We start from the raw sequence: 109,477 nt of genomic DNA, 5'->3' as shown, positions 1-109,477 counted from the left end.
AAGCGGAATCGGAATTTATCTGCGCGGCCTTGGGCTGCTGCCACCGGACGAGACCTGAAGGTGCGCCTTGCGGCGCGCACCTGTGTCTCGCCTGACGCCAAAGGCGTCATTCTCGGGGTGACGCGGGGATCGGCGGCAGGGTCATTCCGAACGTCGTTTTTTACCATGCAGCGCGGCAGACTCTGCAACGGCTTAACAACATTGAGAAACTGAATAGCCACATCCGCAACGGGTTGGGATAAAATTATTGTCGGATTGGAACGAAAAAGTTATCGTTTGGTTAACAAACAAAAAACTCTTTTTGAGGCGGAGCAGACATGTCCACAGGTGTAATCGGCTTTTGCCGTTTCTCTTTCTTTGGTCCCAGCGACACAAAGCTGTCATATGATGATCGTGCGAAAGCGTTTGAAACGCTTTACGATCCGGTTCGAATGGAAACACGGTTTCTGTTGTTCGAGCATCTTTTGATGCAGGCGATGGCGCACCAGACGAACCCGAATTTTACACTGCATGTGATGTCTTCGGATGTCATGCCGGACGCCTATAAAAGGCGATTGACCAGCCTGTGCAACGACGTGAACGCGGTTCAGCTGCATCTTTGCAAGTCCGAGAAACTGGGCGCCGAGATTGCCCCGATGCTTAAGGATGCTGGCGAAAGACACAGCAAGCTGGCGCAATTCCGCATTGATGATGACGATGCCCTGTCGATCAACTTCATCGATCGGCTGCATCACTGGGCTTCGATGTTGTGGCAGGAAGCGTTGATCACGATGCCACGAGGGCTGATGCTGTATGATGAAGAAAACACGCCCAAATGTCAGCCGTTTTTCCGGTCGCTTACAGGGGCCGGTTTTGCCTACCTGACCGTAGGCAAGCCACGCAGGAATGTTTTCCAGTTCTCGCACCTGGCGTCGGGACGCCGCTATCCGGCCATGGCAGATCCCACGTTGACGTCACATATTCAGACCTTCACGTCTTCTTGCGATACAAGCTTCCGGGCGCGCCGTAAGATCGCACAATTCTCGGCACAGATGTCGGAAAAGAAATCCGAAAAAGAACTGGGGGTCATGACCCGCGAAGCACTGGATCTGGATTTCCCGTATACCACGATGTCAGACCTGCTGGACCTTCAGGCCACCGCAAACGCGCCCGAACAACTTGCCCCAATCGCGGCACAATAAAAAAAGGCGCCCGAAAACAGGGCGCCTTTTCTTTTTGGTATCGGTTGCCGCTTAACGCTTGGAGAACTGGAAGCTCCGGCGTGCTTTGCGCTTACCAAATTTCTTACGTTCCACAACGCGGCTGTCGCGAGTCAGGAAGCCAGCGGCTTTCAGCGGCGCGCGCAGGGCGGGATCGTACAATTGCAACGCTTTCGAGATGCCGTGCTTGACCGCACCAGCCTGGCCCGAAAGACCGCCGCCTTTAACGGTGGCCATTACATCGAACTGATCTTCGACGCCGGCAACCTGAAACGGCTGACGCAGGATCATCTGCAGCACCGGACGCGCGAAATACGCGGGCATGTCTTTGCCGTTGACGGTGACCTTGCCCGAACCGGGTTTAATCCAGACACGGGCAACCGCGTCTTTACGTTTACCGGTGGCATAGGAACGTCCCAGCTCGTCACGAACAGGTTCGCGGGGTTCAAAGGCATCGGCAACGGCCGCGATTGCGTCGTCGCTTGCGACTGCGCTGAGCTCTTCCAGCGAGTTAATCTCTTCAGCCATTATCAGCTCCGCGTGTTCTTGGAGTTCATGGATTTCACATCCAGCACTTCCGGCGCTTGGCCTTCATGCGGATGTTCGGTGCCGGCATAAACGCGCAGATTGGTCATCTGCTTGCGGCTCAGACGGTTGCCTGGCAGCATGCGCTGCACGGCCTTGGTCACCACGCGCTCGGGGTGGTCACCCTCAAGCAGCTGGCGCGCGGTACGGCTTTTGATGCCGCCCGGATGGCCGGTGTGCCAGTAGTAGTTCTTGTCGTCGCGCTTCTTGCCGGTCAGCTGCACCTTGTCGGCATTGATGACAATGACGTTGTCACCCATGTCCATGTGCGGCGTGAAGGACGGCTTGTGTTTGCCGCGCAGACGCATGGCGACGATCGATGCAAGACGGCCCAGCACGACGCCTTCGGCATCGATGATGATCCATTTCTTGTCGATATCCGCCGGGGTAGCGGTAAAGGTTTTCATATCTTGGCCCTCGGGCTGTGCTTACGGGTGACCGTATCGGGCACCCTGTCATTCGGATGGCGCAGTTCTAAGGGTTTTGACAGCACAGTCAAGAACAGGAAAACAGTTTTATCGCAGCTATTTCAATCACTTAAAAATAAGGTATTAAAATACCCCAATCTCATACGCCGATTTCGTGGGGTGGATTGTCCAGCAGGTCACGCAGAACCTGGCATCCGCGTCGAAACCTTTCACGTGATACACGCGAATTCACCGCCAGCCGAACAGCATTAGGTGCACGACCATCTACCAACACGTAAGCATCCGCGTTACGCAACAAGATTCCGGCATCCTCGGCTTTGCGTTGAAAGTTCGAAGCCCGCCATCCCGAGGGCATGGCCAGGTATGCAAACGCGACATCCGGGCGCGTGTGCAAATCATATCCTGCAAAGACTTCGCGCATGATCTCGACCCGCGCCGCATTGTCGGAAGCCACGGCATCGCGCACGCGATCAGCGTCGGGATGGCTCATCACATGTTCGGCCACGGTCATGATGAATTTCGACACGCCGAAAGAGGAATGGCTGGCCGCACGTTGCCCGCGATTGCGCCAACCGTCAGGGGTTACAAACCAGCCAAACCGCAGATTGGGAGCAATGGACTTGGACAGGCTGGAGATGAACCAAACCCTGTCGGGAGCAAGGTCGCGATACGAAGGGCGATCCACCCGGACAAGACCATAACTTTGATCGTCGATGATGTGGAAATCAAATTCGCGGGCCAGCTCGGCAATCTCTGCGCGACGTTCAGGCGTTGTAGAGATCGTGGTGGGATTATGCGCAAAGCCGGAAGTTGCCAGCAACTGCACGTCATGCGCCTGACAGGCGGCGCGGATAGACGCGGGCACAGGGCCATCTTTGTCCTGCTCAATTGCAACTGCTCGGCCCCGCATCTGTTGAATCGCATGGCGGAAACCAGGATAGGCAAGCTCTTCGGTCAAAACGACAGGCTTGGGTCCTTTCAGGACGGTCTGAAGGATCAACGAGATTGCGTGCTGACCACCATGTGTCAGAACCATGTGATCAGGCGACAGGTGCGCTGTTTCGAACGACTTGATTTTCTTGTGCAGGATCAGTTTGCGCAACTCGCGGCTTTGAGACATGTCCGGATAAAGCAGCATCATGTCTTCGTCCATCTCGGCAGCTTTCAGCAGCCCTTGCCGCACATGCTCGACCTGGCCGACATCCGGCAGGATGGGTGAACGCATATCCAGAACATCATCGGACAACTCGACATTTTCTACCATCAGCGATTCGCCGGCGGTGGGGCCGCGGTCAATGAGCGAGACAAATGTACCGCTGCCAACTTTTGCATTCAGTACATTTCGATCAATCAGCCATTGATAAGCCCGCGCCACGGTGCCGGGCGTTACCTTCAAATCCCACGCCAAATCGCGCACCGGGGGCATTTTTTCGCCTGTTTTCAATGATCCATCGGAAATCGAGGCCTCGATCCGCTGCGCAAGAACGCGGTATTTTGGTCCGGATGATTGTGACCAATCAATTTCCTGAATTGTACCCATCACAAAACTTCGCTCGCTTTTTCTTTTTGCACATTGTACCAATCCCACATCGAAATCAACACGGATTGTACCGATACACGAATAGGAATGCTTGTCATGTCACGCGAATATCTCAACCAAAACAACCAGATCAACCCTTTCCTGTCCACCTCTCCGAAATTGTACCGCGAATCGTTCGCTACAATTCTGGTGAAGCTGGCCAATGTCTGGATGAGCCGCCGCGCCACACGCAAGCATCTTGGCCGCCTGACAGATCATGAGTTGAAAGATATCGGGCTGACACGTGAACAGGCGCTGACCGAGGCCACCAAGCCCTTCTGGCGCGGCTGAACACCTCCAAAAGAACCCCTTCCTGGCCGGGCCTTGTGCCCGGCACTTTTTATTTCGGGGGAATAGAATAGGTCAGCGAGGCGCGCGCAACAGGGGCATCACTGCCATCGGATCGGATCAGAACATCCCCCACGGCCAATACCCGGCCCAGCTTCAACAGACGCGCCTCGGCGATCAGGTCGCGGCCCGCTTGCGGTTTGCGCATGAAGTCTATCGAGGCATTGGTTGTCACGGCCAGCGCCACTGGTCCGATCATTGCCAAAACCGCGACGTAAATCGCCACATCAGCCAGCCCGAACATGGTTGGGCCGGACACGGTTCCGCCCGGCCGCAGGTCGTCTTGTGACACCGGCAGTCTTATGCGCGCGGACATCGCACTGGCATCCTCGACCACAAAATGTGCAGCTTGCGGAAAGTCGGTTTTAAGAAATCTGTTCAACGCCGCAGCGTCCATCATGGGTGTTCGGGTCATCGCATCCTCCGCCCGCAGCTTTTCGCCCAGAGGCGTTGTTGGCAAGTCTGACGCTAGGTCGCGCGGCGGCGGATCAGCAGTTCCAGCTTGTTCAGCGCACGGGTGTACCAGCGCGCGTTGACACCTTTGTGCAGATAGGGTCGCCGTACTTTGGGGTTTACGGTGCGCAATACGTCGTCGGCCATCTGGATCTCGGTCAGATCACGGGCCTTCAGGGCGGCAACCTCTTCCACCGTCAGGCTGTGGAACAGCAGCGGATCAGGACCCGTTAGGTATTCCGACAGGCGGGCGCCAAGCGTTCGCCGCCCAAAGCGCAGCGTTGCCACTTGCGGCAGCTGGCAGGCAAACGGATCGGCATAGTGCAGCATGGGGGCAAAGCGGGCGGCGGCGGTGCGGGCATTGTCGCGCTCGGTCGGCCCAAAACTGAACCCCGTCTGACGCAGCGCACCCACATCAGCAATCACCACGTCATAGACCCAGCGGCGCGACCGGTCGCTTTGATCGGCTGCGCCATTGTCGTTCTGATAGCCCCGAAAGGGTGGCCAGGGGCGGTATTCCCCCTTGCTGCGCAGCTTGGATTTGCCCAGCGAGAAACAGGGGTGCACAAAGGCATGTCGGACATCGGCGCTAAGGAACTCGGTGATCGTGGTCCAGTCTTCGGGCCCCATGTCGCGCACCACCTGCATGTCGTCCTGCAGGAACATCAGGTAAGGCTTGGCGCACACCTCGACGGCATAGTTCATATTGGCATAGAGCCCACCGTGGCGACCGGCCTGTTCAGCTTTGGGTGTGATGACCTCTACCGGTAAGTCGTTCAAAACCGCAACGGTCTCGGGGTCGGTGGAACCATCGTCCAATACGGTGATACCCACGCCGGGCAAATGAGCCATGGCCGATGCCACGCATGCCTTCAGATAAGGGCCACGGTTGAACGACAGGATGAAAAGGTGCAGGTCCATACCCCTGGCTACCCTGCCCGCATATTGGCGCGCAACATCAATGTCAGCACAAAGGCCACGCCCGCGACGATCAGCGCGAACCACAGGATTGCGGCCTCGGCCCCCAGCGCGTAAAGCCCGGCCCCGATTACCGGGGCCAGCGCCATGCCCGCCGTCGGCATAATCGACAACACGCCCGAGATGGCCCCGAACCCTTCGCGGCCCAACAGCTCGGCCGTGACCACCGGGCGCATCACGCTGACCAACCCGACCGAGGCGCCCTGTAGCCCGGCGAAGACAAAGATCAGCAGCGGCTCCACCCCGGCCACCAACAGCGTTGCCATGGCCAGCACGCTGCCCAGCCCCGTCAGGCGGGTCACCCCCAGCGACGTCACCCGGTGCTGACCCAGCATCAGCACCACCCGGCCCGCCACCTGCGACGGACCGATGCACGAGGCCGCCAGCACCGCCATCGCCACCGGCGCGCCAGTGGATTGGAACAGCACCATCACATAGGTCACGATCAGCGAATGGTTCATCCACATCAGCCCGAAACACCCCGCAATCAGCCAAAACGCCGGGCGGCGCATGGCACGCGCCAGGGTGCCGGGCGGGGTTTCGGTGCTGGTCTGCCCCGCCAGCGCGTTGCGGCGCAGCCGGATCACGCCCCAGATGTTCACCGGCGCCATGACAACCAGAACCGCCACCGCAAAGCTCCACAGCGCGCCGCGCCAGCCCAGGGCCTCGCCCAGCACCGCGCCCGCGGGATAAGACAGGGCCGAGGCAAAGCCCGCCACCAGCGTCACCCGAATGATCGCGGCGCGGGCCTGTTCGCCCAGACGGCGGGTCAGAAAAGCAAAGCAGGTTTCATAAAGCGCGCCGCCCTGCACCACCCCCAGGATCAGCCAGCCAATGATCCAATGTGCGTGGCTTTGCGCCAGGGCCAGCACCGCCAGCCCAAGCGCCCCGACAAAGGGCAGATAGCTGAGCAGGTCACCGCCCCTGCCCCGGTCCACCAGCCGCCCCGACACCGGCGCCAGCGCCGCGGCCAGCAGGATCGACAAGGTTGGCCCCAGCGCCAGTTGGCCCTTGGTCCAGCCGGTTTCGGCCTCCAGCGTCACCAGAAGTGCGGCAAAGACATAGTAAAAGCTGCCATAGGCCATGGTTTGACCCACCGCCAGCAGCCAGACGGCCAGGCTGTCGCCTTTGGTTTTGGGCGTTTGGGTCACACCCCGTACAGGTCGCCGAACTTGGCGTCGAGGTAATCCAGCAGCGGCGCCTCGGACGGTTCAAACCCGCAAGCCCGCGCGATCACGTCGCGCGGTTCATAGAGCCCGCCATGGGTCTGCAGGTTGTCGCGCAGCCAGGCCAAAGCGGCCGACGGATCGCCCTTGGCCAGATCGGCCTCCAATTCCGGAACCGCTTTGCGCAACGCCTGGTACAGGCAACCGGCATAGACATTGCCCAGCGAATAGGTCGGGAAATAGCCAAAGAGGCCCACCGACCAATGCACATCCTGCAGTACGCCATTGGCTGGCACATCCACGGCCACACCGAAATCGGCCGCAAACCGCTGGTTCCACGCGGCCTCAAGGTCATCAACCTCCAGCGTGCCGGCCACCAACTGACGCTCCAGATCAAAGCGCAGCATGACATGCAGGTTATACTGCACCTCGTCCGCCTCGGTCCGGATGTAACCCGGGTGAACCCGGTTCACGGCGCGATAGAACGCCTCGGGGTCGGTCACGTTCATTGCGCCGAACTGGTCCTGCATCTGGCCAAACAGCCAACTGGTGAAGGCGCGCGAGCGGCCCAGCTGGTTTTCGTAAATCCGGCTTTGGCTTTCATGCACGCCCATCGACACGCCTTCGCCCAGCGGGGTCAGCAAATAGGCATGGTCAATATTCTGCTCGTAAGTGGCGTGACCGACCTCGTGGATGGTGGAATAGAAGCAGTTGAACGGGTCATGCTCGGCCACCCGTGTGGTGATCCGCACATCCAGGCCCGAGCCCGAGCTGAACGGGTGTACCGCCTTGTCGATACGGCCATGGTCGCTGTTGTAACCAAAGGCAGCGGCCAGCTTGTCGGACACACGCAACTGGCCAACTTCGGCAAATTGGCCCGACAGCGGCGTGGGCGCTGTGGCCCCCATCACCCGGTCCAGCAGCGCCACAAGGCGCGGGCGCATCCGGTCGAACATCGCGCCGATCTCGGCCGCGCTGGTGCTGGGCTCGTAATCCTCCAGCAGCGCATCGTAAAGGTCGCCACCATCAGCCAGCGCCGCGGCCGCCTCGCGTTTCAGTGCCACAACCTCTTTCAGGGTGGGCAGGAAATGCGCCACGTCGTTATTGGCCCGCGCCTCGGCCCAGATTCCCTGACTTCGCGAGGTCAGCTTGGCCAAGGCTGTGGCCAGATCTTCGGGCAGTTTGGTGTTGCGGGCATAAGACCGGCGGATATGGCGCAGCTTGGCGGCACCCACCGCATCCAACGCCCCATCGTCGATTGCGGCCAGCCAGTCACCCACGCGCGGATCGGTGCGGCGGGCGTGCAGCACCGCCTCCAACGCGCCCATCTCTTCGGCGCGTTGCGGCGCAGCTCCGCGCGGCATCACCGTTTCCTGATCCCAGCCCAACCGGCCGGCAACCTGCGACAGCGCCTCGGTCTGGTGCTGAAACGCCATAAGCTCGTCAAAAGCGCTCATCTTACCCTCGAACAGATTGCTGGGCCGGATAGCCCGCGTTGAACCGTGCACGCAGGATCAGAACCCACGCCATGATCGCGCCCGCCTGATGCAGCAATGCCAGGTGCAACGGCGCGGAATTCACAACGGTTACAATGCCGATCAGCGCCTGCAACACAAGCATGGCCAACGCCAATGTGAACGCCCCGCGCGTGGCCACCACGCCCGATTTCGACGCGCGCCGCCAGACGACGATGGCAAAGATCAACAACACATACCCCGCGACCCGGTGCATGAATTGCACCAGCCCGTCATTTTCAAAGAAATTGCGCCACCACGGGTCGATCCCGAACATTTCGGGCGGGAAAATCCCGCCTGCCATCAAGGGCCAATCGGTATAGCCGCGGCCCGCGTCAATACCGGCCACCAGCGCGCCCAGAAGGATCTGCAGAAAGGTGAAGTGCAGCAGCCCCGTGCCCATGCCGAACAGCTTGCGCTCGCGCGCGCGGCGCGCTTGCAGAAGGTCGGTTTCGGCCCGGCCCAGCGTCAGCACGTACCACGTGATAAAGCCCAGGATCACAAATGCCAGCCCCAGATGAACGGCCAATCGATAAGACGCCACGTCAACCATCTGCCCGCTCAGGCCCGAGCTAACCATCCACCAACCAATCGCACCTTGCAGGCCACCAAGTACGCCTAAACCCAAAAGCCGGCCGGTCCAACCTGTTGGGATCTGTTTGCGCAGAAGGAACCACAGGAACCCAACCGCCCACACAAGGCCGATGACCCGGCCCAATTGCCGGTGGCCCCATTCCCACCAATAGATGGTTTTGAATTCAGCCAAGCTCATTTGCGCGTTTTGCAGCGTGAATTCCGGGATCAGCTTGTATTTGTCGAACTCGACCTGCCAGGCCTCGGCAGACAAGGGCGGCAGCGCGCCGGTGATCGGCGCCCATTCGGTGATCGACAAGCCGCTATCGGTCAACCGCGTCAGTCCACCCACCAGGATCATCGCGGCCACCATCACGAACAGCAGCATCAACCAGATGCGAATACCGCCGCGCGCGCCGCGAGCCCGGTCGATCAGGCCTCCCTGCGGCCCGGCCGCCGGTTTGGCCGTGTCAGCCACTTCCTCGAAAATCGAACGTTTTTCGGCCATTGCGGGCTCCGTCATTCTGATGTGCTGGCAACCTAGGGCTGCGGGCTGGCCGGGGCAAGCGGATGCGCGGTTTTTTCGCGCCCGGCGACGGCTAGTCGCGGTCGCGGGTTTTCCAGCGCACCAATTGGCGCAACGCGCCGTGCAGCATCTGCACATCGGCGCGGGTCATGGCAAAGCGGCTCCACATATTGCGCAGGTTGATCTTCATACCCTCGGCTTTGTGGTCAGGGAAAAAGAACCCCTCTTCCTCAAGCCGCTGCTCAAAATGCTCGGCCAGCTTTTCCACCTCAATCTGCGGCGCCGGGTCGGTTTTGGCCAGATGCACCAGTTCGGGCACGATCTCGGCGGTTTGACGGCGCCATTCATACCCTGTCAGCAACACACATTGCGCCAGGTTCAGCGAGGCAAAATCCGGGTTCACCGGGACCGAGATGATGGCATTGGCCCGCGCGATATCGTCGTTTTCCAACCCCGCGCGTTCAGGCCCGAACAAGACCCCCACCTTGCGCCCCTGAGCACAGAGCGCGCGCGCATGCTCCATCGCGCGTTCGGGCGTCATCACCGGCTTGGTCAGATCCCGCGACCGGGCGGTTGTGGCGAACACATAATCGCAATCGGCGCAGGCACCGGCCGTGTCGTCATAGGTCCCAGCGCCGTCCAGCACCCGCCCCGCGCCCGAAGCCGTGGCCACCGCCCGCTGGTTCGGCCACCCGTCGCGCGGGTCCACCAGCCGCATCCGCGTCAGCCCGAAATTCAGCATCGCGCGCGCCGCCGCACCAATGTTTTCGCCCATCTGCGGGCGCACCAGTATAAAGGCGGGTTGTCGGTCAGTCATAGTGTCAGGCTTTCGTGGCAATCGGCGCGGTGATACGCTCAGCATCAACCAGACGCAAGGGAGGTCCCGCATGGCCTATGACGAAGGATTAGCCGAAATTCTGCGCGACGCCTTGTCGGACACACCCGGCATCTCCGAGAAACGCATGTTTGGCGGTCTGTGTTTCCTGCTGAACGGCAACATGGTCTGCGGTGTGCACAAAGGCGGCGGCATGTTCCGCGTCGGCAAAGAACAGGAGGCCGCGGCGCTGGCCATCCCCGGCGCCGCTCCCTTGTCGTTCACCGGGCGCAAGATGGGCGGCATGGTCGAGGTCACCGATGACGGCATGGGCAATGACGACACGCGCGGCGCGCTGCTAACCCTGGCGCTGGGATTTGCAAAAACCCTTCCGCCCAAGTGAGCCAGCCGTTATAGGGGCGCAAGCCAAGATCAAGGAGCCCGCAAATGGCCACCACCCCCGAGCAGCCGCAGATTTACCTGATCACCCCGCCTGAATTCGAGTTGTCGACCTTCCCCGCACAGCTGGCCGCGGTGCTGGACGCGCACGAGGTTGCCTGTGTGCGCCTGGCCCTGGCAACGCTCGAGGAAGACCGCGTCGCCCGCGCCGCCGACGCCGTGCGCGAGGTGACAACCGCCCGCGACATCGCGCTGACCATTGCCGATCACGTGCAGCTGGCCGAACGCTTTGCGCTGGATGGCGTCCACCTGACCGATGGCGCGCGATCAGTCCGCAAAGCGCGCAAAGCCCTGGGCGACGATGCCATCGTCGGCGCCTTTTGCGGCAATTCCCGCCACGACGGCATGACCGCTGGCGAGATCGGCGCCGATTACATCGCCTTTGGCCCCACCACCGAAACCGCGCTGGGCACCGGCGAACCGGCCACGCCCGAGCTTTTCGCCTGGTGGTCGGAAATGATCGAACTGCCGGTGGTCGCCGAAGGCAACCTGACGCCCGACGCCATCGCGACCCTCAGCCCCATCACCGATTTCTTTGGCATCGGGCCCGAGATCTGGGGCACCGACACCCCCGCCGCCGCCCTCGCTACGCTGAAATCGGCGATGACGTGACGGCCTGGCGCCGGCCCGAGCGGAAGGGGCGCACGCCCCGCCGCGAGACAGAAAAAATGGCGCGGAACGGGCCTCAATCTGACAGTAGCTCGGCCGGAAAGCCACCGCGCACCGCCGCCTCGCAGGCCGCCGCCAGGGCCTTGCGGTCGGCAAAATCCGCCACCCGCAATGGCGGGTGATAAATCACTTCGACCGATCCCTGCTGGCGCGCCGCCAATACCTGCAACAGGTTTGCACCAAACCCCATATCGCCCCACCAGCCGTAAAACCGCGCCTCTGCCCCCTCGGGCGCCCGGTACAGCACGCTGACCGGCTGCACCCACAGCACATCCCGTAACGCCTCACTAAAGAACGCCGCAAACAACGTGGTCTTGAACGGCAATACCCGGCGGCCATCGCTCGATGTGCCCTCGGGGAAAAACAACAGCTTGTGCCCGGCCAAAAGCCGCGCCTCGAACAGCGCCGTCTGCGCCCGCGCCTCGCGCCGGTCGCGGTTGATGAACACCGTGCCCGTCGCACGCGCCAGCCAGCCGATGCCGGGCCAACTGGCCACCTCGGCCTTCGAGACATAGTAAATCCGCTTGCGCGCGTTCAACGTGAAGATATCCAGCCACGAACTGTGATTGGCCACAAACGCGCCGCGATGGGTCATGATCTGCCCGCGCACCCGGTGCGGCATGCGCAGGATTACAAAGGCCGCGGTGCAGACAAACCGGGTGATATAGGGCGTCACAGGGCGGCGCATTCCGAAGATCGGCCGCTCGATCAGCCGGACCAGCAGCAACAGCGCCAAACATCCGAACGTCACGATCCCCAACAGGCTGCCACGCCACGCGACGCGCAACCAATCTCCGAAACTCAGCTTGTGCGGTTCCGGCTCGGGTCCATCTCCATACCAGGTGGCACTCACGCGCCGCGCCCTTCGCGAAAGGCTTCGCGGCTCTTGGCGTTCATCAACTCCGTATCCATGATCAACAGAACATCCGTGGTTTGAAAGGCATGGTCTACATAGGCCCCTTCACCCACGACACCACCCAGCCGCAGATAAGCCTTGATCAGCGCCGGCGTGTTCAACATCGCCTCTTTGCGGTTCACCTGATCGGCAGGGATACGTTCCATGCCCAGATACGAGTCCGCCAACGCCTTGGCACGCAAGTGTTCCGGTGCCAGGTGGTTGTGATGCAAATAGGCCAAAGGCTGTGCCAGAGCGTCGGCATCAGTGCCGTGAAAACTGGCCACGCCAAAAAGAATTTCGATATCGTGATCAAACACATAGGCCGCCAACCCATTCCAAAGATGGTACATGGCGGTGCCGCCCCGGTGGTCGGGATGCACGCATGAGCGGCCCAGTTCCAACAACGTGCGGCCGGATGAGATCAACGGCGACAGGTCATATTCGTCGGCTGTGTAGAACCGGCCCACCCGATGCATCTGATCGCTGCGCATCAGCCGGTAAACGCCCACCACATGGTCCAGATTGGCGGGATCGCGCCGCGTATCAACCAACACCATGTGGTCATAGAAAGGATCGAAGGCATCCTGTTCGATCCGGGCATCGTGATCGACCATCTCGCCGTCACCACCCAATTCTTCCACGAAAACTTCATAGCGCAACCGCTGCGACGCGCGCAGATCGTTGGGGTCTTCGGCCAGCCGAATGGCATAATAGCTGTCTGTGGGCTCCATATCGGGGCGGGCCTGCTCTTGTTGCGCCGGTTTGCAGCCTTCTAGTCAGCCACCTTTCACATTGCAACTGTTGGCGCTGGATTGACGTTTGTTAACCACCCGTTAAGGTTGATTTGCAATTCATTGGAACAAGGCAAGGCCGCTTAGCCGGAGGAAAATTCAGGGATGAGATCCACTTCGGACCCGATCAGCACAACCTTGCCTGCATTCTCGAAGTTCACAGTTAATTTGCCATTGATATTCGACTGGACCTGCCCCAACCCCCAATCTGGCTCGCGCGCGTTGCGCACAAGCTGCCCGGGTTCGAGCATCGCGTTGAAATCCGACATTGGCCTGCTCCTATTTTGCGAGGTTCCCGCATGAAACCCGACACCCGGCCCGATCTCGCAGCACTTTTGGGTTCGCGTATCTGTCATGATCTTATCAGCCCACTTGGGGCCATTGGCAATGGGATGGAACTTTTGCAGATGTCGGGCGCGCCGCAAAGCCCCGAGATGCAGTTGATTGCGGACAGCGTGGCCCACGCAAATGCCCGGATTCGCTATTTCCGCATCGCCTTCGGTGCCGCCAGCATCGATCAGCAGATCGGGCGGCGCGAATTTGCCAGTGTGCTGGACGACAGTTTTGCCGGCAGCCGGATCACCATCATTCACGACGTCCAACCAGATTTGCCCCGTTCCGAGGCAAAGCTGGCGCTGATGCTTGTTCTATGCCTTGAAAGTGCGCTGCCTGTTGGGGGCAAGATTGCGCTTTCTCAATCCGACCAAGACAAATGGCAATTGTCAGCCACCGGTCCACGCCTGAATGTGGATTATGAGCTGTGGAGCCTGTTGACCAGCCCGCTTTCAGCCCACGACCTGAAGCCCGCCGAGGTTCATTTTGGATTGCTTGCAGACGCAGCCGCCCGCGCAAGGCGGGCGTTGCAGGTAGAGTTGGGCAGTGAAACCGTCAGCGTTCGTTTTTAAGCGCGGGTCGTTCCGTCGCCCTCAACCAGATATTTGAAGCTGGTCAGTTGCTCGGCGCCTACCGGGCCGCGGGCGTGCATCTTGCCGGTGGCAATCCCGATCTCGGCGCCCATGCCGAACTCGCCGCCATCGGCGAATTGGGTCGACGCGTTGCGCATCAGGATCGCGCTGTCGAGGCGCTGAAAGAAGGTCGCAGCCACGGTGTCATCCTCGGTGATCACGCAATCGGTGTGGTTCGAGCCAAAGTCGCGGATATGCGCGATTGCGCCCTGCACGTCGTCGACCAGTTTCACGGCGATATCCATATCCAGGTACTCGCGGCCCCAATCGTCGTCGGTTGCGGCCTGAACACCCGGCAGATGGTCCAGCCCCGCACCCGCATGCACGCGCACCCCGGCCGCCACCAGGTCGGCGATCAGCTGCGCGCCCAGCCCGTCGGCAATCTGACGGTGGATCAGCAGGCATTCGGCCGCCCCGCAGATACCCGTGCGGCGGGTCTTGGCGTTCAAGACCACCTTGCGCGCCTTGTCGGCATCGGCGGCGGCATCCACAAAGATATGTACGATCCCTTCAAGATGGGCAAAAACCGGCACCCGCGCCTCGCGCTGCACCAGGCCCACCAGCCCCTTGCCGCCGCGCGGCACAATCACGTCGATCGTGTCGGTCATGGTCAGCATCTCGGCCACCGCGGCGCGGTCGCGGGTGGGCACGCGCTGAATGGCGTCCTCGGGCAGACCGGCGGCCCGCAGGCCATCCTGCAGACAGGCATGGATCAGCCCGGCGGAATGAAAGCTTTCCGAGCCACCGCGCAGGATCACCGCATTGCCGGCCTTCAGGCACAGCGCGCCGGCATCTGCTGTCACGTTGGGCCGGCTTTCATAGATCACGCCGATCACGCCCAGGGGCGTGCGCACGCGGCGGATGTTCAGCCCTGTGGGCTGATCCCACTCGGCCATCACCGCGCCCACCGGATCCGCCTGCGCGGCCACGTTGCGCAGCCCGTCGCACATACCCTGAATGCGCGCCTCGTCCAGCATCAGCCGGTCCATCATCGCGGGGCTTAACCCCTTGTCGCGGCCAAACTCCATGTCCTTTGCATTGGCGGCAATGATCTCGTCGCGCCGGGCCCAAACCGCATCGGCGGCGGCTTCCAGCGCGTGCTGCTTAACCTCGGCTGGTGCAAAGGCCAGATCCGCAGCGGCGGCGCGCGCGCGCGCGCCCAGTTCGGCCATCATCTGGGGAATGTTTTCCATATCTTTCATAGCACCATATCATCCCTGTGGATCAAAGCGGCCCGTCCGGGATAGCCCAGAACGGATTCGATGTCACGCGACTGACAGCCCTTGATCCGGCCCGCCTCGGCCGAGGTATAGCGTGTCAGCCCGCGCCCCAATGCGGCACCATCCGGCCCGCAAATCTCGACCGGGTCGCCGCGTTCAAACGCGCCCGACACCTCGGTCACGCCGATCGGCAAAAGCGACCGACCCTGTTTCAAGGCCGCAACCGCGCCCGTATCCAACCGAACCGATCCGCGCGGTTTCATGGCCGCAATCCAGCGTTTGCGCGCCGCCTGCGGGTCTTCGCGTGGCAGAAACCAGGTGGCATTTGCGCCATCAGCCAGTGCCTTGAGCGGCCGCAGGGGCGAGCCTTCGGTGATCGCCAGCGCACATCCCGCCCCAGTGGCCGTTTTGGCCGCCATCAGCTTGGTCTTCATGCCGCCCTTGGACAGGCCCGAGCCCGCATCGCCCGCCATCGCCTCGATCTCGGGCGTGATCTCGGCGATCACGTCGAACCGTTTGGCCGCGGGGTCCTGCGACGGGGCAGCGGTGTAAAACCCGTCGACATCCGACAGCAACACCGCCTGATCAGCGCCGATGGTCACCGCCACCTGCGCGGCCAGCCGGTCATTGTCGCCAAACCGGATCTCATCCGTGGCGATGGTGTCGTTTTCGTTCACGATCGGCACCACGCCCAACCCCAGAAGTTGCGCCAGCGTGTTGCGCGAATTCAGATACCGGCGGCGGTTTTCGCTGTCTTCCAGCGTCACAAGAACCTGCGCGGTGGTGATGGCATGGGGCGCCAAGGCCTCTTCATAGGCGCGGGCCAGGCGGATCTGGCCCACCGCAGCGGCGGCTTGCGATTGTTCCAACGCCAGCGCCCCCACCGGCAGGCCCAGCACCGCGCGGCCCAACGCGATGGAGCCCGAGGACACAATCACAACCTCGGCCCCGCCCGACTTCAGCCAGGCGATGTCTTCGGCCAGCCCCTGCAGCCAGTCCGAGCGCAATGCCCCACTGGCCCGGTCCACCAACAGGGCCGAGCCGATCTTGATCACCAGCCGTTTCGCGTCGGTCAGGGTTGCCACTGTTCGGGCTCCTCATCGGCCTTTTTCAGGCGCAGCCGGTCCTCGGTGATCTCGGCCCGCACAGCGCGCAGCACATCGGTCAGCCCCTCGCGGCTGACGCCCGACATCATCATGACGGGGTGGCCGGTTTCGACCTCAAGTGCTGCCTTTTTCTCGGCCCGCTCCTCGTCATCCAACGCGTCGATCTTGTTCAGTGCCGTGACCCGCGGCTTGCCAGCCAGATCGCCGCCATAAGCCTCCAGCTCGGCAATGATGGTGCGGTAATCGGCGGCCACATCCTCGGACGTGCCATCCACCAGATGCAGCAGAACCGCGCAGCGCTCCACATGGCCCAGGAACAGATCGCCCAGGCCCCGCCCCTCGGACGCGCCTTCGATCAGGCCGGGAATGTCGGCCATCACGAACTCGGCCCCGTCCACACCGACCACGCCCAGATTGGGGTGCAGCGTGGTGAACGGGTAATCGGCAATCTTGGGCCGCGCGTTCGACGTGGCCGACAGAAAGGTCGACTTGCCCGCATTGGGCAGGCCCAACAGCCCGGCATCGGCGATCAGTTTCAGCCGCAGCCAGATTGTGCGTTCCACGCCCGGCTGGCCGGAATTGGCGCGGCGCGGGGCCTGGTTGGTGGCGGTTTTGAAATGCAGGTTGCCAAAGCCGCCATTGCCACCCTTGCCCAGCATCACCCGTTGGCCCACCTCGGTCAGGTCGGCCAGCAGGGTCTCTTCATCTTCGTCCAGAATCTCGGTGCCCACGGGCACGCGCAACACGATATCATCGCCCGAAGCCCCGGTGCGCTGCGCGCCCTGCCCCGGCCGGCCGTTCTTGGCAAAGAAATGCTGCTGATAGCGAAAGTCGATCAGGGTGTTCAGCCCCTCAACCGCCTCGGCCACCACGTCGCCGCCGCGCCCGCCATCGCCGCCATCAGGGCCGCCATATTCGATATATTTCTCGCGCCGAAAACTGATACAACCATTCCCGCCGCTGCCCGAGCGGATGTAAACTTTGGCAAGATCGAGGAATTTCATGAAGTTCGGCTTTCGATTGGGATGCGGACAGGCGATAGAGGGAAACGGCCCAAGGCTCAAGCCCCGGACACCGTTTCCCTAGATTGGCAATGGTCGCAGTGTCCCCATCGCTCAGCCCAGCTTTTTCAGATAGGTCCAGGTGGGGACTTGGGCGTTGCGCGCAACAGAGAACGCCTCGGCATCGCCGATATATTCAAACCCGGCATTGGTCAGCACCCGGGCCGAGCCGGGATTGTCCTGAAAGACCGATGCAAAGATGGTTTTACATTTCTGCGGGTTCGCGGCCAACATGGCGCCAACCGCCTCGGATGCGATGCCTGTATTCCAAAAAGCCGGCGCAACCCAATACCCTACCTCTGACTGGTTTCGATCCATCCGGTCCAAAGCAATCACCCCCAGAACCTCGGACAGGTCATGTCCTGATCCATCCATGATCCACACATCTTCGGTGCGTTCCGGATCCAACGCACGTGCCACAAAGGCCTCGGTCGCGCCGGGGGGCAGCGGATTGGGGATCGACCGGGTAAAACGGGACACGCGTTCATCCCCGGCATACATGGCCAACAGGCCTGCATCCGATTTGCGCACGGGGCGCAGGACAAAACGTTCGGTCTCGATCACCGGAAGGTTCTTTTCTATCTGATCCATCTTCATGCCTTCCCTCCTCCGAAAAGCACATAACCGACGCTGGCCACCGTCAGGGCAGCAAGAGCCAACATTAAGTAGCGTTCAGCCGGTTTTCCGGCCACGGCCCCCGCCAAACGCTCACCAGCGAACGTATAGACGGGGTGTAACACGATCTGCGTTGCCAATAGGCAAATGGCGATGATCGCCGTTGCCTGCAAGGCGGGGGTGCCGGGGCTCACGAAATTCGTGAACCCCGCCGTGATCATTGCCCAGGCCTTGGGATTCAGCGGATGTACCGCCAAACCGGCCCCAAACCCCGGTGCGTCAGACGCAGGTGCGCCGGGCGCAAGGCGCATGCCCGCAATCCGAATTGCGAGCCAGCAAATATAGGCTGCCGAGACCCATTTGAGCAGGTCGAACACCACGGGAACCTGATGCGACAATGCCAACAGACCCAGGCCAAGCGGCCAGATCACCAGCTGCTTACCCAACGCCACACCCGCCACAAACGGCAACGCCCGACGCAGACCAAAGCGCGCCCCTGTGGCCATCAGGGCCATGTTTGCGGGGCCCGGTGTGCCCACCTGGCTGGCCGCAAAGGTCAGGAAAGATGCGACGGCGACGCTCATGCGTCCCTCGCATTCCGCTCGGCCCATTTGGCCTGTGCTTTCTTGCGCCACGGCGCGTCACGTTCCCAGTCACCCGCCATGATCGAACCATAGGGTTGGATCTCGTCCACCACCTCGGCCAGATCAAACGCCGCCATCTGGGCGCGCACGGTTGCCGCCGGCTTGTAGGCCGATGGCAGCTCGGACACGTCGATATTGCCACTAAAGAACCGTGCATCCAGCCCGGCGGTTTCGCGCGCAAACAGTTCAGCCTCGGTCAGATCACCCTGCGCACGTTTATGTGCCGTCCGCGACATGTTACGGCCAGCACCATGCGGGGCAAAGCCATAGTTGCGGTCGGTAACCGCACCGCGGATCAGCAGAACCGGTTCGGCCATGTTCAGAGGAACGATCTGCAACCCGTTGGTATCGGGCAGAAAATCGGCATTCACGGGTGTTGCCCCCTTGGCATGCCAAAACAGATCCCCGTCGCGGAAGACGAAGTTGTGTTCGTTCCAGAACCGCTCCACCACCTTGGCGTCGGCAAAAACTGTCGCCGCCTGATGGATGGCGTTGTGATTGGCCTTGGTCCATTTCCGCACCAGTTGCAAAGCGTCCCAATAGGCCACACCATCCGCACTGTCGGCAGGAATCCACGCGTTTTGCTTCAACACGCCCGTGCTCAGCTTTTTGCGCCATTTCTCAGCACATTTCATGCCCAGCTTGTACAGCCCCGCACCTGGCCCACGCGACCCGTGATGGGTCACCAGACACGTGGTGCCGTTGGCCTTGGACACACCGACAAAGGCAAAATGGTTGCCGTCACCCTGCGTGCCCAGATGCTCCATCGCGGCTTGCAGGATCTTCTTGTCTTTCAGGAACGCATTGTCCCGAAACGCATCATAAAGCGCTGGCGATACGGTGTAACGCTGACCATTCGGACGCCCCCCGGGGCCGAAATGCGTGGCCTTGTGGACCGCGTCCAACACCGTTTTGGGGTCGGAATCTGCAAACTCGGTCACCATGACAGAACAACAGATATCGGCCGAATGCATACCGGGATGAATGGCGTTTTCTGCCGCCACAACACCGCCCACCGGAATGGTGCCTTCGGGGCCAGCCGGACAAGCATCGGGCATCACCGCACCTTTGCGCAGCGTCGGCGTACGCATCAGCACGTCCATGGTGGCCGTGACTTTGTCCAGGTTGTCGCGTTCCTGTTCGTCACCGGCTTCGAGGTTCAGCACGTATCCGGGATTGTCCTGCAACCCCACGCGCGGCGACGGTTTGTTGGCAGCCACCCAAGCCGCCAAATCATCGCCCTGCAGGTTCAGCGCCCGCACAGTTTCCAGAGCGCGACCCAAATCGGCGCCCTGCTCAAAACCCAGATCAATCAGATCCTTGCCGGTAACAGTCATTGTACTAGTCCATTCTTCCTCGTTGCGAGTAAATGCCCAAATGTGGGCGGTGAAATGGCCAGTCTCCAAAAACGAGAAAGGGGACCGGCCTGTTGCCGATCCCCTGAAATCTTTTACCTTCGAGGTTTCGGCTTATTCAGCGGCCTCCGCTAACGGGAGAACCGAAATGAAGGTGCGGCCTTTCAGGCCTTTATGGAATTTGACGTTGCCTTCGGTGGTCGCAAAGATGGTGTGGTCTTTGCCCTGACCCACGTTTTCACCCGGCCACCACTTGTTGCCGCGCTGACGCACGATGATGTTGCCGGGGATCACGGCTTCGCCGCCATATTTCTTTACGCCAAGACGACGGCCCGCACTGTCGCGACCGTTCCGAGACGAACCACCTGCTTTTTTATGTGCCATGTGTCTCTCTCCTTAGCCTTTGGCCAGCTCTTTGGCTTGCTCAACCCAGCCCTCGCGCTCGATACGGCCTTTGAACGACAGTTTCTCGTCGAACTCGGCGATATCGGCCTCGGTCCAGGCTGCGATCTGCGCAAACGTGGTTACGCCAGCTGCCAGCAGTTTCTTTTCCAGCGCCGGACCAACACCCGACAGTTTCTTCAAATCATCCCCACCCTCGGGCGCGGCGGCTGCGGGAGCCTCGGCCTTGGGTTCGGCTTTCTTGGTGGCCTTTTTCGGGGCCGGAGCAGCTGCCACAGCAGCGCCTGCCGACGCGGCACCGATTGCTGCCTTCACACCCGATTTGTCGGCACCCTTTTCCAGGATGTCGGTCACACGCAGCAGGGTCAGCTGTTGACGGTGGCCCTTGGTGCGCTTCGAGCTGTGCTTACGGCGGCGTTTGACGAAGTTGATCGTCTTGGGGCCTTTGATCTGTTCGATCACTTCGGCCTGAACACCTGCATCGGCAACGATCGGTGTACCCACGGTGCCACCAACCATCAGAATTTCGTTGAATTGTACGGTTTCGCCAGCATCAGCGGCCAGTTTCTCGACGCGCAGAACGTCGCCCGACTGTACCTTGTATTGCTTGCCACCGGTCTTGAGGACCGCGAACATGGTCATCTTCCTTTATCATCCGCATCCTGTGGCCCCGCGTTTGCGGTGTTAAATGCCTCGGACAGCGCGCCCTTGCGGGCCGTCATTACAGAATCCGCCCTTGGTTACCCAGTGGCAGAGATGCGGTGTATGTGAGCAAACCTGCTCAAAGTCAACCCGCATTGCCACGAGCTTTGCGGCTTTTTCAATGCGCTTGCCGCCATGCGGTCAGATATCTTCACCCGCGTCCATAAACCGTGCCGCCGCAAAACCCATTTCGCGCGATACACGGCTGAAACTGCGATCAAAACCCGCAAAAAGCGCAATGTTCAGGCTGCGTCCCGCGGGGCTTTGCGAAAAGTCGATATAGCTTTGCAAGTCCGCGTCATTGGCCGGGGCATAGGCCAGGGCCAGATAGGAAAAGACCCACTCGGTCGTGTCGGCACGGATGTCGGCTTCCTGCGACCAGACCTCGCGCAACATGTCTTCCTCGCCCATTTGCAAGGGCACCCCCCCTTCTTCCAGGCCCCGGTAAAACGCAAAGTTGGCGTTCAAAGCGTTTGCAACATTCAGGTCGACCAGATTGTTGACCTCGATGAATTTGCGCAGGATATCGACACGCGGGTCCTCGTCTGCGGCCATCTGTGCGTAAGTGGCGCGGGCAGCTTCGTCTGCGGCATCGTCCATCATGGCGCGACGCGCTTCTTCTTCAAGCACAACAAATTGTGCGCCGGTTTCACCCTGGAAGAACTCTATGATCGCGACCATATCCTCTTCGGACAGCTCAACGGCAAGCGCGTCCTGCATTTCGGTTTGCAGCCGATCGGCGTCATAGATGGTACCAACCACCCCTTCCCAGCTGGGCCCGCCACGCCCAGGGAACATCTGATCCTGAATGGATTGCCCGTGTCCCTGCCCCTCTTCGGCCAGAATCTCGGCAATTTGGGAAAACCGCAGCGCCTGCAATACGTCGCCCGCCCCAACCGCATGTGCAATATTCGCCCACAACATTCCAGCCACGCAAGCAACGGAAAACAAACTGGTGCGCATCGTCATCCCTTTCGGAAAACAGCTTTCTCTGGTCGTGATAGTACGGTGCGGGTAAAGAATTTCCAACCACATGCCGAAATGGTGAATTATCGGCTTGCGCAGCCGCGCCCAAGGCTCTAAATGCAGCCCTCACAAACCACTTGGCTGCGGAGAGGTGCCGGAGTGGTCGAACGGGGCGGTCTCGAAAACCGTTGTCCCTTCACGGGGACCCAGGGTTCGAATCCCTGTCTCTCCGCCACTTCCATTTAGATCAATGACTTAAGAGTTGGACAGGCAAGTGCGACACAAAGTGGAGCACCACGCCCATGAAACTGTCCGCCTGGGTTCGGTTCTTAGCTGACTTTGTTGGTGATCTTACAGGCCGAAGCCAGCTGGTCGAGACGCAACGCAGAAGGCACACCATCGACCATCCGGATATTGGGATGGAGGTAGGGCTGAAATCGCACGAGTTCTACCAAACTCAAACAAATTTCTCGAACTTACAACTTCGACTGCTGTTACCCTAGCAATACCTTGCGGCACCAAGCTGAAAGGAACTCGTGGCTAAGGTCAATTCTGACGCAAAATTCTGCAGCCACTCAGGCACGGATCTAATCTCTCCTCTCCAAAGTGAATGCAGACCCTTGTTTTTTTAAAAGAGAAACAATCAACTCTTCCGGACTGGCAACATCAGATGCAATAAGCTTCAAAAAAGTCGATTTTTTGTATGGATACTTTAAAAAAATATGCGCCCCATCCTTGGAAATATCAACTCTCGCCCCATTTAAATAACATGTATAAAAGTGATCTCTGATACGGCAGGTGTATCCATCCCTAACTGAAAGAGCGTCGTAGACTACTTTGGTTGAATCCATGTTCGGCGGAACCAAAGTGAAAAATTCACGTTCGGCAGAATATCTAGGGCTAACAATTGAGAATAATACAAGAGTCCCAGCATAAAACAAAACTACTGCGACCACCACCGTCAGTAGAATATAATAAAACCGCTTCGATGTAAATTTCATTGGGTTAGCGCTCCACGAAGCACACCGATTGCGTGGTTATGGATCATTGTTTCTCTGTATGACAAGCCGATTGCGCTGGGTATCACGACAAGGTGTGTTGTTCCAACGCCATCAAACGCCAAACCTGCGAACTTGAATGTTATGTTAAGCGTGTCTACAATAACATCCCCCAAAGTGGTTGATATGGTTCTGCCCCTTTTATCGCTTTGCCTGACTAGTGTTCTTGTTGAAGAAACGTAGTGGTCGGTATTGCTCATAGAAGATGAGTGAATACTAGATGCACCCCCGGCGGAATTATAGACTTTAATCTCAAGAGAGGGATTGTTGCTATTTAACGCGCCGGTTACCGCCAAACCTCCCCCTAAGGAATGCCCCACCAAAGACAATTTCTTTCCACCAAGAGCCGTTGTCACTTGACCTACAAGAGCGGCGGCTTGTTCGTGCTGAGGCGATGTACCGTAGACACCATGCGATGCATTCATGATCCAGTCACCGATATCTTGGGAACCCGCAAACCCAAGAACATACTCACCCGTTTCGGAATTTTTATACATTCTAGACTTTATGCCAGTACCTTTATCCGAAAATTTTACGCCTCCCAACCCTAATTTCTCCAACTCAGAACTGGACAAAGCAGTCCAATTATCGGGCAGGTCACCAACATCTGGTTCATCGTGATAGGTGTCTTCAGCGAGTCCAGCCCCATCGCTTTCGGTAACATTCCCGTTCGGATCCATCAGGTTGATTGGATCATTGAACGAGTAGCTGTACCTATTCGTCCCCACCCCCGGCTCGGTCACTTCGAACCAGTCTGGTTGGATGAAGAGGCCGAGTTTGGGGTCGTAGTAGCGGGCATTGAGGAACTGCAGGCCGGCATCGGCGTCGTAGCGTTCGCCGATAAAGCCCTTGGTTTCAATGGCTTCGGACGGATCGAGGGTCCAGTCGGTGGCCTCGCCGAAGGGTTTATAGACGCTCTCCTTCGCCGCGCCGCCACTGTCATTGGTGATCATCCGGACCGAGTTCAGCTGGTCTTTGTGCAGCGCCGAAGGCATACCGTCGACCATCCGGATATTTGGATGGGGGTAGGCCAGCAGGCTTTCATTGCCAGTGCCGTAATCGCGGATCTCCAGCGGGCCGACATAGAGCGTGGTGTTCTCGGCCCCTTGCCCGGTTTTCTCGATTTTCTTCAGCCGCGTGCCGTCGGCGCCGTAGACATAGGTGGTTACGTTGGTGCCGTCATCCACCGACAGCGGCCGGTTCTCGGCGTCATAAGCCATGGCCTTGCCGAGGAGCAGCCCGGTGGTCATGTTGCCGTTGGTGATATCTTCCGATGTACTTCGCGTGAGAACGGCTTTTTGATACCATCTATAAAAACCTGGTACAACTTAACTAGTTTTTCTCAGTTTCAAGTTTTTCTAAGATGAAAGCCAAAAAAATAAACCCACTTGCGCCCAGCAATACATACCCGATTTGCAAAGTGTTCAAAGCAAGTTTAAGTTGCTCTGCGGTAAGTGGAAAAACGTGATTCAACGCGACGGAAATAAGTATAAGAATGGGCAAACCGGTAGCAAAAGAAAATGATGTTTTCCTCAGATCTCTTAGTGCACACAAAAACAGACGAATGTACCAGGTTGCAATTGGTGTCCCACGAGTGATTACTGAGTTTCTGGTTTCTGCATTGCTCACTAAGGCAATCAAAGTAATGGCGATGCCGCTCATCGCCAGCCAATAATATACTTCAAACTGAACTGCTCTAGACAAGGGTTTTGTGTGCATCATACTCACTCTTGAGATCAGGGACCAAGTGTATCGTCATCTGCATCTTGGTCTACACCATTGTTGACTATTTCTTTACTTGCTTCGGGTCACTTCGAGCCAGTCCGGCTGGATGAAGAGGCCGAGTTTGGGGTCATAGTAGCGGGCGTTGAGGTTGAGGCGGATCAGGGATTGGTCCCGGGGACCAATGCCCCGCCGAACAGGCCGCTGTCGGCGTCGTAGCGTTCGCCGATAAAGCCTTTGGTTTCAATGCCTCGGTCGGGTCGAGGGTCCAGTCGGTGGCCTCGCCGAAGGGTTCATAGACGCTCTCCTTCGCCGCGCCGCCGCTGTCATTGGTGATTATCCGGACCGAGTTCAGCTGGTCTTTGTGCAGCGCCGAAGGCACACCGTCGACCATCCGGATATTGGGATGCGGATAGGCCAGCAGGCTTTCATTGCCGGTGCCGTAATCGCGGATCTCCAGCGGTCCGACATAAAGCGTGGTGTTCTCGGCCCCTTGCCCGGTTTTCTCGATCTTCTTCAGCCGCGTGCCGTCGGCGCGGCGCAGGTGGGCAGTGTTGATCTAGACGCCCGACGGCGCCTTAGGCATAGCTGGCGGTCAGACCGTTATGGATAAACGGGTAAGAGCGCTTTTTGCCGTGCTGCCCGATGGTCATTTTTAGTTGGCGACGTGGGTGACCAAAAAGTATTCGCTACTTTAAGAACTCGCTCCAGTACTCACATCCGGGGAAGAGACTTGCGAATTTTTCTCGCAACAGGCTTTTGCCGAAGTAGGTTTTTCTTGGGTCCATTAAAGCTACCGGCGAAACGGTGATCCGACCAAAATTTTGTTCACCAAGCTCACCTACCATAAAGACACGGATAGCGTACTCTTCATAGGCCGTCCGAACGCTCTCATTCAAAAATACTGACAGAAAATTGCTCCCGTTAAAGGAGAACATCCAAGTACTTGCGCTTACTTAAATGCGCTCTCCAGTCTCACCAATGAGAATGAAATCCCCCTCCCACCTTCTAGGCGGGATACCAATTCGAAAGTTTGTTTCCTTCGATGAAGTTGGAAATCCGAATTTTCGAGATAGACTAGCGATCACCTCATCTCCATTCTCAAGGGAAACTGAAAAGGCCATCTTCTTTCCTTCAAAGTCAGGCCCATATTCCCAGTAAACATCTCCGAACCCTAAAACGTTATTCACTCTAGCTCGGAATTCTTCAACCGAAACATCTGTGCAACCAATCAATGCCTGTTCCAGGCGATCAAGGTTATGGGCGACCCGAAGCGGGTGGTTCTTTCGGTTAATCACAACTACACCTCCTCATGCCTTAACGACGGGTATGCAATTTCGAAACTGATCGAATTACCCAAGCCTTCAACGGCTTCATCAAGTTCTTTCAGTGCCTGCCACTCCATCAAGCAAACCGAAAGTAGGTTGAACTCAGCCAACCCTTCCACATTGAATTGTTCTCTTAAACAATCGTACAGCTCATCAAAATCATCTTGACTTCGGCAAGCCATCCATATTGTTGAATTTCCTGACTTATCTTTCCACTCAACGTCAAGAACGTCATTTTTTTCTTCTCGCGTATCAAACAGAACATCGCCAAACGACAATCCCTTCACAAAGAAAGGATAAGACTTAACAAACAATCCTTCTCCGAGAACCTTGAACCAAAGATATTCATTTGAAACCGGTGGCCAGCCGTTCAGACATTGAAGTTTAACTGGTATTTCTAAGCAATCTTCCGCAGTCATCGCACTGCACCTCTTTATTGATCATCCAATGCAGGTTCATCTGATGAACTTCGATCATTGTTTTGTCGATTTTGCAACAGTCGTGCCGAACAGTTTTCCGATTTATGATCCGGTTTTCATCATATGCTATGATCCAAAGATAGATTTAAACAAACGGATGGCCACTGTTTTTGCCCCCGAATGTGCACCCGTTCAATGGCCATCTTGAATAAGCTTTTCCATAATTTTGGTGTCTTCTGCTTCAAGAAATTGCGCTCGCTTTTCTGGGGTCCGCCGGGCAAGCGCATCCAGCCAGTTCTGATATCCCGTCGCAAAGAGCTTATGTCCGCGCGTCGTTAAATCACCAACACGTACAACAAATGTCTCATCAACATCTTCAATCTTCTCTGCCAAAACCCGGGTGGTAAGGCCGTTTTCAGTAAAAAATTTCGCCATCACCCAATAGCTGGGCCTAAGCTCTTCAAGGGTATAGGGCATGACGACACCAGCGATTGTTCTTTTCCTTGACAAGGCGCGGCCGAGGTCTTCCAAAGGAAAATCAGGCCCCACCTTTTCAAGACGCTTTGCTTGAGCGTCAAAATCAAAATTTTTCACGGGTCTTCGATCCTCTTCGGCAATATCCGTACCCGTGTCCACAAGGTACCCAGTGTCTCTATCTCGTACAAGGGTACCGCCCGCATTGCAGAGATTGGCATGCGGATAGGCCAGTCGCTGCTCGGTTCTATTGGTGAGGAAGCTTCAAATGCCCACCATATCACACGGTAGCTAATTTCAGCCCATGCTCGATTGGACCTGCCATGCGTCGTTTCCATCGCGCCTTTCAAGAACGGTGCCATTCCGGGGGACATTCAACACGGACAAGGAATTATCCCATTCCAACAAATGGCCCAAACCAATGACTTTTCCAGAGTCCGCCCCGAAATGGTCTTTTTTCCCACACATGAACTCGATTGGGAACCCTTCTTCCCTAGCGATAAAGAGCACCGGCCTCGATCTGGAAAAAACATGCTCACAAACAATACAGGTCGTGTTTTTAGGCAGATCGCCAAGCGTTTCTTTCGAACCTTGCAACGCGTTCTTAGTATTCATTGACAGCTCTAGGTTTCACTTCCTTCACCTATTTTCCCTAATCTACATCCTCACCTTCTACGCCACTCATTTTGATAAATAAAGGTCCTGCAGAATGTAGAGATGGCCGCCGCGCGGCGTTGGCTGGGCGTCTGGTTCTGTCGACGCTGCACACCTCGTCGCCATCAACATCCATTGCGCGCCTGACGGCTATGGGGGTGCCGGAGTATTCTGTTCACGACGTGTTGATCGGGACTCTGGGCCAGACGCTGGATCACCGGAGAGAGCGGGCTTTGGTGCCGGAGGTTTGGTTGCCGATGAGCGGCTAAAGTAAAAACTTTGGTGTGTCGGAGTTGGTTTTCTCAACCGAAGTTATTTTTCGTTTCGTTGCACCCCGTGACAAGGGCCCTTATAAAGCCCCAACGGGAGTTGCCAGCTTCCGCTAAAGGCGGCTACCGCAAGTTCTTGTCTAAAAAAGCCTTTAATTCATCTGGGGGCAGATTTGCGGTCAACCCACCCGGATCCAGTTCGGAAATAGCTAGCTTAATGCTTTCTGCGCTTTTGTTTACTAAATGAGACTGGTAGTAACGTTTTGCAGAAGAATACCTACGCAGCTCGCGGCGCTGAGACGCGCGAAAACCGTGAGCGAGCTGCTCCAGGGTATCGAAATCGAACGCTTCCCAATCGCCTGGAACCAGAGAGCATGCAAGCAGCTGACAGAATTCTTCGTGTTCATCTTCCATTTTCTATCGTTTTTTTGATCCTAAGTACTCTGATGAAAGTAATAACCCACTTGTTGAACTAGGGAAGCTCTCTAGGATAGACGGGTGGTATACCCCTCCGTCAAATTGTAGATTTTGAGAAACGTTCTTGTTCTTCTGAAAGAGCCAGATCATTGTCTTCTCTTATCAAAATCGACCTACCTACCCCACCTTTATGGTCAATAGTGGCAACACATAAACCGTCCCATCCAATCACCCAAGCTCCATCGTCTTGCGACAATTCACAGAACAGCTGATCTACTTGCTGAGGGTAAGCCAACTCGGAAACAATCGTGTTTTGAGGAACTCTCATATCGCCGTCATTGATAGATAGCTCGTCTGTTTCTTGATTGAACAGCCAAACATGACCAAGAATACCTACACCTTTGTGCCACAGATAAACCACTACCGACTGTTCGGTAGATTCAGCCACTATAGATTTACCGTCGGCTTCCCAAAGCGTCCAAGTGCCGAGTTCCATCATACCCTTCCAACAATCTAATCGCCCGTGTTTGTCATCTTGATGCTGAGCACCTTGCGCAGACGCCCAACAAAGGTCAACAAAGTGGTCTACAATTGGATCGTTCGGCATTTGTTTTTAAACCGGCGGCGGCGATGAGGTTTTCCTTCGCGAAATCACCGTATTTACATGGGCCTTCTCACCGGAACTCCCAGCTGCCACTTTATAGCCCTGTATCCATCAATTCCTTGATCTGTGCGTTGGATGTGCCTGCAACGACGCGGCCCAGCTCATCGTCGCCACGCAGCACAATCAACGTGGACCGCCGGGGGATATTTCGAAACACGGTGACTTCGTGGTTCTTATAGGTATCCCAATCAACCTTCACGAAGGTCATGGCATCGTCATAGGCTGGATCTTCGGCACGCAAAGAGTTGATCACGCGTTCCTGTCGCTTGCAGGTTCCGCACCACGTGGCGGAGTAGTCAACGAACACGGTTTTACCGTCTTCTAGCGCGCTTTCGATCACGCCGGGGCTGTAATCGACGAAGTCCGCGGAAAAGACGGAAACGGGTGCGATGATGGCCGCGAGGGCAAGGGCAAAAAGCGAACGACGGTTCATGGTTTATCCTCCGGTTACAGGGTGACAGACAGGTCTTGAAGCCAGATCGGCATAATGTTCAAAAGCCATCCTTCGATGACGTGGTGAAATTGAAAGAAAAGCATGGCCCCAACCACGACGAAGGTCACGCCGATGATTGGTTTTGATCGGGATGCCAGCCCCCGTAGTGATTGCACTTTCGTTCGGATCGCCTCGCGCGCACCCAGTCCAAGCCCCACGATGATTGTTGATACGCCCAAGGCAAAGGCGCCCATGATCAGGGTCACAAATCCCAGATTCTCACCCTGCGAAGCCAACGCGATAGCGCCACCCAGGGTTGGACCGATACATGGTGACCAGACCGTGCCCAGCAACAGTCCGCCAAGAAACTGTCCGCGCAACGAACCGGAGTTCAGGTCGTTCATGCGCGCGTCAGCCCCCGCCGCGACCCCCGCCGTAGCTGTTTCAAACCGCGACGCGAACATGGGCACCAACAAGATCAAGCCAAACACCATCATCAAGACGGCTCCAATTTGCGCCAGCACGTCCTGTGTCAGGCCGATGCTGGCCCCGAATGCCGTGACCAACACGCCAAAGGTCACGAAGGATACGCTCATTCCTGCGGCCAAGGCCAAAGGACCGGCCTTGTTGGCATTCAATGCCCCCACCAAAACGATGGGCAGAACCGGCAAAACACATGGATTGATCAGTGTCAGAAGCCCGGCGATGTAAGCAAAGATAAATTCCATTTTGCGTGTCGATTACCTGTGGATATCTGAGTGCGTTTTAGTCCCTGAGGCTCGTTTGTACGTGACAGTGTCACAAACGGCTTCTTCACGTTCCCGTGAACCTTGTTTTGGCCCACGATTTCCTTGATTTGCGATTATTACTCATTCATATTCGAATACAAGAATTTAATTGGAGGGACCTCATGCCACTATCACGCCGCAGATTCGTCCGAACGGCTATTTCTGCCCCTTTGGCGCTGTCCCTGCCCCGTTTTGCGATGGCGGACCTTTCCATCGGTTCTGCAACTCTAACCACGGTAAGCGACGGGTCACTTACTCTGCCGGGCAGCTTTATATTCGAACCGATGCCACAGGATGAACTGGCCCCCGTGCTGGCCGAATTCGGTGTGTCCTCCGAACGCCTGACGCCGGAATGCAATCTGGCGCTTTACCGCGACGGTACGAATACGGTGCTGTTCGACGTTGGCTCGGGCCCGGACTTCATGCCCACGGCTGGTGCCGTTACAGACAGTCTCGCCGCCATTGACCTGGCCCCCGAAGACATCACCCATGTGGTTTTCACGCACGCCCACCCGGATCACATCTGGGGCCTGTTAGACGAATTTGACGACCCGCTCTTTTACAATGCCACCTACATGATGGGCCGGGCCGAATGGGATTACTGGTGGGACCCGGAAACGGTCAACACAATTGGTGACGCACGCGCAGCCTTTGCAGTTGGGGCCAAGCGCCGAATGCAGGTGATCGAGGACGCGGTGGTGCGCTTTGACGACGGGCAGGAAATCCTGCCGGGTATCGCCGCCCTGTCCACCCCGGGACACACGCCGGGGCATATGGCTTTTGAACTGCGCAATGGCACGGACAGCGCGCTTGTTGTCGGGGACGCGATTGGCAATCACCACGTGGCCTTCCGCAAACCGGATTGGGAAAGCGGCGCGGATCAGGATCCGGCCTTGGCCGTAACCACGCGTAACATGTTGTTCGACCGTCTGATGGCGGAACAAATGACGCTGATCGGATTTCACTTACCGAATGGCGGGATCGGCCGTGTCGGCCAAGACGCCAACGGATATCGATTCCTGGAGGGACAATGATGCGCTGGCTTGTCCCCCTCGTCGTCGTCGCCCTGCCCGTTGCGGCAAGCGAGGATATTGCCGACCAATATCCCGGTTCCCCCCTTTATTCCAAACCGATCGAAGTCATCCCGCATGTCTGGTCGGCCATCGGGGCAACGGCCCCACCCACCTACGAGAATACGGGCCACAACAACAATCTCAGCTTTATCGTAACCGGTGACGGGGTGATCGTGATCAATGGCGGCGCGGCCTATATCCTTGCCCGGGCCCTGCATGAGGAGATCAAGGCGGTCACGGACCAGCCGGTTAAGCTGGTCATCGACGAAAATGGTCAGGGCCATGCGATGTTGGGCAATTCCTATTGGGCGGAACAGGGGGTACCGATCCTGGCTCACGTGGATGCCGCCCACGAGATTGCGGAACGCGGCAATCGCATCCTTGAGGGGATGAAACGGTACAACCAAGACAAGGCCGCAGGCACATTCGTTGCTCAACCAACCGAAACCTTCGAGGATCAGCGCATTATCGAAATGGGCCGCTTCCGGATCGAAGTGCTGCACCTGGGTCCCGCGCATGGCCCCGGCGACACGCAGGTTTGGCTGCCCGAACAAGGCCTTGTGATTGCCGGTGACATGGCCTTTCACCAACGCATGTTGCCAATTTTCGAAGGCACGATCGTGCTGGATTGGATCGAAACATGGGACACCGCTTTCGAACCCCTTGGTGCCACATATGTAATCCCCGGCCACGGCACGCCCACAAATATGGACCAGGTGCGGCGATACACGCGCGACTACCTTGTCTACCTGCGCGAACAGATCGGCGCTCATCTGGAAAATGACGGCAATCTTGCCGAGGCTTACTACATTGATCAAAGCCCCTATGTTCACCTAGACACGTTTGAAGAACTCGCCACGCGCAACGCAGGCCGTGTCTATGAACAGATGGAGTTTGAGTGACCAAAACCTGGGATTTGACGGCCTATGCTTCGCAGGGCGACCCATTGGTGGCACCAGATGGGGCGTGCCTGTTTCGGCCCGGCGACGAAAGCCGCGCCTTTCTGATCGTTAAATCCGGGGCCGTGCGGGTTGAACAAACCAACAGCGCCGGACGCACCGTGGTTTTGTATCGTGTCGCTGCAGGGGACAGCTGCGTTTTGACCACCACCTGCCTTTTGTCGGAGAAGCCTTATTCGGGATATGGCTATGCCGAAGGCACTGTGCACGCCATCGCCATTTCCCCCGACAGGTTCCGCAGCCTTCTGGCAGACGACCCGCAGTTTCAGGAACTGGTTTTCCGTGGCTTCGCCGCACGCGTGGGCGAGTTAACGGCCGTGATTGACGACCTGTTGGAACACCGCACCGACCTGCGGCTGGCGCGGTGGCTTGCCAACCGCGGCGTGGGCAAGCTGCAAATGACCCAACAGGAGGTAGCCCAAGAACTTGGGACCGCCCGCGAAGTTGTCTCTCGCACGCTGAAATCCTTTGAAACTCGTGGCTGGATCCGTTTGGGACGTGGCACGCTGACCGTGTTGGACGCAGACGGTTTGCGCCGATACGGAAACATGTCGTGAAATGTGACTCAGTCACTGTAAGCCGACGCGTTTCCTGATTGTTTGCCCGCACAGCAAACCTGAAAGGACCGTTTCATGACACGCAATCTTGGACAAATGGATCGTATCGCCCGTTTGGTAGTGGGCGCATTGCTGATCGCGCTGGCGGCGCTGGGAACAATTGGCATATGGGGCTATCTGGGCGTCATCCTTGTGGGTACGGCATTTATGAACTTTTGCCCGATCTACCGCGTGCTTGGCCTGAAAACATGCCAAGACTGCTGATCAAAAGGCTGCTTTGGACATTGGGCGTTCTATTGGCTGCAACCGCGATGCTCACCCTCGCGACGGTCGCTGCGTTCTCGGCCGCGCTGCCCCACAGCAACGCGGCTTTGATCGCGTCTTTTTGATCCACATCAAGGACTTATCGGTCATCGCAGCCTAGGCCATCTGCAACGGAAGGTGGTCAGCGATGATGGAAGGTTTGATTGATCAGTTCGGTGAAGGCAGGTTGATGTTGGCCACAGGTGCCTTCGTCGGCATCGTGTTCGGCTTTGCGGCATACCGGTCCAATTTCTGCCTGCGCGCCGCAACCGTAGAGGTGGCCGAGGGGCACGTGGGCGCGCGGCTGGCGGTCTGGCTGATTGCGTTTTTCACCGGCCTGACAAGCGTTCAATTGGCCGTTGCAGCGGGCCTGCTCGATGTCAGCGACGCCCGGCAATTGGCCAATACGGGATCGCTGTCCGGCGCGGTTCTGGGCGGGTTGATGTTTGGGTCGGGCATGGTACTGGCCCGCGGCTGTGCAAGCCGTTTGCTGGTCCTGTCGGCCTCTGGCAACCTTCGGGCCATCGTGACGGGCTTGGTATTGACACTGGTGGCACAGGCCTCGTTGCGCGGGGCACTTGCCCCTCTGCGCGAGGACCTCACCGCGCTATGGACCATCAAAGGCGGTACAGCACGGTACCTGGTTTCACCTGACACCGCAGCGACGCCGTGGCTGGTCATGGCGTTGTTTGGTCTTCTAGGCAGCAGCATTGTCTTTGGCCTGAAGCAAAAAGCAAAACCGGCGGACTTGCTGTTTGCCAGCCTTGTGGGGCTAACCATCTTCGCAGGCTGGCAGTTAACCTACCTGATTGCGCAATCTTCGTTCGAGATCGTGGCGATCCAATCCATCACATTCACCGGCCCGTCAACCGATACCCTGATGGCGTTCGTCAATGCGCGCACCGTGCCACCAAGTTTTGGACTGGGCCTTGTGCCCGGGGTGTTCGGGGGGGCCATGCTGGCCGCAATTATGCGCGGCGAGGCCCGCATTCAACGGTTCGAACTAGACGTCCCGATGGAGCGTTACCTGCTGGGCGGTGCGTTGATGGGCTTTGGCTCAATGCTGGCTGGCGGCTGTGCCGTTGGGGCCGGCCTGACCGGCGGCGCGGTTCTGTCACTAACGGCATGGCTGGCTGTGTTCTGTATGTGGATTGGCGCGGTTGCCACCTACCGGGGTCTTCAGAAGGGGCTGCCCAGACAAACCGCCTGAGCCCTTTATTGCGCGGCAATTGGCATGCGGGCCAGTTCACATTGCGTCCAGAGGTGTTCCAAAGCCGCGACCAGGTGTTCGACATCCTGTGCCGAATGCACAGGTGAAGGTGTAATACGCAAACGCTCTGTTCCCTTGGGAACGGTCGGGTAGTTGATCGGCTGAATGTAGATCCCGTGCTCGCGCAGCAACGTGTCCGAGATAAATTTGCATTTCACAGGATCGCCGACCATGACGGGAATGATGTGGCTGGGATTGTCGATATGCGGTAAACCGATCGCATCCAGCCGTGCCCGTACATCGGCAACGCGCGCCTTGTGGTCCTGTCTTTCGGTATTGCTGTGCTTGAGGTGGCGGATCGAAGCCGCCGCCCCAGCCGCAACCGATGGTGGCAAGGCGGTTGTGAAGATAAAACCACTGGCAAAAGACCGCACGAAATCGCAAAGCTCGGCAGAGGCCGCGATATAGCCCCCTACCACACCGAAGGCTTTGCCCAACGTGCCCTCGATCACCGTCAGCCGATCCATCAGCCCTCTGGCCTCGGCAATGCCGCCGCCGCGCGGACCATAAAGGCCAACGGCGTGCACTTCGTCCAGATATGTCATCGCGCCATATCGATCTGCAAGGTCGCAGATCGCGGCAATGGGAGCGATGTCGCCGTCCATCGAATAGACACTTTCAAAGGCAATAAGTTTGGGCTGGTCGGCAGGAAGCGCAGCAAGCTTTGATTCGAGATCAACCAGATCATTGTGGTTCCAGATCACGCATTTGGCACGTGAATGGCGGATCCCTTCGATCATCGACGCGTGGTTGAGCGCATCCGACAGCACAACGCAATCAGGAATGCGCGCGGCCAAGGTACCCAACGCAGCCCAGTTCGAGACGTAGCCGCTGGTAAACAGCAGCGCCGCCTCCTTGTTGTGAAGATCCGCCAGTTCGGCCTCGAGCAGCACATGATCGTGGGTCGTACCCGAGATGTTCCGGGTGCCCCCAGCGCCCGCGCCGGTTCGGTCCAACGCTTCATGCATGGCCGACAAGACCTTTGGATGCTGACCCATGCCAAGGTAGTCGTTCGAGCACCAAATGGTCACATCCCGATCACCATTGTGGCAAGTGGCACGCGGAAACGCACCGCGGTGGCGTTCCAACTCGGCAAATTCGCGGTAATTCCCGCTGTCGGGCAGGGCGTTCAGCTCTGCGCGAAAGAAGTCTTCATAGTCCATCAACTGCCAATCGCTTCGGCCACGATCTGTTGCATCAGGTCTTCGACCGCCTGCATCGTGCCATCTGGGTAATCCTTGTGGCCGACGATCACACCCTCGTCGTTTTCCAAGACGAAAATTCCATAGGGGCAATGCGTGATGTTCATCGGGTCTTTCTCCATGACCTGCCGCGACACAACGGCCGAGCAGAACAGGAAGATGTCAGCGTTTTTGAAGATCATCGCGTCGCTGCCAACATCTGCGCCCGTGCGGTTCAGCATCTCGCCCACATGGCTGACATAGTCGATGACCAATCCTTGGCCGACAATAGCGCTTTCGACGGCGAAAGTCGCGTCGTCAAACGTGCCATCGAAAGGATAGGTAAAGGCATCACCAGCCGTCAAAACCGCCGGCGATGCCAGTCCAATTGCAGCACTCAATAGGAATGATTTCATTGTATTTCCTCCTCTTGCATGCTGACATTCTACGCGCGAATTACGCCCAAATCCTTGATGTAAATCAACAACTTGGGCGCATTCCGTGACAGGTTAACCCATCATGTCAGTGGTGATGCCGGTGTACCAGCCCTCGGATTCTTCGTAGGTTGCCTTCCGCACGTCCGAAGTTTCCCCTGTGGCCGAGATAAAGCCGTCAACCTTGGCGATCTTTTCCTGTGTCGCCTCGTAGGTTGCACCCACTTTCACACCGTCATTCGGTGCGATCAAAGACCAGCAGGTGTTCGAGAACTTGGCCGGGAAAACCTTCGAGCCGGTCAGCGCTCCACGCACAGCATTGGCGCAGACCTTGGCCTGACTGTTGGCCGAGAAGCCCGATTTCGGCATGTCGCCTTGCTGCGATGCGTCACCCAATACGTAGATGTCGGCATCTGCCTTGGTCGACATGTCCGCTGCATTGACAGGAGCCCAATTGCCATCCGTCACACCGGCCAGTTCCGCGATACGCCCTGCCTTCATGGCCGGGATAACGTTGCAGACGTCAACATTGGTAACTTCGCCGTCGATGGTCAGCGTCATCGCACCTGGATCAACCGACACCTCGCCACCGCCGAAGTCACTGCCTACCCAGTCAACCATCCCCGCATAGTGGTTGTTCCAACCCTCCTGGAACAGCGCCATTTTCGAGAACTTCTCTTTCGGGTCCGCGACAATGATCTTGGCGGTTGGGTTATTCTGCTTCAGGAAATGCGCCACCATCGACACACGTTCGTAGGGGCCCGGCGGGCAGCGATAGGGATTGGGCGGTGCCACCATGGCAAAGGTGCCCCCCTGCGGCATCGCCTTCAGCTGCGCTTTCAGCAGTTCCGACTGCGAACCGGCCTTATAGGCGTGCGGCATGGCGTTTTGCGCGCTCAGATCCCAGCCCTCGACCGCGCCGTCGACAAAGTCGATACCCGGCGACAGGATCAGCTTGTCGTAGGGCACGCTGCCGCCACCGGCAAGCGCCACGGTCTTGGCGTCACGATCCACGCCCACGGCCCAGTCGTGAACGACATTCACACCGCCTGCGGCCAGACCGCCATAAGTGTGGCCAATGTCGCTGATCTCTTTGAACCCACCAAGGTACAGGTTCGAGAAGAAACAGGTGTAATACATGCGGGTGGGTTCAATCAGCGTTACGTCGATCTCGCCCTTGCTGTCCTTGGCGATATAGCGCGCTGCGGTGGCCCCGCCGGCCCCGCCGCCCACAACAACCACGCGCGGCTTGCCATGACCGCCGGCCTTGACCATTGGTGCGGACAGAACCGCGGCAACCGCTGCCGTGGATCCGATAAACTTCCGTCTGTTCAGTGTCATAGTTTCCTCCCTTAGTTCGCTATTATTCTTCCAGCGTTGCGAAATACGCAGCCAGTGCCGCGATTTCTTCTGCATTCAGCCGCCCTGCCATCATCTGCATCACCGGGTTCGGGCGGTCTTTGTTCTTGTAAGCATGCATGGCGATGACGAAGTCTTCCTCAGGCCACAACACGATGGACGGGATGCCGTCATCGCCCCCAGTGGCCTGGTGGCAAGTGGTACATTCACTGCTGAGATACGCGCCGTATTCTGGGTCTCCCTTCAGCGCCAGAATGGCGGGATCGAGGTTGTGATCCGTGGCCGTGGCAGTTGGGTCCGCTTCTGGAATATCGGCCGGGTTGTCCGAGAATTGGCGCAGATAGGCGATGACGTTCAGACGATCCTCGGCATCCTTCAGCCCTTTGAAGCTCATGCGCGTACCGCTTGCCATGGCGCGCGGGTTCTCAAGGAAAGTGTCCAGTGTATCGGCGTGCCATTCCAGCCCACCTGCCCCGACCCGAACCAACGCTTTGGAATACCGGAACCCCTCGTGGCTGGCGGCCTGCCGCCCGAAAATACCATTCAGATGCGGACCGATGCGGTGCTTGGCCCCCTCGCCCAGCTGATGGCAACTTTTGCATTGTTTATAGACTTTTTCGCCGGCCTCTGGGTCCCCGAAATCATCCGCAGCCGCAGCGGTGCACAGCACCACTGCAGACAGCAAGATCGAAAGGATGTTGCGACGTGCCATTCTTTATTCTCCGAGCGACGCCAGATAGGCGATGACAGCCGTCAGATCGGTCTCTTTCTTCAGGCCGGAAAACGCCATCTTGGTCCCCTTCATGTAGGATTTTGGCTTGGCCAGAAACTCGGTCAATGCCGCCTCGTCCCAAACGCGCCCCTCTTCCAAGGCAGCCTGGAAAACTTTGGAGTATTTGAACCCTTCAACGCCCCCAATTGTGCGCCCAACGATGCCATTCAACTGTGGGCCCGAGGCGTTCTTTGCCCCTTCACCCACCTTGTGGCAGGCGGCACATTTCTTGAAAACCTTCTGGCCGTCGGCAATCAGGTCTGCCCCGTCATCCGCAAGTGCTGCCGGAGCAGCGGTGTCCTGGGCGACGGCCTGCGTTGCCTTTGCACCTTCCGGGATGAAGGATGGGCCCGCGGCAGTGAAACTGGGCAGTTCCTCGCCCGCGGCGTGATTCATAACCGAATTCGATCCCCCTTCGGGCGGTGTTTCAACCAGAAAGACCGAACGCATGGTGATCTTGACCTCATCCTTGCAGTTTTCCATGCAAGGCTCGGACCGCCATGCGGCGTATTCCAGATCGGGCCGATCATCGATCACGAACCCGTCCATGTTGTACATGTTGAAATCGGCGAAGTTTTCGTGGTTCAGCTCGAAATCCTCATCCACCAGATCGTTGGAATACAGAATATACGCGACAATCGCATAGGTCTCGTCTGCGGTCAGGGTCCCGGCCTCGCCAAATGGCATCGAACGCGAGATATAATCCCAGGCTGTCGAAAGATGCGGCCAGTAAGAGCCAACGGTTTTAACCGGATCCTCGTCGCCCAGCGTGTCAAAGCCGCCCGCAAGAACAGGCCAGTTATCCACGCCCTCGGCGAAATCCCCGTGGCACGAGGCGCAGCGGTCGGCAAAGACCTCTTCGCCGGTCCAGACATCACCTTTGCCTTCGGGCAAACCGCGCCCATCGGGCAAAACATCCACGTCCCAGGCGGCAATCTCTTCAACCAAAGCCGCACGGCCCAGACCATAAGCGCCTTCAGCCTCCGGGGCCGGTGCGGTCAAATTGGAACCGGTCGCCACACGCAACGCCGCAGCGGCCTGAATCTCGGCAATCTCGGCCTCCAGTTCGCCAACACGGGCTGCTTCGGCCTGTCCGGTTGCGCGGGCTTTCTCGGCCCGCTCGGAGACCTGAACGACCTGCCGCTCAAGGGTGGCGATCTGGTTGTCGCCATAGTTGCGTTCCGCCACCACCACGGCGACGGCCAGCATCAGGGCCGTGCCCCCAATTGCGGGAAGGAAAATCTGACTAAGAGGTTTCGACATTCTCGGCGATCCCTTCTGCGCTGACGTACCAGGTTTGGATACAGTTGTTGTGGTAAACGGCGTTTTCACCGCGCTGCTCGCGCAGTTGATCCTTGGTGGGCTGAACATAGCCGGTCTCGTCCATCGCGCGGGCTTGCAGCAGCATCGGCTTTCCGTCCCATTGCGTGTCGAGGTAAAACCGGGTGAGCGCCTTGGTGTCACCCTGCTTGCCCAGCCGTGCGGTTTCCCAGGTGATGCCGCCATCTTTGGAAACATCCACGCGGGTGATCTGCCCATGGCCTGACCATGCGAGGCCAGAGATGACCAGCGGTCCGGCCCCATGTTTGATCGGCATTTGGGGGCTGGGCGAGGTGATGACAGATTTCGCATCCATCACCCATGTCCATTTGCGGGCGGTGCCGTCTTCGTAGACATCGGTGTATTTGCTGGTCTCTTCGCGGCTTTCGACAGCGACGTCGGTCACTTCGATCCGACGCAGCCATTTGACCCACATATTGCCTTCCCAGCCAGGCACAACCAGCCGCACCGGATAGCCATGTTCCATTCGCAGGGCTTCGCCATTGGCCTTGAACGCCACAAGCACGTCATCCAGCGCCTTTTCCATCGGGATCGAGCGGCCGTTCGACGAAGCATCGGCCCCTTCCACATACACCCACTTGTCGGGCGAGATATCAGCGCCGGCTTCCCGCAAAAGCGTGCGCAGCGGAATACCCGTGTATTCCATGTTATGGATCATGCCGTGGGTAAACTGAACGCCGTTCAGCTGCGCACCGGCCCATTCCATACCGGTATTGGCGGCACATTCGCAGAAATAGACGTGGTTTTCGCGTGGGAACCGCTCCAGATCGTCATAGGTAAAGACCAGCGGGCGATCGACCAGCCCGTTGACCATCAGGCGATAGTCTTCCTTGCGCAGCTCGATCGCGCCGGAATGGTGACGTTCAAACGCACAGCCCTGCGGCGTGATTGTGCCATCCAGCGCGTGGATCGGCGTGAAGTTGATCGACGAAATGGGCGAGGCTGTCAGCCATTCCACATTACGCCGCACCACGTGGCTTTCAAAGCTGATCGGCATGCCATAAGGCGTTTCGTCCACACCGGCCCCGGTATAGGATGCCCAATCCTGCAGCTCGGTGATCAGTGGATCAGGTCCTTGTGCGGCGGCCGTACCAGCGACGGTGCCCGCAGCAGCAGCCGCGCTGCCGCGTAAGAAAGCCCGACGGGACGGTTTGAATTTCTCACCCATGTCTCGAGGTCTCCAGTTTCCTTAAACGCCAACCACGTCGACGCTGTTGTTTTCGGACACCGTGACGGTGCCAAGCTTGCGAATATGGCTTTCAACCACATCCCAAATCTGCGGGCCTTCAGTGCCCTCGTTCACACTGGCCCAACCGGCCACTACGTAATTTCGTGCGGGATCAATCGGTTCGCCGGTTTTCAGCAGTGTCATGTTCGAAATGCGCTGGCCTTGCGGTTTCGAAACGTCGATGCGATAGCCAAGCCCCCCGGTGCGCACCATGTCGCCGCCCTGCTGGTAATACGGGTCGGGGTTGAAGATGTTATCGGCCACATCCTCCAGCACCACTTTCAGGAATTCACCCGTGAATTCCGTGCGATAGGCCTGACCATAGCTCATCGAGGTCACGCCAAAGATATCCTCACGCGTGATGTCCTGACCGGGGATCAGTGACGGCCCCCAACGCACTCCCGGGCTGAGGGCAATTTCGGCGTCACGTTCGCTCAGCAACGCGTCACAGATCAGGTCGTCCCACGTTCCGTTGAAATTACCACGGCGGTACAACAGGCTGTCGGTCTGCCCGATCACCTCGGCCATCTCGGCCGCGTAGGGTGCGCGTTCGGCATCGATCAACGAGGCGACCTCGGCATCGGGTGCAATCACGTCGGAAAAGATCGGGATCAGCTTGCTGCGGTATCCCATCATGCGCCCGTCACGGATGTCCAAATCAACGCGGCTGACAAATTTGCCGTTGGACCCCGAGGGTACGATAATCGTCTGCCCCACCAGTACCGGCTCAGGCAGTGCGTCGTGAGTGTGCCCCGACAGGATCACGTCAATCCCAGGTACAACGCTGGCCATCTTCTTATCGACGTCAAAGCCGTTATGGCTGAGCACAACCACGCACTCTGCCCCGGCGGCACGGACTTCCTCGACCATGGCAGCCATGTTTTCATCGCGGATACCGAATGAATATTCAGGAAACATCCAACGTGGGTTGGCGATGGGCATGTAAGGGAACGCCTGCCCGATAACCGCAATCTTGGTGCCGCCGCGTTCAAACATCTTATAGGGCGGGAAAAGCTCGGCCGGTTCGTCCCATTCAACGTCGAAAATGTTTTGCCCCAGCGCGGCAAAAGGCAACTGTTCGACCAACTCATGTACCCGGTCACTGCCCAGCGTAAACTCCCAGTGGAACGTCATCGCGTCGGGTGACAGGGCGTTCATGACGTTGAACATGTCCTGTGCCTGCGTCTTCCAGGTGGTGTACGAGCCGTGCCAGGTATCACCACCATCCAAAAGGATCGCATCGGGCCGATCGGCGCGGATCGCCTTAATGACGGTGGCCACGCGGTCCAGACCACCAACCCGGCCATACCCTTGTGCCAGGGCCGAAAAATCGCCCGAGCTGAGCGCGTAATGGCTGGGGCTGCCATCATCAATACCGTAAAGCTTGCGGAAATCTGAGCCGGTCACATGAGGCACTGCGCCCTTGTTGCCGCCCACCCCGATATTGATCGACGGTTCGCGGAAATAGATCGGTTTCAGCTGCCCATGGATGTCCGTGATGTGGATCAGCGAGACATTGCCAAAAGTGTCAAACTCCAGCAGCTGATCCTGCGTCAGCGATTGTTGCGCTGCCAGCCGCGCCCAATTGCCAAATCCGGACCCGCCAACGATGGCCGAAGCAGCCATGCCTACCTGTAGAAAATCGCGACGCGAGATCATGTCTTTTTGGGCTCCTCAAGACACATTCGCATAACTGAATGTTATGCAGGAGAAAAGGGCCCCACACGGCATGCAGGGCCCTCGAAAAGGTTAGTTTCGGACAGACGGTCCTTCGACGCTCAAACCGTTGCCGCGCGACGCCACGTAAAGCTCCAGCGCGATGAACTCGGGCGAACCGGGTGCAAAGGTTTCTGCGCGGGTATCACGCACACAGCCTTTGAACCGGGCATGAACAGAGTTCAGCTTGGTGTTCTTCAAACGATAGGTCGGAAAACCATTGATCTGCCCCTGGCTCAGGTGATCGGCGCGGATCATCAGGCCATAGCTATCTTCGTGGCAATTTGCGCAGGACAGCTCCAACTGACCCGTGCGGGTATAGTACAGCTCTTTGCCCGCTTCCCACGTGGACTGTGCCGGGCCGTCAATGGCCACGTTAACAGGCATGCCGCGAGACACCGACGATATCAGGGCCACCATATCGGTCATGTCGCCGCCTGTGTATTTCCACTTTTCAGCGCCCATGCGGGTCTCGCGGCAGTTGTTGACCTCCATCTCAAGGGTGGTCACCATGCCCTTGGCTTCGTTCCATTTTGGATACACCGCGCGAATGCCAGCCAGGGATTCGGCTGCACCGTGGCAGCTGGCACAGGATTTACCCTCGCTGCCCTCTTCAGTGTCCCAGGCCGCCAATGCGTTTTCAACGCCCAGCATGCCGGGATTGTCGAAGTCATCCATCTGGACGGCTTGTGTTTCATCCGAGCGGAAACGCCATCCGGAATAGATCGTATCGATATACTCCATATGGCTTGGCGCGGCAGCCTCAGTGATGATCGTGATGTCCCCGTTGATCGTCAGCTGATCGGTGTCAGGGTCGGCCCAAACCGGCCCACAGGCGATGCTGAGCGTTGTAACGAGGCCAATCGTTTTTGCTTTTAGCTGCACGTCATTCCTCCCTGATTAACGCGTTGGCTTGCTGATCTTGATCAGCTCACGGTGATCTTTTTAGCCGTGTCGTAGACGTCGCCGTCATCGTCGTACCAAGTGAACGTGAACTCGCCGCTTTCCGGTACAATCGCCTCGAACTCGAAATACGGGTTCGTCGAAATAGCGGGTTCCAGCGTCACGTCGATCACGTTTTGGCCGTTAAAGTCAGCGGTGAAACGGTTGATGATCGAACGCGGAATGATGTTGCCATCATCGTCTTTGCGCTGCCCGCTTTCCATCTTGTGGCTGATCAGCGTCTTGATTGTGATCGTGTCGCCAGCGGCCGCTGTTTTTGGGACTTTGACGCGTGGTTTTACACCAGATGCCATGATGTCTCTCCTGTCTGTGCGCCTTGTCTGAGCAAGGCGAAATCCGTTGGGATCAGCCGCCGCAGCCGCCGATCGTCACCTTCACCTCGGCCTTTGCCATTTGGAACGAACCGTCTTCCATCTTGGCAATCGCCACAACATTCTGGGTCTGCGCCAGACGAATGCGGGTCGAAGCACTGCGCGAGGCGCTGAGCGGCCCAAATTTGAAGGTCGCCACGTTTGGAACGGGGTTGCCATCGGCATAAAGCGTGATTTCAACGGCGCCCGGCGCTTCGACGCCAATCGGAACGGTATTGCCGTTTTCGGCGATCTCTGGCGCGGTCAGCGTAACCGAACCCTCGCCAATATCTGCACCGCCGGTCAGCTCCGCGATGGCATCGTCAGTTAAGCTGGCGAATGCGGGTACAGCGCCCAGGCTCGCCATTGCCAATGCACTCGTTCCGAGCGCCAGCATTTTTCGCCGTGTTAGGTCCATGGGAAAAACTCCATTCCTCGAAGATCAGTCTTCTTTCAGTGTGACGAGGTAGGCCACCACGTCCTCGATCTGTTGCGCGGTCAGCAAGGGTTGTACCTCGCCGTCGCCATGCGCCTTGCCGGTATAAGCGTCACCCAAGCGGATGAACCCCACCGTCTTGTAAAACGATGGCATCCGGCTTTCGGGGAACATGATCTTGGCGTTGGCCACGATCCCGCGCAGCTCTGCCACCGACCAGCGGTCTGCGACGCCGTCCAATGCCGGGCCAATCTCGCCCTGAAATGGCAGGTGATCCAAATCGGAAACCTCGTGGCACGCAATGCAATTGCCTGCGCCCTTGTTCATTACCTCGGCCCCCGCAGCCGGGTCGCCCGGCTGACCAGAAAGCGACATTTCAACAGCGCCATCCACAAAGACAACATCCGTTGGCTCTACCGCCTCTGCAAATGCGGTCGTGGCTGCAAATATGGCTGCAACGCCAAGCCCCAATCCGTGTTTCATGTGCCCTCCCTAGGTCGATTCTTTGCCTTGGATGCTTTGCACACTACGGCACACAACGCCGCCGACGCAATGACAAATTCAACTAAATGAATTTTTGTATTTGTTCGCATCCGCAGAAAAAGGGGCAAGAATATTTGCAGCTGCAGAAAACAAACCATGCTGTCGTTGAGGTGAGGATTTCGGGTTTAACCAATTGTTTGGAACCACCGAACATTGTCCAGCATCCATTGCGCAATGACATTGACCGAGTTGGTGGCAATCAAAACGCCAAACAGTATCAACATCAGCCCCATCAGCTTCTCAATTCTGCCAAGGTGACGGCGAAACCGCGCCATCCATGTCATGAACGGCCCGATGAACAAGGCTGCCAATATGAACGGCAGGGTCATGCCCAGCCCGTAGGTGAACAGCAGAGACGCTCCCTGCCCCACCGTCTCTTGTCCCGCTGCTGTGAACAAAATGGCCGCCAGGACCGGGCCGACACAAGGTGTCCAACCAAAGGCGAAGGCCAAGCCAATTACATAAGCTCCCGCAAACCCGACAGCAGATGTTGTACCAGCTTGAGATTGCCACTGTCGGTACAAGATCCCAATTCGGATGACGCCCAGAAAGTGCAAACCCATCGCAATGATGATCCCCGCGGCAACCCAGCGTAGCGTATCGAAATACTCGCGCACGAAACTGCCAAAAAGCGTGGCGCTTGCCCCCAGTCCCACAAAAACCGTGATTACCCCCAGCGCAAAATAACAGGCCGCAATGACCGCTTGGCGACGCACCGCTGCCGAAATCTGCGCGCTGGCCGCGATCTGGCTCATCCCGACGCCGGCAAGGTAGCTGAGGTAGAATGGAACAATCGGCAGCACACAGGGCGATAGAAAAGACAGCAACCCGGCAATAAATGCGCCCAAAAACGTGACATCAAACATGTTCGTGAAGCGCCTCACCTTGAGTTATTCACAAATTAGATTATGATAAGAAGTTAAGACGCGTCAATGAAAGGGCCACACGGATGTTGAAGGTGCTGGCAATTGCCACAGTTGGGTTTCTTGCCCTGCCGGCCTCTGCTGATCCGGTCCTGTTAATGGCCGAGGAGGACGGTTGCTATTGGTGCGGTCGCTGGGACGCCGAGATTGCGCATATCTACCCCAAGACCCCCGAAGGCCAGGCCGCGCCATTGCAACGCTATGATTTGCGTGGCGAAACGCCCGACGTCGAGTTCGCTCAGAAAGTCCGCTTCACCCCAACATTCATCCTTATCGAAAACGGCAGGGAAATCGATCGGATCGAAGGTTATCCGGGCGAAGATTTCTTTTGGGGCCTTTTGACCATGATGTTTGAACGTGCCGGTATCGCCTTGGAACAAGCAAGCTGAACCGCTATGACACAAGATATGACGACAGAAATTAACCAATCCAGCGACACGCCCTCGCGTTTGCCGGTGTTCGACAAGAACATGTGCGAGGAAGACAAGGAACGTATGGCGCAGAACGCGCAGCGGGCGTCAAACTTCCTCAAGGCGATCAGCCACGAGGGACGCCTGATGATCCTGTGTCACCTCGCGTCGGGCGAGAAATCGGTTACCGAGCTCGAGGAACTGTTGTCGGCGCGTCAGGCCGCGGTCTCGCAACAGCTGACGCGACTGCGCCTTGAAGGGCTGGTGACGCCGCGCCGCGAAGGCAAGGCGATTTTCTACAGCTTGACAGACGACCGGCCGACGCAAATCATGGAAGTGGTCTACGACCTGTTCTGCAGGCAAGACTGACCGGGCGCTAAACCAGCGTTTGGTCCGGGAGGAAACAAATGCTGGAATTGCTTGGAGAGGCAAACACCACGGCGCTTATCGGTTTGCTTGGCGGCATCGCCCTTGGGCTGGCGGCGCGTGTTGGCCGTTTCTGCACACTGGGTGCCATCGAAGACACGTTATACGGCGCCGACGACCGGCGTCTGCGCATGTGGGCCATCGCCATTGGGGTTGCGATCATTGGCACCCATATCGCGATGACCTTTGATCAGTTTGATGTCGCCGCCACCGCATACCTGGATCGAGTTTGGAACCCCATCGGCACTGTCGTCGGCGGTTTAATGTTTGGCTATGGCATGGCGCTCAGCGGCAATTGCGGATACGGCGCCCTTGCGCGGTTGGGCGGCGGGGATCTGAGATCCTTTGTGATCGTTCTTGTCATGGGTCTGTCGGCATATTTCGTGATGTCCGGGCCGCTTGCACATGCCCGCGTCTGGTTGTTCCCGGTGGAAGAAAACGCGTCGAGCCCACAAGGGTTCAGCCAGTTGTTCGCCAACCTTGGCGTAACGCCCCTTGTCACGGGACTGCTGGCGGGCGGTGCCCTGCTGATTGTCGCGTTAAGCAAATCCGAGATGCGCCGGTCTTATGGTCAGATATTTTGGGGATGTGTCGTTGGCTTGGCGGTGGTGTCCGGGTGGGTTGGCACCTATTGGGTGGCCATGACCGGGTTCGAGGCAGAGCCCATCGAAACCCATACCTTCGCGGCCCCGATCGGTGACACGATTTTCTACACTATGACTGCGTCCGGCAACGCACTGTCTTTCAGCGTGGGCTCGGTCCTTGGCGTTGTGATCGGCGCGGCACTTGGCTCGTATTCCAAGGGTCACTTCCGTTGGGAGGCCTGCGAAGACCCGCGCGAGTTACGCCGACAAATCTTTGGTGCTGCCATTATGGGCCCCGGTGCCATTCTTGCCGTTGGCTGCAGCGTTGGTCAGGGGATCTCGGCCTTTTCGGTCCTCGCATTCAGTGCCCCTGTGGCCTTCGTGGCGATTTTCATCGGCGCGGCAATTGGTTTGCGTCAACTCATCATGGGTCTGGCACCCGCGGAATAAGGTGTCCCGGCCCGGCTGGACAATCCCGGGCCGTCACGCCAAAACCTTCACATGAACGATCCTGACAAACCTGCCACCTGTTGCCCGCCATCTGGTGGCAAATCGCGTACCGTTGCAGCGGAGCGCTTGGTGCAAAACCCGAAACGACCGGACGCCGACGCCGTCGCCATTCCCGGTGGCACCGCGTTAGTGGGCACGGCCGCACCTGAAATCCCCGACGACGGCGAAGACCCGATCCGGCGGCAAAAGGTAAAACCTTTCCGCATGGGGGCAACAGCGGTCTCCAACGCACAATTTGCCGAATTTGTCGAAGCCACCGGATATATGACCGAGGCCGAGCGCATTGGATGGTCGTTCGTCTTTTGGGCGCAAGTGCCGGAAAATGTTGGCCCGACACAAGCCGTTGCCGAAGTTCAGTGGTGGCGCCGCGTCGATGGTGCCAACTGGCGCGACGTGAACGGCCCGGGAACGGCGGACGCAGCCTGGCATCCCGATCACCCCGTCGTTCAGGTCTCGTGGAATGACGCGCGTGCTTACGCCGCATGGGTCGGTGGCGCCTTGCCGACCGAAGCAGAATGGGAGCATGCCGCACGCGGTGGCCTTGGCGACGTGCGCTTCCCTTGGGGCAATGACGAGCCGAACGACACCAACTATCTGCCCTGCAACATCTGGCAGGGTCGTTTCCCAGAGGTGAACACAGTTCAGGATGGGTTCTATACCACCGCTCCAGCACGGTCTTTTGAACCTAACGGCTTTGGCCTGTACAACCTCGTTGGCAATGTGTGGGAATGGACGGCCGATCCGTACCGTATCAAGTCACTCAAAAAGAAAGTTCGGCAACGGCTGGACGGAATGAAAGGCTATAAACTGTCCAAAGGCGGTTCGTTCCTTTGCCACAAATCCTACTGCTATCGGTACCGCATCGCCGCGCGGTCAGGCACCTCTCCTGACAGTGCCACCACCCACCATGGCTTCCGCGTAATTTGGCGCGATTAAAGTAGGGCCGCAGCCATCAGACGGTAAGTGATCTGCGCCGCGGTGAAGTCCCATGCGGCATTCCCATCTGGGGCCAGTTCAACCACGTCAATCCCCACACATTTTCGACCTTTCAGCGCATGCTCAACCAAATGCAGCACTTGGTAGTAGCTCAGTCCACCCGGAACAGGCGTACCTGTCGCAGGCATGATGGACGGGTCCAGCCCGTCAACGTCGAAACTGACATAAACCAGTTCGGGAAAGTCATCCGGCAAGTCGACTGCAAACCGATCGCGGGTCACCAGCTCTTCGGCATCCACGTGAAAAACACCGTTCACGGCACGGCTATCAACCTCTTGCTGGCACAGGGCGCGCACGCCAAACTGCGCCAGTTTTACGCCCTCTTTTGTGAGCAGATGCATGACCGACGCATGGCTGTGTATTTCACCCTGATAGGCGACCCGCAAATCCGCGTGGGCGTCGATCTGCACCACACCAACCGGCGCACCCAGCGCCCTGGACACCCCCATCACTGCGCCATAACTCAACGCGTGTTCACCACCCAGTGTTACAGGTATCTTGCCGTCCCGAACGGCCGCACCTGTCCGAGCCGCGATCCGCTCCATGACCTCTGGCAAAGGCCCTGTGCAATCTACTGCGGCCTCGGTCACGATGCCACTTGCGCAAGGTTCAACGCCGACACATAACCGCTCCAGCTCATCCGATGCTGCAATGATCGCCCCCGGCCCTTTTGCCGTTCCCGCTCCATAGGATACGGTGCGTTCAAGCGGCACGGGGATAACGCGGAACAGGCCACCTGAACCGCGTTCACTCTCGGTCAGCTCGCTGTCCAAAAAGACGCTCATGACAGGCGATCCTTAAAGTCGTCATAGCCAAATTCACGAATGATCCGCAGCGCGTCGGTCTTGCTGTTCCACAACACGATCGAGGGCAGCGGAACGCCGTTGAAGGTATTGGTTTTCACCATCGAATAATGTGCCTGGTCAAGGAAGGCGAAACGCTGACCGATCTGCAGGGGTTGTGACCAATGATAATCCCCGATCACATCCCCGGCCAGGCAGGATGGCCCGCCCAACCGATACCTGTGCCCGTCTGACACCTCGCCCAGCATAGCCGGGCGATAAGGGGCCTCGATCACGTCGGGCATGTGGCAGGTCGCCGAAATGTCCGTAATTGCCAGATCAACCCCGTTATGCGGCAGATCCAGAACCTCGCCCACCAGAATACCCGCGTCCAACGCCACTGCCTCGCCGGGTTCCAGATAAACCTCAACCCCGAAAGCGGCGCGCACGGCCCGCAGGAACGCAATCAGCCCCTCGCGATCATAATCGGCCCGCGTAATGTGATGCCCGCCCCCGAAATTCAGCCATTTCAGCCCCTTCATCCAAGGGGCCAATTGCGGTGCAACCGCATCCCACGTGCGCTGCAGCGGTGCAAAGCCCTGCTCGCACAACGTGTGCATATGCAGGCCGTCCACCTGTGCCATGACCGCGTCGTTCAACTGATCCACCGGCGTGCCAAGTCGCGAACAAGGGGCACAAGGATCGTACTTGGCCACCTCGCCCTCCGAGTGGCCCGGGTTTATGCGCAAGCCCACCGACTTTCGCGCTGCACGCACTTCATCGCCGAACCGTGCCAACTGAGACGGCGAATTGAAGATCACATGATCGCTCAGGCGCACGATTTCCGCCATTTCGCTCGCCTTGTAACCGGCGCTAAACGTGGCAACCTCACCACCATAAGCCGTGCGCCCCAACCGCGCTTCGAACAGGCCACTGGCACATGTGCCGCCCAGATAGCGCCCCACCAAAGGCGCCAGTTCAAACATTGAAAACGCTTTCAGTGCTGCCAACACATGCGCACCCGAGGCCGCCCCAACCTGCGCCAATACGGCGAGATTGCGTTCCACCGCCACCTCGTCCACCACGAAACAGGGGCTGGGCACGCGTGACAAGTCGAACTGCCGAAACGCACCAGCGTCCCCGGCCTGTGTCTCCATCATCGCGCCGGTCCCAGCTGTTCGCCAAGGGCCGGCTGCCGGCGGGGGTGGGCGGGTGGGACGACGGCAGACGGCTCGGCCATCAGAATGCCACCGGCCCGTCAAGTTCGTGCACCTGCCACGGCAGCCCCTGGCTATTCAGCATGTCCATGAAGTCATCGGGGTCCAACTGTTCCATGTTCCATACCCCCGGCGCCACCCAATTGCCCTTCAGCACCTGCGCGGCACCAATCATTGCGGGGACACCGGTGGTATAGCTCACGGCTTGCGAACCAACTTCGGCAAAACACTCTGCGTGATCGCAGATATTGTAGATATGAAAGGTCTTCTCGCCCGCGCCATCCTGCGCCTGCCCGGTCACGATATCGCCGATACAGGCCTTGCCCGTGGTTTCCTGCCCCAGACCGCCGGGATCGGGCAGCAGCGTTTTCAGGAACTGGATCGGAATGATCTCGTGCCCGTCATGCATCACCGGATAAATCCGGGTCATGCCGACATTCTCCAGCACCTTGGCATGCATGATATAGGCATCGCCAAAGGTCATCCAGAACCGCGCCCGTTCGATCTCGGGGAAATGGGTGCTCAGGCTTTCCAGCTCCTCGTGATACATCAGGTACATGTTGCGTTCGCCGATACCGGGGAAGTCAAATGCCACCTTATGCGTCATCGCGGGCGTAACCTGCCAGTCGCCACCTTCCCAGTGCCGCGCCTCCTGCAGCACTTCGCGCAGGTTGATCTCGGGGTTGAAATTGGTCGCAAAGGCCTGATCGTTTGACCCGCCATTGGCGTCCAGAATGTCGATCTGCCGGATCGAGGCCAGCTTGTGTTTCCTCAGCCAGGTTGCAAACACGCTGGTCACGCCGGGATCAAACCCCGAGCCCAAAATCGCCGTCAGCCCTGCGGCCTTGAACCGTTCCTGGTAAGCCCATTGCCAATGGTATTCGAACTTGGCCTCGTCCTCGGGCTCGTAATTCGCGGTGTCCAGGTAGTGGCACCCTGCCTCAAGACAGGCATCCATCAGCTTCAAATCCTGATACGGCAACGCCAGGTTCACCAGCAATTCGGCACCGGTTTCCCGGATCAAAGCCACCGTGGCCGCCACATCCATCGCATCCAGCTGCGCGGTTTTGATCGTCACGCCGGTACGCTCCAGCACGCTGGCAGCGATGGCATCACATTTCGACTTGGTTCGGCTCGCCAAGGTGATGTCCGAGAATATTCCGGCATTCATCGCCATTTTGTGCACGGCGGCGTGGCTGACGCCGCCTGCTCCAACAACCAAAACCTTAGACATGATCGTTCTCCTCAGCCCGCGTGGCGTTCATAATACGTATATCCGTTGATCGAGTCCCGGTAGGCGTTCATCAGCGCCCGTCGTTCCCCGGCCTTTACCGTCCCGTCCGAGATCGCCTCGTCGACCATCTTGCGGAAGGCTGCAACGCAATCGGCCGGGTCGTATTCAACGTAAGACATCACCTCGGATATCGTGTCGCCCTCCTGCTCGTGCAGCAGGTCGAACCCGCCATCGGCGCGCAGGTCGATGGTCACCACGTTGGTATCGCCAAAGAGGTTGTGCAGATCGCCCAATGTTTCCTGATAGGCGCCCACGAAGAACACGCCAAAATAATAGGGCTGATCCTCGGACAGAGAATGCACCGGCAGCGATGGCGCGATGCCCTCGGCCACAATGAACTGATCGATCTTGCCGTCGCTGTCGCAGGTGATATCCGACAGGATCGCCCGACGATCGGGCGCCTGGTTCAGCATTTGCAACGGCACAATCGGATGCAGCTGATCGATGGCCCAGACATCGGGCAGCGACTGAAACAGCGAGAAGTTGCAGTGATACACGTCGGCCACCTGCTGCAACTCGGCCTCAAGCTCGGCCCGGTCATCCATCTGTGCGACCAACGCCTTGATACGCGCGGTGAGCGACAGATAGATCTGTTCGGCCCGCGCCATCTGACGCAGATCGACCGCCCCCCGGCGGAAAAGCGCCCGCAGCTCGTCACGATAAAACCGCGCGTCGTTCCAGCATTCCTGCACCCGTTCGGGCACAAGATAACCGGCAACCGCCGCCAGATCGGCCACATGGTGGTGGTCGTCGGGTTCGGGCGGCGGCGCAGCAGGGGCGTCGTACAGCGTGCTTTCCAAAGCCTCGAAGATCAGCATCGACGAGGTCGCCGTCACCGCGCGCCCACTTTCGGTAACCAGCACGGGGTGGTCCAACTCTGCCTCGTCCATCGCATAGGCCACGGTTTCGACCACGTTATGGCAGTATTCGTTGACCGTGTAGTTGATCGAGTTTTCGGTCGCCCGTTTCTCGCCGGTGTAATCCACGCCCAGACCGCCGCCCAGATCCAGATGGGTCAGCGGCGCGCCCTCGTCCGTCAGCGCGGTGAAATAGCGGCACGCCTCGTCCACCGCGCGGCGCACGTCCTGGATATCGGGCACCTGGCTGCCCAGATGCGAATGCTGCAGCTTCAGGCAGTGCAGCAACCCCGCCTCGCGCAGCCGGTCGGTGACGCGCAGCAACTGATCCGAGTTCATGCCAAAGGTTGACCGGTCGCCCGAGCTTTCCTGCCACTTGCCGCCAATGCGATGGGTCAGCTTCACCCGCACGCCCAGTAGCGGCTCAAGCCCCAATTCGCGGCTGACTTCGATCACAGTTTCCGCTTCGCGCGGGCTTTCCAGCACGATCACCGTGTTGGCCCCCAGCCGCCGTGACAGGATGGCAAGGCGAATGAACTCGGCGTCCTTTACACCATTGCAAACGATCAACGCGTCCTTGGACAGCCGATGCGCCATGGCGATGACCAACTCGGGCTTGGAGCCGGCCTCCAACCCGTAGTCATAGGCCCGGCCGAACTCGACAATGCGGTCCACCACCTGTGCCTGCTGGTTCACCTTGATCGGGAACACACCGCGATACGGGGCGCGATAGTTAACGCGTGCAATGGCCTGTGCAAAGCTGTCATTAATCTTGGCAATCTCGGCCTCAAGAAACGACCGCACCCGCAGCACCATCGGCGCGGCAATCCCGCGCTGATCGAGATCGCGCAAAATACCCGGCAGGCTGATCGGCGCGGTATTGGGGTTGGCTGGGTCACACAACGCCACCTCGCCCTCGTCCGTCACCGCAATCAACTCGCGCCCCCAGCGTGAGATGCCATAGATTTCGTCCGGAGAGGGGATGATCTGCGTCAATCAGGTGGCCTTTGCATGCTGTGCGAGAAACAGAAAAGACGCCTCTTTCGGCGTCTTGAGCGCCTCTTAGCGCCAGCATTATCACAAATCAACTCTGAAAATGCGGCGCGAACCCACAGGCCGCGCCGCAATTCAGCTTAAAGGGTCGCCAATGCCGCGATAATTTCTTCTGGCTCTGCGCGGATACGATAGTTCGGGTTCACAAAGGTGCTGGCGATCTTGCCGTCCTGGCCAATGACAAACACACCAGGCACTGGCAGTGTCCAGTTCGCGGTGCCATTGCGTTCGGTCAGGGGCACACCCAGTTGCGTCAAAACCTCTTCATGCTCGGACGGGACGCGCAGGGTCACACCAAAGGCTTCGCCAACTTCGTCGGCAACGTCGTATAGCACGTCGAAGGTCAGGCGGTGCTTTTCCGCCATCACGGTCGAATGGTCGGGTTTTTCCGGTGACACCGCCACCAACTGCGCCCCGTATTTTGCGAACTCTACCAGATTGTCCTGATAGTGTTTCAGCTGGATATTGCAGAACGGGCACCAATCGCCGCGAAAGAAAAACAGCACCAGCGGGCCTTTGGCCAGGTATTCGGACAGCGCGCGTGGCGTACCGTCGAAATTGTTCAACGTGAATGCCGGGGCCGTCTGCCCAACTGCCAGCGGAGAATACGGCGTTTCCCCGTCAATCATCCGCTGCATTCCGGTATTGATCTTCTCGACAATTTCGCCTGGCATCTGCTGTGCAGCGTTTTCCCACAGCTGGGCCGCTTCACTGTTCATTGCATTCATGGGTGCTCTCCTGGGGTTGGAATTGGGCCACGCCGGCCCGACGTCCCAAGACGTAGCCATCCTCAACGCTGCGATTAGGGACGGTTTCAGGATAAGATTTATGCGGTTTCCCGCTTAATGACCGGGCAATTCGGCGAAACCACCGCACAATTCGGCGGCACTCGCCTCTGCATTGTGCAGGTTTGGCACGTGAGCCTCTACACCGGCGGGCCTGACGTTTAGATGATCCCAAAGGGAGGTCAATCCACGGTGCAACGCGCCGTAAACTGGAGACGTCCCATGTGCCTGACCACCGAAGCCCTTGTGCTGTTTCTCAACCTGATCAACCCGCAGATCGTCACGACCGAGCCGCAGATGATCACCGTTCATGCCGCACAAGGTGACGTGGTCTGGCTGGCCGCCGGCGATAACTGGTGCTCTGAAAACCTGCGCTCGGACCGGCTGGCAAGCGCCGAGTGATCACACTGCGCCGCGGAACCCCGTGGCAACCACGAATTTTTCCGAGCTGTCAGACCGGCTTGACGGTGGCTTTACGTTCGCAACCTTGTTGAACCGCTGCTTCAGCAGCTTTTGCAGCTCACCTTCGGCCCCACCTGCCAGAACCTTGGCAACAAAGGTACCGCCCTCGTCCAGCACGTCGAAGGCAAAATACGCCGCCGCCTCGCATAGCGAGATAATCCGCAGGTGGTCAGTCTGTTTATGGCCTGAACTGGCCGCCGCCATGTCAGACATCACCACATCGGCCTTGCCGCCCAGCCATTCGCGGACCTGCCGATCGGCGTCGTCTTCCATAAAGTCCAGCTGATGGATCTCGGCCCCCGGCAGCGGTTCAACCTCTTGCAGGTCCACACCCAGCACCCGGCCCACAGCCTTGCCCTTTTTCTCGCCAAGCGCATTCACCCGCTTGATCGCCACCTGCAACCAGCCACCGGGCGCACAGCCAAGGTCAACCACGCGGGCGCCGGGCACAAGGAAGCGATATTTTTCGTCCAGCTCGAGGATTTTGAATGCCGCGCGCCCCCGATAGCCTTCGGCTTGGGCCCGTTTGACATACGGGTCATTCAACTGTCGCTGCAGCCAGCGCGTCGAACTGATGCGCCGCCCGCGCGCGGTCTTCACCTTGACCGTCAGGTCGCGATTTCCGCGTCCGGATGTGTTCTTTCTTGGCATTCCTGCCCCCTTGTTGCCGGTCTGGTGCTAGTACGGCCCATCTTCGAGCACCCCATTGGTGCTCATTTGCGCATAAAGCAACCCCTCGCGCAGCCCGCGATCGGCCACGGACAGCCGGTCAGTTGGCCAAATGCGCATCAACGCCTGCAGAATTGCAGCTCCGGACATGATCAACGCATGCCGATCCCGGCCGATGCGCGGATCGGTGCGCCGCCCCTCTGGGCCAAGCGCCAGATAGTCACGGATCACCCCGTCGATCTGGTCTGACGTCATACGCAGACCGTCCACCTTGTTTCGATCATAGCGCCGCAGCCCCAGGAACGAGGCCGCCACCGTGGTGACGGTGCCCGAGGTCCCGACGATCTGAAACCCTTCGCGTGTCTGTTCCTCGGCATAGGGCGAAAACTCCGACAGGTTCTCTTCGAAATACCAGCTCATCAACGCGAACCGCGCCGCGTCGTCGGTGACATCGTCGAACTGGTCGCGCAACGTCGCAACCCCCAGCGGGACCGAGATCCAGTCCACTACCTTGGCGGCCTGAAACGGGCTTTCGGTCGTGTGAAAGCCTGCATGCAGGCGCATGATTGCACCGGGGCGTTCGGCGCGGGGCACAGAGGTCAGATCCATCCACACCAACTCGGTCGAGCCGCCACCGATATCCACCACCAACAGCTGCTCGGTCTTTGTTGACACCAAGGGCGCGCAGCTGACCACGGCCAGGCGCGCCTCTTCCTCGGGCTCGATGATCTCGATGGTCAGGCCGGTTTCGCGCTTGGCCAGGCGCACAAAATCGCGCGCGTTCTTGGCGCGCCTGCAGGCCTCGGTCGCGACCATGCGGCAATGTTTGACGTTGTGACGTTCCAGCTTGCCCTTGCAAATACGCAAAGCCTGCATGGTACGGCCAATGGACGCACGGGAAAGCCTGCCAGATGCCTCCAACCCCGCGCCCAATTGCACGTTCTTGGAAAAGCTGTCCACCACGTGAAACTGGTTGCCCTTGGGTTGGGCAATCAGCATGCGACAGCTATTTGTGCCCAGATCCAAAGCGGCATAAAGCTCGGACGGATCAGGGCGTTTCGGCGCGGGGCTCTCGACCGCTTTGGGGAACGCGCCCGCACCTTCGGGACGCTTGGGCGCCATTTGATCGCCCTCCAACTTGAGTTAACGACCAGCCTAGTCTGACCGCATCGCGTGTGCAAGGGCGTGAACCGGTTCATAAAGGTGTTGAGAATTTTTCGCGTTACCCCCTATTGGCCCCTACCATGTCCCACATGTAGAAGCAGGGACCGGGCGCAAAGGGTGCCCGGCTGGCAAGAAAGGCAAACGGCGCAATGCCCGATGTGACAATCGTTTATTGGCGTGACATCCCCGCCCAGGTGATCGTTGGCAAAGGCCGCCGCGCGCAAAAGGCCGTGCTGCCCGAACGCTTTGAGCAAGCCATCGACCGTTGCGCGATGAAGGTTGGCGCGCGCGACAGCGACGCCTATCTGGCCGAATGGCGCAAGGCCGCGCCCTTTGCGGCCGAGGGCGATGCCGACACCCTGATCGCCGAACACATCACCCGACTGGATACCGAGTTTGATACCCCGCGCCTGCGTCAGCTGATCGAAAACGACGGCTGGCAGGCACCGCAGGATAAAGGATAACGCCGATGACCCGCACCGTGCTGGAATCGAAGACCAAAACCGTCACCATCGGCTTTGACGAGCCGTTTTGCGTCATCGGCGAGCGGATCAACCCGTCGGGCCGTGCCAAGCTGAATGCCGAGCTTGAGGCGGGCGATTTTTCCACCGTCGAGGCCGATGCCCTGGCCCAGGTCGCCTGCGGCGCGCAGGTGCTGGACGTGAACTCGGGCGCGGTGTTCAAGAACAAGATGGCCGAAGACCCGCGCTACGCCGACAACAACTTTTCCGAACCGCCCCTGATGAAAGAGCTGATCCAGCGCGTGCAGGCCGTCACCGATGTGCCGCTGTGCATCGACAGCTCGGTCACCGGCGCGATCGAGGCCGCGCTAGAGGTGGTCGAAGGCCGCCCCCTGATCAACTCCACCACCGGCGAAAGCGAGAAGATGGAGGCGATCTTGCCGCTTTGTGCCAAGCACAAGCTGCCCGTGGTGGCGATTTCCAATGACGAGGCCGGGATTTCCGAAGACCCCGATGTGCGGTTCGAAGTGGCCCGCAAGATCGTACAGCGCGCCGCCGATCATGGCGTGCCGGCCCATGACATCGTGGTGGACCCGCTGGTGATGCCGGTGGGCGCCATGGCCACCGCCGGGCGGCAGGTCTTTACCCTGGTGCGCCGTCTGCGCGAAGAGCTGGGCGTGAACACCACCTGCGGTGCCTCCAATATCAGTTTCGGCCTGCCCAACCGGCATGGCATTAACGCCGCTTTCCTGCCCATGGCCATCGGCGCGGGTATGACCAGCGCCATCATGAACCCGGTTCGCCCAGTGGAAATGGAGGCCGTCCGCGCCGCCAATTTCCTAATGGATCACGATGCCAATGGTGCGGCCTGGATCGGCTTTTCCCGCGTGTTGGACGCGGTGAAAGAGGGCGCAAGCTTCCCCGAAGCCTCGAAATCCGCGGCATCTGCGGGCCGTAGCGGGCGACGCCGTCGCCGCGGGTAAACCATGACCGACGCCCCCGATCCCCTGGTGATCTTCACCCCATCCGGCAAACGTGGCCGGTTCCCGGCGGGCACGCCGATCCTGACGGCGGCGCGGCAGTTGGGGGTGGATCTGGAATCGGTCTGCGGCGGGCGCGGTGTCTGCTCTAAATGTCAGGTTGCGCCCACCTTTGGTGAGTTTGCCAAACATGGGGTCACGTCGTCCGAAGGCGCGGTTGGCCCGATGAACGCGGTCGAGCAACGCTATGACCGGGTGCGCGGGTTGATCGACGGGCGGCGGCTGGGCTGTCAGGCCACGGTGCAGGGCGATCTGGTGGTCGACGTGCCGGCCGACAGCCAGCTGCACAAACAGGTGGTTCGCAAACGGGCCGAGGCGCGCACCATCACCATGGACCCGGCTACCCGGCTGCAATGTGTCGAGGTGGAACAGCCCGACATGCACGCCCCGACCGGCGATCTGGAACGGCTGAAAACCGCGCTGGCCCTGCCCGACCTGCAGGTGCCCCCGGCGTTTCTGTCGCACCTGCAACCCCTTCTGCGCAAAGGCAATTGGCAGGTGACGGCGGCCATTTTCGAAGACCACACCGGCGCCCCCCCGCGCCTGTTGGACCTGTGGCCCGGCTATCGCGAAACGCCGCTATATGGTCTTGCGGTGGACCTCGGCTCCACCACCATCGCCGCGCATCTGACGCGGCTGGACACGGGAGCGGTTGTCGCTGCCTCGGGCGTGATGAACCCGCAGATCCGGTTTGGCGAAGACCTGATGAGCCGCGTGTCCTATGCCATGATGAACCCCGGCGGCGCGGCAGAGATGCGCGACGCGGTGCGCACGGCGCTGGCCGACCTGGCCGCCGCCTTGGTGGCCGAGGCTGATCTGGACGCGCGCGACGTGGTCGAGGCAACGATTGTCTGCAACCCGGTGATGCACCATATTTTATTGGGGATTGACCCGGTGGAACTGGGCCAGGCGCCCTTTGCGCTGGCAGTTTCCGACGCGCTGAACCTTGCCGCCGGTGACCTTGATCTGGGCACGATCAACCCGGCGGGCCGTGTCTATATCCTGCCCTGTATCGCCGGCCATGTGGGGGCGGATGCGGCCGCCGTGGCGCTGTCTGAATCGCCCCACCGGGCCGAGCCACTAACGCTGATCGCCGATGTCGGCACCAATGCCGAGATCATTTTGGGCAACAAATCCAAGCTGTTGGCCTGCTCCTCGCCCACGGGCCCCGCGTTCGAGGGCGCGCAGATCGCCCATGGCCAACGCGCCGCGCCGGGGGCCATCGAGCGGGTTGAAATCAACCCCGAAACCAAGGCGCCGCGCATTCGGATCATTGGCAATGACCATTGGTCGGACGCGGAGGAGTTTGGCACCGACACCGCCGTTTCGGGGATCTGCGGTTCAGGGATTATCGAGGCGGTGGCCGAGATGCGCATGGCCGGTGTGATGGACGCCTCGGGCCTGATCGGATCGGCGGAACAAACCGGCTCGGACCGCTGCGTACCCGATGGCCGGACGTATAAATTCCTGCTGTGGGCAGGCGGGGAAACCGGGCCGGATATCTATGTCACCCAAGGCGACATCCGTGCGATTCAGCTTGCAAAATCAGCACTTTATGCCGGGGCGCGGCTGTTGATGGACGAGCTGGGCGTCGACCATGTGGACCGCGTCGTGCTGGCCGGGGCCTTTGGCGCACATATCTCGCCCAAACACGCGATGGTGCTGGGCATGATCCCCGATGCGCCGCTGGACCAGGTCAGCTCGGCCGGCAACGCCGCCGGCACCGGCGCCAGAATTGCGTTGTGCAACAAGGCGATGCGGGCCGAGGTTGAGGCCCTGGTGCGGCAGATCCAAAAGGTTGAAACGGCGATTGAACCGCGGTTTCAGGAGCATTTTGTCGCCGCAAACGCCCTGCCCCATGCCAGCGATCCCTTCCCGCACCTGCGCGCGGTCACCCCCCTGCCGGATGTGCAGTTCAACGCCGCGGCGGGGCAAGGCCGCCGCCGACGTCGTCGCGACGGCTGAGCCTGCCAGTTTCCGGTTGACCCTCGCGGCGGGATTGACTACCCATCACGAACCTTGAGCGGGTATGGTGAAATGGTATCATGCGAGCTTCCCAAGCTTAAGGTGCGGGTTCGATTCCCGCTACCCGCTCCAATCCCTCCCCATTGAACCGAAACCGGATAATTTGGTTAAGAATTAGTTGCCGAATCCTTCTCGCATTGGCTGTGTAAACGCACAACCTTGAGGTGATTAAACAGTGGCTGATTTCATGGCAAGCTTTGGCGCGGCAACCGATAGCGGCAAAACCGTGTCCGAGGATCTTTTCGGGGCAATGATGCTCTATCACGTCGACGATCTGGGCGCAGGCGGCACCTTTACGGATGTGATCGACGAGCTTGGCGTCAGTGGCGCCATTCGCTGGTCCAGCAGGACGTGGGTTGAAAACGAATGGGACCTGGCCAACCCCGATGCCTTTGCACCCGACGGGGTCAGCTATATCGAATTTGTCAATTGGTCCATTCAGGAAAGCCGGCCGATCTCGGTCATTCTGCCGACGATGCACATGTTTGATGCGGCCTATGATCCAGCCTCGGAAACGCCGCGCGGGATCGACGCGCAGAAGCTGGCCGAGCTAGAGGCGTTCTTGCGCGACCTTCTGGACCCAACCGATGGCACCTATGATGGGGTGTCAATCTATGCCATTGAAATCGGGAACGAATATTGGGACAAGATGGCGTCGGACGAGTACGGTATCCTGGCCGACGCGATCATCACCACCTTTGCCGATGTGATTGCTGACCTGCAGGCCGACGGCACCCTGCCCGCCAATTTTGACGCGCCGCGCTTGCTGGTTCAGACCGGCTCGCCCTTTGGGGACGAATCTAAGTCGGGCGGCAAATACCACGATTTCAACCAGGCCAATCCCGGCAATAATGCCGAAACCACATTGGCCAATACCGACATTATCGACCAGCTTTCCACCGCAAACCGCGCGCTGGTGGATGGCGTGGTGCACCATTATTTCTATAACAAGACCCATATCGACGGAAACGGCGTTTACGATGGCGTCTTTGTTGGCGGGTTGAATGACAACTCGGTAGAGTTTCGCCAGATCGGCAAAGACACCGATATCTGGAATGCCGCCGCGGGCTTTGGCGATCTGGAATTGCACATCACCGCGTGGAACGTGAAATCGGACAATTACGACCAATTGGGATTGCACGGGGCCTCGGTTCTGTTGGAGCAATTCGAATACATGATCGCCAATGACGTCGAAGCCGCGCAACTGTGGCAGGTGCAGGGCGCCAAGTTCAGTTCGCTGTCGGGCCAGGAGGGCGAGACCGATCTGAGCTTTCTGGGCATCGCCTATCAGTGGATGACCGAATTCACCACCGGGGCCACGCTGTTGGACAGCACCCTTGCCGGTGGCGAAATAGAGGTGAATGCGTATCAGACCGCCGACACGGTGGTGTTCTTCATTTCGTCGCGGTCCGAAGAGGTGCAGAACGTACAGATCGACTTTACCGGCGCCGTGGTGAACTATGCCGGCATCACCGCGATGCAACTGGGTGTGGGCACATCGGACGGGCAATATGTGGTGGATGGCACCACGGTCACCGTGGCCGATTATGCCGACCCCGACGCGGTGGCTGCGGTCACCAACCTGGGCGCGGGTGACGTTTTGGCCGATGGCACCAACCTGGTGCTGAACCCTTATGAGGTGGTGGTGATCGAGTATCAGCTGGGCCTGAACTTCTCGAACGGGGATGCAGGCAACAACGCGCTGAACGGCGGCGATTTTGACGACTATATCTCGGGCTGGAATGGCAATGACACGATCTTTGGCGGTAACCGCAACGACGTGCTGTTTGGCAATAACGGCTTTGATTCGCTGATCGGCGGGGCGGGTGACGATTACCTGAACGGCGGCGCTGCGGCGGACCAGTTGGGCGGTTGGGCCGGCAACGACATCCTGGAGGGCAAGGGCGGCTGGGATCAGCTTTACGGCAATGCCGGCGACGACATTCTGAACGGCGGCGAGGGCAATGACCGGTTGGCCGGCGGCACCGGATCAGACGAGTTTCACTTTGTCGGCGCCAATATCGGCCACGACGTGATTGCCGACCTTGACCTTGCCGAAGACACAATTCATTTGCAAATCAACGGCGTAGACGACATCGGTGATCTGGTCATCTGGAACAGCAGCAATGGCGACGTGGTGATTGCGTGGGGTTCGGGGCCAACGAACTCCATCGCAATCGAAGGGGATCTGGTCCGGCAGGACATTGTCGACGCCACCGGATTGTTTGTCTTCGGCTAAGGCTTAGGCCAGCGCGTTCTGCACAAACGCAACCAGCTGCGCGGTCGAGGCGTCTTCGGCCTCGGCCGACACCTCGCCGGTGACCACGGGTTCCAGCGATTTGGCCAGTTCCTTGCCCAGCTCGACACCCCATTGGTCATACGAGTTGATGCCCAGGATCACGCCCTCGACAAACACGCGGTGTTCGTAAAGCGCGATGATGCGACCCAACTGTGCCGGCGTCAGGCGCGGGTAGATCAGCGTTGTGGACGGGCGGTTGCCTTCAAACACGCGATGCGCGGCCTGGCGTTCCAGCTCGTCGCCTTCGAACCCGGCCTTGGCCATCAGCGCCCGGGCCTCGTCCATCGACCGGCCCACCATCAGCGCCTTGGATTGCGCCAGGCAGTTCGACACCAACAGGGTGTGGTGGCGCGTCCGGCCAAGCTCGTTGCCTTCGGCGGCCACAAGGAATTCGCAGGGCACAACGGCGGTGCCCTGGTGGATCAACTGATAAAAAGCGTGCTGGCCATTGGTGCCGGGTTCGCCCCAGACAACCGGCCCCGACGGCACGTCCAGCGCCGCGCCATCGCGGCGCACGCGCTTGCCGTTGCTTTCCATCTCCAGCTGTTGCAGATAGGCCGGAAGCCGCGCAAGTTGTTGATCATAGGGCAAAACCGCGCGGGTGCCAAAGCCGCAGAACTGGTGGTGCCACAGGCCCACCAGCGCCAGCATCACCGGCATGTTTTCAGCCAGCGGCGCGGTGCGGAAGTGGCTGTCCATCTCTTCGCCGCCCTTCAGGAAGGCGCGAAAATCGGCCGGCCCCACAGCCAGCATGATCGGCAGGCCAATGGGCCCCCACAGCGAATAGCGCCCGCCAACCCAATCCTCGAACCCGAACACACGTTCGGCCGGAATGCCGAATTCACCAGCCCTGTCGGTGGCCGAGCTGAGCGCAACGAACTGCGCGGCGGGGTCGGTCACCACCTCGGCCATCATGTCGCGCGCGGTTTGCGCGTTGGTCATGGTCTCGATCGTGGTGAAGGTTTTCGAGGCGACGATGACCAGCGTGGTGGTCAGGTCCAGCCCGCGCATCGTCTGGGCGATATGGGCGCCGTCCACGTTCGACACGTAATGCACGCGCGGCCCGTCGGCATAGCTTTCCAGCGCCAGCGTGGCCATGACTGGGCCAAGGTCCGAGCCGCCGATGCCGATATTGACCACATCGGTGATGCGCCCGCCCTGCCCCTGGAAATTGCCCGACCGCACCGCGTCGGCGAAATGCTCCATCCGGTGCAGCGTGTCGTGCACGCCGGGGACCACGTCGGCACCATCGACCATCACCGGGCCGGTGCTGGCCCGCAACGCAGTATGCAGCACGGCGCGGCCTTCGGTGTCGTTGATCGGCTGGCCGGTGAACATCGCCTCGCGCATTTCCGGCAGGCCGGCCTCGGTTGCCAGTTGGATCAGCAGGTCGCGGGTTTCGGCATCGATATTGGTCTTGGCATAATCAAACAGCGTGTCGCCAAGTTGGGCCGAGAACGCGGCCCCGCGCGTGGCGTCGTCAAACAGGGAAACGATCGGGCGCGTCTTGGCAGCGGTGGCCCGGTTTTCAAGGTCAGTCCAGGTGGTCATGTCAGTCGGCCCAGTGAATGGTTGCGTCTTGCAGAAGGATCGATACCGGCGCCTCGACTGCGCTTGTGGCGGCTTCGGCACGCGCGAGGGCCGCGCGTTTCTCAGCACCGGTGATTACAATGTGGATGTGTCGCGCGGATGTCAGCGCCGGCGCTGTCAGGGTTATGCGCGGCTCGGGCGCGCCCGGTGCACGCATTGGCAAAAGTGTCGGTGCATCCTCGGCCAGCGCTTCGGCCAGCAGGTCCGCCTCGGGGAAGATCGAGGCCGTGTGCATATCCGCCCCCATACCCAGCAACAGCACGTCGATGGGCAGGGCCGCGTCGACGGCTCCGGCCAGCGCGTCCAAGGCATCCTCGGGGCGATCAGAATCGGCATAAAGCGGTAGCAAAGTTGCGGCGGCGGCGTTTTCCACCAGCAGGCGTTCGCGCAGCAGACGGGTGTTGGACCGGTCCGAACTTTCCGGCACCCAGCGTTCGTCCGACAGCATCACGTCAACCCGCGCCCAGTCCAGATCAGCCTTACAAAGCTGATCGAACACGGGCCCCGGTGTGGTCCCCCCCGGCACCACCAGCAGCGCGCGGTTGTTTTCGGCCAATGCGGCGCGCAGCTGGTCGGCCATCACATTGGCAAGCGCAGCCATCATCGTGTCGCGCGCGGGATATTCCGTCAGGCTCATACTGCGATCTCCCGCCAGCGCCGACCGTCGCGATGCATCAATGCAAGGGCATCTTCCGGGCCAGAGCTGCCCGCGTCATAGGTGGCGGGTTTGGTCCCTGCCCCCTGCCAGCCTTCGATCAGTGGATCGGTCCAGGCCCATGCAGCCTCGACCTCGTCCCCGCGCATGAACAGGGTCTGGTTGCCGCGGATCACATCCATGATCAGGCGCTCGTAGGCGTCTGGCACATCCTCGGCATCAGCGCCCAGAGCCTCGGCAAAGGACATATCCAACGGCACTTCGATCAGGCGCATGCCACCGGGGCCGGGCTCTTTGATCGTCACGCGCAGGTTCATGCCCTCGTTCGGCTGCAAACGGATCACCAGAACGTTGCCCTTGCGCCCCTCCTGCTCGCCAAAGATCGAGTGCGGCGGGTCCTTGAACACCACGGCAATTTCGGACGCGCGCGCCTTCAGCTTCTTACCAGTGCGCAGGTAGAACGGCGTGCCCTTCCAGCGCCAGTTCGAGATACCGAGTTTCAGGGCGATATAGCTTTCGGTGCGGCTTTCGGGGTTCTCGGAATCCTCAATATATCCGGGCTCGTCACCCGTGGGGCCGTATTGCCCGCGCACGATATCTTTGGGTTCGACCGGGTCCAGCGCACGGATCACTTTCAGTTTCTCGTCACGCACGGCGTTGGGTTCAAAGGCGTTTGGCGGCTCCATCGCGATCAGGCACAAAAGCTGCATCAGGTGGTTCTGAACCATGTCGCGCATCGCGCCGGAATTGTCGTAATAGGCCCCGCGCCCGCCGACGCCCACGGTTTCGGCCACCGTGATCTGGATGTGATCAACGTATTGGGCGTTCCACAGCGGCTCGAACAGCATGTTGCCAAACCGCACGGCCATCAGGTTCTGCACCGTCTCTTTGCCCAGATAGTGGTCGATCCGGTAAATCTGTTCCTCGCGGAAATGCTGGGCCAGGGTCGCGTTCAGTTCCTGCGCCGAGGCAAGGTCTTTGCCAAACGGTTTTTCCACCACCACGCGGCTTTTGCGGTCGGCGATCTTGTGCTTGTGCAGGCGTTCTGCCAGCGCACCAAAAAGGCTTGGCCCGACCGAGAAATAAAACGCGTGCACCATCCCTTTGCGGATCTTGCCTGCCAGTTCCTTCCAGCCGCCCTCGCCCATGGCATCGACCTGCACATAGCTAAGCCGCGAAAGGAACGCATCGATGGATTTTGCATCGCGCTTGTCTTTGGCCACGAACTCGTCAATGGCTTTGCGGATGATGGCGCGATAGGCGTCGTCATCGTGATCGGACCGCGCCGCGGCAATAATCGCAGCATCCTCGGGCATCTGGCCCGACAAGAAGCGCAGGTACAGCCCCGGCAGGATTTTGCGGCGTGCCAAGTCGCCCGTACCCCCGAAGATAACCAGATCAAAAGGATCCACCGGAATGACGCGTGATACCATGCTGTCCTCACCGCAGTTTCGTTAGCGCAAACACCGCCTACTTACATAGGCAGCCCAAGCAAGTCTACCACCTAATGCGTTTCGGTTTTAGATGAGAGCGGGCAATTTCTTGTAATCACCAAATTAAATGTCTTCCAACACCGCTGCACGATCATCAGGCAAACCGACGCGAATTCAGGCGCATAGCGGCTGCTGACCTCAGTGGATGCCGAAATCAGGCGTCCAGCTCGGCATCCCAATACAGGAAATCCATCCAGCTTTCGTGCAGATAGTTGGGCGGGAATTTCCGACCCATATTCCGCAGCTCCTCGGCCACCGGCTGACGCGGTGTCTTGCGCAGCGACATACCGGCCTGACGCAGGCTCTTGGACCCCTTCTTGAGGTTACAGCGCGAACAGGCGGCCACCACGTTTTCCCAGCTGGTGACCCCACCGCGTGCGCGCGGCACCACGTGGTCAAAAGTCAGATCACCCGTCGCCCCGCAATATTGGCACGAGAATTCATCCCTCAGAAACAAATTAAAGCGCGTGAAGGCCACGCGCTTTTGAGGTTTGACATAGTCTTTCAGAACGACAACCGAAGGTATGCGTATCTCGGTCGAGGGACTTCGGACAAATTCGTCATACTCAGCCACGATATCCACGCGATCCAGATAAGCGGCTTTGACGGCTTCCTGCCAGGGCCAGAGAGACAGGGGGTAATAGGAAAGCGGCCGGTAATCCGCGTTCAGCACCAAGGCCGGGTGCTGCTTCAGCGACCGGGGTTGGTGAACAAAACTTGTCCTGAAATCGCCATCCATGTTTAGAGACTCCGATACCGCTCTGCCTGCTTCAACTAGCCCAGAGCGGGACGCCCCGCCCCTCGCCTGCTACCCACTATATATGGCGTTCTGCCCTTGGCAAGCCCCGCATATAGAGTGGCCTGCCACCTTGGCTATAACGCCGCCATGACAGGGTTATGACAGTTTCAGCCCCCGTGCATCGGTCTGTGGATAAAAACCGGCACCCGCCCCACACGCCAGCCCGAGCAAGGCCCCGCAACGGGGCCGCCGCGAGACATGTCTTGCGCCGCAAGGCGCCCCTTCTGACAGCGTTCAGTCGGCCTCAAGCCCCAAACGATCGCGCATGAACGCCAGCGCAACACTCAAACCGTCGGGCGCAATACCATGGGCGGTGCCCTTCATGATATGAGCGAACACCTCGAATCCTGCCGCGCTCAGCGCATTGCCGGCCTCGGGCAATGATTGCGGCGGCACAACATCATCCTGATCGCCATGCACCAACAGAACCGGCGGGCGGCTGACAACCTCGTCCTCCAGCGCTTCGGGGTTCACCAACCGGCCGGAAAACCCGACAACCCCGGCAAACTCGTCCACCTGCCGCGGTGCCACCTGCAAGGCCATCATCGTTCCCTGGGAAAACCCGAACAGAATCGTTTGTGCCGGCGTTACGCCTTCTTCTTTCATGACCTGCTCCAGATAAGCGGTCAGGTCACCCTCGGCGCGCCGCATACCCTGCTCGGCTTCCTCCTCGCTGGAGCCATCGATCCATGGGATCGGGAACCACTGGAACCCGAAAGGCGCCCCCGCCACGCGTTCCGGTGCGTCCGGCGCAACGAAGGCGGTGCCCGGCATATGTTCCTCCAACGGATCGGCCAGACCCAGAAGATCGGCCCCATTGGCCCCATATCCGTGCAAAAACACCACCAGCGACGTCGCTTCGCCCTGCGCCGGGCCCCGGCGATCGCTGTCCAGAATGCGTGTCATCTTATGCCTTCCCTGTCCTTTTCCACGTGGTAATACGCCCACAAGGCCCGCGCCGCAACGGCCCGCCACGGGCTCCATGCCTGGGCCATGATCCGCAACTCTTTCTCGGTGGGTCGTTTGTCCAGCCCGAACAAAATCCGCGCCGCTTCCTGCAGGGCCAGATCCCCCGGCGCAAAAACATCCGCGCGCCCCAACGAGAACATGGCATAGATCTCGGCCGTCCACTTGCCGATCCCCGGCACCGCAACCAGTGTATCAACCACCTCGTCATCCGGGGCGGTGCGCAGGGCTTTGAAGTTGATGCCTGCATTTGCCAGTTCCCTGGCATAGCGAATCTTCTGGCGCGACAGTCCACAGGCGCGCAGGTCCTCATCTGTCGCGGCCTTGACCTTGCGCGGGCCGGTCAGCCTGGCCTCCTGCAACCGCGCCCAGATGGCCGCCGCCGCTGCAACAGAAACCTGCTGCGAGACAATCGCGCTCAGCAATGCTTCATAGCCGTCCTTGCGCCGCCGCAATGGCAGCGGTCCGGTCAGCACCAAGGCCCGCGCAAACTCCGGGTGGCTGGCGGCAAGGTGCTCTGCCCCTTCGGCCACGCAATCCAATGTCTCGATAATCCGTCCGACCACGCCCACCTCCGCTTGTTGTCGGGCCACTATCGGGGGCACAACCGGGGCTGTCACGCCTCGATCCGTGAAAGCACGCACATCACGTTGTTCGCCCATGCATAGTTTCCGCGCCCCGTCGGCAAGGCTAAACCTTTGCCATGACCGACATATCTTCCCCGATCTCGGATGCCCGAGCCAAACGTAACGTTGCCGTTCTGGTCGCCGCCCAAGCGTTTCTTGGCGCGCAGATGCCCTTGCTGTTCACAATTGCCGGATTGGCCGGGCAGTCCTTGGCCACGAACCTGTGCTTTGCCACCCTGCCGATCTCGATGATCGTGCTGGGCTCGATGCTGTCGGCGACGCCTCTATCGGCCCTGATGCAGAGGTTCGGACGGCGCGCGGGGTTCTTTGCCGGGGCCGCCGGCGGAGCGGTGGGCGCTCTGATCGGCGCTTACGCCCTGTCGATTGCATCCTTCCCGCTGCTTCTGTTGGGCTCGCTCTTCACCGGCACCTACATGTCGTCGCAGGGCTTCTTCCGCTTTGCCGCCGCCGACACCGCCTCAGACGCATTCCGACCCAAGGCAATCTCTTACGTGATGGCAGGGGGGCTGGCTTCGGCCATCATCGGCCCGCAATTGGTAAAGATCACGGCAGACAGTTTCGTGGTGCCCTTCCTGGGGGCCTACATTGCCGTTGTCGTGATCAACGTGGTGGGCGCGTTGTTGTTTCTGGGCCTCGACATCCCCAAGCCCGCGCCCGAGGGAACCGGATACAAGCGTGGTCGCACGCGGCTGGAATTGCTGAAGACCCCTCGCATCGCGGTGGCGATGATCTGCGCGCTGGTCTCTTATGCGCTGATGAACCTGGTGATGACCTCCACCCCGCTGGCGGTGGTGGGCTGTGGCTATACCACCGATGACAGCGCCGATGTGGTGATGGCGCATGTTCTGGCCATGTTCGCGCCGTCGTTTCTCACCGGTCATCTGATCGCACGGTTCGGGGTGGAACGGATCGTGGCGGCGGGGCTGGTTATCCTTGCCGCGGCCGGTGCCGTCGGCCTGAGCGGGGTACATATCAACCAATTTTTCGGCGCGCTGATCCTTCTGGGTCTTGGCTGGAATTTCGGCTTCATTGGTGCCACGACAATGCTGGCCAATGCCCATACCGCTGCCGAGCGCGGCAGGGTTCAGGGTCTCAACGACCTGATCGTCTTTGGCGGCGTTACATTCGCATCGCTGGCCTCCGGTGGGCTGATGAACTGTTCGGGCGGCACGCCTCAGGCCGGGTGGAACGCGGTGAACCTGGCCATGGGACCTTTCCTTGTGTTGGCAGGCGGGGCGCTCATCTGGCTAAGCCTGCGCCCGAAAGAGGCGTGATCCAATTGCGCGCCTGACGGCGCATTTCTTTGATCTCGCGCCGCGCCTTTGGCTTGGCACTCGGGTTGTCGCGTGGGGCAAGCGTTGCCCCACGGGGTCTGGGGACGTCCCCAGGGCCTGCGTGGCCCGAACGCAAATGCATCAAATGCGCCGGTACGGCGCGCCGGTTAATAGCGGCCGGTCAAGCTGGCGCGGATCAGTCGGACTTTGCGGCGAAACTCAGACGTTTCCAGCGCACCATCGCCGACCGACACCGGCTTGTGCACAACCCGGCTCAGAACCGGGCGCGTTTGGAAAGCGGGCAGAAACGCCGCCGGTGCGTTCGGCAAATTGCCGCGCGCCGTGTTCAAACGGTCTATCCCTGTTCTGGCCAGTGCCACGACCGCTGCCGCGCGGCCATCAACAAGCGGGATGCGGCCCGTTGCTTCCAGTTGCGGCACCGCGCGCAGCCAGTTTGCCAATCCCGTGGCCCAAGCCAGGTCGCGCACCCGGTCCTCGTTATTCTCTGCCCCCAACAGCCGCGCAGCCGTCCACATCAAGTGGCCCGCGGTTTTGTCCAGGTGGTCGGCAAAATCTGCGTCATCGTCAAACGGATCGCGGTGGATATCCCAACGGCGCGCGTCGACTGCTTCGTCAAGCAACACGGCGCCTTGGGCATCCAGCACTTCGGCCAGCGGGGTCACCACCTCGTGCCGCCGCACCGGCCCGCCTGCGGAAATCTCTTCCAGTGCATCGCGCCACCATTGCAGGCGCATCTCGGCGATCATCGGCTCGGCCGTCACCCAGGGCGCCCGCGACACCTCGACATTGAATGCGTATAGCGGGAACAGAACGCGCCGCGCGGCAACCGGCGCAGCCATTGCGGCGGCAAAACGGTCCGGATCGCCCTTTGCGACCAGTTCGGCGCAGGCCTGAATCGTCATGGCGCCTTTGCGCCCTCGCGCACCAGTTTCCATGTGACCGCGTCCAGCAGCGCCTCGAACGAGGCATCCACTATGTTGGGCGACACGCCCACGGTGGACCAGCGCCGCCCGGAACTGTCTTCGCTATCGATGATCACGCGGGTCACGGCCTCGGTCCCGCCCTGGGTTATGCGCACCTTGAAATCGACCAGCTTTATGTCGTCGATGAACTTCTGATACGGCCCCAGATCCTTGGCCAGCGCGTTGGCCAGCGCGTTTACAGGGCCGCGATCCTGGCCTGATGCATCCATGCTCTCGCTGACGCTGAGCTTCTTTTCACCGCCAATCTTCACCACCACCACGGCCTCGGACAGGGTGACCATCTGGTTGCGCTTGTTCTTGCGGCGTTCGATCGTGACGCGGTAACGCTTAACCTCAAAAAACTCGGGCAGCAGGCCCAGTTCGCGCCGCGCCAGCAATTCGAAACTGGCCTGCGCGGTGTCATAGGAATAGCCCTGCGCCTCGCGCTCTTTGATCTGGTTCAGGATCGCGCCAAGCGCCGGGGTGCCGGGTTCCACCTCCAACCCCGCCTCGCCCAGCCGTTTGCGCAGGTTCGACTGCCCGGCCTGGTTCGACATCGGGATGATGCGCTCGTTGCCAACCACCGAAGGGTCCACATGTTCATAGGTCGCGGGGTCTTTCAGGATCGCGCTGGCATGCAGACCGGCCTTATGTGCAAAGGCCGAGGCACCCACATAAGGCGCGGTTTTCACCGGCACGCGGTTCAGGATGTCATCCAGCTGCCGCGAGATACGCGTGAGATCGCGCAGGCTTTCGGGCGAAATGCCGGTGTCCAGCGTGTCGGCATATTGCGGTTTCAGCAGCAGTGTCGGGATCAGGCTGACCAGATTGGCGTTGCCGCACCGCTCGCCCAGCCCGTTCAGCGTGCCCTGCACGTGCCGCGCGCCGGCATCCACGGCGGCCAGCGATCCGGCCACGGCGTTGCCGGTGTCGTTATGGGTGTGAATGCCCAGATGGCTGCCGGGAATGCCGCTGTCGATTACGGCGCGGGTGATGCGCCCGATCTCGTCCGGCAAGGTGCCGCCATTGGTGTCGCACAGCACGATCCAGCGGCACCCGGCGTCGCGCGCGGCATGCAGACATTGCAGCGCGTAGTCGGGGTTGGCCTTGTAGCCGTCAAAGAAATGCTCGGCATCAAAAATCGCCTCGCGCCCCTGCGCCACGATATGGGCAAAGCTGGCGGCGAGATTGTCGAGGTTTTCGTCCAGCGAGATCCCCAAAGCCTTGGTCACGTGATAATCGTGGCTCTTGCCCACAAGGCACACCGTGCCGGTGCCCGCGTTCAGAACAGCGGCCAGCACATCATCGTTTTCGGCGCTGCGGCCCGACCGTTTGGTCATGCCAAAGGCCGTCATCCGGGCGTTGGTCTTGGGGGCTGCGTCAAAGAACGCGCTGTCGGTGGGGTTGGCGCCGGGCCAGCCGCCCTCGATATAGTCGATGCCAAGCGCGTCGAGCGCGCGGGCGATCTGCACCTTTTCGGCGGTGGAAAACTGCACGCCCTGCGTTTGTTGGCCGTCCCGCAGCGTGGTGTCAAACAGGTAAAGGCGGTCCTTAGACATAACGGCCCTCCGCCTTCAGGTTCCGCCCGGCCGACGGCCGGGCAGCGCCCGACCCGCCCCCCAGGGCGGGCGCTTCACGCCCCCCCTCGGGTCGGGCGCGGCCCTTTGCATTGAACCGATGGGTCATACCAACGCCTCCAGCTTGGCCGGGTCAAATGCGGGGCCCGGTTCCAAATCGACCCCGGCCTTGGACATGCGCACTTCGACCCCGGCCGCCGTCAACGCAGATTTCATCGCATCCACGGCGGTGAAGTCCTTGGTCTGCATGGCCGTTTCCCGCGCAGCCGCCAAAGCGTCGGCATAGGCGGACAGGTCCACGGCTGCATGACGGGGCGCAGTTGTCCCCTGCCCCATCAGCGCCAGCCCGGCCTTCAGTCCCGCCGCGTCACCGGCGCCGGCAAGTTTGCGCAATTCGGTGATGGCACCGGCGGTGTTCAGGTCATTGGCCAAAGCCTCGACCACCGCATCAGGCACCGGACCTGCGGTCACACCGTCGATCATCGCGTGCCATTTCGACAGCTCGGCCTCGGCCTCGACCCGCTTCTTCTCAGTCCAGTCCATCGGCCGGCGGTAATGGGTGCTGAGCATTACGAACCGGATCACCTCACCCGGTACACCTTCTTTCAGCAGGTCGCGCACGGTGAAGAAGTTGCCCAGCGATTTGGACATCTTCTTGCCCTCGACCTGCAACATCTCGTTATGCACCCAATAGTTTGCAAAGCCCCCCTCGGGGTTGGCACAGCAGCTTTGCGCCATTTCGTTCTCATGATGCGGAAACATCAAGTCATTTCCGCCGCCATGGATGTCGAACGACGCACCGAGTAGGTCAAAGGCCATGGCCGAACATTCGATGTGCCAGCCCGGCCGCCCGCGGCCCCAGGGGCTGTCCCAGCCGGGCAGATCATCGGCCGAGGGCTTCCACAGAACAAAGTCCATCGGGTCTTCTTTGTAGGGCGCAACCTCAACGCGGGCCCCGGCGATCATGTCATCGACCGACCGGCCCGACAACGCGCCGTAGGCCTCGTATTTGCGCACCCGGAACAGCACGTGCCCCTCGCGGGCATAGGCGTACCCCTCGGCGATCAGCTTTTCGATCATCGCGACCATCTGCGGGATGTATTGCGTGGCGCGCGGCATGTGGTCGGGCTGCAACGCGCCAATGGCGTCCATATCGTCCAGATACCACTGCGTCGTTTCGGCGGTGATGTCGGATATCGGTCGCCCGCTTTCGGCGGCGCGCGCGTTGATCTTGTCATCCACGTCGGTGAAGTTGCGCACATAGGTCACGTGATCGGCGCCATAAACGTGGCGCAGCAACCGGTAGAGCACGTCAAACACCAGCACCGGCCGCGCATTGCCCAGATGCGCGCGGTCATAGACCGTGGGCCCGCAGACATACATCCGCACGTTGTCGGGGTCGATGGGTGCAAAGACCTCTTTCTTGCGGGTCTTGGTGTTGTGCAGCCTGATCTGGGTCATGGCAAAGCCTTCTTACGCAGGTGTCCCGCGCGGGCTTATCAACGTTTCAGAGGTTTGAAAACAAAATGACCGGCCCGCGCGACGAATGTCAGCAGGGAATAATGCAGCAAATGTTGATGCAGTTGGTCATGGGGGTGTCATAGCAATGGCAGGAGGCTGCGGCAAGGCCCTTGTCAGCCCCGGCCCCGCCGGGCATCGTGGCCCCATGAGCCGCGAGATCGTTGACAGCTATTGCCAGTCCCTGCCCGGCGCCGAATGGGCGTCCGAGGCGGATGGTGCCATTCCGTCATGGAAGGTCGGCGACAAGATGTTCGCCTGTATCGGCCATCTGGGCGAGGCCGTGTCGGTCAAGACCCCGGATGTTGAGACCGCCGCCCTGCTGATCGAGATGGGCCGGGCCGAGCGGGCCAAGTATTTCCACCGGTCCTGGGTGCGGGTCGACTGGAACACCACCGACCCCGACGAGCTGCGCGACCGGTTGCTGACCTCGTACCGCATCGTGCGGTCCAGCCTGTCGAAAAAGGCTCAAGCCGCGATGGACCCCTGCCCCTAGACGTCCTGCGACAGCTGAACCTCGTAATGTTGCGACCGGTCGTCGAACCGGCTGAGCACCGCCTGGGCGGCTGCGGGTACGTGCGCCTGGGCATAGTCCGCGCCCATAAAGGCCCGGACCGCGTCCAGCGAGGTGAACCACATGATGGTGATGAACTCCACCTCGCCCTGCAGATCGCGGCGCATCAGTTCGATCCGCTCGAACCCGGGGATGTTCATCGCGATGATGCCGGGGATGACCTCGCCCGTGACGACGGCCTGATAGGCGTCGGCGTTTTCGGGCGTGGTGTAGCCGTGCCAGATGCGGGTGATCATTGGGGCCTCCTGTCTTGATCCCGGTCGCAGCATAGGCGCGTCAGGGCGGGCATGTCCTGCCATATTCGCAACCATTTCTGACATTTCTGAGCATGTTGTGCTGGTAATGAACAAAACGATAGCACATCCTGCCAAGATGGACGAGACAGACCGCAGAATCATTGATGCCCTGCAACGCGACGGGCGGCTCAGCAATGTTGAGCTGGCCAACCGCGTGGGCCTTTCGCCCACGCCCTGCCTGCGCCGGGTGCGGCGGCTGGAGGAAACCGGTGCCATCACCGGCTATCGGGCCGAGCTGGGCCGCGCCGCAGTGGGCCTGACCCTGACCGTGTTTGTCGAGATCACCGTCACCCGACACACACGCGGCAATGCCGACGAGGTCGAGGCCGCGCTGGCCAACGTTCCCGGGCTGGTCGCCTGCCACATGGTGTCGGGCAACGCCGATTTCCTGGCCGAAATGGCGGTGGCTGACCTGCCGGCCTATGAACGCGTACTGACCAACCACATCCTGACGATCCCGGCCGTGGATAACGTACGATCCAATTTCGCCCTACGCCCTGTTCGCGCCGCGCAACCGTTGCAGGTAGCTGCCCACCATATCGACTGATCCACCGCGCGTGATCGGGCGCGTCCATTGGCCTGCGCCACTGACAAAACGCTTTGTACGCAGGGTCGGGCGCAACGAACCGGGTGACAGCGCCATCCGGTTTTCGCATAATCAGGGGAACAGCAGCCGATTATCGAATGGATAGATGCGAAACCTCGACATCCTTGCGATCCGATCTTTCGTTGCCGTGGCCGAGACCGGCGGCTTTACGCAGGCCGCGCCGCTGGTTCACCGCAGTCAGTCCGCAGTCAGCATGCATTTGCGCAAGTTGGAACTGGCGCTGGGGCTGACCCTGTTGACACGCTCGCCCACCGGGGCCGCCCTGACCGAAGAGGGGCAGAAATTTCTGACCGAGGCGCGGCGTATCCTTGCCACCCATGACAGCGCCATCGCGCGGCTGACCGGCCCACAAGTCAGCGGCCATGTGCGGCTGGGTATCATGGATGATTTCGCCTCGGCCTTCCTGCCGACGATCATCGCGCGATTTCAGCAGAAATTCCCCGATGTCACCCTGCATGTCACCACCGGCACCACGTCGCAATTCGCCCGCCAACTTGGCAGCCGGTTCGATCTGGTCCTTGCCACGCAAGCACAGTCGGACCTGTCCGGAACATTGCTGCGCAAAGAGCCGCTGGGCTGGGCCGCGCAGGGGCGCCCCGTTGCCACGCCGCTGCAACTGGTGGTGATGCCGGCGGGCAACCTCTTCCGCGAGATGGCCGAGGCGGCGTTGCGGGAAGCCGGGCACGCTTATCGTATCGCTTATGAGGGCAACTCCATCCCTGCGGTCGAGGCTGCAGCGGCCGCCGGGATCGGGATTGCCGTGGTCAAACAATCCACTGCCCGCGAAGATCTTGTGTTGCTGGACGCCAAGGATGGCCTGCCAAGACTGGCGCCGGTCGGCATCGTGCTGCACGAATCCGAGACCTCGCATACAGACGCGGCTGTGAAAAGCCTGCGCAAATACTTGGTGCAGGCTTTTGCCGGGTCGGCAGGCTAGCGCGCCGCGATCGTGGCCAACAATGCCCGCACATGATCACGTGCAATCTTGGTCGCACCGGTATCGCCACCGTAATGCGCCCCGCGTTTGACACAGGTTCCAAGCGCGGCACGTTTGGCTTTGGGCGCGTTCATCGGCTGCGCATTGGCGTATTCCACGCCTTCAACATCCATCGAAAACCGGCATGCACGCACGTCAAAGGCCTGCGTGACCTTGTGCAGCGGGCGGCGGCTGTCAAAGCCATGGGCCGCCCCTTGCAGCGACAGCGTGGTTGCCGGCACGCCCTGCCCGGCCAGATGCGCCATCGCGGCCACGCATTGGTCGTGGCCGGTCCAATCGTCTTGCGTGCCAACAATCACACGGATCGGTGCGCCGGTATGGTTGGCCACGTCCCAATGCATGCAGGTGGGATAAATCGCCAGATGCGCCGCGAATTGCGTTTCTCCCGAAATGGCGCGCACCAACGGCGCCCATGCGGTATAAAGTGCCACCCCGCCGCCCTTGGAGGTTCCGGCGATTACGATCTTGTCGGCATCAATCTCGGGCAGTGCGGCCAGCGCGGAAAGGATGTTCAGTGCATCCGTCGCCATCGCCGCCCCCGTCAGATCGATATGATCGCCCACCGCAGATCCGCCGCCGCGCGGGGTGAAGTGGTTGGCGTGGGCCGTGGCAAACCCGGCTGCCCTGAACACGGCGCGCCAATCCTGGTGGAACCGTTGCGGCCCGCCGGCGCCATGCACAAACAGCACCGCCCCCACCGGTGCATTGACCGAGGCCCCATGTGGCAAGGACACGGCCCCGTTCACCTGCAGATCCCCCCCCGGACCGGCCTGCAAGGCTTGGGGAAAGCTGAACGGATTGGACGAGGCCACGGTTAAAACCCGCTCTTCCGCAGCCACACCTGTCGCCAGAACACCCGCCAACATGGCTGCTAAAAAACGTTTCATTCCAAGGCCCTCCTCGCCTGTCGATCAAACTCGGCCCGCAGGAAAACGACGATCCGCGTCATCGCGCGTTCGGCATCGGCGGGGTTGTAATTTGGGCTGGAGGGATGGTCGAACAAATGCCGCGCACCGGCTAGCACCTGCATTTGGCGCCCCTGTGCAACTGCCTGCGCGCAGCTTTCAATCGGGGCAATTACATCGGCATCGCCATGGACCAGCAACAATTCGGGTCCACCATCCATCATGTCCGAAGGGCATGTGGCATAGACCGACACGGCCGCCACAAAGGGAGGGGCGGCGACGGACAGGTCATAGACCCACCCGCCGTAAAGCGCGTTCAACAGCGCCCGCCCCCCAAGGGAGAAACCGATAATCGCCACGGGCCGCTCGGGCGCTCCCAGATGCGCCGCAACCGCCTGAAGATCGGCCATCATGTCGGCCATCCCCCCGCCCTGCGACCGGCCATTGCCCAATTGCCAGCCCGACGAAGTGTCCAGCACGACCGAGCCCATCCCGGCCTGTGCCAAAGCCGTTTGAACCCAGCCATAGCAATCCGGCGCGTCCAGCCCTTGCGCAGAGTGCTGGATGATCACAACCGGCGCCTCTGATCCTGCGGTTTGTGCGATGCCCTTCACGGTCGCGACTTGCCCCGTGCGCGTCGGCACAGAAAACGTGATCTCTTTGGCCGTGCCATCGCGGATCGCGTGGCAATCCCTGATGTCGGCCGCTGCGTGACCGGGTATCAGACCCACAACAGCCAATAAAACATAGACGATCCGCAAGGCTTCCCTCCTTTTGGCCGGTCTGCGGAAGCGACCTTATGCACCAGTTTCGTCGTGGCAAAACGCGTAACACTGCGGACGGCATTCGAATTTCGGATGGCCGGTTTGCCGCCATTCCGCCTAAGCTGTGCCAGGAAAATGACGGAGGCCCTTATGACCAAAGGCGAGATGTTTCGCGCCCTGCACAAACCCGGCGACCCTTTCATTCTGGCCAATGCCTGGGACGCGGGCAGCGCCAAGATGCTGGCGGCGTTGGGCGCACCGGCGATTGGTACCTCTTCATCGGCCCATGCCTTTACCCTTGGCAAACCCGACGGTGTGACGCGGGACGAGGCGCTGGCCCATGCCCAAGACCTTGTGGCCGCTGTAGACGTACCCGTGTCGGGTGATTGGGAAAACGGCTTTGGCGACGATCCCGACACCTGCGCCGAGACCGTGCGGTTGGCGGCCGAGGTTGGTCTGGCCGGGATCTCGATCGAGGACACGGTGATTGGCACCGGCGGGTCGTATGATTTCGACCTGTCGGTGGAACGCATCCGTGCAGCTGCCGCCGCCGCGCGTGCATTGCCGCAAGATTTCTTTCTGTTGGCGCGCGCCGACGGCGTACTGCGCCGCACCTATGACGTGGACGAGGCCATGCGACGCCTTCAGGCGTTCGAAGCCGCGGGGGCCGATGGCCTCTACCTGATCCTGCCGCCGTCGCTGGACGATGTCGCGCGGCTTTGCAAGACGACCCACCTGCCCGTCAATGCAATCGCGGCTGGCCCGCATGCCAGGTATACCCGCGCGGATTTTGCCGCCATTGGTGTGGCGCGTATTTCCTTGGGCAGCGCGTTGGCGAATGCCACGTGGCGCGTCATTGCGGATGCAGGGCACGCCATGTTCAACGATGGCAGCTTCGCCCACCTGACCAACGGCATAAACGGTCAGCAAGTAAATGAAATGCTTACACAAAAGTGAGGAAGGCCAGCAAAGGCCCTCCTCTTTCCGGTCCATGCACTTGGGGGTGGATTAGAACCGGAATTTCACCCGCGCGGTGGCGGTTGTGGCGTTCACATCAATGCCCGAGCCATTGTAATTGTCGAACTGGTGGTACAGCACCTCGCCACCAATCGACATGGCATCGGTGATGCGACGCTCCACACCTGCCCCCACGGCAAAACCTGTATCCGACCCCAGATCAGCTTCGGCAAAGGCGGCCCCGACGGTACCGTAGACGAGGGTTGGGCCGAGGTCATAACCCGCGCGCAGTTTCAGGCGCGCCACGCTGTCGATATCCCCGCCGCCGGCAGACAGGTTGATGTCGGTTGAATCCACGTCGAACTCGCCGCCGATCACCCAATCGCCCAGGTCAATGTCGTAACCGGCATGCAGGCCGCCGATAAAACCATCGCCGTTGGCGCCGCCACCATTGTCGGTGTCCACATCGCCATAGCCCAGCTGGGCACCGACATAGCCACCGGTCCAATCAGCGCCCGTGGCGATTGGCACGGCCTGGGTCACAGCAGGTTCGACGGATGGGGCCTTGTTGCTGCCGGCGAATGCGGGCGCTGCGGCAAGACTGACCAATGCGGCAAGTGTTGTTGTGCGTTTCATGTCTGCTCCTTTACCCGCACAGGCGGGTGTGTTGTTGAGGCCGGTTGCACGGCATGGGGCGCAATCTGTGCCTTTGCGCAAAGGGAACAATCCCCCGGCAAATCCCCGCCGACGAAACGGCCGGAATTGGCTCAAAGCGTTGATTTTGCTCGGCCATTATCCGCCGCAACACGCAGAAGTGAGGGCTGCACCCTTGCCAGTTGACCACCGCGCCTTACCGCGTAGGCTTTGGTCATGCCGTTGCAGAACCGTGTCACCCCCGAAGGCCAGATCATCGCCCATCCCGCGCGGGGGACGCTGATGGGCAACCGGGGCATCCTGCACGGGGCCGATCAGAGGTTCGGCGTGGCGCGGTGGCGACACAAGGCGTGGATTACATGTGTTTTGGATTTCAAGGGCCGGCACCGCAAGGTCATGTCACCAAACCGCTATACCGAGTTGTTTTTCTTGGATGAATTCGTAGCGCTGGCCGCCGGGCACCGGCCCTGTGCCGAGTGTCGGCGGGCTGATTTCAACGCCTACCGCGCGGCCTTGTCGCCGGACAAAAAGCTGAGCGCGCCGCAGATTGATGCGCTGTTGCACCCGGCGCGGGTGACGCGGGACCGGCGGCAAGTGACGTACGAGGCGCGGATCGGGGACCTGCCGGACGGGGTGTTCGTGTTGTGGGACGGGCAGCCTTGCCTGTTGCTGCAAGGACAGTTTTTCCCTTATTTTCCAGATGGTTACGCGGAACCCCTGACAGCGCCCGGCACCCAGATCGTCACCGTTCTGACCCCAGAACCAAATGTCCGGGCGTTGCGGGGCGGGTTTCGGGCGCGGGCTTAGCTGGCTTTTTCTTCCAGCTCCAGCCATTCCTCTTCGGCTGCAGACAGGTTTTCCTGTCTTTCTACAAGGGCTTCGGTGGCTTTCTTAAACTTGACAGGCTCCTTAGTGAACAGCTCGGGATCCATCAGAAACTCTTCCAGCTTGGCGATCTCGGCCTCCAGCCGTTCGATGATCGCGGGCAGCGCCTCCAGCCGGTGTTTCTCGGTGAAACTCAGCCCCTCGGCCTCGGCCGGTTTGGGCGCAGACTTTAACGTCTTTTTTAAAGTTTTGGGGGCCTCGGCGACCGGTTTTTTAAACTCTTCGCCCCGCTGGTCGCGGTAATCGGACCAGCCGCCGGCATAGGTTGTGGCCTTGCCGTCGCCTTCCATCGCGATGGTGATCGTGGCGACGCGGTCCAGAAAATCACGGTCGTGGCTGACCACCAGAACGGTGCCGTCATAGTCACTGAGCAGGTCCTGCAGCAGGTCCAGCGTTTCGATGTCCAGATCGTTGGTGGGTTCGTCCAACACCAACAAGTTCGATGGCTGCGCCATCAGACGCGCCAGCAACAGCCGCGCCTTTTCACCACCCGACAGCGACCGGACAGGCGCCCGCACCTGCGCGTCGTCAAAGAGGAAATCTTTGAGGTACCCCACCACGTGCCGCGCCACGCCGCGCACCATCACCTGATCGGCCTGCCCTGACACGGCCATGCCGGGCGCGGTGGTCAGGCTGTCCCACAGCGACAGGTTGGGGTCCAGCTGCGCGCGGTTCTGATCGAACACGGCCAGTTCCAGATTGGTGCCATGGGTGACGGTGCCGGTGTCGAGCGCCACCTCACCGGTCAGCATCTTCAGCAGCGTGGTTTTGCCCACCCCGTTAGGGCCGACAAAGGCCACGCGATCACCGCGCAACACTCGCAGGTCGAAGGGCGCAAGGATGCGCCGGTCGTCGAAAGATTTTGAGATGCCGCGCGCGTCGATTACCCGCTTGCCGGATTTCTGCCCGCTGTCGAGTGCCAGCGCCGCGGTGCCCTGCCGACGGATCATCGCGGCGCGTTCGGCGCGCAGATCCTGCAGGGCGCGCACCCGGCCCATGTTGCGTTTGCGGCGGGCGCTGATGCCTTCGACGGCCCATCGCGCCTCGGCCTTGATCTTGCGATCCATCTTGTGGCGAGCCAGGTCTTCTTCTTCCCAGGTTTTGTCGCGCCAGGCCTCGAACCGCTCGAACCCCTGTTCCTGGCGCCGCACCTGTCCGCGATCAATCCACAGGGTGGCGCGCGTCAGGGCGCGCAGAAAGGCGCGGTCGTGGCTGATCAGCACAAACGAGGCACGGGTGTCGGCCAGGTGGCGCTCCAGCCAGGCGATGGCCTCGATATCCAGATGGTTGGTGGGCTCGTCCAGCAGCATCAGTTCGGGCGCTTCGGCCATCAGCTTGGCCAGCGCGGCGCGGCGGCGTTCACCGCCCGAGGCGGCCGTAACGGCAGTGGCGGGGTCAAATTTCAGCCCCTCGGCCACCATCTCGACCTTATACGCCTCGCCGGGGTCCAGCGCGTGGGCGGCGAAATCGCCCAGCGTGGCAAAGCCGGCCATATCCGGGTCTTGCTCCATATACCCCGCCGAGATGCCGGGCGAGACAACTCGGGTGCCGCGATCAGGTTCAACCAGCCCGGCCATGACCTTCATCAGGGTGGATTTGCCCGACCCGTTGCGCCCCACCAGCGCCACGCGATCACCCGGCTGCACCACAAGGTCCAGCGCGTCGAACACGGGGTCGCCGCCAAAGGTCAAAGAGATGTCGGAGAGTTGAAGAACCGGTGCGCGTGCCATATCGGCGGGCTAGCCCGTTGGGGGCGCAAGGTCAATGGGGCGCAGGATATCCGTCGCCCCAAATGGCGCGGGCATCGCGGGCCATGGCGCTGGCCTGCGCGCGGTCCAGCCGCGCCAGCGCCTGCGCCCGGTTGCCGCCGGTTTCGCGCAGGGCCTTGGACCAGATGCGTTCCGCCTGCGCGACGCTCCATGGCAGGGCGGCATCCTGCAACCAGCGCCGCAGCTCGGGCGGTAACTGGTCGAACCGGTGCAGCGGCACGGCCCGGCGTTTGCGCAGGGCCGACCGGTGGTTGCGCCCCGTCATGCCTGCTGACGGCCCCATTGCGGGAACGGATCGTCCAGGCCCGCCCATGCGTCGGGGTCATAATCGCTGGCGTCGATCAAGCAGGCATCCAGCGAGGCGGTGATCGCCTCTTTGTCCATGCCCGAGCCGATAAAGACCAGTTCCTGGCGGCGGTCGCCCCAGGGTTCTTCCCAATGCTGGGTCATCTGGGCGATCATCTCGGGGTCGGTCGGCCAGCGATCGCGCGGGACCGAGGCCCACCAGCCGCCCAGCGGGCTGACCGAGGACAGCGCGCCGGCCAGCGAGAACTCGGCCACCCATTTGGGCCGCGTACCGATCCAGAAATGCCCTTTGGCGCGGATAACGCCGGGCAGCGCACCGTTCAGAACGCCGTGCAGGCGGGCGGGGTCGAACGGCTTGCGGGCGCGGTAGACAAAAGAGGAGACGCCGTATTCCTCGGTCTCGGGGATGTGGTCGGCAAAGCCATACAGCTCCTTGGCCCAAAGCGGATGTTCGTGCGCGCGGTCGAAGTCAAACAGGCCGGTGTCAAAGATCAGCTTGTTGTCGACCTTGGAGTAATCGGCCTCGATCATCTTGGCATCGGGGTTCAGCGACTTGATGATCTTGCGCGCGGCGTCCAGACGCTCGGGCCCGGCGGTTTCGGCCTTGTTCAGCACGATCACATCGGCAAACTCGATCTGGTCGGTCAGCAGGTGAACCAGTGTGCGGTCGTCGCCCTCGGGCAGGGATTCGCCGCGGTCGGCAAGAAAGTCATGCGAGGCATAGTCGTTCAGCAGGTTCGCCGCATCCACCACGGTGACCATCGTGTCCAGCCGGGCCACATCCGACAGCGCCTCACCCTCTTCATCGCGGAAGGCAAAGGTGGCAGCAACCGGCAGCGGCTCGGACACGCCGGTGCTTTCGATCAGCAGATAGTCGAACTTGCCCTCTTCGGCCAGCCGGCGCACCTCCTGCAAAAGATCGTCGCGCAGGGTGCAGCAAATGCAGCCATTGGTCATCTCGACCAGCTTTTCCTCGCCCCGCTGCAGATCCACACCAGCCTGGATCAGGTCGCTGTCGATATTCACTTCGGACATGTCGTTGACGATGACCGCCACGCGCAAACCGTCACGGTTGTTCAGGACGTGGTTCATCAGGGTGGTTTTGCCGGCTCCGAGGAAACCAGACAAAACGGTCACGGGAAGACGTTGATCTAGGGGCATGGGAAAACCTGCTGCTTTCTATGTTATAAGGTAACATGCATATCCGCGACCTGACCGCAAGCGGATTTCACAACGGTGCAGGCAACCAGCGCGCCCCGATCAGGGCCCGGAGGTTTCGGTCGCGAGAGGTCGACAGAGGCTTTAGCCCGCCGTGGCGCGCAACAGGCGTTTGCGCGAAGGCGGGATGGCGTTGATCTCCAACCCGGTGAACACGTGCAGGGTGTTCAGGTCGCGGTCTACCACCGCGTGGTCGCTGACCCAGCCGCCCATCATCAGATAGGTACGCAACAGCGGCGGCATGCCCACCAGCGCCCGCTTGGCATCGGGTTTATTGCGCCGCAACTTCTGCGCAAATTTGAACACGTTGGGCGCCTTGATACGCGGCAGGAACCGTTTGGGCGCCAGGTGCTTGTCCTTAAGCAGCGCAAAGGCATCCATATAGTCATCGGCCTCGGTGCCCTGGAACGACGAGCAGCCAAACAACAGCTCTACATTCTGGTCATCGACGAACTTGGTCATCGCACCCCAGGCCACGCGCAGCACGTCGGGGTCCTTGACGTCCGGGTGAATGCAGAACCGGCCCATCTCGACCAGCGGTCCTTCGAACCCGTGTAGCCCTGACAATTCGTAATATTGCGCGGAATAGCTGTGCTCGATCTCGGCCCCACCCTGCAAAGGCAGCAACCGGAAACAACAAACCAGCCGCCCTGTCCGCGTTTCTTCCACCAGCACATGCTGGCAGATCGTGTCGAACGCGTCGGTGTCCAGCACCGCCCCTTCGCCGCGGAAGGTCAAGGTTCGCAGTTGCTGTGCGGCCAAAACATCGGCCGGGCCTTCGGCCAACCGCGCCACGTAGCGCCCTTTGCGCAAGGAAAGTCTTGCCATCTGCTCCTCCGGCATTGGACGGATTACACCGTTCGCCTACATATGGTTTTGCGCGCCGTAACACACAAGGCGTTACAGAAATTTGACAAAACCGAGGTGGAAATGACGGAAAAGGTCAAAAAATCCGACACGGAATGGCAACAACAATTGTCACCCCTTGCCTACAAAGTCACGCGCAAGCACGGCACCGAGCGCGCCTTTACCCACGACAATTTCCCGAAAACGCCCGGCATGTTCCACTGCGTTTGCTGTGGCGCGGCGGTGTTTGACCAGGCCACCAAGTTCGAAAGCGGCACCGGCTGGCCCAGTTTCTTTGCCCCGGTTGAAGACATGGTTGGCGAGCAGGCAGACAACAGCTGGTTCATGCGGCGGACCGAGGTGCATTGCAATCAATGCGACGCCCATTTGGGCCATGTCTTCCCTGACGGCCCTGCCCCAACCGGCATGCGGTATTGCATCAACGGCGTCGCGTTGGAATTCAGGGAAGACGACGACGCTTAGACGTCGTCGAAGAACTGATCCGCGGCAAAGTTGCCCAGGTTGCCCAGCAGCTGGCGGATGAACGACACGCCTTTTACGTTGTCATCCGTCACACGGCGGTTCAGTGCGATGACCTGACCGTCCTCAAGACCGAAACGTTCGATATTGGTGATGGTGCCTTCTTCATCGAAGGAAATCGCCACCAGCTCGCGCTCCACTTCCTTGGGGGCCAGTGCCGCACGGGTGTGGAAGGTCGAACTGATGTAATACCACCGCTCGTCCCGCAAAACGCCCGACGCACCCGGCGGGCCAACAACGTCTTCGACGCTGTCGCGGGTATCAACGCCCACAACAAGTTCAGACAGCTGCTCTTCGCTTGGGACATAGCCATGGGTGTTAACAAGAGTCACGCAACCGGCCAGCGAAAGAGCTGCAATCCCTGCCGAGAGCCGTTTCATTGCACGGGCTATTTGCATACCCATCCCCTTGCCTTACCGGTTTTTGCCTCGTATCCGGCTTATAGAAGGATCGCAATTTGATCAAGAAAGGAACGCCGCCATGACTGCGCACCCGGACCACATCCTTGATATCCGGCGTTTTCCGGCCGGTGACGCGCAGGAATTTCTGGTGGAACCGAACACCGATCAGATCGCCACCATGCGAGAAGAACTGGGCCTGAACGCCCTGCGCAAGGTGCGGTTCGAGGGCCGCATCACCCCGGCGGGCAAGGCCGATTGGCAGCTGACCGGCATGCTGGGGGCCACGGTGGTGCAGCCCTGCGTTGTGACGCTGGAACCGGTGACCACGCGTATCGACGAACCGGTGGCCCGTCTTTATACGGCCCAGGCCGACCCGCTGCCCGAGGAATCAGAGGCAGAGATGCCCGACGATGACAGCCGCGAGGTTATCCCGGAATCACTGAACCTGTTGACCCTCGCCACCGAGGCACTGGCCCTTGCGCTGCCGCTTTACCCGCGGGCCGACGGGGCGGAGCTGGGCCAGGCGGTTTTCGCCGGTGACGGCGTAGCGCCGATGCGCGACGAAGATGCAAAACCCTTTGCGGGGTTGGCGGACCTGAAGAAACGCCTAGAAGAAGGCGAATAAACCCGCAATAAGGGGTTGCGTCGGCGCAGAATCTTTGTATGTTCCCGGCCTCGTTTACACGTTGGGTGGGACGACGCCCTGACACGGGGCCAAGTCGCTCGATCCCTAATAAATTCAATGGGCTTAAGCCCCTAGCATCGAGGTTGAGACATGGCTGTCCAACAGAACAGAGTTACACGTTCGCGCCGCGGCAACCGCCGTGCGCATGACGCGCTGGTTGCCGGCAACCCGGCAGAATGCCCCAATTGCGGCGAACTGAAGCGCCCCCACCACGTATGTGGCGCCTGCGGTTACTATGACGACCGTGAGGTTGTTGCCCAGGCAGACGAGATCGATCTGGACGAAGACGCAGCGTAAGCCGTTGCCTGTGCGCCGGGGCTGGTATGTCCGATCACTCTGACATCACGATCCAAGCCTCAGCGCGCACTGTGCTGTCCGTCGACGCGATGGGCGGCGACAAGGGGCCGGCCCCCGTTGTGGCCGGTATTTCCCGCTCGGCGGCGAAAAATCCTGACATCCGATTTATCCTGCATGGCCCCCGCGCCGAGCTTGAGAGGCTCGTAGCGCGGCGCAAGCCGTTGGCCGGCCGGGTCGAGATCCGCGACGCCGAGGGCGTGGTGACCATGGATGCCAAGCCCAGCCACGTGATGCGCCACGGCAAGGGCACGTCCATGTGGTCGGCGGTGGAAAGCGTGCGCAATGGCGAGGCGACCGTCGCCGTCAGTTGTGGCAATACCGGCGCGTTGATGGCGTTGAGCATGGTCCGCCTGCGCAAGCTGCCCGGCGTGAACCGGCCCGCCATCGCCTGCCTGTGGCCATCGCGGTCTGAAACCGGGTTTAACGTCATGCTGGACGTGGGGGCCGATATTCGCGCCGACGCCGATGACCTGCTGCAATACGCGCTGATGGGTGCCTCTTATGCCCGCAACGGTCTGGACCTGAAGACGCCCCGGATTGGCCTGCTGAACGTAGGCACCGAGGAACATAAGGGGCGCGCCGAACTGAAAGCGGCCCACGATCTGATCGCGAACGCCGCCGCGCGCAACCAGTTTGATTTTGTCGGGTTCGTGGAAGGTGGCGATATTCCGTCGGACAAGGTGGACGTGATTGTCACCGACGGTTTCACCGGCAATGTGGCCCTGAAAACCGCCGAGGGGACCGCCAAGCTGATCAGCGACCTGCTGCGCAAGGCCTTCAAATTCTCGCCCCTGTCACGGATTGCCGCGCTGTTGGCCTATACCTCGATGCGGCGCTTTTCCAAGCGGATTGACCCGCGCCGGGTCAATGGTGGTGTTTTCCTTGGGCTGAACGGCACCGTGGTGAAATCCCACGGCTCGGCAGACGCCACGGGCGTATCCGCGGCGGTTAAGCTGGCATTTCAATTGGCACAGAGCGGTTTTTCAGAACGTCTTGCGGCACGTGTTGCATCTGCAGCAATGTCAGGCCAAGATGCGCCGAAAGAACTACGCGAAGGCGATAAAAAAACATGACAACACGCGCCGTGGTCAAGGGTGTGGGGCATTACCTACCCGAACGCATCGTTCCCAACGCGGAATTTGAGAAGACCCTTGATACAAGCGATGAGTGGATCCGTGCACGATCCGGGATCGAGCGCCGGCACTTTGCGGCCGAAGGGGAAACGACCTCGATCATTGGAACCAAGGCCGCACAGGCCGCGCTGAACGACGCCGGCCTGAGCGTGGAGGACGTGGACGCGATCATCGTGGCCACCTCGACCCCCGATCTGACCTTTCCATCGGCCGGCACGATGATCCAAAGCGCCCTTGGCATGAAGCGCGGTTTTGCCTTTGACGTGCAAGCCGTCTGCGCCGGTTTCGTTTACGCCCTGTCCAATGCCGACGCGATGATCCGTTCCGGCCAGGCAAATTGCGTTCTGGTGATCGGCGCCGAAACCTTCAGCCGCATCATCGATTTTACCGACCGGGCCACCTGCGTTCTGTTCGGCGATGGTGCCGGTGCGCTGGTGCTGCAGGCCCAGGAAGGCGCGGGTACGCCCGAGGATCGCGGCGTTCTGGCGACCGATCTGAACTCGGACGGTTCGTACCGCGAGCTTCTCTATGTCGATGGTGGCGTGTCGCAGCGCAACACCGGATACCTGCGCATGCAGGGCCGCGAAGTGTTCCGCCATGCGGTCGAAAAGCTGGCACAGACGGCGCATTGCGCGCTGGATCGCGCCGGTCTGTCGGCCGGTGACGTGGACTGGATCGTGCCGCACCAGGCCAATCTGCGGATCATCAAGGGCACCGCCCAAAAGATGGGTCTGTCGATGGATAACGTGGTGGTCACCGTACAGGATCACGGCAATACTTCGGCGGCATCGATTCCGCTGGCGTTGTCCGTGGGCAAGCAGCGCGGCCAGATCAAACAGGGTGACTTGCTGGTCACCGAGGCGATTGGCGGCGGACTGGCATGGGGTGCAGTGGTTCTTCGCTGGTAAAGAGCTTTCGGCAAGCCATTGATATTGACTCGGAAAATCATTTCTCTCTATCTTCGTTCAACGGGTTAGGATGGAGGCCGGGATGAGTGGACGCACATTGACACGAATGGACCTGAGCGAGGCCGTGTTCCGCGAGGTCGGATTGTCGCGCAATGAATCGGCCACTTTGGTAGAGACCGTTCTGCAGCACATGTCGGATGCGCTGGTGGAAGGCGAAACCGTCAAAATCTCGTCCTTTGGTACCTTTTCGGTGCGGGACAAGGCCGCCCGCGTGGGCCGCAACCCGAAAACGGGCGAGGAAGTGCCCATTTCGCCCCGCCGGGTTCTGACCTTCCGGCCGTCGCACCTGATGAAAGATCGCGTGGCCGCCGGCAACAAGAAGGCATAGGCCGCATCATGCGAAAATCCCCAGACGCATTCCGGACCATCAGCGAGGTGGCCGAATGGCTGGACACACCCGCACATGTCCTGCGATTCTGGGAAAGCCGGTTCACGCAGGTGAAGCCGGTGAAACGCGCCGGCGGCCGGCGCTATTACCGTCCCAATGACATGTTACTGCTGGGTGGGTTGAAAAAGCTGCTGCACGAGGATGGCATGACCATTCGCGGGGTTCAGAAATACCTGCGCGAACATGGGGTTAAAGAGGTGATGGGCCTGTCCCATCCGCTGGATGAAGACGAGGTGCTGGATGGCACCGTGACCGCAGAGAATGACGACGACGTGACAACCGAAGCGCCCGAAGCCCCGATGGCCGAGAATGTGGAAGACCCCGTGGAAGCGGACAATGTCGTGCCGCTGCATGGCGACCCGGATGCGCCTGAGCTGGACTTTGGCCCACCTCCGACGAAGCCGGCAGCAGAAGCGCCCCCCGCGCCGGAAGAAGAGCCCGAGGTCGCGCCTGAACCGGTCGCCGCCACGCCAATGGCCGAAGATGCAGACGCGGAGCCGGTGCCCGAACCCGAACCGGCAGAGGCCGCCGCCCCTGCCGCTCTGGGTGACGATCTGCCGGCCGACGATCCCGCCGATGACGACGCCGCGACCGAGGCTCTGCCCTTGTTGACGGCGCTTCGGCGGGTCCAGCCGGGCAGCGTTGACGCCGCCCCCTTCGCCGAGGCCCAGGCCCGCCTGATCGAGATCCGGACACGTTTCGATCCGAATGCGTAAGCCCCGCATTTTTCCACCGATTCTGCCTTGCCCCCGCGCGCAGACATGCTATGACACACGCCACGTCGGGCTATGGCGCAGCCTGGTAGCGCGTCCGTCTGGGGGACGGAAGGTCGCAGGTTCGAGTCCTGCTAGCCCGACCATTAACAAAACCGTCCGGTCGCCGATTGGCGTCGGGCGGTTTGGTGTATCTGGAGGATGCGCATGACCACCGGCACCGGGATCCTGCCCGCCCAATCCATCGAAGACATGATCGCTTTTGGCCAGCTGACCGGGCAACCCGCCATTACGTCGGAACAGGTGCAACCGGCCTCGCTGGACCTGCGGCTGGGCACCACCGCCTATCGCGTGCGCGCCAGTTTCCTGGCCGGCGAAGGCCGCAGCGTCGCCGACCGCCTGACCGAGTTCGAGATGCACCGCATCGACCTGTCGGGCGGCGCGGTTCTGGAAAAAGGCTGTGTCTACGTGGTGCCGTTGATGGAGGCGCTGGCCCTGCCCGCCGACCTGACTGCGGTGGCCAACGCCAAAAGCTCCACGGGGCGGCTGGACCTGTTGACCCGCACCATCACCGATGGCGGGGTCGAGTTTGACCGCATTCCCGCCGGATATTCAGGCCCGCTTTATGCCGAGATCTGCCCCCGCTCGTTCAGCGTTCTGGTGCGCCCCGGCATGCGGCTGAACCAGATCCGGTTTCGCCGCGGCCAATCGGTTCTGGACGACGCCACTTTGGCCGATCTGCACGCCACCGATACGCTGGTGGCTGGCGGCCCGGCGGTGATCAGCGACGGGTTGGGCTTTTCGGTCGACCTGCGGCCCGAGGGGACCGACCTTGTTGGGTTCCGCGCCAAGCCTCATACCGGGGTGATCGATCTGGACCTGATCGGCCATTACGACCCCGCCGATTATTGGGAACCCATCCACAGCAGCGATGGTCATATCATCCTGGACCCCGGCGCGTTTTATATTCTGGTCAGCCGCGAAGCGGTGCATATCCCACCCGATTACGCCGCCGAAATGGCGCCCTATCTGGCGATGGTGGGCGAGTTCCGGGTGCATTACGCCGGCTTCTTCGACCCCGGCTTCGGCCATGCCGCTGCCGGTGGCGCCGGTGCGCGCGGCGTGCTGGAGGTGCGCTGTCACGAAGCGCCATTTGTTCTGGAGCACGGGCAAGGGGTTGGGCGGCTGGTCTATGAGCGCATGGCCGAACGCCCCGCTACGCTTTACGGCGCCGATATCGCGTCAAACTATCAAGGCCAGGGCCTGAAGCTGAGCAAACATTTTCGAAGCTAAGAGCGGAAACGCAGCGCCAAACTGATGGTTGAATCGCCGAAAGGCAGCGGATGCGCGGCGGTATATCCACCGGAATCGGCTGCAATAACCTTGCGTAGAAACGTGCCGGACCACCAGGATCAGGACCGGCCAGTCAAACCGGGCGGGGCCCCGACGAGAGGCCCAAGCCCGAGTTCGGGGCCAGTTAGGCGTTGCCTGCGGCCTCTTCCCGCGCTGCGCGGCGTGCACGACGGGCCCGGCGGGCTTCGCGCAGTTTCTGCAGCTCTTCGGGCGACAGTTTCTCTTTTTCATTCGCGTTGTCTTCCACCATTTTGGCCGGTTCCTGCGCCGGTTCAACAATGGTGGCCGGGGTCGGTTCCGGTGCTGGCGCGGGGGCGCGTTGCATCGTCTTCGACACCTGGTTGATACCTGCATCAACGCCACGTGACACGGCGCGTCCGATCAGGCGGTTGATTACCATATTTATCAATCGGTTCATGTTCATCTTGCTGCTCCTCAGCTGTCTTCGAACATATCGCTTTGGTCTTCGTCTTCATCGCCCGTCTCTGTTTCGGACAATTGGCCGGGGCGGGGGCGGTTCTCCAACAGCCCCGCAGCGCGCAACTCTTTGAGTCCCGGCAGATCGCGCGCATTCTCTAGCCCGAAATGGTCAAGAAAACCTTGCGTTACCACGAATGTCACCGGGCGGCCCGGTGTCATGCGGCGGCGTCCAAGGCGGATCCAATCCATCTCGAGCAATTGGTCAATGGTACCACGGCTTACCGAGACACCACGTATCTCTTCGATCTCGGCCCGCGTTACGGGCTGGTGATAGGCAATGATTGCCAAAGTTTCGATCGCTGCGCGTGAAAGTTTACGCGTTTCGACCGTTTCCTTCTTCATCAGAAAGCCCAGATCGGGCGCGGTGCGGATGGCCCAGGCATCGCCAACCTTGACCACGCGCACCCCGCGCCCGTCATAGCGTTTCTGCAGCAGGGTCAGGGCGGCCTCGGCATCGGCCCCGTGCGGCATACGCGCGTTCAGATCGGCAACGCGCACCGGTTCGGCGCTGGCAAACAGCACCGCCTCGACCATGCGTTCCTGCTCGGCCAGGGGGGGCGCCTCGAACAGGCTTTCTTCTTGTTCTTCAGCCATTTATTCGTCTTTCTTGCGAATTTGGATCGGGGCAAAGGTGTCGGATTGCCGGATCTCGACCGTGCCCGCCTTGGCCAGTTCCAGAGAGGCCGCAAAATGCGCCGCAGTGGCCGAACGCCGGCGCACAGGGTCGTCGCCCCAGCCGTCGGGCATATAGCTGGCAAGATCGGTCCATTCCCCTGCAAAGCCGATCAGGTTGCGCATGCGGTCCAGCGCCTCTTCCATCGTAAAGACCTTGTCGCGATCCATGACAAAGGGGCGAAACTCGTCCCGCGTGCGAATACGGGCATAGCCCTGCATCAGGTCCAGCAAGGTCGCCGTGTATTGCACGCTGCGCACGCGCGTCACGTCCTCGGGCACGCCACGGACGAAAAAGTCGCGGCCCAGTTGGTCACGGGCCATCAGGCGCGCGGCGGCATCGCGCATGGCCTGCAGACGCTCCAGCTGAAACGCCAGATGCGCGGCCAGCTCTTCACCGGTGGGGCCCTCGTCGCCCGGTTCGGGCGGCAATAACAGCCGGGATTTCAGAAAGGCGAGCCAAGCCGCCATCACCAGATAATCGGCCGCCAGTTCCAGCCGCAGCGCCTTGGCCTGCTCTACGAAAGCCAGGTATTGCTGCGCCAGTTGCAGGATCGAGATTTGCCGCAAATCCACTTTCTGCGTGCGTGACATGGTCAGCAGCAGATCCAGGGGGCCTTCATAGCCCTCGACATCGACGATCAGGGCCTCGGCGGCACGGCGCGCCTCGACATCCTGTTCGACCCAATCCTGGTTTGCTGCCTCGCCGCTCATGCCACCAACCGTGCCCATTCGGCCTGCAAAGCGGCAGGGTCTTCGGCCGCGCCGCCACGGCCACGCAATGCCGCATCAGCGCGAAGGACCGCAAGGTCCGACAAGCGTCCCGCCGCGGACGCCACCGCCTGCATCTCGGCCATATCGCCATTGCAATGCAGGATCAGATCACAACCCGCTGCCAACGCCGCACGCGACCGTTCGGCAATCGGACCGCTCAACGCCTGCATCGAGATATCGTCCGACATCAAAAGGCCGGCAAAGCCGATCTGATCGCGGATCACCCGGATCACGGCACGGGACGTCGTGGCCGGAGCCCCGGCATCAATCGCCGGGAAAACGACGTGCGCGGTCATCGCCATTGGCAGGTCCGCCAACCCGGAAAACGCAGCGAAATCATGCGCCTGCAGCGTGTCGTTATCCAGGTTTGCCACCGGCAGTTCCAAATGGCTGTCCACCGTCGCCGCCCCATGTCCGGGGATGTGCTTTAGCACCGGCAACACGCCGCCATCCAACAAACCATCGGCCACCGCGCGGCCCATGGCCACCACCTGCGCGGCCTCGGTGCCATAGCATCGATTGCGCAGGATCGGATGCGTGTCATCGCGGGCCACATCGGCACAGGGCGCACAATTCACATCGATGCCAAGCGCGCGCAGTTCCGCCGCAATCACGCGGTAGCGCAGGCGCATCAGCTGTGCGGCGTTTGGCCCTGCGGCCATTATCTGGTCCAGCGGTGGCACCCATTCGGTCCACGGCCCGCCGCGCAGACGCTGCACGCGCCCGCCTTCCTGATCGATCAGGATCGGGGCGTCCCGGCCCACCGCGTCGCGCAGATCCGCCGTCAACTTTCGGATTTGATCCGGTGTTTCGAGGTTGCGCGCGAACAGGATGAACCCCCAAGGGTCCGCCTCGCGAAAGAACGCGGCCTCATCCGCCCCCAGAACCGGGCCGGCGCATCCGGATATGAACGCGCCCTGCCCGGTCATCTGGCAACAACCGGCACGCAGAGCGCTTTTTCCGCGGTTAAGGCCGCACAGAACCGGCGGGCGGCGGAAATGTCGCTGAAGCCGACCGCACGCAGGCGATAGAATGTCCGCCCCCCGCGCACGGCGGTTTGCACAAGGCGTTTCTTGTCAGCCAGAAGGCTGTCGAACCGCTGCGACAGGCGGTCCCACTCGGCCCGGGCCACCTCGGGGCTGTCAAAGGCGCCCAGCTGCACAAGGTTCGAGCCTGCGGCGACCGAGGCCACCTCGACCGAGCTGTTGATCGCCGGTACCGAAAGAGCGCTGGCCGCAGCAGCGGCGGCGGCACGGGCCACCAGGTCGACCTTGGGGCGTGGTTGGGGGCGCAGCGATTTGCGCAGGCCCGGTACGCTGGCGGGAATCGCGGTGGTGGTGGGGGCCGGTGCGGATGCCACAACGGGCGTAGCCAGCGGCACTGCGGGTGTCGCCGCCGGCTGATCGGTATCAATGGGCGCAGGCGCAACAATCGGGTCGGCGGCGGCAACCTGCTGATCTGCTGTTTGTTCTTCGGTCACGGGCGCGGCAGTGGCGGTTTCCAGCCCGGCCTCGTCATCCGGTTGCAAATCGACGGGGCGCGGTGCCAGCAACAGCCGGTTGGCCGGATCGGCAGCGGTTCCGACGGCGGCGACGTTGTTCACGGCCAGCCCCTGATGCACCATGCGTGAGCCGCCAGGGTCCTCGGGCGCGATCCGCGCCGGGCCGTCCTGTGCCCGGACAATCGGCACACCGGATACGTCGCGCATCGTCAGCTCGTACCCCCAGTATCCCAGCCCGATCAGCAGCGCGACCGACGTCGCCGCGCCTGCCCATGCCATCCACGCCTGATTGACCGGACCTGCGTCCGCAAATTCTTCGGAAATCTCGTCGTAGCCCGCCATACTGCCTCACTGCCGCTGGGGCGCAAGGGCCGATGCCCGCCGCCCACAATCGCTTGCCTGCCTCGTCACCCGGCTGGCGGCGGCTGTTGGATCAGCGCATCTCGTCCAGCGGAGTCACCCCAAGAATACCAAGACCGGCAGAAATAACAACGGCCACGGACCGCGCGAGGGCAATTTTCGCTTGGCTGGTGGCGGCATCCGTGTCTTGCAGAAAGCGCAGCGCGGGGTTGTCGTTGCCCTGATAGTAAAGGCTGTGCAGGTCCGAGGCGAGCTCATACAGGTAAAACGCGATCCGGTGCGGCTCGTTCGTGCGGGCGGCGATCTCGACCAGGCGCGGCCATTCGCCCAGTTTTTGCAGCACCGCAAGTTCGGCCTTGTGGTCCAGCTTGGCGTGATCGGCAGCCGCCAGCGTAGCGTCATCCACCACGATGCCTGCCTCGGCCGCCTTGCGCAGCACCGAGGCCACGCGGGCATGGGCGTATTGCACATAGTAAACCGGGTTGTCCTTGGATTGCTCCAACACCTTGTCGAAGTCAAAATCCAGCGGCGCATCGTTTTTGCGGGTCAGCATGTGGAACCGGGTCACACCGGGGCCTACCTGATCCACGACATCGCGCAGGGTCACAAAGGTGCCGGCGCGTTTCGACATCTTGAACGGTGCGCCGTCTTTGAACAGTTTCACCAGCTGCGTCAGTTTGATATCCAGCGACACCTTGTCATCACTCAGCGCCGCAACCGCCGCTTTCATCCGTTTGACATAGCCGCCATGATCCGCCCCGAACACGTTAATAAGGTGGTCGAAGCCCCTGGAAATCTTATCAAAATGATAGGCGATATCCGGGGCGAAATAGGTCCAGTTGCCATCGGATTTCTTCACCGGACGGTCCACATCGTCACCATGATCGGTGGACCGGAACAGCGTTTGTTCGCGCGGCTCCCAATCCTCGGGCAGCTTGCCCTTGGGCGGTTCCAGCACGCCTTCGTAGATCAGCCCCTTGGCGTCGAGGCTGGCCAGCGCGGCCTCGATTTGACCGGTGCCATAAAGCGATTTCTCGCTGAAGAAATGGTCCATCGTCACGCCCAGAACGGCCAGATCCTCGCGGATCAGGTCCATCATGGCGGCGGTGGCAAATTCGCGGATATCGGCCAGCCAGAACTGTTCACCCTTGTCCAGATAGGCGTCGCCGACCTTGTCTTTCAGCGCCTCGCCGACCGCGATCAGGTAGTCGCCGGGATAGGTGCCGTCCTCGAACGCGACCTCCTGGCCATGCGCCTCGAGGTAGCGTAGATAGACGGACCGCGCCAGAACGTCGACCTGTGCGCCGCCATCGTTGATGTAATATTCGCGCGTGACGTCATAGCCAGCGTAATCCAGCAAGCTGGCCAACGCGTCGCCAAAGACGGCGCCGCGAGTGTGGCCGACATGCAGCGGGCCGGTGGGGTTGGCCGAGACATATTCGACATTCACCTTCTGCCCCGCCCCCATGACCGAGCGGCCATAGGCGGACCCTTGCGACAGCACGGTGCCCACCAGCGCCTGCCAGACGCCGGGCGCCAGCCGCAGGTTCAGAAAGCCCGGTCCGGCGACTTCGGCGGTTTCAACGCGCGGATCGGCGGCAAGCTTGACCGCCAGCGCATCGGCAATATCGCGCGGTTTCATCTTTGCGGGCTTGGCCAGAACCATGGCCGCGTTGGTTGCCATGTCGCCGTGCGCCGCATCGCGCGGCGGCTCTACCGCGACGTTGCGCGTATCCAGCCCGTCGGGCAAAACGCCCTCGGCAGCCAGCGCAGTCAGGGCGTCGATGACGAGAACGCGAATATCAGCAAACAGGTTCATAGCGGGCAATCCTTGCAAACTTGCCCGGCGGTTTACCACGCGTGCACGCGGGGTCAACGTGCCCTTGGTCTAGCGGCCAACTTTCTGTTCGGGCACCATACGGCCCCAGCTGTAGATATCGGCGCTGCGATAGCGCGGATCGTAAAGGGGATCACGTTCGATGATGCGTTCGACCTCTTCGACGGTTTCGGCATCGACAATCCACATCCCGCCGCAGAACGCGCCCTTGCCGCGCTTGGTCAGCGCTCCCGATCCGCTGATCTGCGGATGGGTGCGGACAAAGGACAAATGCGCGTCGATCCGGTCTTTCTCCTTGCGGGCGGCGACCATCTCGGACGTGTCGGAAAATATGACGACCCATTGCATTGGCTGAACCTCCGAAACTTGTAGGACAATCTTGCCCTAACCATCTGAAATGACAAGAGCCTGCGTTCAAGAAACAGCGTTTTCCGGTGGCACCATTGCAACAAGACGCGTGTCGGGGCCAGCCTCCAGCGTTTTGCCCTCGGCATGCAAACGCAGATCACCATTTGGTTGCAAGCGCGCCAGCAAAATGGCGCGTGGATTCATAGCCGCCCAATCCTCGGCGGTGAATTCCTCGGACAGGCGCGTGACCTTCATGGCCCAGCCTTCGGAAATCAGCAGGTTCAGCTCGAAATAGCTTTGCCCCTGCCCCAAGGCGCGCCCGCCCAGCGTGGCGGGCATGGCGTGGCGTGCGCTTTCCTGTTTGACCCGTTGCAGCTGAAACACGTTGTCGCGGCCAAACTCGGGCGCCAGGTCGGTGGCGACAAGCGTGTTGTAAGCGTCATTATCCGTGGCGGCGATGACCTTGCCATAGGACATGATCTCGACCCCGTGTTCGGCGGCCTCGGACAGGATATCGCCGTAAAAGACCGGCACCCCGGCCTCGCGCGCGCTCCGCAGGCGGGCGTGATTGCCATCCAGCACCAGCACCGGCACTTCGGCGCTTTGCAAAGCCTCGCCGAACGCGGCGGCCCATTTCGAGCCGCCCACCAGCAGCACGCCGGGGATCTCGCGGCTGGCCACGCCAAGCGCGCGCGCCATGGGTGTGAGCGTGAAGCCGTGCAGCACCACCGTGCCCGCCACCAGGGCAAACGCCAACGGTCCGATCCGGGCGGCGTCTTCCACGCCAAGACTGACCAGACGTTCCCCAAACAGCCCCGCCACCGCCACCAAAACCACGCCACGCGGGCCGGTGAAGGCGACCAGCAAGCGCTCGGCCCAGGGCAGGTCGGTGCCCAATAGCGAGATCAGCACCGTCAGCGGCCGCACCGCGACGATCACCACGACCACAAAGGCCAGCGCCCGCCAGTCCAGCAGTGCCAGCGTTTCGGGCTGCATCGCGGCGGCCAGCAGGATGAACACGCCCGACACCAGCAGGATCGTCGCGTGTTCCTTGAACCGGCGCAGTTCGACATAGCTGGGCAGATCGGCATTGGCGATCCACAGCCCCATCAGCGTCACGGCCAGCAACCCGCTTTCATGCAGCACCGCGTCCGAAGCGGCAAAACAGGCCAACAGCACCACGAACAGCACCGGAACCTTCATGTATTCCGGCACCAGCGCCCGGCGAAACGCCTGTGCCGTGCCCCAGCCGCAGGCGACCCCGACCAGTGCCGCAAAGACCAGCCCGATCACGAAGGCGCCGCCATTGGCCGCCAGCCCCTGCCCGGTTTGCAGCACCACAACCACCTGAAACGCCAGCACCGCCGCCAACGCGCCGACGGGGTCGTTCACGATGGCCTCCCATTGCAGCAACGCCGCCGGGCGGCGCTGCATGCGGGCCTGCCGCAGCAGCGGCGCAATCACGGTGGGGCCCGTGACGATCATGATGCCGCCAAAAACCGCCGCGCTGCCCCAATCCAGCCCCGCCACGTATCGCAGCGCCAGGGTCGATAACAGCCAGCCCAGCGGCGCGCCGACGATCACCAGCCGCCGCACACCTTTGGCCGCGCCGCCAAGGGCGTGGAAGTTCAGCGTGATACCGCCCTCGAACAGGATGATCGCCACCGCGACCGAGATCATCGGCCCCATCAAGCTGCCAATGTCGCGCGTCGGGTCCAGTATGCCCAGAACCGGCCCCACCATCAGGCCCGCGGCCAGCATCAGCACAATCGCCGGCAGCCGCAGCCGCCATGCCAACCATTGCGCCCCCACGCCCAATGCACCGATCAGCGCAAAGGCCGTCACGGGCGACATCGCCCCGTCTGCTGCTATGGCCATTGTCCCTCCTGCCCGCTTTGGGCCAGCTTCCCCGATTAGGGCCGGTCAGGCAAGGACGGGTCTGCCTGACCCTGGGCTGCCGTGCCCGGATCGCCCCAGTTCAGCCACGCCACGTCTTCGGCTGGCAACGACGCGTTCAACCGGTCCGTATAGGCGGCGATGTCAGCGTCCGATAACCGGCCCTGCCATTTATTCGATGTGCCCGAGGCATAGAACTGGGCGTGGTCCTTGAAGGGCGAGGCATCAGAGAACCGGCCCGCGCTGGCCTCGGCCGTGCGGCGGGCGCTGGCGAAGGTGTTGGCCTGAACAATCTCGCGCAGGGTATCCGGGGCCACGCCGGTGCCCAGCAGGTCGTTCAGCCGGGCCACCTGCCCGGCCAGGTCGCGGGTCAGGTCGGCGTAGTGCAGGAAATGTACATTGCCATTGGACTGTCGCGCCTTGGCCTGCTGATAATGGTGCACAATCGCTGCGAGCGAGAAGTCATCGGTGCCGGTATCGGTAACCGGCGCGCTCAGAAAGCGCTGAAAGGCGGCGGCCAGGTCATCGGGCACCACATCGGCAAAGATGCTGCCATCCTTCATGTTGTGCACATGGCTGCGGAACGAGAAAAACGCATCCACCGGGTGGCGATAAACCGCAAGATAGGTGGGTTCGGCCCCATAGGCGATGCCATCCATCGGCGTGTGGCTTTTGATGCAGCGGCGGCGGTCCAGCCCGTCCAGCATCGCGGCCATCGCCGGCCGGTCACGCAGCGCCATGTCCAGCCAGGGCGCGTTGTCGCGGGTGCCGGCCTCGGCCTCGGCCCGGCCAAGGATCAGCATCATGGCGATATGCAGCGTCCATGTGGTGCCGCATTTGGGCGGGGTGACGACATAGACATCGTCGGCGCGGACGCGAAAGCTGGCCCAGATATCCGTATTGGTGACCGGCCCCAGATACTGGCGCAGCTGTTCTGTCTGTACGTTCATGAGGCCTCCGACCGTCTGCGATCAGGTTTGCCGAATGCCGCTGGCGGTGCAAGGCTTTCGGGCCGACAAACTTATTGACATTATACATGTCATTTTGACAACAATAGTGTCATGATTCGAGATCCTCTTTATCAGCTTATCTGGATGTCCCGGCCCCTGATGCAGGCGGCCGAAGCCGCGGTGGAGCGAGGGCTGCAGGGCAGCGGCCTGACGGTGCGCATGCGGGCGGTTCTGGAGATCCTGCACCGGAATGGCGACGCTTCGGTGCCGGAACTGGCCGCGCGGTTGGAGATCAAACGCCAATACGTGCAGGTCATGGTCAATGAGACGTTGCAGGCCGGGCTGACCGAGCGGCGCGTGAACCCGCGCCACAAGTCCTCGGCCCTTGTATCGTTGACGGATACGGGCCGCGCCCTGATCGCCGACGTGCTTGACCGCGAGGCGGTGCTGGTCGCGCAGATCGGTGCCGGGATTGATCCGGCCGAGGCAGAGCGCGCCCTGAACGTGGTTCAGGCGCTGACCGAGAAACTGAAAGCGAGTGTAAAAGAATGACGGTTCTGTATGTCCTGGTGTTGGTTTTTGTGGGGTTTGTGGCTTGGCTGGTATTGGGCATCCGGCAAATCGGCACCGTCAGCCAGGGGGCGCCGGTGGGCGAGCGGCCGGGCAAGGCGTTGCTGTTGATCGACCTGCAGACGGTGTTTTGGGACACCGGCCCCTATACGGATGACCAAAAGACCGCCGCCCGGTCCGCAATCCTGCGGGCGGTTGAGACCGCGAGGGCGCAGGGCCAGCCGGTGATCGCCTTGCGGCAAGAATGGTCGCGCCCGGCCACGCGCATGGTGGCGCGGCTCTTCATGAAGGGTCAGGCGCTGGCCGGATCGCCGGGCATCGGGATCGCCGCGCCTTTTCACGGGTTGGCCGACCACGTGATTGTCAAACGCGTGCAGGACGGGTTTGAAACTGGCGCGCTGGACGCGCTGTTGGACCGGTTGCAGGTTGGGCAGCTGCAAATCGCCGGGCTGGACCTGAATTACTGCGTGCTGAAAACCGCATTGGCCGCCCGCAATCGCGGTTTCGTTGTGCGGATCGACACGGCCGCAACCCTGGCCGCGGCGCCCGCGGACAAGGCGCAAGATCAATTGCGCGCGGCCGGCGTGGCCCTGACCTAGGTCGCGCCGATCAGGCGAGAATGTTCCTGCATCGCGAAACGGTCGGTCATCCCGGCGATATAGTCGCAGACCAGCCGGGCCAGCGTGACCTCATCCGCCGCCGCGGCCACGTCCTTGCGCCACTGCTTGGGCAAAAGATCGGGCTGCGCCATGAAAAGCGGGAACAGCTCGTTCACCTGCTGCGTGACCACCTTGCGCATCTCAACCACGGCAGGCGCGCGGTACATGCGGGTGAACAGGAAGTCGCGGATGACCTTCAGGTCTTGCCACAGCGCATCGGTGAACTGGATCATCGGGCGGCCGGCGTCGCGGATATCCTGCGCCGATTGCGGGTCGATCTCGGCCAGGTTGGCCTTGGCCACGGCGATCACATCCTCGACCAGCACGCCAAAGAACCGCCGCAGCGCCTCGTGCCGGCGGCGGTAATAGTTGAGGCCCGGATATTTGCCGTCAACCTCGGCAAAACACGCATCCAGGATCGGCAATTCGGCCAGCTCGTCGGTGGAAAACAGCTCGGCCCGCAAGCCGTCATGCAGGTCGTGGTGGTTATAGGCGATGTCGTCGGCCAGCGCGGCCACCTGCGCCTCGGCGCTGGCATGGGTGTGCAGTTCCAGATCGTGGTAAGCGTTGTATTCGGCCAGCGCCCAGGGGATATCGCCGGTGACCGGGCCGTTATGCTTGGCGATGCCTTCCAGCGCCTCCCATGTCAGGTTCAGCCCGTCGAACTCGGCATAATGCCGCTCCAGCGAGGTGACGATGCGGATCGCCTGCGCGTTGTGGTCGAACCCGCCATAAGGCGCCATCAGGTCCCCCAGCGCATCTTCGCCCGTATGGCCAAACGGCGTGTGGCCCAGATCATGGGCCAGCGCCACGGCCTCGGTCAGTTCGGCATCCAGCCCCAGCACCCCGCCAATGGTGCGCGCCACCTGCGCCACCTCGATCGAATGGGTCAGCCGGGTGCGGAAGTAATCGCCCTCGTGCTCGATAAACACCTGCGTCTTGTGCTTGAGCCGCCGAAAGGACGAGGCGTGGATGATCCGGTCACGATCCCGCTGAAAGGGGCTGCGAAAGGTGGAAAGCCCTTCGCCATAGAGCCGCCCGCGTGATGATGCGGGGTTGCACGCATAGATCGCTGCCATTTTACCTGCCTTCGCTTGTGGCCTGTCCCAAGGCTTCATATATTGTGCATGTCACAAAGATGATACGGGGTTTTCACGCCATGGATCTGAACCTGCCTCCAAAAGTCACCCCCCGCGCGTTTGAGCGGTTGGCCGAGATCGGCGCGTCCGATCAGGGCAAGGTGCTGCGTGTCGCGGTAGAAGGCGGCGGATGCTCCGGCTTTCAGTACGATATCGGGCTGGACGATGCGCGCGACGATGACCTTGTGCTCAGCGGCGAAGGCGAAACCGTGGTGGTGGACCCGGTGTCGCTGCCGTTTCTGGCCAACGCGGTGATCGATTTCAGCGAAGAACTGATCGGCGCGCGGTTCGTGATCGAAAACCCCAATGCCACAGCCAGCTGCGGCTGCGGCACAAGTTTTTCGATCTGAGGGTCAGGCAAACACCCCGATTTCAAAAACCGAAAAGCTTGGATCCTCTTGCCCGGCGATAAAGACAAGATCGTAATCGGCGCCATGGACAAGCCATAGCCCCGCGTCGGTCAGGTGAATGCTGTAGCCTTCCGAGACATAGAGGCCATCGCCACGTCCGCTAAAGGACAGGATGGTATCCAGATCCTGCTGGCCATTGTTGTTGGCAAAGAAGAACTGATCATTGCCGGGAATGCCAGCGGGTGCGTTGGCATCGTCGACATAGACGTCAATCGCCCCTTCCCCGCCAATGAAGAGGTCGCTGCCCAGACCCCCGATCAGGATGTCGAACCCCCGCGCCGCCGATCAGCGTGTCATGGCCGATCGTGTTGCCGCCGATCAGAATATCGTTGCCATCACCGCCGTGAAGGAATTTGTGCGACAGGCCGCCGCCGCCCAACAGGAGGTCGTTGCCCGCCATCCCAAAGAGTTCATTCACCCCGCCGCTGCCGCCTGCAAGCGTATTGGCAAATTCGTCGCCGATGATCGTGTCGTTTCCCGACCCGTCAATGGCGTTTTCGATGATGGTGCCCACCGCCAATGTCATATTGCCAACATCACCGCCGATGTTCGAAGTCGAGGGCGCGGTGTCGGTGGCCTTGGTCACGGTCAGGTCGATCAGCTGGTTTGCCAAAAACCCGGAAAAGTCGAGCGTATCAATGCCGCCGCTATCGACGATGCTAAAGGCCAGCGATCCAACAAAACCGGGGATCATCGACATCAGCCCGTCTTGGATATTGGTGTTGAACCCATAAACCGTATCGCCGGTGTACACATTGCCCAGGTCAACGCCCTGATCGGCATAAAGCATCTGCAACGCCAGCAGGTCGGCCGGCGCCAGCGTGGCCGATCCGTTTTGTTTAAATCCCTCGGTCAACGGGGTGGAGCCTTTGTTGAACCCCGACAGGACCGACAGAAGGTTGCTGTCGTTGTAAAACAGGTTATCCGCGCCAATATCCTGCCAATACCCATCACTGCGATACGAGACCATGTTTTTGGCCATGTCCCACAGCGACGCCATATTCTCGGGAGGTTCATTTTCCTGCATAATCAACCTCGGAAATTTTTGATTGCCGTTAGGATTACGGAATTAGAAATCAACCCAAGAGTGTGAGAATTGGATGGCGTAGCCTGTGATCAAAATATCGGTAATTGCAGGGGGTGGATTTAAGGGCGCTTGAGGCGCATTCGCCGAATTGGGCCCGCAACCGCCCGACAACATCCGGGCGGCTGGGCGCATCGCGTATTATTCGGATCAGGCGAAGGTGAAGGTGTCGATGCCAATGCCACCAATGGCCGTTGCCTTGCCTGCGCCTTGCGATGGGCGCCAACAGGGTGCACAAGGGCCGCGATGCAAGACGTGAAAACCCTGATCCTTGGCGCCGGGGCGGCCGGTATGATGTGCGCGATACATGCGGGCGCGGGCACATTGGTGATCGACCACGCGAAAGCGCCGGGCGAGAAGATACGCATCTCGGGCGGGGGGCGGTGCAACTTTACCAATACCGATTGCGGGCCGGGCAATTTCCTGTCGGCCAACCGCCATTTCGCCAAATCCGCATTGGCCCGGTACACGCAGTGGGATTTCATCGAACTGGTCAGCCGCCACAACATTGCCTGGCACGAAAAGACGCTGGGGCAGCTGTTTTGCGACAATTCGGCCAAGGACATCATTGCGATGCTGTTGGCGGAAATGGACGCGGCGGGGGCCAGGTTGCGTCTGGGCGTGTCGGCGGGCGAGATCACCCATGACGGGGCAGTGTTTCGCGTGACGCTGAGCGATGGGTCCACCGTTCGGGCGCGCAATCTGGTGGTGGCCACCGGCGGTAAGTCGATCCCCAAAATGGGGGCGACCGGGTTTGGCTATGACGTGGCACGGCAGTTCGGGCATGACGTGCTGGACACCCGCCCTGCCCTTGTGCCGCTGACATTTGGCGACCGGTTCAGCCCGCTTTCGGGTGTTTCGCTTCCGGTGCAGGCGGCGGCTAACGGCACCGCGTTCAACGAGGCGATGCTGTTCACCCATCGCGGGTTGTCTGGCCCGGCGATCCTGCAGATTTCCAGCTTTTGGCGCGAGGGCGAGGCAATCACTGTTGACCTCATGCCCGGCCGCGACGCTTTCGGTGCCCTGCGCGCCTTGCGCCAAAACGCGGGCGGCAAGGCCATGGCAACGATGCTGGCCGACCTGATCCCCACGCGTCTGGCGCAGGCCCTGGCCACGGACTGGGCCCTGCCCGCCCGCCTCGCCGATTGCTCGGACAAGACCCTGCGCGACATCGGCGCGCGGCTGAACGGCTGGACGCTGACCCCCACCGGGTCCGAAGGCTACCGCACCGCCGAGGTCACACTGGGCGGGGTCGATACCGCGCAGATCAGCTCACGCAGCATGGAAAGCACCCTGCAACCGGGCCTCTTTTTCATTGGCGAGGTTCTGGACGTGACCGGGTGGTTGGGCGGCTATAACTTCCAATGGGCGTGGTCCTCGGGCCACGCCGCCGGCACCGAAATTGCGAGGCGCGCATGAAGGTTCTGATCCTGGGCTCGGGCCCCAACGCCGTTGCGGCCCGCGACTGGCCCACCCTGCCCTATGACGCGCTGGTGGCCATCAACAACGCCTGGCGGGTGCGTGACGACTGGACCCACGCGATCTATCCCGAAGACTTCCCCGCCGACCGCCACCCGCCCGCCGACACCCGCCCCCATATCAGGGCCGACCGCTTCGTGCCCGCCCAAAACGCCTTTGGCGGGTTTGTCTATGCCGGCGGCACCATGGCCTTCACCGCGGCCTATTGGGCGCTGCACGACCTGAAGCCCACACAGATGGACTTTCTGGGTTGCGACATGGTCTATGCGCCCACGGGCAACACCCATTTCTACGGCACCGGCACCGCCGACCCGCTGCGCGATGACCCAACCCTGCAATCGCTCGAGGCGAAATCCGCCCGCCTGTTGGCCACGGCGCTGGACCATGGCTGCGACTGCCGGAACCTGTCGACCGGTCCCAGCCGCCTGATCTTTGCCCCTGCAACGGCGCCAGCCCTGCGCCCCGATCCCGCCGCCATCCAAAGGGCGCGATCGCGAGAGGCCGAGCTGGACTATTTCGTGGCCTCCGGCCGCTATTGGGAAACGCCTGATGCCTATGACCCCGCCGAACTGCGCGCGCTGGATGCGCTGTGGCTCGCCACGGTCGAGCGGTGAAATTGCACACGCAGGGCATGGACATTTGCCCCGCCTACAGGGATATTTTCGTCAGATTGCAGCCAGGAGCGCCCCGATGAAAATCGCCACGTTTAATATCAACGGCATCAAGGCGCGCGCGCAGGCTTTGCCCGACTGGCTGGACGAGGCCGCCCCCGACGTGGTGCTGCTGCAAGAGATCAAATCCATCGACGAAAACTTCCCGCGCGAGATCTTCGAAGAGCGCGGCTATAACGTCGAAACCCATGGCCAGAAAAGCTTCAACGGCGTGGCGATCCTGTCGAAACTGCCGCTGGAGGATGTCGCGCGCGGGTTGCCCGGAGATGATACCGACGAACAGGCCCGCTGGATCGAGGCCACGGTGGTGGGCAAGCAGGCGGTGCGCATCTGCGGGCTGTACCTGCCCAATGGCAACCCGGCGCCGGGGCCAAAATACGACTATAAACTGGCCTGGATGAAACGCCTGAAAGCACGCGCCGCCGAACTGATGGCAGGCGAAGAGGTCGCCCTGATGGCCGGCGATTACAACATCATCCCCCAGGACGAAGACGCTGCCCGGCCCGAGGCCTGGCAGGACGACGCGCTGGGCCTGCCGGCAAGCCGTGCGGCGTGGCGCGAGATCGTCAACCTGGGCTTTACCGAGGCCTTCCGCGCCCGCACCCACGCGCCCGAGCAATATTCGTTCTGGGACTATCAGGCCGGCGCGTGGAACCGCAATGACGGCATCCGCATCGACCATTTCCTGCTGACCCCGCAATGCGCCGACCTGCTGCGGGATTGCCAGATCGACAAAGAGTTGCGCGGGCGGGAAAAACCCTCGGACCATGTGCCCGTCTGGGTGGAGCTTGACCTTTAACAGGTGGAAAATGTTATGGAAGACCTCTTTCGCATGATGAACGATCCCGGTTTTTTGCGTATCATGCAATCGCTCAGCGTCGTTTGCCTGTTTCTGGGGGCCGGCTGTGTACTAGTGGCTCTGGCGTTCTACAGCCGCGCCCGGGATCAGCAATCCGGCGAGACTGACCCGTGGATCATGCTGTTCGCCACGCTGCGCGACATGATGTTGGTCACGTTGATTTACGTAGCTGCGGGTATGGTCTGGCGCTTTGGGGAATTCGCGGCGTTCAACAACGGCGTTGTTCAATCCCCGTTGCAGTATGCGCCTTTGGTATCACCCGTCGCGTTTCTGGCCTTAGATGTCATCACCTTTACGATTGCCATCCTACGCGTTATCGCCATTGGGCGCTGGATTAACGCGCGCATGCGTAACGCCGCGCAGGAATCCTCATGACCGACGACCTGATTCACAATCCCAAAGGCGGCATGCCGCGCCTGCTGGAAATCATGCGCCGCCTGCGCGATCCCGAAACCGGCTGCCCGTGGGATATCGAACAGACCTTTGCCACCATCGCGCCCTATACGATCGAGGAAGCCTATGAGGTGGCCGACGCCATCGAACGCGAGGCCTGGGACGAGCTGAAGGGTGAGCTGGGCGATCTGCTGTTCCAATCGGTCTTTCACGCACAGATGGCCGACGATGCGGGGATGTTCACCTTCGATCAGGTCGCCGACACCATGTCGGACAAGATGGTCGCCCGCCACCCGCATGTCTTTGGCGATGAAAGCCGCGACAAGTCCGCCACCCAGCAAACCGTCGACTGGGAGGTGCAAAAAGCGCGTGAGCGTGCCGCCAAGGGCGAGGTGCGGGTGCTGGACGGCGTGGCCAAGGGCCTGCCAGCGCTGACCCGCGCGGTGAAGCTGCAAAAGCGCGCCGCACGCGTCGGATTCGATTGGCCCGAGATCGGCCAGGTTCTGGACAAGCTGGTCGAGGAAGCGCACGAGATCAAAGACGCGCAAGACAGCGGCGACCACGATCACGTGACCGAAGAGTTTGGCGATTTCCTCTTTGTCGCGGCCAACCTGGCGCGCCACCTGAAGATCGACCCCGAAGAGGCCCTGCGCGCCGCCAACCAGAAATTCATCCGCCGTTTCAATCAGGTAGAGGATGCTATTACCGCATCGGGCCGCAATATGAGCGACGCTGACCTGGCCGAGATGGACGCGATCTGGGACGCGGTGAAGGCGCGGGAAAAGGCGGCGGACTAATTCCGAGTAAAACATTTAGGTATTGACCCTACCAAAAGACTCGGGTTTATAGCCCTCATCACGCCAATCAGGAGTTTGACGATGGCTTTCCTCCGCACCTCTTTTTGCGCCGCTGTTCTGAGCGCCTCGGCCCTGTCGGCCGCCGCCGAAGACGTAAACATCTATTCGTATCGCCAGCCCGAACTGATCCAGCCGCTGCTGGATGCCTTCACCACCGAAACCGGGATCAACACCAATGTCGTGTTTCTGAGCAAAGGTCTGGTCGAACGGCTTGAAGCCGAAGGCAAACGCTCGCCCGCCGATGTGATCCTGACCGTTGATATCTCGCGCCTTGCCGGTGCGGTGGACGCCGACGTACTGGCACCGGTGGAAAGCGACGTGATCGCCGCCAACGTGCCCGCGCAATATCGCGACCCCGACAACCGCTGGTTCGGCGTGACCACGCGGGCGCGGATCGTCTATGCCTCCAAAGACCGCGTCGATCCGGCCGAGATCACCAGCTATGAAGACCTGGCCGACCCGAAATGGGCGGGCCGCATCTGCACCCGCTCGGGCACGCATGTCTACACACTGGGTCTGGTGGCCGCGATGATCGAACATCACGGCGAGGCGGAAACCAAGACATGGCTGGAAGGCGTCAAAGCCAACCTGGCCCGCAAACCGCAGGGCAATGACCGCGCGCAGGTCAAGGCGATCTGGGCCGGCGAATGCGACATCTCGCTGGGCAATAACTACTATTTCGGCAAGATGCTGTCGGACGAGGAACAGACAGCCTGGGCCAACGCCGTCAACGTGACCTTCCCCGAATTCGAAGGGCAAGGCACCCATGTGAACATCTCGGGCGTGGGGCTGACCAAATCGGCGCCGAACCGCGACAACGCGATCAAGCTGCTGGAATTCCTGACCTCGCCCGCGGCCCAGGAAATTTATGCCGAGGCAAATTTCGAATACCCCGTCGCCCCCGGCTCGACCCCCAGCGATCTGGTGCAAAGCTGGGGCAGCTTTGACGCCGACGACGTGAACCTGATGACCCTGGCCGGGCACCGCGCCACCGCGCTGCGGCTGGTCGAAGAGGTCAATTTCGACGGCTGATTGC

125 protein-coding genes and 3 tRNA genes (1 of these 128 only partly in view) are annotated in these 109,477 nt (G+C 60.7%); 48 read left to right on the top strand and 80 right to left on the bottom strand.

The features are described 5' to 3' along the window. Both ACMU_RS05615 and ACMU_RS05610 read left to right on the top strand, forming a co-directional pair. A protein-coding gene (locus tag ACMU_RS05615; RefSeq protein ID WP_035257025.1) for a TetR/AcrR family transcriptional regulator crosses the window boundary here: on the top strand, window positions 1-58 show its 3' portion. The gene continues 563 nt to the left of window position 1, outside the view; 58 of the gene's 621 nt are visible here — the last part of the coding sequence; its start codon lies off the left edge, out of view; the stop codon is at window positions 56-58. Window positions 59-317: 259 nt separating this feature from the next. Continuing rightward, entirely contained in the window at window positions 318-1,181 is an 864-nt protein-coding gene (locus tag ACMU_RS05610; protein ID WP_035257023.1) for a glycosyltransferase, read from the top strand. Window positions 1,182-1,232: 51 nt separating this feature from the next. Here ACMU_RS05610 and rpsI read toward each other — a convergent pair whose 3' ends face one another. From rpsI to ACMU_RS05595, 3 genes are all read right to left on the bottom strand, one after another. Beyond that, on the bottom strand, window positions 1,233-1,727 hold the full coding sequence (rpsI, locus tag ACMU_RS05605) for a 30S ribosomal protein S9 (protein WP_035257021.1): 495 nt from the start codon (window positions 1,725-1,727) through the stop codon (window positions 1,233-1,235). A 2-nt stretch (window positions 1,728-1,729) separates the two neighbouring features. Further along, window positions 1,730-2,191 (bottom strand): 50S ribosomal protein L13, encoded by a 462-nt coding sequence (gene rplM / locus ACMU_RS05600; RefSeq protein ID WP_035257018.1) that lies wholly within the window; start codon window positions 2,189-2,191, stop codon window positions 1,730-1,732. A 160-nt stretch (window positions 2,192-2,351) separates the two neighbouring features. Next, window positions 2,352-3,752 (bottom strand): aminotransferase-like domain-containing protein, encoded by a 1,401-nt coding sequence (locus ACMU_RS05595; protein WP_035257016.1) that lies wholly within the window; start codon window positions 3,750-3,752, stop codon window positions 2,352-2,354. A gap of 96 nt (window positions 3,753-3,848) precedes the next feature. On the opposite strand from ACMU_RS05595, the gene ACMU_RS05590 reads away from it, so the two are divergent. Continuing rightward, window positions 3,849-4,082, top strand: a complete 234-nt coding sequence (locus ACMU_RS05590) for a DUF1127 domain-containing protein (protein WP_035257588.1) — start codon at window positions 3,849-3,851, stop codon at window positions 4,080-4,082. 49 nt (window positions 4,083-4,131) lie between these two features. Here ACMU_RS05590 and ACMU_RS05585 read toward each other — a convergent pair whose 3' ends face one another. The 6 genes from ACMU_RS05585 to ACMU_RS05560 all read right to left on the bottom strand — a co-directional run bounded on the left by ACMU_RS05585 (window position 4,132) and on the right by ACMU_RS05560 (window position 10,166). Continuing rightward, window positions 4,132-4,554, bottom strand: coding sequence for a PaaI family thioesterase (locus ACMU_RS05585; RefSeq protein ID WP_236626202.1), 423 nt, complete (start codon window positions 4,552-4,554; stop codon window positions 4,132-4,134). Window positions 4,555-4,607: 53 nt separating this feature from the next. Beyond that, the gene (locus ACMU_RS05580; RefSeq protein ID WP_035257014.1) at window positions 4,608-5,513 is read right to left on the bottom strand and encodes a glycosyltransferase family A protein; all 906 of its coding nucleotides are present in this window, start codon (window positions 5,511-5,513) and stop codon (window positions 4,608-4,610) included. An 8-nt stretch (window positions 5,514-5,521) separates the two neighbouring features. Further along, window positions 5,522-6,721, bottom strand: coding sequence for an MFS transporter (locus tag ACMU_RS05575; protein WP_035257013.1), 1,200 nt, complete (start codon window positions 6,719-6,721; stop codon window positions 5,522-5,524). Beyond that, window positions 6,718-8,193, bottom strand: a complete 1,476-nt coding sequence (locus ACMU_RS05570) for a carboxypeptidase M32 (RefSeq protein ID WP_035257010.1) — start codon at window positions 8,191-8,193, stop codon at window positions 6,718-6,720. Before ACMU_RS05570 ends, ACMU_RS05575 begins: the two co-directional genes overlap by 4 nt. Window position 8,194: 1 nt before the next feature. Next, the gene (gene ctaA / locus ACMU_RS05565) at window positions 8,195-9,331 is read right to left on the bottom strand and encodes a heme A synthase (protein WP_035257009.1); all 1,137 of its coding nucleotides are present in this window, start codon (window positions 9,329-9,331) and stop codon (window positions 8,195-8,197) included. A gap of 91 nt (window positions 9,332-9,422) precedes the next feature. Further along, window positions 9,423-10,166, bottom strand: a complete 744-nt coding sequence (locus tag ACMU_RS05560) for an RNA methyltransferase (RefSeq protein WP_035257006.1) — start codon at window positions 10,164-10,166, stop codon at window positions 9,423-9,425. A 70-nt stretch (window positions 10,167-10,236) separates the two neighbouring features. Here ACMU_RS05560 and ACMU_RS05555 point away from each other — a divergent pair, with 70 nt between their 5' ends. Both ACMU_RS05555 and ACMU_RS05550 read left to right on the top strand, forming a co-directional pair. Next, on the top strand, window positions 10,237-10,566 hold the full coding sequence (locus ACMU_RS05555; RefSeq protein WP_035257005.1) for a TfoX/Sxy family protein: 330 nt from the start codon (window positions 10,237-10,239) through the stop codon (window positions 10,564-10,566). Window positions 10,567-10,610: 44 nt separating this feature from the next. Further along, window positions 10,611-11,234, top strand: coding sequence for a thiamine phosphate synthase (locus tag ACMU_RS05550; RefSeq protein WP_035257004.1), 624 nt, complete (start codon window positions 10,611-10,613; stop codon window positions 11,232-11,234). A gap of 73 nt (window positions 11,235-11,307) precedes the next feature. On the opposite strand, the gene ACMU_RS05545 is transcribed toward ACMU_RS05550, so the two are convergent. The 3 genes from ACMU_RS05545 to ACMU_RS05535 all read right to left on the bottom strand — a co-directional run bounded on the left by ACMU_RS05545 (window position 11,308) and on the right by ACMU_RS05535 (window position 13,249). Beyond that, window positions 11,308-12,144 (bottom strand): lysophospholipid acyltransferase family protein, encoded by an 837-nt coding sequence (locus ACMU_RS05545; protein WP_035257003.1) that lies wholly within the window; start codon window positions 12,142-12,144, stop codon window positions 11,308-11,310. Beyond that, window positions 12,141-12,920, bottom strand: coding sequence for a GNAT family N-acetyltransferase (locus ACMU_RS05540; RefSeq protein ID WP_035257002.1), 780 nt, complete (start codon window positions 12,918-12,920; stop codon window positions 12,141-12,143). Before ACMU_RS05540 ends, ACMU_RS05545 begins: the two co-directional genes overlap by 4 nt. 143 nt (window positions 12,921-13,063) lie before the next feature. Further along, window positions 13,064-13,249 (bottom strand): DUF3553 domain-containing protein, encoded by a 186-nt coding sequence (locus tag ACMU_RS05535; RefSeq protein WP_035257001.1) that lies wholly within the window; start codon window positions 13,247-13,249, stop codon window positions 13,064-13,066. A gap of 30 nt (window positions 13,250-13,279) precedes the next feature. Here ACMU_RS05535 and ACMU_RS05530 point away from each other — a divergent pair, with 30 nt between their 5' ends. After that, on the top strand, window positions 13,280-13,885 hold the full coding sequence (locus ACMU_RS05530) for a histidine phosphotransferase family protein (RefSeq protein ID WP_035256999.1): 606 nt from the start codon (window positions 13,280-13,282) through the stop codon (window positions 13,883-13,885). Here the strand turns inward: ACMU_RS05530 and ACMU_RS05525 are convergent. From ACMU_RS05525 to ACMU_RS05485, 9 genes are all read right to left on the bottom strand, one after another. Beyond that, window positions 13,882-15,147 carry a glutamate-5-semialdehyde dehydrogenase gene (locus ACMU_RS05525; protein ID WP_035256998.1) on the bottom strand — a complete coding sequence of 422 codons (1,266 nt, stop codon included), beginning with the start codon at window positions 15,145-15,147 and terminating at the stop codon, window positions 13,882-13,884. The two genes, ACMU_RS05530 and ACMU_RS05525, sit on opposite strands and share 4 nt — an antisense overlap. After that, entirely contained in the window at window positions 15,144-16,250 is a 1,107-nt protein-coding gene (gene proB, locus ACMU_RS05520) for a glutamate 5-kinase (protein WP_035256996.1), read from the bottom strand. The genes ACMU_RS05525 and proB overlap by 4 nt, the downstream gene beginning before the upstream one ends. After that, window positions 16,238-17,275 carry a GTPase ObgE gene (obgE, locus tag ACMU_RS05515; protein WP_035256992.1) on the bottom strand — a complete coding sequence of 346 codons (1,038 nt, stop codon included), beginning with the start codon at window positions 17,273-17,275 and terminating at the stop codon, window positions 16,238-16,240. Before obgE ends, proB begins: the two co-directional genes overlap by 13 nt. A gap of 111 nt (window positions 17,276-17,386) precedes the next feature. Continuing rightward, a complete protein-coding gene (locus ACMU_RS05510; RefSeq protein WP_035256989.1) occupies window positions 17,387-17,929 on the bottom strand; it encodes a GNAT family N-acetyltransferase in 543 nt (180 codons plus the stop codon). After that, window positions 17,926-18,531, bottom strand: a complete 606-nt coding sequence (locus ACMU_RS05505) for a LysE family translocator (RefSeq protein ID WP_035256987.1) — start codon at window positions 18,529-18,531, stop codon at window positions 17,926-17,928. Before ACMU_RS05505 ends, ACMU_RS05510 begins: the two co-directional genes overlap by 4 nt. Continuing rightward, window positions 18,528-19,928, bottom strand: a complete 1,401-nt coding sequence (locus tag ACMU_RS05500; protein WP_035256985.1) for an RtcB family protein — start codon at window positions 19,926-19,928, stop codon at window positions 18,528-18,530. The genes ACMU_RS05505 and ACMU_RS05500 overlap by 4 nt, the downstream gene beginning before the upstream one ends. A gap of 132 nt (window positions 19,929-20,060) precedes the next feature. Beyond that, window positions 20,061-20,330, bottom strand: a complete 270-nt coding sequence (gene rpmA, locus ACMU_RS05495; RefSeq protein ID WP_035256983.1) for a 50S ribosomal protein L27 — start codon at window positions 20,328-20,330, stop codon at window positions 20,061-20,063. Between the two features lie 12 nt (window positions 20,331-20,342). Then, entirely contained in the window at window positions 20,343-20,984 is a 642-nt protein-coding gene (locus ACMU_RS05490; protein ID WP_035257585.1) for a 50S ribosomal protein L21, read from the bottom strand. A gap of 207 nt (window positions 20,985-21,191) precedes the next feature. Continuing rightward, on the bottom strand, window positions 21,192-22,013 hold the full coding sequence (locus ACMU_RS05485; RefSeq protein ID WP_161635627.1) for a DUF2059 domain-containing protein: 822 nt from the start codon (window positions 22,011-22,013) through the stop codon (window positions 21,192-21,194). Between the two features lie 148 nt (window positions 22,014-22,161). Between ACMU_RS05485 and ACMU_RS05480 the strand changes: the two genes are divergently transcribed. Further along, window positions 22,162-22,251 (top strand) — tRNA-Ser (locus ACMU_RS05480). Window positions 22,252-22,603: 352 nt separating this feature from the next. On the opposite strand, the gene ACMU_RS19230 is transcribed toward ACMU_RS05480, so the two are convergent. The 7 genes from ACMU_RS19230 to ACMU_RS05445 all read right to left on the bottom strand — a co-directional run bounded on the left by ACMU_RS19230 (window position 22,604) and on the right by ACMU_RS05445 (window position 27,632). After that, window positions 22,604-23,017, bottom strand: coding sequence for a hypothetical protein (locus ACMU_RS19230; protein ID WP_152544522.1), 414 nt, complete (start codon window positions 23,015-23,017; stop codon window positions 22,604-22,606). Next, window positions 23,014-24,324, bottom strand: a complete 1,311-nt coding sequence (locus tag ACMU_RS05475) for an RHS repeat-associated core domain-containing protein (protein WP_035256980.1) — start codon at window positions 24,322-24,324, stop codon at window positions 23,014-23,016. The genes ACMU_RS19230 and ACMU_RS05475 overlap by 4 nt, the downstream gene beginning before the upstream one ends. An 82-nt stretch (window positions 24,325-24,406) precedes the next feature. After that, window positions 24,407-24,793: a hypothetical protein gene (locus ACMU_RS19225; protein WP_152544521.1), complete on the bottom strand. Its 387-nt coding sequence runs from the start codon at window positions 24,791-24,793 to the stop codon at window positions 24,407-24,409. Window positions 24,794-25,752: 959 nt separating this feature from the next. Next, entirely contained in the window at window positions 25,753-26,094 is a 342-nt protein-coding gene (locus ACMU_RS19220) for a hypothetical protein (protein WP_152544520.1), read from the bottom strand. A 2-nt stretch (window positions 26,095-26,096) separates the two neighbouring features. After that, window positions 26,097-26,543, bottom strand: coding sequence for a DUF4265 domain-containing protein (locus tag ACMU_RS05460; RefSeq protein WP_152544519.1), 447 nt, complete (start codon window positions 26,541-26,543; stop codon window positions 26,097-26,099). 192 nt (window positions 26,544-26,735) lie between these two features. Beyond that, window positions 26,736-27,179, bottom strand: a complete 444-nt coding sequence (locus ACMU_RS05450; protein WP_236626201.1) for a hypothetical protein — start codon at window positions 27,177-27,179, stop codon at window positions 26,736-26,738. 135 nt (window positions 27,180-27,314) lie between these two features. Further along, window positions 27,315-27,632: a hypothetical protein gene (locus ACMU_RS05445; RefSeq protein WP_152544518.1), complete on the bottom strand. Its 318-nt coding sequence runs from the start codon at window positions 27,630-27,632 to the stop codon at window positions 27,315-27,317. A gap of 119 nt (window positions 27,633-27,751) precedes the next feature. Between ACMU_RS05445 and ACMU_RS19215 the strand changes: the two genes are divergently transcribed. Further along, complete coding sequence (locus tag ACMU_RS19215) at window positions 27,752-27,940, top strand: ATPase, T2SS/T4P/T4SS family (RefSeq protein WP_161635626.1); 189 nt, start codon at window positions 27,752-27,754, stop codon at window positions 27,938-27,940. 123 nt (window positions 27,941-28,063) lie between these two features. Here ACMU_RS19215 and ACMU_RS19210 read toward each other — a convergent pair whose 3' ends face one another. The 4 genes from ACMU_RS19210 to ACMU_RS05430 form a co-directional block, all read right to left on the bottom strand. Beyond that, window positions 28,064-28,354, bottom strand: a complete 291-nt coding sequence (locus ACMU_RS19210) for a hypothetical protein (protein ID WP_152544516.1) — start codon at window positions 28,352-28,354, stop codon at window positions 28,064-28,066. Between the two features lie 100 nt (window positions 28,355-28,454). Continuing rightward, the gene (locus ACMU_RS19205) at window positions 28,455-28,853 is read right to left on the bottom strand and encodes a hypothetical protein (RefSeq protein ID WP_161635625.1); all 399 of its coding nucleotides are present in this window, start codon (window positions 28,851-28,853) and stop codon (window positions 28,455-28,457) included. 202 nt (window positions 28,854-29,055) lie between these two features. Continuing rightward, window positions 29,056-29,454: a thioredoxin family protein gene (locus ACMU_RS05435; RefSeq protein WP_035256965.1), complete on the bottom strand. Its 399-nt coding sequence runs from the start codon at window positions 29,452-29,454 to the stop codon at window positions 29,056-29,058. A 14-nt stretch (window positions 29,455-29,468) separates the two neighbouring features. Continuing rightward, entirely contained in the window at window positions 29,469-30,182 is a 714-nt protein-coding gene (locus ACMU_RS05430) for a cytochrome c biogenesis CcdA family protein (protein ID WP_035256962.1), read from the bottom strand. A gap of 182 nt (window positions 30,183-30,364) precedes the next feature. Between ACMU_RS05430 and ACMU_RS05425 the strand changes: the two genes are divergently transcribed. The 6 genes from ACMU_RS05425 (at window position 30,365) to ACMU_RS05405 (ending at window position 34,344) form a co-directional block, all read left to right on the top strand. After that, window positions 30,365-31,276, top strand: coding sequence for an MBL fold metallo-hydrolase (locus ACMU_RS05425; protein WP_035256958.1), 912 nt, complete (start codon window positions 30,365-30,367; stop codon window positions 31,274-31,276). Then, complete coding sequence (locus ACMU_RS05420) at window positions 31,276-32,217, top strand: MBL fold metallo-hydrolase (RefSeq protein WP_407636988.1); 942 nt, start codon at window positions 31,276-31,278, stop codon at window positions 32,215-32,217. Before ACMU_RS05425 ends, ACMU_RS05420 begins: the two co-directional genes overlap by 1 nt. Continuing rightward, on the top strand, window positions 32,214-32,831 hold the full coding sequence (locus ACMU_RS05415) for a Crp/Fnr family transcriptional regulator (RefSeq protein ID WP_051587999.1): 618 nt from the start codon (window positions 32,214-32,216) through the stop codon (window positions 32,829-32,831). The genes ACMU_RS05420 and ACMU_RS05415 overlap by 4 nt, the downstream gene beginning before the upstream one ends. Window positions 32,832-32,906: 75 nt before the next feature. Next, window positions 32,907-33,095 carry a YgaP family membrane protein gene (locus ACMU_RS05410; RefSeq protein WP_035256953.1) on the top strand — a complete coding sequence of 63 codons (189 nt, stop codon included), beginning with the start codon at window positions 32,907-32,909 and terminating at the stop codon, window positions 33,093-33,095. Next, a complete protein-coding gene (locus tag ACMU_RS19695) occupies window positions 33,080-33,220 on the top strand; it encodes a hypothetical protein (RefSeq protein ID WP_236626200.1) in 141 nt (46 codons plus the stop codon). Before ACMU_RS05410 ends, ACMU_RS19695 begins: the two co-directional genes overlap by 16 nt. Window positions 33,221-33,285: 65 nt before the next feature. After that, window positions 33,286-34,344, top strand: a complete 1,059-nt coding sequence (locus ACMU_RS05405) for a YeeE/YedE family protein (protein WP_236626199.1) — start codon at window positions 33,286-33,288, stop codon at window positions 34,342-34,344. 5 nt (window positions 34,345-34,349) lie between these two features. On the opposite strand, the gene hemA is transcribed toward ACMU_RS05405, so the two are convergent. From hemA to ACMU_RS05345, 12 genes are all read right to left on the bottom strand, one after another. Further along, a complete protein-coding gene (hemA, locus tag ACMU_RS05400) occupies window positions 34,350-35,567 on the bottom strand; it encodes a 5-aminolevulinate synthase (RefSeq protein WP_035256949.1) in 1,218 nt (405 codons plus the stop codon). After that, on the bottom strand, window positions 35,567-36,001 hold the full coding sequence (locus tag ACMU_RS05395) for a hypothetical protein (protein ID WP_035256947.1): 435 nt from the start codon (window positions 35,999-36,001) through the stop codon (window positions 35,567-35,569). The genes hemA and ACMU_RS05395 overlap by 1 nt, the downstream gene beginning before the upstream one ends. Before the next feature lie 93 nt (window positions 36,002-36,094). Further along, entirely contained in the window at window positions 36,095-37,360 is a 1,266-nt protein-coding gene (locus ACMU_RS05390; RefSeq protein WP_035256944.1) for an NAD(P)/FAD-dependent oxidoreductase, read from the bottom strand. 22 nt (window positions 37,361-37,382) lie between these two features. After that, entirely contained in the window at window positions 37,383-38,090 is a 708-nt protein-coding gene (locus ACMU_RS05385) for a c-type cytochrome (protein WP_035256941.1), read from the bottom strand. A gap of 3 nt (window positions 38,091-38,093) precedes the next feature. Further along, entirely contained in the window at window positions 38,094-39,413 is a 1,320-nt protein-coding gene (locus ACMU_RS05380; RefSeq protein WP_035256939.1) for a c-type cytochrome, read from the bottom strand. Continuing rightward, complete coding sequence (gene soxC, locus ACMU_RS05375) at window positions 39,397-40,659, bottom strand: sulfite dehydrogenase (protein WP_035256937.1); 1,263 nt, start codon at window positions 40,657-40,659, stop codon at window positions 39,397-39,399. Before soxC ends, ACMU_RS05380 begins: the two co-directional genes overlap by 17 nt. Window positions 40,660-40,680: 21 nt before the next feature. Beyond that, window positions 40,681-42,378 (bottom strand): thiosulfohydrolase SoxB, encoded by a 1,698-nt coding sequence (soxB, locus tag ACMU_RS05370; protein ID WP_035256935.1) that lies wholly within the window; start codon window positions 42,376-42,378, stop codon window positions 40,681-40,683. 90 nt (window positions 42,379-42,468) lie between these two features. Next, window positions 42,469-43,275: a sulfur oxidation c-type cytochrome SoxA gene (gene soxA, locus ACMU_RS05365; RefSeq protein WP_236626211.1), complete on the bottom strand. Its 807-nt coding sequence runs from the start codon at window positions 43,273-43,275 to the stop codon at window positions 42,469-42,471. Window positions 43,276-43,361: 86 nt separating this feature from the next. Next, the gene (soxZ, locus tag ACMU_RS05360; RefSeq protein WP_035256931.1) at window positions 43,362-43,691 is read right to left on the bottom strand and encodes a thiosulfate oxidation carrier complex protein SoxZ; all 330 of its coding nucleotides are present in this window, start codon (window positions 43,689-43,691) and stop codon (window positions 43,362-43,364) included. A gap of 52 nt (window positions 43,692-43,743) precedes the next feature. Then, window positions 43,744-44,166, bottom strand: coding sequence for a thiosulfate oxidation carrier protein SoxY (gene soxY, locus ACMU_RS05355; RefSeq protein ID WP_035256928.1), 423 nt, complete (start codon window positions 44,164-44,166; stop codon window positions 43,744-43,746). Window positions 44,167-44,190: 24 nt separating this feature from the next. Continuing rightward, window positions 44,191-44,667, bottom strand: coding sequence for a sulfur oxidation c-type cytochrome SoxX (soxX, locus tag ACMU_RS05350; protein WP_035256925.1), 477 nt, complete (start codon window positions 44,665-44,667; stop codon window positions 44,191-44,193). A gap of 185 nt (window positions 44,668-44,852) precedes the next feature. Continuing rightward, complete coding sequence (locus tag ACMU_RS05345) at window positions 44,853-45,593, bottom strand: cytochrome c biogenesis CcdA family protein (RefSeq protein ID WP_035256922.1); 741 nt, start codon at window positions 45,591-45,593, stop codon at window positions 44,853-44,855. 83 nt (window positions 45,594-45,676) lie between these two features. Between ACMU_RS05345 and ACMU_RS05340 the strand changes: the two genes are divergently transcribed. The 4 genes from ACMU_RS05340 to ACMU_RS05325 are packed head-to-tail and all read left to right on the top strand — an operon-like array spanning window position 45,677 to window position 48,516. Next, entirely contained in the window at window positions 45,677-46,039 is a 363-nt protein-coding gene (locus tag ACMU_RS05340; RefSeq protein ID WP_035256920.1) for a thioredoxin domain-containing protein, read from the top strand. 18 nt (window positions 46,040-46,057) lie between these two features. Further along, window positions 46,058-46,429, top strand: a complete 372-nt coding sequence (locus tag ACMU_RS05335; RefSeq protein WP_236626198.1) for an ArsR/SmtB family transcription factor — start codon at window positions 46,058-46,060, stop codon at window positions 46,427-46,429. A gap of 38 nt (window positions 46,430-46,467) precedes the next feature. Further along, window positions 46,468-47,520, top strand: a complete 1,053-nt coding sequence (locus ACMU_RS05330; RefSeq protein ID WP_035256917.1) for a YeeE/YedE family protein — start codon at window positions 46,468-46,470, stop codon at window positions 47,518-47,520. Between the two features lie 51 nt (window positions 47,521-47,571). Then, window positions 47,572-48,516 (top strand): formylglycine-generating enzyme family protein, encoded by a 945-nt coding sequence (locus ACMU_RS05325; protein WP_081805399.1) that lies wholly within the window; start codon window positions 47,572-47,574, stop codon window positions 48,514-48,516. Here the strand turns inward: ACMU_RS05325 and speB are convergent. From speB to ACMU_RS05300, 5 genes are all read right to left on the bottom strand, one after another. Beyond that, window positions 48,513-49,361, bottom strand: coding sequence for an agmatinase (speB, locus tag ACMU_RS05320; protein ID WP_035256914.1), 849 nt, complete (start codon window positions 49,359-49,361; stop codon window positions 48,513-48,515). The genes ACMU_RS05325 and speB overlap by 4 nt on opposite strands. Continuing rightward, window positions 49,358-50,518: a carboxynorspermidine decarboxylase gene (locus ACMU_RS05315; RefSeq protein WP_201769869.1), complete on the bottom strand. Its 1,161-nt coding sequence runs from the start codon at window positions 50,516-50,518 to the stop codon at window positions 49,358-49,360. Before ACMU_RS05315 ends, speB begins: the two co-directional genes overlap by 4 nt. Before the next feature lie 79 nt (window positions 50,519-50,597). Then, on the bottom strand, window positions 50,598-51,809 hold the full coding sequence (locus ACMU_RS05310) for a saccharopine dehydrogenase family protein (RefSeq protein ID WP_035256912.1): 1,212 nt from the start codon (window positions 51,807-51,809) through the stop codon (window positions 50,598-50,600). 11 nt (window positions 51,810-51,820) lie between these two features. Beyond that, window positions 51,821-53,722, bottom strand: coding sequence for a biosynthetic arginine decarboxylase (gene speA, locus ACMU_RS05305; protein WP_035256910.1), 1,902 nt, complete (start codon window positions 53,720-53,722; stop codon window positions 51,821-51,823). Between the two features lie 137 nt (window positions 53,723-53,859). Beyond that, window positions 53,860-54,507: a peroxiredoxin-like family protein gene (locus ACMU_RS05300; RefSeq protein WP_035256907.1), complete on the bottom strand. Its 648-nt coding sequence runs from the start codon at window positions 54,505-54,507 to the stop codon at window positions 53,860-53,862. Window positions 54,508-54,786: 279 nt separating this feature from the next. Here ACMU_RS05300 and ACMU_RS05295 point away from each other — a divergent pair, with 279 nt between their 5' ends. After that, the gene (locus ACMU_RS05295) at window positions 54,787-54,966 is read left to right on the top strand and encodes a hypothetical protein (protein WP_035256903.1); all 180 of its coding nucleotides are present in this window, start codon (window positions 54,787-54,789) and stop codon (window positions 54,964-54,966) included. On the opposite strand, the gene ACMU_RS05290 is transcribed toward ACMU_RS05295, so the two are convergent. Next, window positions 54,967-55,677 carry an RlmE family RNA methyltransferase gene (locus ACMU_RS05290; RefSeq protein ID WP_035256900.1) on the bottom strand — a complete coding sequence of 237 codons (711 nt, stop codon included), beginning with the start codon at window positions 55,675-55,677 and terminating at the stop codon, window positions 54,967-54,969. Between the two features lie 27 nt (window positions 55,678-55,704). Next, window positions 55,705-56,817: a Ppx/GppA phosphatase family protein gene (locus tag ACMU_RS05285; RefSeq protein ID WP_035256898.1), complete on the bottom strand. Its 1,113-nt coding sequence runs from the start codon at window positions 56,815-56,817 to the stop codon at window positions 55,705-55,707. A 191-nt stretch (window positions 56,818-57,008) separates the two neighbouring features. On the opposite strand from ACMU_RS05285, the gene ACMU_RS05280 reads away from it, so the two are divergent. The 5 genes from ACMU_RS05280 to ACMU_RS18650 all read left to right on the top strand — a co-directional run bounded on the left by ACMU_RS05280 (window position 57,009) and on the right by ACMU_RS18650 (window position 62,624). Further along, window positions 57,009-57,323 (top strand): virulence factor, encoded by a 315-nt coding sequence (locus tag ACMU_RS05280; RefSeq protein WP_035256896.1) that lies wholly within the window; start codon window positions 57,009-57,011, stop codon window positions 57,321-57,323. Window positions 57,324-57,328: 5 nt separating this feature from the next. Continuing rightward, complete coding sequence (locus ACMU_RS05275) at window positions 57,329-58,303, top strand: methyltetrahydrofolate cobalamin methyltransferase (protein WP_035256893.1); 975 nt, start codon at window positions 57,329-57,331, stop codon at window positions 58,301-58,303. A 3-nt stretch (window positions 58,304-58,306) separates the two neighbouring features. After that, window positions 58,307-60,325, top strand: coding sequence for an ASKHA domain-containing protein (locus ACMU_RS05270; RefSeq protein ID WP_035256891.1), 2,019 nt, complete (start codon window positions 58,307-58,309; stop codon window positions 60,323-60,325). Window positions 60,326-60,383: 58 nt separating this feature from the next. Further along, window positions 60,384-60,457: transfer RNA gene (locus tag ACMU_RS05265), tRNA-Gly, on the top strand. Between the two features lie 103 nt (window positions 60,458-60,560). After that, complete coding sequence (locus ACMU_RS18650) at window positions 60,561-62,624, top strand: calcium-binding protein (RefSeq protein ID WP_152544514.1); 2,064 nt, start codon at window positions 60,561-60,563, stop codon at window positions 62,622-62,624. A gap of 3 nt (window positions 62,625-62,627) precedes the next feature. On the opposite strand, the gene pgi is transcribed toward ACMU_RS18650, so the two are convergent. From pgi to ACMU_RS05230, 6 genes are all read right to left on the bottom strand, one after another. Beyond that, window positions 62,628-64,235, bottom strand: a complete 1,608-nt coding sequence (gene pgi, locus ACMU_RS05255) for a glucose-6-phosphate isomerase (RefSeq protein WP_035256889.1) — start codon at window positions 64,233-64,235, stop codon at window positions 62,628-62,630. A 1-nt stretch (window position 64,236) separates the two neighbouring features. Further along, window positions 64,237-64,911, bottom strand: a complete 675-nt coding sequence (gene pgl / locus ACMU_RS05250; protein ID WP_035256887.1) for a 6-phosphogluconolactonase — start codon at window positions 64,909-64,911, stop codon at window positions 64,237-64,239. Further along, complete coding sequence (gene zwf, locus ACMU_RS05245) at window positions 64,908-66,362, bottom strand: glucose-6-phosphate dehydrogenase (RefSeq protein ID WP_035256885.1); 1,455 nt, start codon at window positions 66,360-66,362, stop codon at window positions 64,908-64,910. Before zwf ends, pgl begins: the two co-directional genes overlap by 4 nt. Before the next feature lie 214 nt (window positions 66,363-66,576). Next, window positions 66,577-67,161: an HNH endonuclease gene (locus ACMU_RS05240; RefSeq protein ID WP_035256883.1), complete on the bottom strand. Its 585-nt coding sequence runs from the start codon at window positions 67,159-67,161 to the stop codon at window positions 66,577-66,579. 294 nt (window positions 67,162-67,455) lie between these two features. Further along, window positions 67,456-68,127: an alpha/beta hydrolase gene (locus ACMU_RS05235; RefSeq protein ID WP_035256881.1), complete on the bottom strand. Its 672-nt coding sequence runs from the start codon at window positions 68,125-68,127 to the stop codon at window positions 67,456-67,458. Further along, complete coding sequence (locus tag ACMU_RS05230; protein WP_035257564.1) at window positions 68,124-68,753, bottom strand: DNA-3-methyladenine glycosylase family protein; 630 nt, start codon at window positions 68,751-68,753, stop codon at window positions 68,124-68,126. The genes ACMU_RS05235 and ACMU_RS05230 overlap by 4 nt, the downstream gene beginning before the upstream one ends. Before the next feature lie 137 nt (window positions 68,754-68,890). Between ACMU_RS05230 and ACMU_RS05225 the strand changes: the two genes are divergently transcribed. Further along, window positions 68,891-70,108: an MFS transporter gene (locus ACMU_RS05225; RefSeq protein ID WP_035256877.1), complete on the top strand. Its 1,218-nt coding sequence runs from the start codon at window positions 68,891-68,893 to the stop codon at window positions 70,106-70,108. A gap of 167 nt (window positions 70,109-70,275) precedes the next feature. On the opposite strand, the gene ACMU_RS05220 is transcribed toward ACMU_RS05225, so the two are convergent. The 3 genes from ACMU_RS05220 to cysS all read right to left on the bottom strand — a co-directional run bounded on the left by ACMU_RS05220 (window position 70,276) and on the right by cysS (window position 74,129). After that, the gene (locus ACMU_RS05220; protein ID WP_035256875.1) at window positions 70,276-71,031 is read right to left on the bottom strand and encodes a squalene/phytoene synthase family protein; all 756 of its coding nucleotides are present in this window, start codon (window positions 71,029-71,031) and stop codon (window positions 70,276-70,278) included. After that, window positions 71,028-72,650 (bottom strand): citramalate synthase, encoded by a 1,623-nt coding sequence (gene cimA / locus ACMU_RS05215; protein WP_035256873.1) that lies wholly within the window; start codon window positions 72,648-72,650, stop codon window positions 71,028-71,030. The genes ACMU_RS05220 and cimA overlap by 4 nt, the downstream gene beginning before the upstream one ends. A gap of 123 nt (window positions 72,651-72,773) precedes the next feature. Then, complete coding sequence (gene cysS, locus ACMU_RS05210) at window positions 72,774-74,129, bottom strand: cysteine--tRNA ligase (protein WP_035256871.1); 1,356 nt, start codon at window positions 74,127-74,129, stop codon at window positions 72,774-72,776. Window positions 74,130-74,334: 205 nt separating this feature from the next. Between cysS and ACMU_RS05205 the strand changes: the two genes are divergently transcribed. Then, window positions 74,335-74,682: an MmcQ/YjbR family DNA-binding protein gene (locus ACMU_RS05205; RefSeq protein WP_035256869.1), complete on the top strand. Its 348-nt coding sequence runs from the start codon at window positions 74,335-74,337 to the stop codon at window positions 74,680-74,682. Here the strand turns inward: ACMU_RS05205 and ACMU_RS05200 are convergent. Next, window positions 74,679-74,996, bottom strand: a complete 318-nt coding sequence (locus ACMU_RS05200; protein WP_035256867.1) for an antibiotic biosynthesis monooxygenase family protein — start codon at window positions 74,994-74,996, stop codon at window positions 74,679-74,681. The two genes, ACMU_RS05205 and ACMU_RS05200, sit on opposite strands and share 4 nt — an antisense overlap. Before the next feature lie 136 nt (window positions 74,997-75,132). Between ACMU_RS05200 and ACMU_RS05195 the strand changes: the two genes are divergently transcribed. Together ACMU_RS05195 and ACMU_RS05190 are read left to right on the top strand one after the other, a co-directional pair. Beyond that, window positions 75,133-75,603: an Lrp/AsnC family transcriptional regulator gene (locus tag ACMU_RS05195; protein ID WP_201769868.1), complete on the top strand. Its 471-nt coding sequence runs from the start codon at window positions 75,133-75,135 to the stop codon at window positions 75,601-75,603. A 145-nt stretch (window positions 75,604-75,748) separates the two neighbouring features. Next, window positions 75,749-76,600, top strand: a complete 852-nt coding sequence (locus ACMU_RS05190; protein ID WP_051587997.1) for a LysR substrate-binding domain-containing protein — start codon at window positions 75,749-75,751, stop codon at window positions 76,598-76,600. Here ACMU_RS05190 and ACMU_RS05185 read toward each other — a convergent pair. Both ACMU_RS05185 and ACMU_RS05180 read right to left on the bottom strand, forming a co-directional pair. Beyond that, window positions 76,597-77,547: a dienelactone hydrolase family protein gene (locus ACMU_RS05185; RefSeq protein ID WP_152544513.1), complete on the bottom strand. Its 951-nt coding sequence runs from the start codon at window positions 77,545-77,547 to the stop codon at window positions 76,597-76,599. The genes ACMU_RS05190 and ACMU_RS05185 overlap by 4 nt on opposite strands. After that, a complete protein-coding gene (locus ACMU_RS05180; protein WP_035256864.1) occupies window positions 77,544-78,326 on the bottom strand; it encodes a dienelactone hydrolase family protein in 783 nt (260 codons plus the stop codon). Before ACMU_RS05180 ends, ACMU_RS05185 begins: the two co-directional genes overlap by 4 nt. Window positions 78,327-78,464: 138 nt before the next feature. Here ACMU_RS05180 and ACMU_RS05175 point away from each other — a divergent pair, with 138 nt between their 5' ends. Further along, window positions 78,465-79,286 (top strand): isocitrate lyase/PEP mutase family protein, encoded by an 822-nt coding sequence (locus ACMU_RS05175; RefSeq protein ID WP_236626197.1) that lies wholly within the window; start codon window positions 78,465-78,467, stop codon window positions 79,284-79,286. Between the two features lie 51 nt (window positions 79,287-79,337). Here ACMU_RS05175 and ACMU_RS05170 read toward each other — a convergent pair whose 3' ends face one another. Next, entirely contained in the window at window positions 79,338-79,922 is a 585-nt protein-coding gene (locus ACMU_RS05170; RefSeq protein ID WP_035256863.1) for an outer membrane protein, read from the bottom strand. Window positions 79,923-80,156: 234 nt separating this feature from the next. On the opposite strand from ACMU_RS05170, the gene ACMU_RS05165 reads away from it, so the two are divergent. After that, window positions 80,157-80,747 (top strand): hypothetical protein, encoded by a 591-nt coding sequence (locus ACMU_RS05165; RefSeq protein ID WP_035256862.1) that lies wholly within the window; start codon window positions 80,157-80,159, stop codon window positions 80,745-80,747. On the opposite strand, the gene ACMU_RS05160 is transcribed toward ACMU_RS05165, so the two are convergent. From ACMU_RS05160 to ACMU_RS05145, 4 genes are all read right to left on the bottom strand, one after another. Further along, on the bottom strand, window positions 80,744-82,555 hold the full coding sequence (locus ACMU_RS05160; RefSeq protein ID WP_035256861.1) for an ABC-F family ATP-binding cassette domain-containing protein: 1,812 nt from the start codon (window positions 82,553-82,555) through the stop codon (window positions 80,744-80,746). The two genes, ACMU_RS05165 and ACMU_RS05160, sit on opposite strands and share 4 nt — an antisense overlap. 31 nt (window positions 82,556-82,586) lie before the next feature. Next, entirely contained in the window at window positions 82,587-82,859 is a 273-nt protein-coding gene (locus ACMU_RS05155; RefSeq protein WP_035256860.1) for a DUF6525 family protein, read from the bottom strand. Further along, window positions 82,856-84,061, bottom strand: coding sequence for a GTP-binding protein (locus ACMU_RS05150; RefSeq protein WP_035256859.1), 1,206 nt, complete (start codon window positions 84,059-84,061; stop codon window positions 82,856-82,858). The genes ACMU_RS05155 and ACMU_RS05150 overlap by 4 nt, the downstream gene beginning before the upstream one ends. Window positions 84,062-84,202: 141 nt before the next feature. Further along, entirely contained in the window at window positions 84,203-84,946 is a 744-nt protein-coding gene (locus ACMU_RS05145; RefSeq protein WP_081805419.1) for a GNAT family N-acetyltransferase, read from the bottom strand. A gap of 102 nt (window positions 84,947-85,048) precedes the next feature. Here ACMU_RS05145 and msrB point away from each other — a divergent pair, with 102 nt between their 5' ends. Continuing rightward, complete coding sequence (gene msrB / locus ACMU_RS05140) at window positions 85,049-85,447, top strand: peptide-methionine (R)-S-oxide reductase MsrB (RefSeq protein WP_035257555.1); 399 nt, start codon at window positions 85,049-85,051, stop codon at window positions 85,445-85,447. Here the strand turns inward: msrB and ACMU_RS05135 are convergent. Further along, window positions 85,444-85,884 (bottom strand): outer membrane protein assembly factor BamE, encoded by a 441-nt coding sequence (locus tag ACMU_RS05135; RefSeq protein WP_236626196.1) that lies wholly within the window; start codon window positions 85,882-85,884, stop codon window positions 85,444-85,446. The genes msrB and ACMU_RS05135 overlap by 4 nt on opposite strands. 100 nt (window positions 85,885-85,984) lie before the next feature. Here ACMU_RS05135 and ACMU_RS05130 point away from each other — a divergent pair, with 100 nt between their 5' ends. The 8 genes from ACMU_RS05130 (at window position 85,985) to ACMU_RS05095 (ending at window position 91,442) form a co-directional block, all read left to right on the top strand. Beyond that, window positions 85,985-86,530, top strand: coding sequence for a YceD family protein (locus ACMU_RS05130; RefSeq protein ID WP_081805396.1), 546 nt, complete (start codon window positions 85,985-85,987; stop codon window positions 86,528-86,530). 150 nt (window positions 86,531-86,680) lie between these two features. Further along, window positions 86,681-86,887 carry a 50S ribosomal protein L32 gene (gene rpmF, locus ACMU_RS05125; RefSeq protein WP_035256853.1) on the top strand — a complete coding sequence of 69 codons (207 nt, stop codon included), beginning with the start codon at window positions 86,681-86,683 and terminating at the stop codon, window positions 86,885-86,887. Window positions 86,888-86,913: 26 nt separating this feature from the next. Beyond that, window positions 86,914-88,020: a phosphate acyltransferase PlsX gene (plsX, locus tag ACMU_RS05120; protein WP_051587994.1), complete on the top strand. Its 1,107-nt coding sequence runs from the start codon at window positions 86,914-86,916 to the stop codon at window positions 88,018-88,020. Continuing rightward, window positions 88,017-88,988, top strand: coding sequence for a beta-ketoacyl-ACP synthase III (locus tag ACMU_RS05115; RefSeq protein WP_035256851.1), 972 nt, complete (start codon window positions 88,017-88,019; stop codon window positions 88,986-88,988). Before plsX ends, ACMU_RS05115 begins: the two co-directional genes overlap by 4 nt. A gap of 82 nt (window positions 88,989-89,070) precedes the next feature. Continuing rightward, window positions 89,071-89,376 carry an integration host factor subunit alpha gene (gene ihfA, locus ACMU_RS05110; protein ID WP_035257549.1) on the top strand — a complete coding sequence of 102 codons (306 nt, stop codon included), beginning with the start codon at window positions 89,071-89,073 and terminating at the stop codon, window positions 89,374-89,376. Window positions 89,377-89,384: 8 nt separating this feature from the next. Beyond that, window positions 89,385-90,152, top strand: coding sequence for a MerR family transcriptional regulator (locus ACMU_RS18980; protein ID WP_081805395.1), 768 nt, complete (start codon window positions 89,385-89,387; stop codon window positions 90,150-90,152). A 66-nt stretch (window positions 90,153-90,218) separates the two neighbouring features. After that, window positions 90,219-90,295, top strand: a tRNA-Pro gene (locus ACMU_RS05100). A gap of 61 nt (window positions 90,296-90,356) precedes the next feature. Next, window positions 90,357-91,442 carry a 2'-deoxycytidine 5'-triphosphate deaminase gene (locus tag ACMU_RS05095; RefSeq protein WP_035257531.1) on the top strand — a complete coding sequence of 362 codons (1,086 nt, stop codon included), beginning with the start codon at window positions 90,357-90,359 and terminating at the stop codon, window positions 91,440-91,442. Between the two features lie 184 nt (window positions 91,443-91,626). Here ACMU_RS05095 and ACMU_RS05090 read toward each other — a convergent pair whose 3' ends face one another. The 9 genes from ACMU_RS05090 to ACMU_RS05050 all read right to left on the bottom strand — a co-directional run bounded on the left by ACMU_RS05090 (window position 91,627) and on the right by ACMU_RS05050 (window position 100,320). After that, the gene (locus ACMU_RS05090) at window positions 91,627-91,926 is read right to left on the bottom strand and encodes a hypothetical protein (protein ID WP_035256849.1); all 300 of its coding nucleotides are present in this window, start codon (window positions 91,924-91,926) and stop codon (window positions 91,627-91,629) included. A gap of 11 nt (window positions 91,927-91,937) precedes the next feature. Continuing rightward, window positions 91,938-92,576 carry an SMC-Scp complex subunit ScpB gene (scpB, locus tag ACMU_RS05085; protein WP_035256847.1) on the bottom strand — a complete coding sequence of 213 codons (639 nt, stop codon included), beginning with the start codon at window positions 92,574-92,576 and terminating at the stop codon, window positions 91,938-91,940. Then, window positions 92,577-93,368, bottom strand: coding sequence for a segregation and condensation protein A (locus ACMU_RS05080; RefSeq protein WP_035257528.1), 792 nt, complete (start codon window positions 93,366-93,368; stop codon window positions 92,577-92,579). Continuing rightward, the gene (nagZ, locus tag ACMU_RS05075; protein WP_035256845.1) at window positions 93,365-94,357 is read right to left on the bottom strand and encodes a beta-N-acetylhexosaminidase; all 993 of its coding nucleotides are present in this window, start codon (window positions 94,355-94,357) and stop codon (window positions 93,365-93,367) included. Before nagZ ends, ACMU_RS05080 begins: the two co-directional genes overlap by 4 nt. Then, window positions 94,354-95,271, bottom strand: a complete 918-nt coding sequence (locus tag ACMU_RS05070) for an SPOR domain-containing protein (protein ID WP_035256843.1) — start codon at window positions 95,269-95,271, stop codon at window positions 94,354-94,356. The genes nagZ and ACMU_RS05070 overlap by 4 nt, the downstream gene beginning before the upstream one ends. A gap of 91 nt (window positions 95,272-95,362) precedes the next feature. Further along, the gene (gene argS / locus ACMU_RS05065) at window positions 95,363-97,108 is read right to left on the bottom strand and encodes an arginine--tRNA ligase (RefSeq protein WP_035256841.1); all 1,746 of its coding nucleotides are present in this window, start codon (window positions 97,106-97,108) and stop codon (window positions 95,363-95,365) included. 69 nt (window positions 97,109-97,177) lie between these two features. Further along, window positions 97,178-97,474 carry a YciI family protein gene (locus ACMU_RS05060; protein WP_035256838.1) on the bottom strand — a complete coding sequence of 99 codons (297 nt, stop codon included), beginning with the start codon at window positions 97,472-97,474 and terminating at the stop codon, window positions 97,178-97,180. A gap of 66 nt (window positions 97,475-97,540) precedes the next feature. Beyond that, on the bottom strand, window positions 97,541-99,352 hold the full coding sequence (locus ACMU_RS05055; protein ID WP_035256836.1) for a cation:proton antiporter: 1,812 nt from the start codon (window positions 99,350-99,352) through the stop codon (window positions 97,541-97,543). A 35-nt stretch (window positions 99,353-99,387) separates the two neighbouring features. Beyond that, window positions 99,388-100,320: a sulfotransferase domain-containing protein gene (locus tag ACMU_RS05050; RefSeq protein ID WP_035256834.1), complete on the bottom strand. Its 933-nt coding sequence runs from the start codon at window positions 100,318-100,320 to the stop codon at window positions 99,388-99,390. Between the two features lie 111 nt (window positions 100,321-100,431). On the opposite strand from ACMU_RS05050, the gene ACMU_RS05045 reads away from it, so the two are divergent. Together ACMU_RS05045 and ACMU_RS05040 are read left to right on the top strand one after the other, a co-directional pair. Continuing rightward, window positions 100,432-100,872 carry a MarR family winged helix-turn-helix transcriptional regulator gene (locus tag ACMU_RS05045; protein WP_035256832.1) on the top strand — a complete coding sequence of 147 codons (441 nt, stop codon included), beginning with the start codon at window positions 100,432-100,434 and terminating at the stop codon, window positions 100,870-100,872. After that, window positions 100,869-101,489, top strand: coding sequence for an isochorismatase family cysteine hydrolase (locus ACMU_RS05040; protein ID WP_035256830.1), 621 nt, complete (start codon window positions 100,869-100,871; stop codon window positions 101,487-101,489). The genes ACMU_RS05045 and ACMU_RS05040 overlap by 4 nt, the downstream gene beginning before the upstream one ends. Here ACMU_RS05040 and ACMU_RS05035 read toward each other — a convergent pair. Next, complete coding sequence (locus ACMU_RS05035) at window positions 101,486-102,628, bottom strand: deoxyguanosinetriphosphate triphosphohydrolase (protein WP_035256828.1); 1,143 nt, start codon at window positions 102,626-102,628, stop codon at window positions 101,486-101,488. The genes ACMU_RS05040 and ACMU_RS05035 overlap by 4 nt on opposite strands. A gap of 86 nt (window positions 102,629-102,714) precedes the next feature. Between ACMU_RS05035 and ACMU_RS05030 the strand changes: the two genes are divergently transcribed. Beyond that, window positions 102,715-103,038, top strand: coding sequence for a HesB/IscA family protein (locus tag ACMU_RS05030; RefSeq protein ID WP_035257525.1), 324 nt, complete (start codon window positions 102,715-102,717; stop codon window positions 103,036-103,038). A gap of 268 nt (window positions 103,039-103,306) precedes the next feature. On the opposite strand, the gene ACMU_RS05025 is transcribed toward ACMU_RS05030, so the two are convergent. Beyond that, entirely contained in the window at window positions 103,307-104,125 is an 819-nt protein-coding gene (locus tag ACMU_RS05025; protein ID WP_051587991.1) for a M10 family metallopeptidase C-terminal domain-containing protein, read from the bottom strand. Between the two features lie 303 nt (window positions 104,126-104,428). Between ACMU_RS05025 and ACMU_RS05020 the strand changes: the two genes are divergently transcribed. From ACMU_RS05020 to ACMU_RS04995, 6 genes are all read left to right on the top strand, one after another. Next, window positions 104,429-105,601: a BaiN/RdsA family NAD(P)/FAD-dependent oxidoreductase gene (locus tag ACMU_RS05020; RefSeq protein ID WP_035256826.1), complete on the top strand. Its 1,173-nt coding sequence runs from the start codon at window positions 104,429-104,431 to the stop codon at window positions 105,599-105,601. After that, window positions 105,598-106,275: a hypothetical protein gene (locus tag ACMU_RS05015; protein ID WP_035256824.1), complete on the top strand. Its 678-nt coding sequence runs from the start codon at window positions 105,598-105,600 to the stop codon at window positions 106,273-106,275. The genes ACMU_RS05020 and ACMU_RS05015 overlap by 4 nt, the downstream gene beginning before the upstream one ends. A 76-nt stretch (window positions 106,276-106,351) precedes the next feature. Further along, on the top strand, window positions 106,352-107,131 hold the full coding sequence (xth, locus tag ACMU_RS05010; RefSeq protein ID WP_035256822.1) for an exodeoxyribonuclease III: 780 nt from the start codon (window positions 106,352-106,354) through the stop codon (window positions 107,129-107,131). Window positions 107,132-107,146: 15 nt separating this feature from the next. Then, window positions 107,147-107,566, top strand: coding sequence for a hypothetical protein (locus tag ACMU_RS05005; protein WP_035256820.1), 420 nt, complete (start codon window positions 107,147-107,149; stop codon window positions 107,564-107,566). Continuing rightward, on the top strand, window positions 107,563-108,381 hold the full coding sequence (gene mazG / locus ACMU_RS05000) for a nucleoside triphosphate pyrophosphohydrolase (protein WP_035256818.1): 819 nt from the start codon (window positions 107,563-107,565) through the stop codon (window positions 108,379-108,381). Before ACMU_RS05005 ends, mazG begins: the two co-directional genes overlap by 4 nt. A gap of 81 nt (window positions 108,382-108,462) precedes the next feature. Continuing rightward, on the top strand, window positions 108,463-109,473 hold the full coding sequence (locus ACMU_RS04995) for a Fe(3+) ABC transporter substrate-binding protein (RefSeq protein ID WP_035256816.1): 1,011 nt from the start codon (window positions 108,463-108,465) through the stop codon (window positions 109,471-109,473). The last annotated feature ends 4 nt before the right edge of the window (window positions 109,474-109,477 follow it).

Source organism: Actibacterium mucosum KCTC 23349, assembly GCF_000647975.1.
Classification (GTDB): domain Bacteria; phylum Pseudomonadota; class Alphaproteobacteria; order Rhodobacterales; family Rhodobacteraceae; genus Actibacterium; species Actibacterium mucosum.
Note: the sequence above shows the minus strand (reverse complement) of the source record. Positions and strands in the feature narration are given on the sequence as shown.

Coding starts and splice junctions, on each gene's coding strand:
- cimA (WP_035256873.1), bottom strand. CDS start 72,650: ATGTCTAAGGACCGCCTTTACCTGTTTGACACCACGCTGCGGGACGGC.
- ACMU_RS05015 (WP_035256824.1), top strand. CDS start 105,598: ATGAAGGTTCTGATCCTGGGCTCGGGCCCCAACGCCGTTGCGGCCCGC.
- ACMU_RS05195 (WP_201769868.1), top strand. CDS start 75,133: ATGGACGAGACAGACCGCAGAATCATTGATGCCCTGCAACGCGACGGG.
- ACMU_RS05560 (WP_035257006.1), bottom strand. CDS start 10,166: ATGACTGACCGACAACCCGCCTTTATACTGGTGCGCCCGCAGATGGGC.
- ACMU_RS05295 (WP_035256903.1), top strand. CDS start 54,787: ATGTGCCTGACCACCGAAGCCCTTGTGCTGTTTCTCAACCTGATCAAC.
- ACMU_RS05130 (WP_081805396.1), top strand. CDS start 85,985: ATGACTGCGCACCCGGACCACATCCTTGATATCCGGCGTTTTCCGGCC.
- ACMU_RS05475 (WP_035256980.1), bottom strand. CDS start 24,324: ATGACCACCGGGCTGCTCCTCGGCAAGGCCATGGCTTATGACGCCGAG.
- ACMU_RS05500 (WP_035256985.1), bottom strand. CDS start 19,928: ATGACTGTTACCGGCAAGGATCTGATTGATCTGGGTTTTGAGCAGGGC.
- ctaA (WP_035257009.1), bottom strand. CDS start 9,331: ATGGCCGAAAAACGTTCGATTTTCGAGGAAGTGGCTGACACGGCCAAA.
- rpsI (WP_035257021.1), bottom strand. CDS start 1,727: ATGGCTGAAGAGATTAACTCGCTGGAAGAGCTCAGCGCAGTCGCAAGC.
- rpmA (WP_035256983.1), bottom strand. CDS start 20,330: ATGGCACATAAAAAAGCAGGTGGTTCGTCTCGGAACGGTCGCGACAGT.
- plsX (WP_051587994.1), top strand. CDS start 86,914: ATGTCCGATCACTCTGACATCACGATCCAAGCCTCAGCGCGCACTGTG.
- ACMU_RS05420 (WP_407636988.1), top strand. CDS start 31,276: ATGCGCTGGCTTGTCCCCCTCGTCGTCGTCGCCCTGCCCGTTGCGGCA.
- ACMU_RS05380 (WP_035256939.1), bottom strand. CDS start 39,413: ATGTCGAAACCTCTTAGTCAGATTTTCCTTCCCGCAATTGGGGGCACG.
- nagZ (WP_035256845.1), bottom strand. CDS start 94,357: ATGACCGGGCAGGGCGCGTTCATATCCGGATGCGCCGGCCCGGTTCTG.
- ACMU_RS05555 (WP_035257005.1), top strand. CDS start 10,237: ATGGCCTATGACGAAGGATTAGCCGAAATTCTGCGCGACGCCTTGTCG.
- ACMU_RS05285 (WP_035256898.1), bottom strand. CDS start 56,817: ATGGCGCCCAAGCGTCCCGAAGGTGCGGGCGCGTTCCCCAAAGCGGTC.
- ACMU_RS05315 (WP_201769869.1), bottom strand. CDS start 50,518: ATGATGGAGACACAGGCCGGGGACGCTGGTGCGTTTCGGCAGTTCGAC.
- ACMU_RS05325 (WP_081805399.1), top strand. CDS start 47,572: ATGAACGATCCTGACAAACCTGCCACCTGTTGCCCGCCATCTGGTGGC.
- ACMU_RS05220 (WP_035256875.1), bottom strand. CDS start 71,031: ATGACGATTCAGGCCTGCGCCGAACTGGTCGCAAAGGGCGATCCGGAC.
- mazG (WP_035256818.1), top strand. CDS start 107,563: ATGACCGACGACCTGATTCACAATCCCAAAGGCGGCATGCCGCGCCTG.
- obgE (WP_035256992.1), bottom strand. CDS start 17,275: ATGAAATTCCTCGATCTTGCCAAAGTTTACATCCGCTCGGGCAGCGGC.
- ACMU_RS05530 (WP_035256999.1), top strand. CDS start 13,280: ATGAAACCCGACACCCGGCCCGATCTCGCAGCACTTTTGGGTTCGCGT.
- ACMU_RS05020 (WP_035256826.1), top strand. CDS start 104,429: ATGCAAGACGTGAAAACCCTGATCCTTGGCGCCGGGGCGGCCGGTATG.
- ACMU_RS05025 (WP_051587991.1), bottom strand. CDS start 104,125: ATGCAGGAAAATGAACCTCCCGAGAATATGGCGTCGCTGTGGGACATG.
- ACMU_RS05410 (WP_035256953.1), top strand. CDS start 32,907: ATGACACGCAATCTTGGACAAATGGATCGTATCGCCCGTTTGGTAGTG.
- ACMU_RS05430 (WP_035256962.1), bottom strand. CDS start 30,182: ATGGAATTTATCTTTGCTTACATCGCCGGGCTTCTGACACTGATCAAT.
- ACMU_RS05040 (WP_035256830.1), top strand. CDS start 100,869: ATGACGGTTCTGTATGTCCTGGTGTTGGTTTTTGTGGGGTTTGTGGCT.
- speB (WP_035256914.1), bottom strand. CDS start 49,361: ATGAGCGTCTTTTTGGACAGCGAGCTGACCGAGAGTGAACGCGGTTCA.
- argS (WP_035256841.1), bottom strand. CDS start 97,108: ATGAACCTGTTTGCTGATATTCGCGTTCTCGTCATCGACGCCCTGACT.
- zwf (WP_035256885.1), bottom strand. CDS start 66,362: ATGGTATCACGCGTCATTCCGGTGGATCCTTTTGATCTGGTTATCTTC.
- ACMU_RS05390 (WP_035256944.1), bottom strand. CDS start 37,360: ATGACACTGAACAGACGGAAGTTTATCGGATCCACGGCAGCGGTTGCC.
- ACMU_RS05435 (WP_035256965.1), bottom strand. CDS start 29,454: ATGAACCGTCGTTCGCTTTTTGCCCTTGCCCTCGCGGCCATCATCGCA.
- pgi (WP_035256889.1), bottom strand. CDS start 64,235: ATGACCACCTGGACTGACCTTGAAAACCGGGCCACCGCTGCCAAGACG.
- ACMU_RS05395 (WP_035256947.1), bottom strand. CDS start 36,001: ATGAAATCATTCCTATTGAGTGCTGCAATTGGACTGGCATCGCCGGCG.
- hemA (WP_035256949.1), bottom strand. CDS start 35,567: ATGGACTATGAAGACTTCTTTCGCGCAGAGCTGAACGCCCTGCCCGAC.
- ACMU_RS05585 (WP_236626202.1), bottom strand. CDS start 4,554: ATGACCCGAACACCCATGATGGACGCTGCGGCGTTGAACAGATTTCTT.
- ACMU_RS05200 (WP_035256867.1), bottom strand. CDS start 74,996: ATGATCACCCGCATCTGGCACGGCTACACCACGCCCGAAAACGCCGAC.
- ACMU_RS19205 (WP_161635625.1), bottom strand. CDS start 28,853: ATGGAACTCGGCACTTGGACGCTTTGGGAAGCCGACGGTAAATCTATA.
- ACMU_RS05160 (WP_035256861.1), bottom strand. CDS start 82,555: ATGGCACGCGCACCGGTTCTTCAACTCTCCGACATCTCTTTGACCTTT.
- soxX (WP_035256925.1), bottom strand. CDS start 44,667: ATGAAACACGGATTGGGGCTTGGCGTTGCAGCCATATTTGCAGCCACG.
- ACMU_RS05115 (WP_035256851.1), top strand. CDS start 88,017: ATGACAACACGCGCCGTGGTCAAGGGTGTGGGGCATTACCTACCCGAA.
- ACMU_RS05165 (WP_035256862.1), top strand. CDS start 80,157: ATGCCGTTGCAGAACCGTGTCACCCCCGAAGGCCAGATCATCGCCCAT.
- ACMU_RS05310 (WP_035256912.1), bottom strand. CDS start 51,809: ATGTCTAAGGTTTTGGTTGTTGGAGCAGGCGGCGTCAGCCACGCCGCC.
- ACMU_RS05235 (WP_035256881.1), bottom strand. CDS start 68,127: ATGACACGCATTCTGGACAGCGATCGCCGGGGCCCGGCGCAGGGCGAA.
- ACMU_RS05525 (WP_035256998.1), bottom strand. CDS start 15,147: ATGAAAGATATGGAAAACATTCCCCAGATGATGGCCGAACTGGGCGCG.
- ACMU_RS05345 (WP_035256922.1), bottom strand. CDS start 45,593: ATGTTTGATGTCACGTTTTTGGGCGCATTTATTGCCGGGTTGCTGTCT.
- ACMU_RS05425 (WP_035256958.1), top strand. CDS start 30,365: ATGCCACTATCACGCCGCAGATTCGTCCGAACGGCTATTTCTGCCCCT.
- ACMU_RS05150 (WP_035256859.1), bottom strand. CDS start 84,061: ATGCCCCTAGATCAACGTCTTCCCGTGACCGTTTTGTCTGGTTTCCTC.
- ACMU_RS18980 (WP_081805395.1), top strand. CDS start 89,385: ATGCGAAAATCCCCAGACGCATTCCGGACCATCAGCGAGGTGGCCGAA.
- soxC (WP_035256937.1), bottom strand. CDS start 40,659: ATGGGTGAGAAATTCAAACCGTCCCGTCGGGCTTTCTTACGCGGCAGC.
- scpB (WP_035256847.1), bottom strand. CDS start 92,576: ATGGCTGAAGAACAAGAAGAAAGCCTGTTCGAGGCGCCCCCCCTGGCC.
- ACMU_RS05595 (WP_035257016.1), bottom strand. CDS start 3,752: ATGGGTACAATTCAGGAAATTGATTGGTCACAATCATCCGGACCAAAA.
- ACMU_RS05035 (WP_035256828.1), bottom strand. CDS start 102,628: ATGGCAGCGATCTATGCGTGCAACCCCGCATCATCACGCGGGCGGCTC.
- ACMU_RS05510 (WP_035256989.1), bottom strand. CDS start 17,929: ATGAAGATGGATCAGATAGAAAAGAACCTTCCGGTGATCGAGACCGAA.
- ACMU_RS05155 (WP_035256860.1), bottom strand. CDS start 82,859: ATGACGGGGCGCAACCACCGGTCGGCCCTGCGCAAACGCCGGGCCGTG.
- ACMU_RS05095 (WP_035257531.1), top strand. CDS start 90,357: ATGACCACCGGCACCGGGATCCTGCCCGCCCAATCCATCGAAGACATG.
- rpmF (WP_035256853.1), top strand. CDS start 86,681: ATGGCTGTCCAACAGAACAGAGTTACACGTTCGCGCCGCGGCAACCGC.
- ACMU_RS05145 (WP_081805419.1), bottom strand. CDS start 84,946: ATGGCAAGACTTTCCTTGCGCAAAGGGCGCTACGTGGCGCGGTTGGCC.
- ACMU_RS05275 (WP_035256893.1), top strand. CDS start 57,329: ATGACCCGCACCGTGCTGGAATCGAAGACCAAAACCGTCACCATCGGC.
- ACMU_RS19695 (WP_236626200.1), top strand. CDS start 33,080: ATGCCAAGACTGCTGATCAAAAGGCTGCTTTGGACATTGGGCGTTCTA.
- ACMU_RS05300 (WP_035256907.1), bottom strand. CDS start 54,507: ATGAATGCAATGAACAGTGAAGCGGCCCAGCTGTGGGAAAACGCTGCA.
- ACMU_RS05330 (WP_035256917.1), top strand. CDS start 46,468: ATGCTGGAATTGCTTGGAGAGGCAAACACCACGGCGCTTATCGGTTTG.
- ACMU_RS05580 (WP_035257014.1), bottom strand. CDS start 5,513: ATGGACCTGCACCTTTTCATCCTGTCGTTCAACCGTGGCCCTTATCTG.
- ACMU_RS05270 (WP_035256891.1), top strand. CDS start 58,307: ATGACCGACGCCCCCGATCCCCTGGTGATCTTCACCCCATCCGGCAAA.
- pgl (WP_035256887.1), bottom strand. CDS start 64,911: ATGAGCCTGACGGAATATCCCGCGCGCGACACGATGATGGCTGCGCTT.
- ACMU_RS05240 (WP_035256883.1), bottom strand. CDS start 67,161: ATGGATGGCGATTTCAGGACAAGTTTTGTTCACCAACCCCGGTCGCTG.
- ACMU_RS05290 (WP_035256900.1), bottom strand. CDS start 55,677: ATGCCAAGAAAGAACACATCCGGACGCGGAAATCGCGACCTGACGGTC.
- ACMU_RS05550 (WP_035257004.1), top strand. CDS start 10,611: ATGGCCACCACCCCCGAGCAGCCGCAGATTTACCTGATCACCCCGCCT.
- ACMU_RS05485 (WP_161635627.1), bottom strand. CDS start 22,013: ATGCGCACCAGTTTGTTTTCCGTTGCTTGCGTGGCTGGAATGTTGTGG.
- ACMU_RS05460 (WP_152544519.1), bottom strand. CDS start 26,543: ATGACTGCGGAAGATTGCTTAGAAATACCAGTTAAACTTCAATGTCTG.
- ACMU_RS05340 (WP_035256920.1), top strand. CDS start 45,677: ATGTTGAAGGTGCTGGCAATTGCCACAGTTGGGTTTCTTGCCCTGCCG.
- ACMU_RS05225 (WP_035256877.1), top strand. CDS start 68,891: ATGACCGACATATCTTCCCCGATCTCGGATGCCCGAGCCAAACGTAAC.
- ACMU_RS05280 (WP_035256896.1), top strand. CDS start 57,009: ATGCCCGATGTGACAATCGTTTATTGGCGTGACATCCCCGCCCAGGTG.
- ACMU_RS05005 (WP_035256820.1), top strand. CDS start 107,147: ATGGAAGACCTCTTTCGCATGATGAACGATCCCGGTTTTTTGCGTATC.
- ACMU_RS04995 (WP_035256816.1), top strand. CDS start 108,463: ATGGCTTTCCTCCGCACCTCTTTTTGCGCCGCTGTTCTGAGCGCCTCG.
- ACMU_RS05175 (WP_236626197.1), top strand. CDS start 78,465: ATGACGGAGGCCCTTATGACCAAAGGCGAGATGTTTCGCGCCCTGCAC.
- ACMU_RS05385 (WP_035256941.1), bottom strand. CDS start 38,090: ATGGCACGTCGCAACATCCTTTCGATCTTGCTGTCTGCAGTGGTGCTG.
- ACMU_RS05205 (WP_035256869.1), top strand. CDS start 74,335: ATGAGCCGCGAGATCGTTGACAGCTATTGCCAGTCCCTGCCCGGCGCC.
- ACMU_RS05590 (WP_035257588.1), top strand. CDS start 3,849: ATGTCACGCGAATATCTCAACCAAAACAACCAGATCAACCCTTTCCTG.
- ACMU_RS05135 (WP_236626196.1), bottom strand. CDS start 85,884: ATGAAACGGCTCTCGGCAGGGATTGCAGCTCTTTCGCTGGCCGGTTGC.
- ACMU_RS05610 (WP_035257023.1), top strand. CDS start 318: ATGTCCACAGGTGTAATCGGCTTTTGCCGTTTCTCTTTCTTTGGTCCC.
- ACMU_RS05090 (WP_035256849.1), bottom strand. CDS start 91,926: ATGAACATGAACCGATTGATAAATATGGTAATCAACCGCCTGATCGGA.
- ACMU_RS05060 (WP_035256838.1), bottom strand. CDS start 97,474: ATGCAATGGGTCGTCATATTTTCCGACACGTCCGAGATGGTCGCCGCC.
- ACMU_RS05170 (WP_035256863.1), bottom strand. CDS start 79,922: ATGAAACGCACAACAACACTTGCCGCATTGGTCAGTCTTGCCGCAGCG.
- ACMU_RS05070 (WP_035256843.1), bottom strand. CDS start 95,271: ATGGCGGGCTACGACGAGATTTCCGAAGAATTTGCGGACGCAGGTCCG.
- ACMU_RS19225 (WP_152544521.1), bottom strand. CDS start 24,793: ATGCACACAAAACCCTTGTCTAGAGCAGTTCAGTTTGAAGTATATTAT.
- soxY (WP_035256928.1), bottom strand. CDS start 44,166: ATGGACCTAACACGGCGAAAAATGCTGGCGCTCGGAACGAGTGCATTG.
- ACMU_RS05505 (WP_035256987.1), bottom strand. CDS start 18,531: ATGAGCGTCGCCGTCGCATCTTTCCTGACCTTTGCGGCCAGCCAGGTG.
- ACMU_RS05050 (WP_035256834.1), bottom strand. CDS start 100,320: ATGAACGTACAGACAGAACAGCTGCGCCAGTATCTGGGGCCGGTCACC.
- ACMU_RS05045 (WP_035256832.1), top strand. CDS start 100,432: ATGATTCGAGATCCTCTTTATCAGCTTATCTGGATGTCCCGGCCCCTG.
- ACMU_RS05570 (WP_035257010.1), bottom strand. CDS start 8,193: ATGAGCGCTTTTGACGAGCTTATGGCGTTTCAGCACCAGACCGAGGCG.
- rplM (WP_035257018.1), bottom strand. CDS start 2,191: ATGAAAACCTTTACCGCTACCCCGGCGGATATCGACAAGAAATGGATC.
- ACMU_RS05405 (WP_236626199.1), top strand. CDS start 33,286: ATGGAAGGTTTGATTGATCAGTTCGGTGAAGGCAGGTTGATGTTGGCC.
- cysS (WP_035256871.1), bottom strand. CDS start 74,129: ATGACCCAGATCAGGCTGCACAACACCAAGACCCGCAAGAAAGAGGTC.
- ACMU_RS05540 (WP_035257002.1), bottom strand. CDS start 12,920: ATGGAGCCCACAGACAGCTATTATGCCATTCGGCTGGCCGAAGACCCC.
- ACMU_RS05490 (WP_035257585.1), bottom strand. CDS start 20,984: ATGTTCGCGGTCCTCAAGACCGGTGGCAAGCAATACAAGGTACAGTCG.
- ACMU_RS05335 (WP_236626198.1), top strand. CDS start 46,058: ATGACGACAGAAATTAACCAATCCAGCGACACGCCCTCGCGTTTGCCG.
- soxB (WP_035256935.1), bottom strand. CDS start 42,378: ATGATCTCGCGTCGCGATTTTCTACAGGTAGGCATGGCTGCTTCGGCC.
- ACMU_RS19230 (WP_152544522.1), bottom strand. CDS start 23,017: ATGAAATTTACATCGAAGCGGTTTTATTATATTCTACTGACGGTGGTG.
- ACMU_RS19210 (WP_152544516.1), bottom strand. CDS start 28,354: ATGGAAGATGAACACGAAGAATTCTGTCAGCTGCTTGCATGCTCTCTG.
- xth (WP_035256822.1), top strand. CDS start 106,352: ATGAAAATCGCCACGTTTAATATCAACGGCATCAAGGCGCGCGCGCAG.
- ACMU_RS05185 (WP_152544513.1), bottom strand. CDS start 77,547: ATGAAACGTTTTTTAGCAGCCATGTTGGCGGGTGTTCTGGCGACAGGT.
- ACMU_RS05080 (WP_035257528.1), bottom strand. CDS start 93,368: ATGAGCGGCGAGGCAGCAAACCAGGATTGGGTCGAACAGGATGTCGAG.
- ACMU_RS05535 (WP_035257001.1), bottom strand. CDS start 13,249: ATGTCGGATTTCAACGCGATGCTCGAACCCGGGCAGCTTGTGCGCAAC.
- ACMU_RS05445 (WP_152544518.1), bottom strand. CDS start 27,632: ATGAATACTAAGAACGCGTTGCAAGGTTCGAAAGAAACGCTTGGCGAT.
- ACMU_RS05055 (WP_035256836.1), bottom strand. CDS start 99,352: ATGGCCATAGCAGCAGACGGGGCGATGTCGCCCGTGACGGCCTTTGCG.
- ihfA (WP_035257549.1), top strand. CDS start 89,071: ATGAGTGGACGCACATTGACACGAATGGACCTGAGCGAGGCCGTGTTC.
- ACMU_RS05190 (WP_051587997.1), top strand. CDS start 75,749: ATGCGAAACCTCGACATCCTTGCGATCCGATCTTTCGTTGCCGTGGCC.
- soxZ (WP_035256931.1), bottom strand. CDS start 43,691: ATGGCATCTGGTGTAAAACCACGCGTCAAAGTCCCAAAAACAGCGGCC.
- msrB (WP_035257555.1), top strand. CDS start 85,049: ATGACGGAAAAGGTCAAAAAATCCGACACGGAATGGCAACAACAATTG.